The sequence below is a fragment of the Paenibacillus luteus genome, assembly GCF_006542765.1.
GTDB classification, from domain to species: domain Bacteria; phylum Bacillota; class Bacilli; order Paenibacillales; family Paenibacillaceae; genus Pristimantibacillus; species Pristimantibacillus luteus.
Map to the genome: position 1 here is coordinate 115343 of NZ_SKCD01000088.1, position 115343 is coordinate 230685.

A 115343-nucleotide genomic window follows, 5' to 3' on the forward strand; every position below is an offset into this window, starting at 1 on the left:
CTTCGTTTTCAGCATTGATCAAAGGATTACTTAAGTTTCCTCTCATTTGCTCTGAGTTTTTTAACTTTCCGACGTGCTAACGCTCATGTGTATGTCTTATATAGTAGAAAAAAAAGATTAATATCCTTCTTTTCAATGCCCATAACTTCATGGTTCAACCTGAAATTTTCAATAATCTCTTTAATTTTGGTCATAAAAAAATACTCCCTTCTATTTGCTAAACAACGCAGATAAAAGAGAGTATTTTTCACACTCATTTGTAGCAGGCGGCTTCGAAGTAATGTCATAGACGATACGGTTAACGTTGTCTACTTCGTTAACGATACGTATGGAGATTTTTTCGAGCACATCCCAAGGTTAACGCACTCAGTCAGCTGTAATACCCTCCATAGAAGTTACTGCGCAAATGCCGGCAGTGTCGCTTAAATAATGTCAAGAAGCTCGACATTGGACGGTTTCGACAGGGGCGCAGTCCACGTATCTTTTATCCGTCGATAAACTGTACCGTCAATAAGAACCGCTTAAGCATCGCAGCCGCTTCAGCCCGGGTTGCATTTGCTTGCGGCTCGAAACGTCCGTCCGCTGTGCCTTGCACGATGCCGGCTTCTGCGATTCGCTCGGTGGCTGCGCGCGCCCATGACGAGATGCGATTCGCATCGACGAAGTCGACAGACCCGGACACAGCAGCAGACTCGCTATTCCGCCCCTCTGCCAGCGCTAACGCATTGTCCAACATGACCGCCATCTGCTCCCGCGTCACCGTGCCGTTCGGGTCGAAGTGGTCTGCATCCATCCCCTTCGCCAATCCGGCCTTCACGCCAGCCGCTACCTCAGGCGCGTACCAAGCAGATGACGGCACATCCACGAAGCTCAAAGCCGCCGGATCTGCATCCGTTCTTATGCCCAGCGCCCGCACGAGCAGCGTAAGGAATTCCGCCCGCTTGACGGTGCCGCCAGGCGAGAACTTCGTATCCGATATACCCTGTACGATCAGCTTCGACGACAGCAGCTCCACATCTTCCTTCGCCCAGTGGCCATTCAGGTCGTCGAACGAACGCTTTGTCGTCTCCATGATGGCATAGATGCTATTATGCGGGGAACTCATAGACATTTGTTGCTTATCGTCGCTTCTCGTCCCCAATACGGCCGGAACGAAGGAAAACGACGGAACGCTTGGGTCATATACGACGGCAGTATAACTCTTGCCCGGCTCGATCGATTCCATGACGATAGCCCGAGCCATGTACGTTCCGCCGAAATCCGTCACTTCGATCGAGCGGCCGCCGCCCGTCACCCTAATCCGATAATCGACCGCTTGACCGACCAGCTTCATTCCCTTCGTGCCGGCCAGCCGCTCCAGTTCGGCCTTGGCCGAACCTTCAACTCGCGACGTTAGAATGCTCACCTTCAACTCCTTCAAATCAACGCTTAGCCGGGATGCCAGGTCGGCCAGATCCAGTACGCTAACCTGCAGCAGGAAGCTGGAGTCGTTCAGTCGCACCTCGTATTGCAAGTTCGGGTAAGCGGCTAGCTGCGCACCGAGTCGAACGGCCGGGAAGCGTACATTCACCGCCTGTTCCGTATCGTCGATCACCAACGTCACGGTCGGCTTGCCTGCTTTTTTCAAATGCTCTAGAATCTGGTCCATCAACAGGTCTGTCAGCTCGAAACTCTCCGTCACGGTTCCATCTTGCTGCATCTCCTTCTTGATGTCAGAATCAGCGACACGGACCACTACGCCGCCGTCCGGCGACAATTCGACCGTCGTGCCGGAACTTGACGGTGTGCTGACCGGATTCGTGATGGAGATAATGGAGGCGATCGTAATGACCGCTGCGGACTCGTTGCCAGCGGCATCTTGGGCATATACGGTATAGTCTCCGTTCGTCTGCACCGTGAACGCTTTCGGCACGACAATCGACGTGCCGGCTGCTCCTCCCTCGAAGTCGGCGACGTCATGCGCTCCCTTCAGCCACTTCAACTGTACGAGCGAATTCCCCGCTGTCGCTTCGCCGTATACCGCCGCCGTCACCGTCACATCGGCCGACGTACGCGCAGTGCCAGTTGCGCTCAGCTCAAGCGTCGGCACCTCCCCGATCAGCCGAATGCCACTCGTCTCGGGAACGCTGAAGCTCGCTAGGGCATCTGCGCCTCCCGCGACGAGCGTGACGGCCGCCCCATTCGGCAGATCAAGCCGGCCTTCGAGTGCGATGCCGTCTTCATCCACCATGCCTTCGGGCACCAAGTATTCGAACGTCAAGCTCGTCGTCGTCACATCCGTTGCCCCCGTATACTCAGCGTACACGGTATCCGCGACGGAATTGGCTCCGAGCGCAAGCGCCAGCCGAGGCACCCCGACGACGTTCACCTCGTCGCGATACGTCAATGTGAATGAGAGCGTGTCTCCCACGCCGTACAAGCTTGCTCGTGGCACATTCAGGACGACGCCAACAACGGTCAGCCCGAATGTCGAGATCGCGTCGTTCAGCGTCGCCGTTGCCAAATCCAGCTGTGCCTGCGTATGATTCGTCGCGTCGTCCAATATCGCCTGCGCCTCATTGATCGCAGTTTGGAGCACGCCTCGAACGCTCTCGGATGCCTGTCCAAGTTCCGCTCCCTCCGGATGATCAGCCAGCGCCTGCTCCGCAGTCGCGATCACAGCATCCAGCGCCGCTGCATCGCCCGCTACGATCACTGCTTCGTTAAACGTCGCGATCGCTTCGTTCAGCGTCATCGTTGCCGCATCCAGTTGCGCCTGCGATCGGTGCGATGCGTCTTCCGATACGTCCTCCGCTGCGTCGATCGCCGATTGCAGTGCATTCCGCGCATGCTCGGGCGCTTGCCCCACGTTCGTTCCTGTAGGATGGTCCGCCAACGTCTGTTCTGCCATCGCGAGCGCAGCATCCAGCACCGCTGCATCGCCCGCTACGATCAATAACCCGTTAAACGTCGCGAGCGCATCATTCAACGTTGTCGTCGCTGTATCCAGTTGCGCTTGCGTATGATTTGTTGCATCATCCAAGACGTCTTGCGCCTCGCCGATCGCCAATTGCAGCGCATCCCGCGTGCTCTTGGACGCTTGTCCGAATCCCGTTCCCTCCGGATGATCCGCCAACGTCTGTTCCGCCGTCGTGATTGCAGCATCCAGTACCGCTGCATCGCCCGCTACGATCACTGCTTCGTTAAACGTCGCGATCGCTCCGTTCAGTGTCGACGTTGCCGCGTCCAATTGCGCCTGCGTTTGATTCGTTACGTCATCCGAGGCGTCCTTCGCCGCGTCAATCGCCGTTTGCAGTAGGTCCCGCGCGCTCTCGGGCGCTTGCCCGACGTCCGTCCCCTCGAGATGGTCCTCCAGCGCATGCTCCGCCGTCAAGATCGCAGCATTCAGCGACGCCGGATCGCCAGCTACGATCACCGCTTCGATAAACGTCGCGATCGCACCGTTCAGCGTCGTCGTTGCCGCGTCCAATTGCGCCTGCGTTCGATGCTCAGCATCATCCTCAACCAATTGCGATACGTCGATCGCCGATTGCAGCGTGTTCCTCGCGCTCGCGGAAGCTTGTCCGACGCTCGTCCCTGCCGGATGGTCCGTCAGCGCCTGCTCCGCTGTCAAGATCGCAGCATTAAGCGACGCTGGGTCACCGGCTTGCAAAATGTTGGTTACCTCAATTGTCTTAACAACCTCGTTGCCTGCCGCATCCTTCGCGTAGACCGTATAAATCCCGTTACTCGCCGCATCAAACTTCAAGGGTGTTGTGATAACAGTCCCCGCGCTCGCGAAGTTGGACACGGTCTTGCTCCCGGCCTGCCACTTCAAGAGACTGAGCGAATTGCCGCTGCCGTTGATTGAAGCCGCCACGGTAATAGTCACCGGATCGAACGTATCGCTCATCGTCAAAGGGGTTAACGTCAGGCCCGGGGCTGCCGGCAAGTTGACTTGGTGGGAGACATTCGCGGAGCTTGCAGCCATATAGTGACTATCTCCTTGATAACTAACCGACAATGTATGCAATCTTACAGCCAATGAAGTTACCGTATAGGTTGCTATTCCGCCGGTAAGCGAAGCGCTCCCCAGAAGGGTGGCGCCATCCATGAATTGGACCGTGCCGGTCGGCGTCTCCAAACCGCCGGCTACCGTCGCCGTCAACGTGACCGACTGCAGCTTCGTCGAAGATGACGCCGGCGATACGCTAAGCGTTGCCCCAGGCACAAACTTTAGTCGAGTCGGCACACTAGCCGCGTCGAAGCCCCACGCCCAGATTCGGCCGTTAGTATCGATCGCGAACGACTTGTTGACACCGGCGTAGACCGACACGAAGTCGACCGGGTTGTCGTTGTTGTCCTTTACGGTCAGCTTCTTCGGCGATCCGTTATTGGTCGTGCCGTCGCCCAATTGCCCATTGGCATTAGATCCCCAACTCCAGATATCGCCGGCCGTATCCACAGTCAGCACATATTGGTCGCCGGCGGACAAAGACTTAAATTTTGCAGACACAGCACCGTCCTTTAGATCACGAAGCGTCGGCGTGACTGTGCCCGCCGCTCCCGAAGCTCCCCCATCCCCCAATTGACCGGAGTTGTTATTGCCCCATGTCCAGATATGGCCATTCGAATCCAGTGCGGTATGTAGAATGTAATTGGTGAGGGCGTTGCCGCCATCTCCACCGTTGCCGGTGGAGATCGCCTTGAACTGATACGGCACCGAGCTGCCGTCCACCAGATCGAACTTCACCGTATTCGGGACGATAGTTAAGATATTCCAAATCCGGTCGGATGTGTCGAGCGCGATTGCGGCATGGTTACCGGCCGTTAGCCCCTTGAAGGAGACGGGGCTAACTCCGTCCGTAATAATCTGCTTCACCGGCGTATCGCTGATATTGATCCCCCAGCCCCAGATCGAGCCGTGACTGTCGATGGCAAACCCGTTCCAGTACCCCGCAGCAATCACTGTAAATGTGACGTCCTCCGCCCCGTCCAATACGGGAAGCTTGGTCCAGGCTGTCGCATCGGATCGGCCGGCTCCGTTACCCTGGGCGCCATTACTGTCTTCCCCGGTCATCCACAAGTGACCGGTGGTATCGAGCGCCATCGAGATCAGCCGTTGTGTTTTCACTTCTTGGAACGTTACGGGAGCTCCTCCGTCCATCACATCAATGCGCTTGGGCGTGGCGGAACTATCGGTCGTTCCGTCGCCAAACGTGCCATTGTTTCTTCCCCAAGCCCAAATATGCCCAGCATTGTCAAGCGCAAGCGTCGCATTCCCCCCCGAAGTCACGCTCTCGAACTTCAATCCCGTTGCAGCACTCGCCTTCGGAGGCACGAGTAGTGGACCAACTAATAAAAGAAATATTAACAGTGCGAGCAATGATTTTCTCAAAGCTATCTCCCTCTCTGCTATGTTTTATAAATAAATAAAATTTTATATAATTAAATATACAACATCCCTCTGAAAGAATAATGAAAGAAAGAAAGAGAGAGAGAGAGAGAGAGAGAGAGAGTGTGTGTGTGTGTGTGTGTGTGTGTGTGTGTGTGTGTGTGTGTGTGTGTGTGTGTGTGATAACTTGACCACCGAGTATAAACGGCTGTCGCCGTCCTCTGTGGCAAAAGCAGTCGTTTCGCGAAATTATAAGCACATTTATATGTGAGCAAAGGCGCGCAGCCAGAAATGTTAGTTCGCTTTCATCTGCTTTACGGTAAATTCCACGCGGACGGGCGGCGCTCGTCAACATAGCTTTTTCACACGGACCAAGATTTCTTGGTTGAACTTAAAGTCCATAATAGGTGCCATGATTTTGGTCATAAAAAATACTCCCTTCTATTTGCTAAAAAACGCAGATAAAAGAGAGTATTTTTTGCACTCTATTTTTTCACTTTATTGTGGCAGGCTGATTCCAATAAAACCTATTCCCACTCGATCGTTGCAGGTGGTTTCGATGTAACATCATAGACGATACGGTTGACGTTGTCGACTTCATTTACGATACGCACCGAAATCTTCTCAAGCACGTCCCAAGGGATACGTGCCCAGTCGGCTGTCATACCGTCGATTGAAGTAACCGCACGGATACCTACTGTATAGGAATACGTACGGGCATCGCCCATAACACCAACGCTCTTCATGTTCGGAAGCGCGGTGAAGTATTGCCAAATTTCGCGGTCAAGACCTGCTTTGGCAATTTCATCACGAAGAATCGCATCGGATTCTCGTACGATAAGAAGCTTGTCCTCTGTCACTTCGCCAAGCACGCGGATAGCAAGGCCCGGACCTGGGAATGGCTGACGCCAAACGATGGCTTCTGGAAGTCCGCACTCCTCGCCGACTTTACGAACCTCATCCTTGAACAGCGCTTTAAGAGGCTCGATCAATTTGAACTTGATGTCCTCAGGCAAGCCGCCTACATTGTGATGGGATTTAATCGTTTGTGCCGTAGCCGTACCACTCTCTACGATATCCGTGTATAGCGTGCCTTGTGCCAAAAATTCAAAATCATCGAGTTTATCCGATTCCTCTTGGAATACGTAAATAAATTCGTTACCGATGATTTTACGTTTTTGCTCAGGATCTTCTACGCCCTTCAGCTTGCCTAGGAAACGCTCCTGCGCATCAATTTTGAGAACCTTCATATCGAATTTGCCAACGAACGTTTCCATGACGCCTTCTGCTTCGCCTTTGCGCAGCATGCCATGGTCGATGAACATACAAGTCAGTTGATCGCCAATCGCCTTGTGAAGAAGAATAGCTACAACAGAAGAATCTACGCCGCCTGAAAGTGCGCATAGCACTTTTTTGTCGCCAACCTCATTGCGGATATCACGGATAGCGTCATCGATAAACGATTCCATCGTCCAGTTGCCATCGCAGTCACAAATATTGTAAAGGAAATTGCGGATCATCTCATTGCCGAACTCGGAATGACGAACCTCTGGGTGGAATTGCACCCCGAAGAAATGACGGTCAGGATTGCTCATTGCAGCTACAGGCGCATGGTCTGTAAAAGCATCTACCTGGAAGCCTTCCGGCAGTTCAACAACGTGGTCTCCGTGGCTCATCCATACGTTTTGTACTTTATCCAGACCGAAACCGATGCGTGTGCCTTCTGCAAATTCAACCTCAGCTTTGCCGTACTCACGCTTGCCAGCACGCTCAACCTTGCCGCCGAGCTGATGTGACATCAGCTGCATGCCGTAGCAAATGCCGAAAATTGGAATGTTCAAATCATATACAGCCGGGTCCACCATTGGTGAATTTTCTTCGTAAACACTAGCCGGTCCTCCCGAGAATACAATACCTTTCGGCTGTAGTTCGCGGATCCGTTCTGCCGGCGTATTGTAAGGCAACAGCTCGCTATATACGCCCAAATCACGAATACGGCGTGCGATTAGTTGATTGTATTGGCCTCCAAAATCGAGAACAACGATGATTTCATTTTGCTTAGTCATGACCGAGCCTCCCTCAAATTATGTAGTAATTATATATAAGGCGCTTTGAACGAGTCAAGGCGAATCGGCATGTCCTTTCGGTGAACGGCTATGTTGCAGCTGTCCGAGCTGCTTTCTTTCGACGATTACCTGGTTGTCGGAAAGCAGTTATACGTTGATTTTGAGCGGTATGTCCCAAGATTCGATACAATGCGCAACGCCAAAATAGAATTGCGGGAAAAACTCCCGCTAATTTCAGCGCAGGTGACGTTTAAGAACATTAACGGGAAAAACTCCTGCTAATATTATCCATATCTCTCCAACCTGCAGAATACCAGCTGTTTAGCAGGAGGATTTCCCACTAATTCATTAAATATAGCAAAATGGCCGTAATTAACAGGTTTTTATCATGTTCATTCGTTTACGGGATGAAATTGAACAGACAAGAATAGCTGCCTTACCTTAGCAATTGTATTATACGAAATAGTTACTCTAAATAATCGGTATAGTTTTGTGGTAATCCATCTGCCACGCTGTACCGAATGCGACACACTTAGGCGCATTAACAATTAGTTACTCCAATACATTCGGTACAGTTAGGTGGCAATCCATCTGCCGCGTTGTACCGAATGTGATTAACTGAGTTTCACCAAGCCATGTGTTATTACGAATCACATGATTGTAAGCGTCGAGGAAGTAAGTTAATTGATAAGTTACTAACGACTAACTATCAATTAACCTACTTCTCGGCTTCGTGCCATGCATAGGACTGACAAGTTATTTCGGTGTTTTAACCGCTAATGGCCGCTTTTTGGACTCTTCCTTCTGCTTGGCAGAGGAAGATGCTGACTTATGTGCTGGCCGTTTGTCCAGCACGCGCAGAACCGTGCGAAGCGCAGCCGGCGTCGGTGCGCCAAGCCATGGGCCCGGCGCGGCGAACTTTGCTTCCTCGATCCAGCTGGTGAGCTGGCGGAGCGCGTCCTGCTGATCTGCCGCGAGCGCGGGTTCGGTAGCGCTCGCGTACTCACGCGCGGTTTGTCCGCGCGCGTGCCCGCCGAACCGGCGGTACAGCAGCGGCGCATGCGCATTTGCGACGCCGATAAAGCTGTCGCGCAGGCGGCTTTCCGCGCCGCGCGGAGCTTTCCGCAAGCGGGTCCCCCCCGCTTGCGCAGCCCTTTCTTCCGTCACAGGTTCGCGTGACGGATAGGGCGCGGCTGTGCCGGAAAGCTTCGCGATGCCGGCGTGGACCGCGCCATAACGGCGCAGCGCCAGCGAAAGGCGAAGCCGCTGGTGCTGCGCTGCAGCAATGGCCGCGGCCGCAAGCGCTAGCGCGGCCGCGCCTGCGGCAGCTACAGCGGCGGGCGAAGCCGCCGCTGCGCTTTTGGCTGCGCGCGCGAGGGCATCTGCCCCTCGCGCGGCAGCCGCCTCAAACCATGCGGCGAGATTCGCTAAGCTCGCCTCGCCAAACCCAAGCGCGCCGCTGCTGACGCCGCTTGCCAGTGCTGCTCCCATTGCGGGAGCAGCGAGCATGCCGCCCGCAGAACCGGCGGCTGCAACACTCACGACGCCGCTGAATCCCGGCGTCGGATCAAAGGGCACCCAGCCTGCGCCTGGAAAATACACCTCAACCCAGGCATGCGCATCGGAGCCTCTCACCTCATAATCCACCGATTGCAAGCTATCCCCCTCAGCGGCTAGCGAACTGCTGCTCTTTCTCCCCGATCCATCGCTTAGCGCTCCACTACCATTCTCTACTTCAGCGCTACCTGTATAAATCACTCTATCGCTTCCATTGTCTACTTTGGCACTTCCCGAGCTCAGCGCTCCACTAGAGCTCTCTGCTCCAGCACTACCAGCACTACCAGCACTACCAGCACTACCAGCACTACCAGCACTACCAGCACTACCAGCACTACCAGCACTACCAGCACTAATCGCTCTATCGCTTCCACTCTCTACCCCTGCATTTCCAGAGCTCAGCGCTTCACTACCGCTCTCTACTCCAGCTCTTCCTAAGCTCTGAGCTTCCGCTCCAGCATTTCCCGCTCCCAAAGAATTTCCTGTAGCGCTCTCTCCCGCGGGAATTCCTGTGGTGAAGCCTTTTACCCAACGGGCGGGAATGCCTTGCGCGCGCAGTAGCACCACCATCGCGGTAGAGAAATGTACGCAATAGCCCTGGCGCTGCTCGAAGAGGAAGTTGTCCACGAAATCACTGCCTTCCGGGGGCACGGAGCTGCCATCCAGCGTATAGGTGTAACTCTCTTTCAAAAAGTCCTCAATCGCCTTCACCTGGTCGTAACGGCTCGTAACGCCACCGCCTGCGACCTCAGCAGCCAAAGCGACTACACGGCTTGGCAGCGAGGACGGCAACTGCAAATAAGGCGCCAAAGCCAGTTCCTCCGTTGCATCGGCTGAAGTACCTGAAGCCGCTGAACCTTCATCCGCTGCCAATGCTCCGCCAGAACCGTTGTCCAACGCACGCAATTGCGCTTCATCCGTTACGGCAAGAACGCTATTGACCGTGTAGCTCTCCACTTTTGCTTTATTCGATTGGGCATATAAAGCACTGCTATCCCCATTAAATATATAGCTCTCCAGCTTGCGCCTTGGATCTGCCGCCGTAAGCTCGGTAACCCTGCCGTATAAGCCGGAGACAAACAGCGGCATTCCAGCTGTAGGCTGCGCCCAAATGACAGTTTGCTGAATGATCGGCCCTTGTTGATTCGTTCCCGCTTCATCTGCCGCTTTGGCGGATGCTTCCATATCCGTACTGCGAACAGGGAGTAGCACGGAGCTGCCTGACGTATCGCTCCAGCCATGCCCATCATATAAGCGCTTTGTTTCCCCGCGCCAATAACCTTTTACCGGTGAGCTTCCCGTAAATAGAATGCTGTCGTCTTTCCTTACCGGCGCACCCAGCTTGCTGTCATCGAACCCATACCCCGTAAAGGAGCTGCCCGATAGACTGTATCCGGTTGTTCCATTTACGCTTGCTTGGCTCTGCTGCCCAAGCGAGCTGACCGCCTGCTCTAGCCGATCATTAAACGTCGTTGTCCAGCTCGCAGGCGGCAGCGAGGCTTCGCGGCCGGCCGCAAACAGCAAACCGCAGCCAATAATCGTCAGAACGACAAAGGCGGAACCTGAAAGCCAGCGCATATCCACTCCCTTGAGCTTGCCTAAACCCGTCTCTATCATTCGCTGTACTCGTGGCACCGTTACTACAGCACCAAGCAGCAGCCCTTCTGCCACCGTGCGCATCAAGCCGCCCATCACGTCAAATCCCAGCCATAGATGTAGCGTAATTAAATATACTAACGTTATGCATGCGAGTCCAAGAGCCGTCTGGCGCATCCAGAGCAGCGCCTGCAGCGCGGGAGCCAGCATAGCCCAGCCAATAAAGAGCAGCAGCGTTCTAAGCTCTCCCGACATGGCCCATAAGCCGTTATCCACTAGCAGCAGGAAGTGTTCCTTCAGCATAACCGGAAATCCGATCACCCATTGAAGGCTGCCTTGGTCAGTCCCCTTATAGAGCCACATCAGGCTTAAAATACAGAGGATGACATTCATCGGAAGAGTAGCACCGAGCGGCAGGCGAAACAATCCCGCCAGCAACACAAAGCCGATAACTATAAGCAGCGGCTCCGGATTATAAATGACCGACCACGCACCCGCATTCACCCATGGAAGCAGCCATTCGGCGAGCAAGCCAAATAGCAGCAGTGTGGTAAGCAGCCGATAGCCGAACGAATCTTCGGCAGCGCCGCTATGCAGCCGTTGGTTACCCGGTTGCAGCCTCTTTCCGTCTCTACCTGCTATATCGCTTTTATGCAAGCTCATGGAAGTCGCCTCCTTCCTCGGCATAAGGAAGATCATCCATGCTCGCAGGGACATGCAGCCACGTCAATTTGACGCCGCCGCTCTCCAGCCATTTCTGCTGCTCGCGCATGGCGAAAGTAGGCATGCTGCTTCGCGTTATAATGAAGAGCTCTAGCCTGCAGCCTTGCTCGGCGGCATAACCAGCCAGCTCGCCCCAGCTCCTGCCGCCCCGCCAATCAGCGGTAAACACGAGGATCGTGCAGCCGCGGCTAAAGGTTCCCGAACTTTTGTAGAGGCTGCCTGCAAGCGAGCCCCTTCCGCCTGGCTTGAGCAGAGCCATCGCGTGAAGCATCCCAGACAAACGGGATAATGAATCTGCCTCCGTCGACTCCAGCGCTGCTTGCTCCTGACCAAGCAGAAGCGTTACTCCATGACCAAGTGAAGCTGCCTGCGTAAGCGCCAATGATGCCCAGCCTACGCAAGCATCAAAGAGCCGGTTGTCCTGATCGTATGCAGATGCCAGCGTATCGACAGCTATATACGTTCGAACAGGCTGCTCCAGCGCATGCCATTTGGTTTGAAGACCGCGTCCCTTAGCCGCGCTGCGCCAATCCAGATGACGGAGCGAGTCACCCTCACGGTACGGCCGAACTTCCGGGCCCCAACCGGCAGCTCTCACCGCGGCCTCGATTTCTTCTCTTCCCGCTTCGCCGCGCGGATCACGAGCTTCGCCCATGGCACGCGTACGAACTGCATGCGGTGCTGATCCGCCTAACTGCTCCGGCTTTAACTGATCTGCCTGAGGCAGGCCAGGCAAAACAACAAACTCCGCCTTGCATGACAATTGCTTGCGAATTGCGGTTAGACCCAGCCAATCGCCAACAGTAACCGACACATGCTCGAATGGATGCAGCCCCCGCTGCAGTTGATAGAATGCATACTGAACGGTCATCTCTTTGCGAAAGATTGGCATGAACACATATTGCATACTCAAGCCTAGGCGAGCAGGTGAGCTCTGATTTATTGTTTCATCGCTTATTGCAACCCACACAAAAGGAATTAGCAGCGATCGCCTGAGCGTTAAACGCACAGAGATGGTTCCTCCCTCACGTGTCGTCTCTTGCGAAAGCTCGCGGACAGCCGTAATGCCTGCCGCTGCCAGCATAGGCGCAGCACAGCTTAAGATCACGATCATACTGAGTACGGCTGCCATAAACCATTCCACTGCACCGCCCCGAAGCAGCACGGCTGCCACGCTTCCGGCCCATCCTGCACCTAGCAAACCCCAAGCCAGCCACCTTGTTCGATAAATGCCATGATCACCATCTTGCCCGGCATAGGCTGTCTTTCTCTCATCTACCGGCTCTGTCATCCCCTGCCTGCCGCGTGTCCAGCTCTCATTCTCATGATTGTTCGGGAGTTGCCCCTCAACAGCATATAAGCGTTCTTCGCTTCCCGCCTCGGACCCTTCTTTCGGAAGTCCATTTTCATAAAATGCATTCATCGGCGCTTCCCGCTTCCTGCAGCTGCCGGCATTGGGCATTCGCGAATCGTGCGCTTCAACACAGATGTGGCATCCGCTCCACTTGCTGCTGCGCTGAAGCGCAGCGACAAACGATGCGGCAGCACGGCTTCGGCGGTTGCCAGCAAATCATCGGGAACCGCATAACCGCGGCCTTCCATGTAAGCATTGGCCTGGGATGCGCGCAGCCAATCTCTAAGCGCCCTTGGGCTCAGACCAAGCATGACCTCGGGCGCACGGCGGGTCGCATCCGCCACCTGCACCATATATTCCAGCAGCGCCGGATGCATATGCGTCTGGCGTGCCTCCGCCTGCATCTGCAGCCATTCTTCCGTGGCAATGACTGGACGCAAGCGCTCCGGCTCGATTCGGTTGCCATCCGCATATTGCTCCAGCATTCTCTTCTCTTCCATCGATCCGGGATATCCGATGGTTAGCCGCATCATGAAACGATCCAGCTGCGCTTCCGGCAGCGTGTTCGTCCCCTCGAAGCTAAGCGGATTTTGCGTAGCGATCAGCATGAACGGAACGGGCAGCTTGCGCGTTTTCCCTTCTACCGTGACCCGCCTCTCCTCCATTGCTTCAAGCAGCGCAGACTGCGTGCGCGGCGATGTGCGGTTGATCTCATCGGCCAGCACCACATTGCCCATAATCGGGCCAGGGCGGTACACCAGCTCGCTCGTCCTTGGATCAAGCACAACTCCGCCAACAATATCCGCAGGCAGCATATCGGACGTAAACTGGATTCTTTTGAAATCACCGCCCACCGCCCTTGCAAAAGCCTGTGCCAGCAGTGTCTTCCCAACGCCCGGCACATCCTCAAGCAAAACATGGCCGCCCGCAAGCAGCGCGGTTAACGTATTCCTTATGACCTGCTGCTTCCCTAGCAATACGCTCTCTACCTTTACTAGCAGCCTGTGAAGCAGCACCTGCGGGGCTTCCGGCCAGTGACTATAGCGCTCCTCTTTGGCATCCTCTGAAAATTGGGGAGTAATCATCGAATAAATCGCCTCCTGAAAAATAAATCTATCTATTTTTCAGTGTCCCCAGCTTTCTCTCAATTTAGACCTGCTAGAGCTGCCAGCTTTACGCTGACAACCAAATTTCCCGCTGCTGATCGTTATAGACAACACTTGTAATGACGATTCCGAACTTTTCTAGCGTCGCGCGCACAGGCACAGCCATTCGCTCCGACTGCTCGACAGTCATTTTACCCGTCTGGCTGGATAGCTTCAGTACCTGATTGCCATCGTAATAAGCCTCTATGATGCCATGCTCCAAATCGAGCTTCGTAATGCCGCCTACCCACTCCGATAACTTAAGCAAGGGAACCTCAATCGAGCCGTTTCTTAGACGGTATTCCTCCTTGCTAAGCTCCAAGAGTTGTTCCCCGCGATGCAAAATCAAGCTCGGCGCATTTGGCTCCGCTTGCACTAACAAGCTGTTCCTGCCAAGCTTTTCCGAGAACGCGATAAGGCTTTGTTTCTCCGGCTTGGATACTTTTGCCCTGTCCCACTTCAATTGCTTGGCAACGTTGAATTGGATAGGCTTCACTTGATCCGTAAGCGGGACGAAGGTGTAGCCTTTGCTCTTATAATATTTCAGGATCGCAGGCAAAGCCTTAACGGACTCCGCATGTCCCTTGCCGTCATGGAGCAGCACATTTAATGTGGCAGCAAGCTTTGATTTTTTTATCGTGGATATAATCTCAGCCGCTGGCACGCCTACCCGCTTGGAGTCGCCGCTGTCCACATTCCAATCATGCACCTGATAGCCTGCCTCTGCCATCGCATCAAAGTAGCCTTGGTCAAAATTGCTATAGGTACCGCCCGGCGCTCGAAACAACGTCGTCCTTAGGCCCAGCGTTTTATAAATAGCCTCGTCCGTTTTCATAACTTGACTAGCAAACTCTGCAAAACTGCCGTACAAGCGGTCATATTTATGATTAAAGGTATGATTGCCAATGGCGTGCCCCTCCGCTACAATTCGCTTGGCTATTTCCGGCTGCTTCAGCACCTGTTCACCCAAAACAAAAAACGTCGCAGTAATCCCTTCCCGCTTCAAAAGATCCAGCACCTGCTTCGTGTTTTCGCTTGGCCCGTCATCGAAGGTCAAGTACAGCAGCTTCTCATTCTGTTTCAGATTTTGCTTCTGCTCCTGCTCTTGCGGTGCTGCAGCAGCTTTATTATTTTCAGAGAGGCTCGCAGCTTCAGGGAACGCGTTCCCCTCTGCTTGTTTACCTGGTTCATAGGATATCTGCTCGATAAGAACCGGCTTGGCTACGGATTCGGCAATTGGACCCAAGCCCGCGCTTGCTTGAACAACCTCACGTTCACTAGCGGTATCCCCGCTATATAAGGCAGGACCTCCAAGCCCAAACAAACCAAACCATACTACCAACGTGCATACTCCCGCCTTCATCATACGCCGCATCATCTCTGCCACCCTTCTCTACCTTTGAATAAACCACAACATTCATTCTGATAGATTATATGAACAGCTAATCTAGTAAATGACAGGACAATGCTTTTTCCACTCGAAAGATTCCATCCGCCCTAAAAAAAAAGCCAATCATGGCTTTGCTCAACCATCATTAGCTCTAAACTCCGTCAACCCTTATATATTCAGCCGGAATATGATCCGCCAGCCAAACTACTTCATCCCCCTGGTAAAAGGCAATGCCCGCCTGCCATGCGCGCTCCGCATCGATCCGCAGCAGAAGCGGCTGCCGATCCTTTCGTCTGCCGACATTCATCGCTGTTGCGGTTTCGATCGACAGATGGACATTTTTCCGCGCCATCGGCCGCAGCCCCTTGGTCATAATTTGTCCCTGAAGCTCGCGTGATGTCCCGTGATAAAGAACCTCCGGGGGCTTTTTTCGTTCCTCCTCTTTACTGAACGATATTTATACTGTAGCTTGTTTGATCATTAGCAGTCGAATCCTCATTTTTGAAATAAAGGGTATTGCCTTCCCGCTGCACAAACTTCAGAAAATCACCGGGAAACGATGCCTGATTCTTTTCCACCAATTCCTGCTGCTTCTTGTCAAAAAAAGTTTTGTATAAAAAAGTGCTATTTCCGGATTCTCTGTCTACCAACATTAATATCCCTTTTTGGCTGGCGCGCAGCAATAGGACGTCCTTAGCAAAATATTCGACGTAATAATGATCTTTTCCCCCGCCAAGCTCCTCCAAATTAATCGTCTCCAGCACCTTGCCTGTCCCATCCTCCAGCACTCTCAGCGTCTTGCCTTCGTTTAACAGCAATTGGCCGTTCCCTTGTGTGGCATTGGTATCCATTCGATTCGAATAGAGCACACTGGCCTGCTGCAAAACCGCACCATCTTTTATAACGAGTGTGAATTGTTGACTAAAAAGCACCCCCGAACCAAAATGATCCGATAGGCTGAGCAATAGCAGCCCGCCCTCCGTTTTCTCAAAGCGGAATGATAGCTGCTCTTTAATGGGAGCTCCTAGCTTGGCAAGCTCATGCTGTGTTCCCTTGCTATCCGTCACATAAAGAATGCCGTTTTTGCCTACAACGGTGTATTTCCGATTGTCATAGACCTTTGCATATTGCTTAAACGATTGCAAATGATCGGCCTTGATTGTGTTTGTTTTGGAGTCCTTCGTAACGTTTTTTCCGTTAAGCGCTTGAACAACGAAACGAGCAGGCAAATAGAGCTCTTTTTGATTAACAAACGGAGCTCCAGCCAGCTTAACGCTTTTGCCATCCAGCATGGCGGTAAGACTGCCGATTCGAACCGCAAACGACTTTTGCCAGCCGCTGAACTGCGCACGCTTCCCGGTTGCATCCCAGCTTAAATCAAGTCCCGCTGTCTTCGTCACAAGCTCCATAGGAACAAAGGTAACGCCATTTTTGATCAGAGCAGGCCCCCCAATCAACCGTTCATCATTCTCGTTCCATACAAATTCATAGGCAGGCGGCGCTGCTGCACTTACAGAATGAGGCAGGATCAGTGCGAATGCCATAAGAAATACGGTAAACATCCTTTTAATATTCAATTCAAATCAATCCCTTCACCTTACAAATAAATGGAAGTATTCAGCTATACTAACGTCCATTTTTTGTAAAAGTTGCAGAGAAGTTGTATAAATTATTTTCCGTCTTTTTGTCTTAACGTATTTTGCAAAAACAAGAAAACCATGAGCAGTAAAAAACCTCCAAAAACATAAGCCAGTGCTTGTTTCCAACTGAATCCCTTGCCTGCATATTCTCCATCATACAACGCTTTTACCCATTTGCCTTCGCCGTTTCCGACGGCTATGGCCTCGCCAACCGGAAAATCATTGATTTTGTAATAGGATGTACCTTTGGGAAACCGGTTTGAGAAATTACCTGAGTAGGTGCCTTCACTATCGGAATATTTTGTAACCTTCCCAATAACAGGGCCTACTTGACTAGCTTCAAGCTCAATATCGGAAATGGCATAGCTTCCTCCGTCAAAAACAACAAATGATTTTGCCCAATCCGCATAGGCCGGTGCTAAGAAAAGCGTAAATCCGATGAGCAGAACGAACATGCAGCCGATGATTTTCTTCATATCTCCCACCCCTTTACAGAATGGACTTCTACAAGTGCCATAAGGTTGCACGCAAGATCGGATTTACGCCATAAATATTTCCAAATTATCAGTAAGTGCTAAGCAGCTGCCTCCATTTTGCTGCTGCCCATACGCTGCTTACGCGAACGTTTGAAATAGAGCAGCTCATACATGACAGGCACGACGACCAAGGTAAGCAGTGTCGAGCTGGCTAGACCGCCAATCACGACAATCGCAAGCCCGCTGGAGATGATGCTTCCGCCCCCTAAGCCGACCGCAAGCGGCATTAGTGCGCAAATGGTCGCTATCGCGGTCATTAGGATCGGGCGCAGACGCGTCCCCCCCGCTTCGATGAGTGCATCGCGGATGCTCATGCCATGCTCGGTTTGCTGCTGGACTCGTTCAATCAGAACGATAGCATTCGTAACGACAATCCCGATCAGCATCAGGAAGCCAATCATGCTGGATACCGAGATCGGCTCGCCGGCGATCATCGTTCCCACCAAGCCGCCGATAAGGGCAAACGGCAGGGAGAACAGTACGGCTAGCGGTGCTCTGCCTTCTCTAAATGCAATGACCATCACGATATAGACCATGCCAACAGCGACAAGCATCGCCATAAGCATATCCTGCATCATCGTCTGTACATCCTCATTGCTGCCTCCAAGGGAATAGTCGACGCCTGTCGGCAGCGTGAGCTGCTCTAGTGCCTTCTCCAGCGACTGATTCACTTTGTTCACATTCTTATCCGTAATCTGTGCCGACACCGTAGCATATTCCGCTCCGTTCTTGTATTGCAGCGTGTTCGGAAGCTGTACCTCTTGGACATCGGCAATATCCTTGACCGCAAGTGTGTCACCTAGCGGTGATTGCAGCTTAAGATTCCCGATATCGGTCGTTGAAGCAATGGATTCACCGCTTAAAGCGAGATAAAGGTCGCTTGCGCTTGATCCGTCACCAATTCGTCCAGCCATCGCTTCGGAAAGGAATGGACGCAGCATGAACGATGCCTGAGCTGCTGAAAGCCCATATTTATTAGCATCCTCCTGCCTAATCTCAATGGCGATCCCTTTCGTCCCATCCTGCAGGTTATTGCTAACCTTTTCGGTCCCGTTCTGTTGACGGACAGCCTTCGTGATTTGCTCCGTTGCCTCTCGAACACTTGCTGTCGTCGAGCCAGTTACCGTCACGGCAATCATTCCGCCGCCGCTCATATCATCCTTCGTCAGGCTGAATTCGCTGCCCTCAGACACGCTGGCCTTTGCACCCATATCTGCGATAAACGCATCCATATCGGCTTCAGGATCAAAGCCGATGAACCAATCGACCTTACTCGCAGCACCCTCGCCGCCGCCAAAGCTGCCGCCTATGGTTATATTCGTATTCTCTACATCCTTATGCTCCCGAATCATCTCATCCAGTCGGTCACCCTCTGCCTCTAGAGCCGCAAGACTTGTTCCCTTTGGCATTTCAAGCGTTGCGAACATGTATTTATATTCCGTCTCGGGCAGTAAAATTACACCAACCTTACCAGCAAAGATTGGTACAAGACTGCCGATGAACAACATAAACGAGACGACCAGCACAATGGTTTTGTGGCCTAGCGACCATTGCAGTACCCGCTTGTAGCCGCGGCTCATCGCCGATTCTTTCGGTTCCGCCAGCTTAGCGTTTCTCATGAGCGCCCATGCCATAAGCGGCACAACCGTCAGCGCCACTAGGAGTGACGACAGCAACGCGAATCCAACGGTCCATGCGAAAGGACGGAAGTAGCCCCCGATCATGCCTTGCAGCAGCCCAAGCGGCGCAAATACCGCCACGGTCGTTATTGTAGAGGAGGTGATTGCCCGGCCAACCTCCGCGGTTGCGGAAAGGATCAAATCCTTCGTAATCTTCTCGCCCCGCATGCGGCGCACAATGTTCTCAATGACGACGATACTGTCGTCCACCACCCGACCGGTTGCCACGGCTAAGCCGCCAAGCGTCATAATATTGAGAGTCACGTCCGTAAAATATTTCAAACAGATCATCGCGATCAGCATCGATAGCGGGATCGATACAATTGCAATCAGCGTAGCCCGGAAGTTACGCAGGAAGAACAAAATCAGAATCGACGCGAACAGCGCGCCAAGCGCCCCCTCACGAGCCAAGGTATTTACCGACTCCTTTACATCAGTAGCACGGTTATACATAATAAGCGATTTTACCTGGCCGTCCTTCTCGGCGTTTTCATAAACTTTAAGAACCTTATCAGCCACTTCCACCGTGTTGGCATCGCCGGATTTTACAATGTTAAGCGACACGCTTACGCTGCCATTGGTCCGGTTGATAACGCTAAGCTCCTTGCCCTGCGTAATGCCTGCAATATCGGTCAATTTGACGTCGCCAGCCGGTGTAAGACGCCATGTCTTCAACTGCTCGATCGAGCGGAGATCTCCTTGCACGAATACTGGCAGCTTCGTCTTGCCAATCGTAGCCTCTCCGAGCGGCACACTGAGATTGTTTGCTTGCAAGCCTGCCATAATCTGATCGTATGTAATGCCTTTATCAGCCATTTTCTTTGCATCCAAGCTTATATACACGCCGTCATCCTTCAGTCCGACAAGCTGGACGTCGCTTACGCCTTCGATGGCTTGCAAATCGGTAAGCAGCGAGTTTTTGACGAATGCAGTGAGCTGCTCTTCCGTCACGCCTTCCTTTGCTGCCACGCTTGTATACATAATAGGTTGATTGGTTGTCGAGAAATACTGCACCTGCGGCTTAGCGACTCCATCTGGTAAGGAAACCTCTCCCATCGCCTGAATAACCTCGGCCTGCTTCTCCTTCATATCATCGTTGTAGCCAAATTCCAGCTGCAGCATCGATACGCTGTTCGCTGATTGGGAAGTGACGCTCTTTACGCCTTCCATGTTGCGCAGCACCTTCTCTAGCGGAAGCGTAACCTGATTCATCACTTCATTAGGAGCAGCTCCTGGGTAGACCGCAGCCACCATGATGCCCGGAAAAGTAACCTCCGGCTGCTGCTCCTGCTTGAATCCTAGGGTCGCGTACACTCCGCCAGCAGCGATCAAAATAACTAACAGGATGATCGCGACCGGGTTCCTTAATGAAAAACTCGTAAAAAATTTCATGTTTCCCTCTCCATTTCCTCTTTCAAATGTCTTACTTGTTTATTTTTTCCAAGTTAAACCTACGACTTTTATTGTAAGGGCTGCGAAAGCGCCACATAATGGTCTGGAGAATGTATCATCGCCTAGACCTTTGTCGTGCATGCAGCGCGACTTTAGACAGGCGCATGACAAAAAAAAAAACCGCCAACAGCTGTCAGCGGAATTTTGGTTGGTATACGATTTATTTGATCTATATTTCTTAAGATTAAAGCTGCTGAACGGCCTCCAGCACCTGCTGCGTATGTCCCTTTACCCGTACTTTACGCCATTCCTGCACGAGTTTGCCAGCTGCGTCTATTAGGAAGGTCGAGCGGACAAGCCCCATATATTCTCTTCCATACAGCTTTTTCAACTGCCAAACCCCGTACAGCTCGCACACGGCATGTTCTGTATCGGCTAACAGCAGGAAGGGCAGCTCTTTTTTCGCTATAAAATTTTGATGCGATTTGACGGTATCGAGGCTTATGCCCAAAATAACCGTATTCAGACTCAGCATTTCCTGGTTCGCGTCGCGAAAGTCACAGGACTCTTGGATACAGGCTGTCGTCATATCTTTGGGATAAAAGTAAAGAACGACGTTTTTTCCGCGGTAATCGCTGAGCGTAACTTGTTCTCCATTTGAAGCCGGCAGCGTAAAATCCGGTACCGGCTCTCCGATAGGAAGCAGTGTCATCTCTAAATCCTCCAGAAACTAATCATATTTGCGTCTAAGCAGGGCTATCCCTACAGGTCGGTTACGAGCCAGCTCCACGATAACGTTTTACGCCATGGTTCCATAGCCATAGCCCTAACGAAAAGACGATAATGCCCATGACAGGCGTAAAGAGCGCAAGCTGCGAGAGATCATCCGCTTTCTTCTCAAGAAAATAAGATGCTGGTATAACCCCAACGAATGCGAATGGCAGCAACCAGGTCAGCACAAACCGAATCATTTTGTTATAAATGTTCACCGGATACCGGCCATAGTTCTGAATATTGTACATAAGCGGAACGATTCCGGTCGGTGCATCCGAATAAAACGATATTGCGCTAAGCGCCGTATAGAGGCCGGCGTAAATGAGCACGGCACCCAGGATGAGCAGCAGCAAAATAAGCAGGTCCCATACTTCGAAGGGCAGGCCAAGCTGCGTCCAGCAGAGGACCATGATGATGGCGCCGACGAAAGAGCCGATCAAGGATGGCGGATCTACGTTTTCGAGCAGCACCTGATACAAGCTGTGCGCCGGACGTGTCAGCACCCGGTCCATCTCCCCTTTGACAATATAACGCTCGCTAAAATTCCAGATGCTGAAGAAGGTGCTGAACACGCCATACGGGATCATGAAGAAGCCATACACGAACACAACCTCCGCTTCCGACCAGCCGCCAAGCGACGGCGTGTGCTGGAATACGATTAAAATAAAGATAAGGTTCATCCCTTGGAACAATAAATCCGAGAGGACTTCAATCCAGAAATCCGCCCGATAGGTCAACCTTGTTTTCGCATAGTTTTTAATATATTCCCAAAATAATGATGCGTATCTCATCTGGATCAGCCCCCTTGCACGAACAGCCGCTTGCGTGCGGAACGCCATGTCAGCCAGATCGGTATTAATAATCCTACGAACCATAGCACCTGTATGCCGAACACATGCAGCACTTCGCTGCTAGGCGTACGTCCTGTAAACACGGAGCTTGGCAAGTAAGTAATCGCTTGGAACGGCAGCCACTGCATAATGGCGGACAGCCAGCCCGGGAAAAAAGCGATCGGCACGACCACGCCCGAGAAAAAATCAACCATTACCCGCTTCATCCTCATCATGCCTTCGTTATTTTCCACGAAAAAGGCGAATAAGCCGGTTAAAATATTGATTTGCGAATTAATAAGAAAGCTAAAGAACAGCATGACCAGATAAATAAGCCATGTTGCCGGATCTGTCGGCAGCGTAACCGGGAAGATCAGACAGACGATAATCATGCCGGGCACCATGAACAGCAGCATCCGGAATAAGCCCTCGCCGAAGCCTTGCATCATTTTCACAAACAGATAGGAGTACGGTCTTATGAGCTGGACCGATACGCTGCCGTCGCGAATTTCATTGGCAATTTCCCGGTCAAGGTTGTTGAAATAAAACGCTCGGGCCATCCAGGATACGGCAACATACGTCGTCATCTGGGTGACGGTGAAGCCGGCCAACGTCTCCTTGTCGCCGTAAATCGCTTGCCATAGAAAGTAATATGCGCCGATATTAATGGCATAAATAATGATGCCGCTATAATAATTAACGCGATAAGCCAGCATCATAATGAACCGTATCCGAATAAAATCGATATAAGCGCTCATCATGATACGGTCGTCTCCTTCGGGGTGGAAGCGGAGCCTGAGGAATAAATGCTGCGGACAATATCGTCTGTGTTCGTTTCAATTATCTTAATATCGCGAATTTCGACACCGCCGACAACGGAAGCCAGCGCGTCCGATACGTTAACGGTATGCGGCAGCCACATTTTTGCGGTAACCTCATTTTCCATCGTCCAAGAGACATCCAGGCTAGCGGTAAGCTCACGCAGCTTCGCAAGCTGTGTATGGCCTGCAAATTGGAACTGAATTTCGCGCCCCTTGCTCCAGCGATTCTTGAGATCATCCAGCCCGCCGTCATAGATAATACGTCCGTCATCGAGCATGATGACCCGTGAGCAAAGCGCTTCGATATCCTGCAAATCATGCGTCGTCAACAAAATCGTCGTCCCCTGCTCCTTGTTCATTTGCAGCAGGAAGTCACGGATTTCCGTCTTGACGACAATATCGAGGCCAATGGTCGGCTCATCGAGAAACAAAATGGACGGGTTGTGCAGCAAGGATGCAACCAGTTCACAGCGCATCCGCTGGCCGAGACTAAGCTTGCGAACCGGCCGGTTAAGCAATTCGCCAAGTTGCAGACGCTCCACCAGTTCATTTAGACGTTTGCGGAAGTCCGCCTCTGATACGCGATATACTTTGCGCAGCAGCTGGAAGGATTCAATTACCCCGATATCCCACCAAAGCTGGGAGCGCTGGCCAAATACAACGCCAATGCCGTTCACGAATTTCTCGCGGTCCTTGAATGGCACGTAGCCATTCACCTTCAGTTCGCCTGAGGTTGGCACCAATATGCCAGTGAGCATTTTGATCGTTGTCGACTTGCCTGCGCCATTCTCTCCGATATACCCGCATATTTCTCCTTGCGGAATTTGAAAGGAAATATCTTTAACCGCCGTTACCTCATTGTACTCGCGTTTAAACAAGTCCTTGAGTGCGCCGGATAAGCCTTCGCGGTTCTTCTGTACGCTGAATTGCTTGCGTAGGTCCTTTACATCAATAGCTAGCATGTGGTTCTTATAGCCCCTCTCGCATCGACATTTCCTAGGAAATAGCGATCTTTATTTACCTAAAACGATAAAACTTGCTTCTGCATGTCGTTCAGCTTTATAATTTTATGATATGTAATCATACATTAGTTCACGCCTAGCGTAAACGGCTGAGCTTACCTATTTTGCCTCAGCTTTCGTTTGCTCATAAATATAAGTTACAAGCGTAAAAGGCAGGCACCGTCCTTTGGCGGTAAAAGCTCTCTTCGCTTGAAGTATAAGAAATCCAATAAGCTTCGAAAACTTATTCCTTCTTATATTTTGAAATAAGCATCGTCTTATACATTCTTATATTTTTAGCGTAACCGGCTCCGCCCTCTTTGTTTTATTTGAGAAGCGGACCTTTCGCTATGCCATCCTTGCTCATGCTTACATTGAAATCCACCAGCTTTGCAAGCGTAAACGGGTGTAGCCGTCCTTTGGCGGGAAAAAGCTCTTTGCGCGGTGAACGATAAGAATCCCATTCTTATCGTTGGAACAAAAAGATTCAGCAGCATCTGAAAGGAGCACGTCTAACGAAATGCCTAACGAGACGAACGAGACACCGAAAGCACCAAAAAACAAAAAAAAATGGAAATGGTTTTTTATCAGCCTATCGGTTATCCTGGGTGCGGCGGCAGCCTTTGCCATTTACTGGACGGTAGGCGTATATAACGCACTGGACAACTTTAGCGATCCCGAAGCGACCAAGCCTCCCACGGAGGAAGCGCAAGAAACACCCGTACCGATTCCGGAATGGGAAGGCACCGAACGCGTTAATATTTTGCTGCTTGGCGGTGATGCCCGCGGCATTGATGAAGGGCAGGTCGCCCGTTCAGATTCCATATTAGTCGCTTCGTTCGATCCCGTAACCAAGAAAGCCCATTTGTTCTCTGTACTGCGCGATACTTATGTCAGCATCGAAGGACATGGCAAGGGCCGCATTAATACGGCGCTTGCATTAGGAGAATATCCACTAGCCATGCAAACAGTCGGGGACCTTCTAGGACTCGACATTCAATATTATGTGTATACCGATTTTGAGGGCTTTAAGCAGCTCATCGATACGATCGGCGGCATCTACTTCGATGTCGAGAAGGATATGCATTACACCGATAACGCAGACGGAAACCGCTACGATATCGATCTCAAGCAGGGGTATCAGCTGCTTGATGGGGACAAAGCACTCCAATACGTTCGTTTCCGCCATGATGCGATGAGCGACTTTACGCGTACGGAGCGTCAGCGCAACTTCCTGCAGGCGGTCTCCAAGGAGCTGCAGTCCACTTGGAATATTATTCGGATGAAGAAGATATTAGACAGCGTGCAGCCTTACGTCAAAATGAACATCAGCGTGCCTGATATGCTCAAGCTTGGCCAGCTCGGCGTCAAAAGCCATGTAGCCAGCACAACGCAAATTCCGCCAATGGAACTGATCGCAGAGGATCGCGTCGGCGGTGCATCCGTTATCGGCATCAAGGATGAGGATGAGCTGCGCGCTTATGTTCAAATGACGCTGGAGCAGGATGATACCATCCCTGTGCCAACGGAAACTCCGATTCCTTCCGATGACTCAGCCGTTGGTGGCAATACAACAGGTAATTCAAGCACAAAACAATAAACGGCAAATACACGCAACGGTTATCTAGGGTTGCGTGTATTTTGTTTCCTTATCATCTACTTATTTTTAGGAGGCTTACAATCATGACGATAAAACGACCAAATTCCGAAAAGCTATACGAGGAAGCGCTGCAACATATTGTAGGCGGCGTCAATAGTCCTTCCCGCTCCTACAAAGCCGTAGGCGGCGGAGCTCCCGTGTTTATGAAAAAAGGAGAAGGAGCTTATTTCTGGGACGTCGACGATAACAAATATATCGATTACTTGGCTGCCTATGGCCCCATTATTACGGGACATGCCCATCCACATATAACGGCAGCGATTGTTCGCGCTGCTCAGGACGGTACGCTTTACGGTACGCCGACTGAGCTTGAAATCAAGCTAGCTCGCATGCTGAAAGAAGCGATCCCTTCACTCGACAAGGTTCGATTCGTCAATTCGGGGACTGAAGCCGTCATGACGACGATTCGCGTCGCTCGCGCTTTTACGAAAAAATCCAAAATCATTAAGTTTGCCGGCTGTTACCACGGACACTCTGATCTTGTGCTCGTTGCCGCCGGCTCAGGTCCGTCTACACTCGGCATTCCTGACAGCGCCGGCGTGCCTTCGAGCATTGCCAGCGAGGTCATCACCGTTCCGTTTAACGATCTGCCTGCTCTCAAAGCCGCACTGGAGCGCTGGGGACACGAGACTGCTGCTGTGATGGTTGAGCCTATTGTTGGCAACTTCGGCATGGTTATGCCACACGAGGGCTTCCTAGAGGGTCTCTGCAAGCTCGCCCGTGAGGCGGGAGCGCTTGTCATCTATGATGAGGTAATTAGCGCCTTCCGTTTCCATTATGGAGCTGCGCAAACTTACGTCGCTTTCCCTGACCACAAAGCGATTGAGCCGGACCTAACCGCACTTGGCAAAATCATCGGCGGCGGACTGCCTATCGGCGCTTATGGCGGCCGGCGCGAAATTATGGAGCAGGTCGCTCCGCTTGGCCCTGCCTATCAAGCTGGCACGATGGCGGGCAATCCAGCTTCGATTTCCGCAGGCATCGCCTGCCTGGAGCTGCTTCAGGAGCCTGGCATCTATGATCGGATGAACGCGCTCGCTACCAAGTTGGCGACGGGCTTGCATGCCGCTGCAAGGCAATATGGCATCCCGCTTACCATCAATCAAATCCGCGGCTCATTCTCGGCGCATTTCTGCAATCATCCGATTACGAATTACGATGAGGCTCAGGATACGGACGGCGAGTTATTCGGCCGTTTCTTCAAGCTCATGCTGGATCAAGGCATTAACCTGGCTCCTTCTAAATACGAAGCTTGGTTTTTCACCACCGCACACACAGAGGCCGATATCGATGAGACCATTGAAGCGATCAACTTCGCATTCTCTCAATTGAAATAAGCGAGGAAGCGCACGTTCAACAAATCCGACTCTCCTAACCACTTTGCCAGCATGCAAGTATAACAGGCACGTTTAAATGCACCCAAGGTTGGGAGTCCGACAACGATTAATTAGACCTATTCCTTCCACTTCATCAGAAGTGGAAGAAATAGGTCTATTTTTAAATCTATTTTTTTCATGCGACAATGCATGACTTACTTATCGATTTGACGGAAAAGTTACTCTTTCTTCAAAGCAACAGTCGAGGCGATCTTTTAACAGGTATTTGGATTTCTCTTGTTACTCGACAGCCTTTAGCAGCAGCAATCGGTCATCATTTTGGGATGGCGTGCCCCGTCCGTCGGTATTGTTCGTGATGACGTAGATGCGACCATCTTTCATTTTCACATCACGCAGCCTGCCTTCTCCCCTGAAAATAACAGACATGTCCTTCGTCGCCGGATCATAGCGGTAAAGTGCCGCTCCCACCAAAGTAGCAATCAGCATCCGGTTATTTTCATCCATGGTTACTCCTGAAGGGGCGATTGCCTTCTCCCCGGTATGAAAGATTGGCGTGATCATCCCATCCTTCTCAGTATCTCCATAAATGTCGGGCCAACCGTAATTCCCGCCTGCTTCAATAATATTGATCTCATCATGCCCGCCAGGATTGCCCGATGGGCCATGCTCGGTATTAAACATAATGTCCTCATGATTCCATACCAGCCCCTGCGGATTCCGATGGCCATAGGAATAAACGAAAGAGCCAGAAAACGGATTATCTTCAGGAACCTTGCCATCCAGCGTCATTCTTAAAATTTTGCCAGCCAAACTGCCCTTATCCTGCGCCAGCTCACGCTGCTGCGCATCGCCAGTCGTCACGTAGAGCCGCCCATCTGGACCAATCGCCATTCGACCGCCATCATGATTCGCCGCGCCTGGAATGCCTTCAAGCAGCGGGCGCACCTCATCCCATTGCTCCCCGTTTTGCTTCAGGATCACCACTCGGTTTAACGTCTGGCCTTTCTCCTCATACGTATGATAAGCGTAGGCCAAGCGGGTTTTAGCAAAATCCGGCGCAAGCAGGAAGCCAAGAAAGCCCCCTTCCCCTGCATGTTTAACTTTTTTGTTCAAATGGACCGTTTGGCGCGTCATGCTGCTTCCATCGACTTTAACGATATTGCCTTCGCGCTCGCTAATGTAGACGATATCTTGTTCAAAGGCGATTACCCAAGGGACACGAAGCTCCTGTGCAAGCACCGTAAAAGCAACCCCATCTTCTTCTGGTTCTGGCGTTTCTTTGGCAGGCATTGTTTCCGCGGGCTGTTCTGTTACCAGACCCGTTGGCGCGTTCATTGACGTCTGCGGCCCAGCGGACTCATTTGCTTCGCAAGCTGAAAGTATGCCAAGACATACCGTTGTCATAAGGATAGCGGCAAGCTTCTTTCCTGCTGTCTTCATCTTCTTTTCTCCCCTCTTAGTCGATCCGGTATCGCTTAAAACAGAGAAGGACAACAATTCTGCCAATCTCCCAGAATGCTGTCCCCCTCCTATTAATCGTTCGCCTTCGCTTCGGCTAAAGCTGCAATAAGCTCTTCTTGAATAAGTCCGTTAGAAGCGGTTACGTTTCGAACACCCAAATCATAGGGCTGGCCCGACGTGCTTGTGACGATGCCGCCGGATTCCTGTACCAGCAGTGAGCCTGCAGCCAGATCCCAGCTGCTGAGCCCAATTTCCCAGAAACCGCTTAAGCGTCCTGCTGCAACATAAGCCATATGCAGGGCCGCTGAACCGGCAATCCGAAGATTGCGCACCTGCGGGGCAACGGCCTGAATTCCCTTTAGGTTAAGCGGAAGCGCGTAATGATGATCCGCTGGCAGTCCAGTCGCCACCAAGCTGGCACGCAGCGTCTCGTCTTTGGATACCTGCATTCTTTTGCCATGGACATAGGCGCCCTTGCCCTTCTCCGCAACAAACAGCTCATCCTTCATCGGATCGTAGACAACGCCAACGATAACCTCGCCGTTATGCGCGAGCGCGATCGATACGCAGAAGAACGGAAAGCCGTGAACGAAGTTCGTCGTCCCATCGATAGGGTCCACGATCCATAAATATTCTGCATCCCTTATATCTTCAAGCGCGCGTGCTGAAGCCTCAGGCCCCGGCTCCACTCCTTCTTCACCCAAAAAAGAGTGGTGGGGAAAATGCGTCATGATCAGCTTTTTGATTAACCTCTCCGAACCTTTGTCCACCTCTGTAACCAGATCATGCGAGGAATACTTTATATCAAGGCTGGCATAGTTGCCTAGTTTTGTCTGAATCCATTCTCCTGCTTTCGACGCACAATTAATAGCGACAGCAGTAAAGCTTTTCCCGCCTACAACGGAAGCATTGTTCTGGTCATTCACAATCCATCACTCTTCCCTCTATGTAAATTCACGAACGATTAATTTCTCTTTTATCGACTATTACGGATAAAGCACCTATCAAGTTTCGCATATGAATATTTTCACCATATCAAAATGATCGCAAGCCTTCAATAATTAATTGGCCAGCGAGCAGAAGCAGCGTCACCCTAAGCAGCCACAGCAGTCCCTTGCCACTCATCTTTACGGAGATCGCCGCACCCAGCTTGCCGCCAATCCAAGCGCTAGGCACGAGCGCGAGCACAAGCAGCCAATTGGTCTCCCCCAAGTACACATGCATGCCGCTCCCTAGTATGGAGGACAGAAAAATAACGAACATCGACGTTGCCGTGGCCATATGTGGCGGAAAACGAAAGAGCAGCACCATTAAAGGCACGAACAGTGAACCCCCGCCGATACCAAACAAACCAGACATTAATCCTACGCCAAATCCAATGGCAAGCGCAGGAACGATACCATAGCTATAAGTATGAACTTGACCTGTTGCATCCGTCATTGTACGCACAATCGGCCATTGCTTCGAAAACGGTTTCATATAGTCACGAGCGATAAGAATGGACGCCATCACCAGCATAAAAATGCCAAATACGAGCTGAAACGTGCCTGCAGGGAGTCGGCCCGTAAGCGCTGAGCCTACCATTGCAGCGGGACCACTCGTGATAAAAAATAACCAGCCGCTGCGAAAATCGACGATTTTGCGTTTAGCATAGCTTAGCGTAGAGGCCAGTGCCGTCACGACAAGAACGGTCAGCGATATGCCAACGGCTGTAGCATGTCCGATCTCGCCTCCGGTAAGCACCGGGCCAATCAGCATCAGAACCGGAACGATAATGATGCCACCGCCTAAACCGACAATGCTGCCGAACATCGCTGCTACAACGCCTAGCAGTACAAGCAGTATCCATTCCATGTTGAGATCACCTTTTTGATTTAATGGGTATTTGATTGCTCCGCAGAGGCTCCAGCATACAATAACACCGCCAAGGATAAGCCTTGACGGTGCTTGCATGTATCCATTTAATGCTCAGCGGTTATTTCTATGCGCCCGTCGTCCAATACTTTAACGCCGTTACCGCTCACTTCCAAAAGCTTGAAATCCTCGATCAGCTTGATTAAAGCCTCATCCTTGCTTTTGGCTTCCAGCATACAGTCCAAGTATTCCGTACTGCGGGCTGCTTTGCGCAAAAACTGCAGCAGCGGCTCCGCTTCCACAAAATCCGCATGCCCTCGCGGGTCGGAAGGACTCTTCGGGCTGGATGCATGAATTTTGGGAGGCAGCTGACTGGCCTCGGACAAGCCCAACCGCTCGCGTTCCTTCTGCCATGTGCGCTCGATACGAGGCCATAAGCCGTTGTACAGCTCATCATCATCCACATCTCCGGGATTGACCGCATGATGGTGGATATCCAGCACCATGGGAATTCCAACCTGCTCTGCCGCATCCAGCGTTTCGCGTGCATGAAAGGTTTTATCGTCATTCTCAAGCGTAATCCGGTGCTTCAGTCGAGGCGCTAAATCACTGAACTGACGGATAAACCGCTCACCCGCTACTTCCTTATCACCATAGGCTCCGCCCATATGTATGTTGCACTTCGTCGCTTCATCCAGCCCCATCGCTTCGAGCATTAGAACATGAGTAAGCAGATCCAGCTCTGACTTTCTTAGCACCTCTGCCCTTGGCGTACTGAACACACAGAAATGGTCGGGATGAAAAGAAACGCGGATGCCGTTTTTTTGCGCGAACTCGCCAACCTCCCGAAAAGCAGGCGCGAGAGCGATGAACGGATTCCAATCCGCCAAATCCTCGTGGGTGGCCAGCGGAATTAGTTTGGATGAGAAACGGTACATTTGGATGCCGCTGCCTTTGCAATGCTTCAGAATACGCAGCGTGCTGTGCAAATTTTCCTCCGCAATTCTCTCCAGCTTCCGAATCCCCGCTTCGCGGTCGTCCAGCTTCGAGAAATTAGCAAAGGTCATCGTTCGCGATGGAGAAGCATTTTCAAGTAGCAAACTCATGGCGACAAAACCTAATCTCACAATCATGGATTAAGCCCTCTCTCCAAAAAACATCTCAAAGGCAAGAGCCGTCTGCACTCTCGCTTCTTCTTCAGTCAGCTTTCTCACGAGCTCCATCTCCACTTGTGTCACTTCTTCGCCTTGGAAGTTAATCTCAGCGATTGAAGCTAAAATGCGGACGATTGCGATTGCTTCGTTGCCAGGCGTGTAAGCAATGACCTTCTGGCCCGTTGGAAATACGCGAAAGCCGCTCTTCACCATTTTGCCCTTACCATACTCCAACAATTCATAAAGCTCTTGTTCGGACTTAAATTTGCATACAGAATTAAACTCGGTTGCAAAACCCATATATTTCCCCTCCTTTCAGTGGAATTTCTACCCGGGCCTTCAAAGCGCAGGGTTCTACCCTTCCTTCAAAGGCTTTACTGCGTAAGGCTTTAATGCAAACCATTAAATACTTCAAACTGTAAAAGATTCACTACCCAACCTTCAAAGCGTTTCGAACCCACCCAAACCCTCCCTTCCAAGGGAGGGCCCCAAGGGTTGCACCCTCTGGACACCCGCAACTCGACTAACGTTTAAGCAACAAGGTAGCATCAGTTCTACGTTTGCTTATGGAACGCTTTCGTCCCTGCGGGACACGCTTAACTTTGGGCGAAAATACGGATTAGTTGCAAGTTAGCTTGAGCTCTACGTTTGCACGTTGCGCGCTTTCATGCCTGCGGGACGCGCTTTACTTTGGGTAGAGAAAAAGGATTAGTTGGTACTTTAGTTGTTTCCTCGATGAGCTGCACCAATTCAACTAGCGCTAGAGTAACATTCGAACCGTAAAGTTGCTTTTCTATGCAGCCAGCGTTGAGCAGGAAGAGGAACAAACTTTAATCACGTTAATTTCCTCTTGTAACCAAATAACAGAAATTTCACCTGCTAATTAACTCCATTTTGCTTAGTTTACTCATTTAGCAGGAAAATCTCCAGTTATAAAAGAGCTTTTTCCATATTTCACTCTAATTCCGAGACTTTAACGGGAGAATCATGTTAAATGCTCATTCTGTGTGCCAATCAAATGATTCGCGAGAGGTTTTCTCGTTAATCATTTGATTATAATTTTTTTTGTTTTTCCCTTTGTTCTTCTTGTTCTTCTTACTCTTTTTGCTCCTCTTCTTGAACGTCCACCACCCCAGTTAAAGAAAATATCCAGAGGGCTGAACCCTCTGGATATCTGCTGCAATCATAATATTAATGAACGTACGATATGCAGTAGTGCGGGCTTCGAGAAGATAGGAGAAAAAGAAATTATTCCTGGCTTCATCAGCAATTCTATTTCTTCTAAGTATTTTGCTAAGCTTCGCGCTTATTGGGCTGCCTCGCCAGTAAAGTCGATGCGTTGTTTTTCGGCGTGGCGGGCTAAAGCTAGATTGATTAATGTATCTAACAATTCTTTATATGGAATGCCGGTTTCTTTCCACATGAGCGGATACATGCTGAAAGGGGTGAAGCCCGGCAAAGTGTTTACTTCGTTAATAAACAGCTGATTATCGTTTTTGCGAAGGAAAAAATCGACACGGGACAAACCTGAGCCGTCAATGGACTGGAAAGCGCGAACCGCCATTTCCCGAACAGATTCCGTTAGTTCTGGAGAAAGAATTGCCGGAATTTGCATCGTTGACTTACCATCGATGTACTTCGCCTTGTAATCATAAAATTCATTAGACGGCGCAATTTCGCCTGGCAAAGAGGCTTTAGCTTCGTCGTTGCCGAGTACGCTCACTTCGATTTCCCGAGCGTCTACAAATTCTTCGACGATGACCTTACGGTCAAAGCGGAACGCATAGTTAACTGCCGCAACTAGCTCTTCACGATTTTTCGCTTTGGATACTCCAACGCTGGAACCTAGATTAGCCGGCTTAATAAAGCATGGATACCCGAGGGAAACCTCGCATTCCATAATAAAGAAGGAAGAGTCCTTTTCCCATTGCGTGCGGTTGAAATACCGGAACACACATTGCGGTAAACCTTCTTGAGCAAATACCTTTTTCATCAAAATCTTGTCCATCCCAACGGCGGATGCGAGAACGCCTGCACCTACGTAAGGAATGTTGGCCATTTCAAAAAGTCCTTGAATCGTGCCATCCTCTCCAAAGGTACCATGCAAAAGCGGGAACACGACATCAAGGCGCGCCTCGGCCTGATCTGAAGAATCGCCTGCTTGCAAGCCAGCAAATAAAGGAGCAAGCGCGGAGCCTGTCTGCTGCGCCTCGCCTGCTTCAAAACGGAGCTCCTCCGCTGTGCCCGGACGGGCATTCAGAACGGCTCCCGTTTTCCATCCGCCTTGTTTCGTAATATAAAAAGGTTTAATTTCGTATTTAACATAGTCAAATTCGCCCATAACTGCATAAGCCGTTTGCAGAGAGACCTCATGCTCTCCCGATTTCCCCCCGTAAATTAAACCTACTCGAACCTTGCTCCCCATGGCATATCCTCCGGTACAATAATTTATAATAGATCAGCAATATGAAAAAAACGATATTTCGTTTGTTCCGTCCATGCATAGGAATCGCGATAATCCCAATATCGATGTCTGCTGGAAACAGTGTTGGCATTTACCAGCGGCATGCCGAATGAATCGAAGGCTGTAACGATGGTACTGTGTTGAAAACGATGATCCCCGTTCCAATCATACGTAATTACATCGCCAAGCTGAAGCTCATCCGCAGACTGAACAACCTCCGCGCGAAGTCCCGACGACCTAGCGGCCGTTAAGTAATTGGTAATCGCATTGGATACCGCCCAGCTGTAGCTCCACCATTCGCTGCCTTTATTTCGACCTTTGTACCACCAGCCTGTTTCTCTCTTACCAGTATAGTTCATCGGAGCATTGCCTGCAAAGATGCACTGCGACACATAATTGGTGCAATTCACCTCAAAAAGCTCGTAAGAAGGGTTCCCTTCATTCCACCAGCGATCCGCATACGCCGCAACCAAATCTCTCCTGTAACGAATGCCGGAAGGCCTGTGTTTGAATTGCTGTAATAGGTCATAATTTAAGTATGGTGTTGACGGTGACGATAGATCGCCAAATAGCTCCGAGTAATCATCGACGGTCATCCAGTTGTCTGTTGCCGTGCCAAAGCGAGGCCTGCGTTCCGCAATAATAGGCTCGACCCGCAGGACATCCCACTCCCCGCCGGACAGACCTAACCAGAGGCGTTCGAACTCGGATCTTTCCTCCATATAAAATCGACCAGTTTGCTCCATTCTTCTTTTGATATGAAGCCGGATAAGCACCGAGACTTCGCTAGGCGATTCATTCACTCGAATGAGCTCGGCTTTGGTCTCGCTTCCGGCAGGCAGCGCGCCTCTGTGCCAATCACGCTCGCGAAGGCGTTCCAGCCTGCCGCGGAGCCTTTCACAATGGTCAGCATCGGTAACGAAATCCGTCAGCACGGCAGCCTGCTGATTGGCTTCGGCATGATTGTACAAGCTCACATAACGATGAACGGCCGCTTTCCAGTCTGGCTGCTTCCCTTCTTCCCTATGCTGATCGTAATCCGAAGACCTCAGCAAAGAGTTCAGCTTAGAGGACTGTTGTCTCACAGCTGGAGCTGGCTGCTTCGTTTGATCAAAGCTGTGCAGAGTAGGAAAATCGGTCTTTGAAGACTGCTCTACTGGCAGCTCCGAGGACGTTTTGTGAAGCACATGAGTAGATGCTTTCAACCGAGGCTTGCTCTGTGATGCAGCAGGCTTCGAAGCTGCATGAGGACGTTTTGGGTTTTGAACATTCTGACCCCGGTTTCCTGTTCGCGTCATAACTGTCCCCTCCTTCAACTTATCGTACATGCGAGTGTACATGGCTGTTTTATTAACGCTGCGAATGAAATTTTCACGCCCAAGACAGATTAACTGCTTCATTATATGAAGGCATCTTCCGTTTCATGTAATATTCGTCAGGTTCGATTTCCATGCCATTTACAGTCGCCCAAAGTCATAATTGGACTTTACGGAAGGACCATTTTAGCGATATACTATAGATATAGAGATTTTGAAATTGTGTTTCACAGGATGAAACATGAAATCCATTCACAGAGGAGAATGACGATGGCTACACAGAATCATTATTCAGTTCGCACAACGCTGGACGCCGGTGGCAAATCATACGCTTACTACCGTCTGGGCGGACTTGAAGAACAAGGACTAGGCGACATTTCGAAACTGCCTTTTTCCATCAAAGTATTGCTTGAGGCTGCTGTCCGTCAATTTGACGGCCGCGCGATTACACCTGAACACGTTAAGCAGCTTGCTACTTGGGCTGACGGACGCGAAGATAAAGAAATCCCGTTCATCCCTGCCCGTATCGTATTGCAGGATTTCACAGGCGTACCGGTTGTCGTTGACCTTGCGGCAATGCGCGATACCGTGAAAAAAGCTGGCGGAGATCCTAAAAAAATCAACCCGCTCGTACCCGTAGACCTTGTTATTGACCACTCGATCATGGTTGATGCTTTCGGTTCACCAGAAGCTCTTGAATACAACACAAAAGTTGAATTCGAGCGTAACGAAGAGCGTTACCGCTTCCTTCGCTGGGCACAAACGGCATTCGATAACTTCCGCGCGGTTCCACCGGGCACAGGTATCGTTCACCAAGTTAACCTTGAGTACTTGGCATCCGTTGCAGCAACAAAAACCATCGATGGCGAAACTGTCGTATTCCCTGATTCCCTCGTAGGTACGGATTCGCATACTACGATGATCAACGGTCTAGGCGTTGTGGGCTGGGGCGTTGGCGGTATCGAGGCAGAAGCTGGTATGCTTGGCCAACCGCTATACTTCGTTATGCCTGAAGTTATCGGCTTCAAATTGACAGGCAAGCTGGCAGAAGGCTCTACAGCAACTGACCTTGCGCTTACTGTTACTCAAATTTTGCGTAAAAAAGGCGTTGTTGGTAAATTTGTTGAGTTCTTCGGCCCTGGCCTCTCGAACATCAGCCTTGCTGACCGTGCAACAGTTGCCAACATGGCACCAGAATACGGCGCTACAATCGGCTTCTTCCCTGTAGATAACGAAACACTTAGCTACCTGCAGCAAACTGGCCGTTCTGAAGATCTTATCGAGCTTGTTGGCTCTTACTATAAAGCGCAAGACATGTTCCGTACGGACGAGACTCCAGACCCGGTATTTACAGATGTCGTTGAGCTGGATCTTTCCACAATCGTACCTTCCCTTGCAGGTCCAAAGCGTCCACAAGACCGCGTTGAGCTTACTGCAATGAAGGAATCGTTCAACAGCATCATCCGTACGCCGATCGACAAAGGCGGATACGGTCTAAGCGATGATAAAATCGATCAAGTCGTAACGGTTAAGCATAATGATGGCCAAGTGAGCAAAATGGGCACTGGCGCAGTCGTTATCGCTGCGATTACAAGCTGTACCAATACATCTAACCCAAGCGTAATGGTCGGTGCCGGCCTTGTTGCCAAGAAAGCGGTAGCGCTTGGACTTAAGAAGCCTGCTTATGTAAAAAGCTCCCTTACACCGGGCTCACTCGTCGTAACGGAATACTTGACCAAAGCAAACCTGCTTGAGCCGCTTGAAGCGCTTGGCTTCCACGTTGCCGGCTATGGCTGCGCAACTTGTATCGGTAACTCCGGTCCGCTTCCGGATGAAGTAAGCAAAGCGATCATAGATAACGATATGACGGTTTCTGCTGTCATTTCCGGTAACCGTAACTTCGAAGGCCGCGTTCACGCACAGGTTAAAGCGAACTACCTGGCTTCGCCGCCACTTGTTATCGCTTATGCGCTTGCAGGAACAACAAATATCGATTTGACAAACGATCCAATCGGTTACACAGAAGCTAACGAGCCGGTATACCTCAAAGATATTTGGCCGACTTCCCAAGAAATTAACGATGCGATGACAGCTGCGCTTAATCCGCAAATGTTCCGCGACAAATACGAGAATGTATTCACACAAAATGAGCGTTGGAATGCGATCTCCGTTCCTAAGGGCGAAAGTTACGAATGGGATAACAAATCAACGTACATCCAAAACCCGCCGTTCTTCGAAAATCTTGGATCGGATCTTACCGATATCGAGGACATTCATTCAGCAAACGTGCTTGCGCTAATGGGCGATTCCGTAACAACGGATCATATCTCCCCTGCAGGTAACATTACCGTTAACAGCCCAGGCGGCCAATACTTGATCGATAACGGCGTCAAACGCGAAGACTTCAACTCCTACGGCTCACGCCGTGGTAACCATGAAGTTATGATGCGCGGTACGTTCGCGAATATCCGTATTCGTAACCAAGTGGCTCCAGGCACGGAGGGCGGCGTAACAACTTACCTGCCTACAGAAGAAGTAATGTCCATCTACGATGCATCGATGAAATACCAAAAAGACGGCAAAAACCTTGTGATTCTTGCTGGTAAAGAGTACGGTACAGGAAGCTCGCGTGACTGGGCTGCCAAAGGCACATTCCTTCTTGGCGTAAAAGCGGTTATCGCTGAAAGCTTCGAGCGTATTCACCGCTCCAACTTGGTTGGCATGGGCGTATTGCCACTGCAATTCCCAGAAGGTCAAGGCTGGAAGACGCTTAACATTACTGGCCGTGAAGTGTTCGACATCGTTGGCTTGTCCAATGACGTAACGCCAGGCTCGCAAGTAACCGTTACAGCTACCCGCGAAGACGGCACAACTTTTGATTTCCCTGCAATCGTTCGTCTTGACTCTGTCGTAGACGTTGATTACTACCGCAATGGCGGTATCCTTCAAACGGTACTTCGCCAAATGATCGCTAACATGAACACCACTGCTTAATAAACAGAACCCCATTTAGTAAAAAGAACTTTGCCGCTTGTCGGCAAAGTTCTTTTTTTATATCACTAAGTCCACATATATCTCGAAAGATGAACTATTTCCTCTCCAGAGAAATATCCAGTTAAATTCATCAACTGATACAAGATGCTGAAAGCTTGTATGAATTTTTTAGTATTACTAATCGAATGATGTTCATAAGTTTTTTTAACAAAAAAAGACCAGCCCCAAGGCACGCCTCAGAACTGATCTTCTCTTATAAGCTCATCGTTCCCATCCGTTTCGCAGATTCCATCACAACTGGCGCGTAATGACTCATGATCTCCATGGTCATCCGGCTCGCAGGACCCGATACAGATAAGGCAGCCGCCAGCTTCCCTGTCCGGTTGAAAATAGGAGCTGAGATCGCTGCAGCGCCGGGCTCCCGCTCTTCAAAGCTTGTCGCGTAGCCATGCAAGCAAATCTCCTCTAGCTGCTGCTTATATTGGTCCAGATCGATAGAGTATAGCCAAGCCGGGTCTCCGAATATGCTCTCCTGTACGATTAGGTCCGAATAAGCGATCAGTACCTTGCTTGAAGCTCCAGCGTAAAGAGGAAGCCTAGCCCCTACTGGCGCAACCCGCCGCACGGGCTGATTGCTCTGTACGGCCTGCATGCGAATCCGCTCGGAGCCATCTCTTACATATATGCTTACGGTTTCTCCCAACTGATCACGCAGCCGTTCCATCTCTGGCAGCCAAATGGTGCCTTGGTCGTCAGTGCGCGATAAATTGGCGGAGAGTTCCCACATTTTCAATCCCAAATGATAACGGTCGGTTGAACGGTCCCGTTCAATAAAGCCCTTCTCCTCTAGCGTCGCGAGCATCCGGTGAACCGTGCTTTTGTGCAGGCCAACATGCTCGGCAATTTCCGTCATCGCCCAGTCCGTTTTCAAGGTAAAGCACAGTAATATATCAAGCGCTCGATCCACAGCCCGAACCGTCGATTTTCCTTCTTCCATGCCGCCGCACCTCCCTCTACAAAAGTTTCATCCAATGAAACCGATTCTCATTCAGTATAACTCATTGCCGCTACTATCGTAAAGAAGAGTTGTTTACATTACAGTAATATTACAAACGATTAACATTACCTCGACACCAATTGACAGGCTACTAGGACCGGACTACGATTAAAGTACTAGAAATAAAAAGCGCTTACAGTGATGAGGACAACTTCGAACCAATGACGGTTGCTAACAGAGGGAGGACGACGACATGAGCACGACCTTGATGACACCATTGCCCCTTGAAGGCGGATTTCCGCAGACTCTTCAGCCCTTTCCCTTGGGAGAAACCGAAAATTTGTTCCAGCTTCGCAAAACCAAGAGCCGCGGCAAGCATCTGCTCGTTGCCTCGATCGCTTCTCTGACGGCAATGTGCCTGCTGGCTGTCCTTATCTTTCATGGATATGTAGCTTGGATGCTTGCTTATCCCTATGTAGCACCGCTTTCCTCCAATCCGCAAGCGGCTATCGGCCTGGATTACGAGGATGTCATTTTTCCTAGTAGAAGCGGCGACACCACCGTTAGCGGCTGGTTCATTCCTGCGAATGAGGATACAAGTGAAATTGCTCCATCTGCGCGTACGGTCGTTTTCAGCCATGGCTATGGCGCAAACCGCGAAGAATCCTGGGTGCCGATGTATGAGCTCTCGAAGCTGCTGCACGGCCTAAACTATAATGTATTGCTATTTGATTACGGTTATGCCTCTAAAGAGTACAAAGCTCCTGCTACGGGCGGCCTTGAGGAGTCGCAGCAGCTGCTGGCTGCCGTAGACTATGTCAAGTCCCGCGGAGCCAAGGATATCGTTGTATGGGGTTTCTCCATGGGTGCCGGAACCGCCTTGCAGGCCGCTCTTCAGACCGAGGACATTGATGCTATGATACTCGATAGCCTTTTTATTCCTAGCCCTGAGGCCTTGTTTGATAACTTGAATCAATTCGTATCCCTACCGCGCTTCTCGTTGCCGCTCATCGAATCCATGATTCCGCTCTGGACCGGCACAAGCTTCGGATCGATTCCGGCAAGCGAGGTCATCTCCAACGTGTATGATATTCCGCTATTTATTATACATGGGACGAATGATGTGAAAGCTCCGTTCCAGACCGCAGAAGCCGTTGCAGAGGGGCAAGGCAACGTTCTCTCCCGCTCATGGATCGTACCGGACGGGAAGCACGAGCTGCTCTTCCAGGTGCATCCAAGCGAATATATTCAAAGAGCCGCGCTGTTCCTTAGTCAGGTTGATCAGCAGCTGCAAGCAGAACGCGCATAATCAGCAAGCACGACATAAGCCCATATCTCAGCGAATACATCTAATATAGATGCACTTGTTGCGACAGAGGAGGCGATGGTCGTGCTTTTTGTTTATGGAACGCTCATGCCCGTTCGGGTGATAGAATTTGTACGGCATTGGAAGCTGCAAGAGAAAGAGCATGCCGCCGTCATTTTGCAAGCGGCACCTGAGCTTGAACCTCAATACGTACAGCTCTTGCAATCATGGGAGCCTGTCTTCTCACATACGGCGCAATACACCAACCAATGGCTGGATGATTGGCTGCCCTTTCCGTCACGCCTGCCTCAGCACGTAGAAGAATCCGTCGATGCCCTTATCGATGCGGCGCTTGAACAATCTCGAACCTACGTGGATCAATTAACGCAACTAACCGAACGAACGGCAGCGGTAGCTTCACCCATTACCACAACGGTCATTTCACATTCCATTCGCGAATCGAACTACTATATTGGTCTCATGGCCAATTACAGGCAAGCAGTCGTTAGTCACGGGTCTAACGAGCATCGTGCTATGCTGCAGCAGGTACCTATAGGAGGACATATTCTTCCTCCTTTGCCCTATCCCTATCAAGCCCTAGAGCCCTATATCGATGAGCCAACCATGCGTATCCATCATGACATTCATCATCAATCCTACGTTGACGGTTTAAACAAAGCGGAGCTCCAATTGCAAATCGCACGCGAAACGGGAAACTTCGAGCTTGTGAAGCATTGGGAACGCGAGCTTGCCTTTAACGGGGCAGGCCACTATTTGCATACGCTGTTTTGGAATGCCATGTCGCCTTATGGCGGCGGGGAGCCGACCAGCACGCTAAGCCAGCAGATTAGAAATGATTTTGGCAGCTCTGCTGCGTTTAAGAAACAATTCAGCGAAGCGGCAGCGAAGGTAGAAGGCAGCGGCTGGGCTATCCTCGTATGGAGCCCGCGCAGTAGGCGACTGGAGATCCTTACGGCAGAGAAGCATCAGAACTTATCGCAATGGGATGCCATTCCCTTACTGCCATTAGATGTGTGGGAGCATGCTTATTACCTGAAGCATCAGAACAAGCGGCCGGATTACGTGAAAGATTGGTGGAACGTGGTGAATTGGCCCTATATCCAAGATCGCTTTGAAGAAACGCGCAAGCTGGTATGGGCGCCATTCTGACAAGCGTCATGTTGTCTATCAATTGCTAGGGGAGTAGGTAGTTGACATGGGAACTGCTGCTGCCATCGTGCGAACAGCTCTGAAAACAGGAAGAGAGGCTGAGCCAAAAGGAAATTTCCTTTTGGAGTCAGCCCCTCTTATTTGTACGGTCTATTGCTTCAATAAAGTAAGAAACTCAGAACGGAGTGCAGGATTGCTGCGGAATTCTCCTCTTACGGCTGAAGTGACCGTCATGCTGCCTGGCTTCTTCACACCGCGGGCGCACATACACAAGTGCTCGCCTTCGACAACGACCATTACCCCATTCGGCTGCAGCTCCTCGGCAAGAATGTCGGCCAATTGCGATGTGATTCTCTCTTGCACCTGCAGCCGGCGTGTAACCGCCTCTACAAGACGAGCAAGCTTGCTCAGTCCCGCAATTTTGCCGCTTGGCAAATATCCGATATGCGCTTTGCCGAAGAAAGGCGCCATATGATGCTCGCATTGGCTGTAGTACACGATGTCCTTGACGATAACAAGCTCCTCATGCTGCTCATTGAACGTTACGCCAAGCACCTCGCGGGGATCAACCTCATATCCGGCAAAAATCTCCTCGTACATCCGGGTTACCCTTGCAGGCGTTTCCAGCAACCCTTCGCGCTCAACATCCTCACCAATCAACTTCAAAATTTCTTTGATATGATGCTCAATCTGCTCCCGGTTGCCCGATACATTCGAATTGAGGTAATCTTTCCTTCCCGCCATTTCAGAACCTCCTTCCGGTCCTCCTCGTCAACCTGTTTATCTGCGAGGCATTTTTTGATTTTTCATCATGTGCTGCGCTTTTTGCATTTGCTGTTTGTTCAGGTTATAGCCCATTTGCTTAGCCATTTTTTGAATCATGTCCGGATCGTTTTGCATTTTCTCAAGCTGCTTGCGCAGATAGAATACGCCAACAAAGAAGCCCCCTACAGCTCCTGCAAGCAAAGTAACGATTGGTACAACGATATTAACCCATGTCATGCCTTTCACCTAATCCTTTCTAACTCTCCTGGTGTGTATAATGTCCCAATAATAGCATGTTCGCCCCTCGTTCGCAATGAACAGCTTTTCATGGATAACCGCTCTAATTCCTAGCTGGCACAAGTGAAAATCAACTTCTTGTCTCCAAGCTTAGCAGCGCTGTTTTATCGGCAGCCCTCCGCCGTAGCCAACCATTTGACCGTTAGCTCCTCAAGCATGAGACCCATCCTCTTCCTGCTGGTGCCCAGAATCTTTAATCAGTCCGCCAAGCTGATCAATCGCCTGCAGAATGGCTTGCTTGGCTTCTTCATCGCTTTCTTTATCAGCGGCAATCAGCAAAGCTTCTTCCGCCTGCTCGCCTCCAATTCGTGCAAGTGACCATGCGGCCGTACCACGCAGCACAGGCCTCGGGTCCTTCCCCAATACCTGAATCAAATCCGGTACTGCACTTGCTTCCTTGAAGTTGCCTAGAGCGATAACCGCATTTCGCTGAATCGGTTTTTTGCCGCGCCATGCGGAGGAGGTGCTTCCGTATCTGCTCTGGAATTCCTTGTTCCCGATCGTTAGCAAAGGCACGAGCAGCGGCTTCGCGAGCTCATGATCAGGCTGAAGCTCCGGCTGATGTGTCCAGTTTTTCCCACGGTTTACCGGACAGACGGTCTGACAGGTATCGCAGCCGTACAGTCGATTGCCAATCTTGCGCATGAATTCATCCGTGAGCATCCCTTTCGTTTGCGTAACAAAGGAAATGCAGCGGCTCGAATTCAACTGCCCCGGTCCAACCAGCGCGTCCGTTGGGCAGGCATCAATGCATTTGGTGCAGGTGCCGCAGCTTTCCGTTACCGGCTCATCAGGTGCTAGCGGCAGATTCGTAATCATCTCGCCAAGATAGATCCATGATCCGAGCTCCGGCGAGATGATGGAACAGTTTTTAGCGCTCCAGCCAAGGCCAGCACGCTCTGCAACCGCACGATCTGATAGAGCGCCAGTGTCGACCATGCTCTCCACACGCAAGTCCGGCACACGCTCTCTCAGCCACGCTTCAAGCTTGGCAAGCCGGTCCCTCAGCACCTTATGATAATCATCGCCCCATGCTGAACGTGCCATGATGCCCCGCCTTGCCCCAGGCTCCGATTTGGGAGGGTCTTTCAGCTTGGAGGGATAGGCGATGGCGATGGCGATAATCGATTGCGGATTATCGAAGAGCAGTGCAGGATTTGTTCGCTTCTCAATGTCCGACTCCTCAAAACCGGATTCCCGTCCCAGCTCCCTGTGCCTAAGCAAAATTTGCTTCAAGGACACAAAAGGATCAGCAGATGCGACTCCGATCTTGTCAATGCCTAGACTAAGCGCTGCCTCCTTCATCTCTTCCTTGAGCTTGGCCCATTTATCCATCGCTATAACCTTCGGATGGCTTCACGAGCCAGCTCATCGCAGCGATTGTTCCATTGGTTATCGCTATGCCCTTTGACTTTTATATATTCAACCTCATGCCGCTGCATAAGCTCCCAAAGCGCCTTCCACAGTTCTTGATTCTCTACTGGCTCCTTCTTGCTGTTCTTCCAGCCGTTGCGCAGCCAGCCCTTAATCCAGCCCTTCTGGAAGCAGTTCACAACATACGCAGAATCACTGTACACCTTTACCCGACAAGGCTCCTTCAGCAGCTTCAAGCCTTCAATGACCGCTTGAATCTCCATTCGGTTGTTTGTCGAATGCTTCTCCCCACCGGAAATTTCCTTCTGATGAACGCCAAAAAACAGCACCGCTCCCCAGCCGCCCGGACCCGGGTTGCCGGAGCAGGCACCGTCTGTATAAATCATAACGTCTTTTATAATCGAACCCTCCTTAAAAGGTTATCGCTAATCTGCCACCATTTTGTCCGCTCAGACGAGAGCATCAGCCAACTCTACCTCTATAACAATCGATGAGGTTAAAGCGCTCTGATCATTTTGTATGGCCAGACAATAAACTCGGCTCTGCCTCTAAGCAGCTCTTCCGGCACAGCGTGGAACGATCTGCTGTCCAAGCTTGCCCTCGAATGGCGATTATCTCCCATTACAAAATAATGTCCGGCAAGAATCACTTCGGGGCCATAGCTCATGTCCTCAATCAATGAATCTGTATACGGCTCGTCCATCAGCTCGCCGTTCCGGTACAAACGCTGGTCGTGAACCTCAATGCGGTCGCCTGGAATCCCTACAATTCTTTTCACCAGATATTTTTTCTCTTTGTCGCTTGTGTTCGGTTCCTTCAATATAACTACATCACCGATTCCCGGCTTGCCGAACAAATACACGAATTTATTAACAAACAGCCATTCATGCTGTGTTAGCGTTGGCTCCATTGAATGTCCCTCGACCTTGGAGAGGTTGAACACAAAAAAATGCAGAAGCATGACCACCGCAAAAGCAATGACCAGCGTCTTGGTCCAATCGAGCAATTCCGCAAGCAATGAAAACTTTGTCTCTGCCTGCAGCGGCGAATGGCTGCTTCCTTCAACAGAAGAATGTGTTTGCGCACTCTTCGATTTGCTGTGTTTTCTGTTTAACAAGCTCATGACTCCACCTCATCGTTGCTTCTCAGCCAGTCCTCATAATAAAGCATCACAAAATGATCCTGGAAAGGGGATTGCCTCTGATCAATACGCTGCAAAAGCGCTTCTAACCCGGCTTGTACCTTGTCTTCTACCATTTTGGGATAGTGGTAAGCAGCTTTGTGCAATTCATATTCATCCTGATCGACAACATGCCTGCTGCCGTCCGCCAAACGAATGACGTCCAGATCGTAATCAATATACGTGAGCACCTCTCCTTGCAGATAAGGCGGCGAAGCGATATTGCAGTAGTAACGAATACCACTCTCCTCGAGCAAGGCAACAACATTAAACCACTGCCCAGGTATAAAAAAAGAGACTGCCGGCACTCGACTAACCCATATCTTACCATCCGATTCTTGTATAGGGGTTTGTCGATTGATGAGCACCTTCATCGACTCTTCCTTGTGCTCATCAGCAAGCAGCTCATTCGAGACAAGCCAATTTTGCTGCCATGTCCGGTGAATATGGCCATTATGTTTGAAGCTTTTGATGACACAATGCCGATAGGGTTCCATCCCGTTCTCCTCATAAAAGTATATAGTAATAAGAAAAGCATATCTGACCGCCAAAAGCAATGGCGATGCAGATATGCCCTGCGTACAACATACATGCAGTAAAGTTCGCGTTAACCGGCTACAATGCTAAGCTTCTGAAACGACCGGATAAAATCGTTGGCCACATAGCCCATCGACTCATACAGCGGTAGAACAGGCTCATTGTGCTCGTCCGCGGTAATTAGTATCTTTGTAACATTGCGCTGTTCGAAGCGCTGGCGCAGTGACTGGATAAGCGTCTTGCCGATTCCTTTCCGCCTGTGGAGAGGAGAGACAGCAATTCGATAATAATAACCTTTGTTATTATCTATCGTACCGATAATCATGCCCACAATTTCGGAATTTTCGACAGCGACTAGAACTAAATCACTATCCCATGACAATTGGCGGGCAAAAGCCTCCATCGTTTGTTCGTAGCACTCTTCGGTAAGAACATCCTCAAGCAGTGCTGTAATTGGTCGGTAATCGGACAACTGGAAGGAACGAACATTCATTAAAATTACACCTTCTATACCATGTCATAGTACTGCATTTAGAATATATTACGACAAATTTTAACGAAATCCTGCTTGTATCTTTAATATTCCTTAAAAAAATTAAACAAATCATCGATTATCTCCTGAAAACGCTTTATATTAAGCGCTTACACTCATTTAATCGTTTTTTGTGTTAACGATACAGTCCTCTATGCCTAATTTGTATAATTTATCTAGGCCTGTGATACCCTAGGCAGGTTGTGTTCAAATTTTCATTCCCTTTAGCCTTTGCCGACTTTTGAAACAATAATGTTGATTTATTCGATCGGATAAGGGATAATGGACTTGGATAACTACATAAAACTTAGGAGGCTGTAAAAATAATGGCACATCAACTACCTGCTTTGCCTTACGCGCACAACGCACTTGAGCCGCATATCGATGCGACTACAATGGAAATTCACCACGGCCGTCACCATAACGCATACGTGACTAACCTTAACGCAGCTTTGGAGTCCGCTCCAGAATTGCAAAGCAAATCAATTGACGAGCTAATCGCTGACCTTGCAAGCGTTCCTGAAGCTATTCGCACTGCTGTTCGCAACAACGGCGGCGGACATGCTAACCACAGCTTGTTCTGGGAAACAATCGCTCCTAACGCTGGCGGAGCTCCAACTGGCGCTCTTGCAGCAGCAATCGAAAGCGAGCTTGGCGGCTTCGAAGCTTTCAAAGCTGATTTCGCTAAAGCAGCAACAACTCGTTTCGGCAGCGGCTGGGCATTCCTAGCAGTAGCTAACGGCAAATTGAAAGTATACAGCTTGCCGAACCAAGACAGTCCGATCATGGAAGGCGAAACGCCAATCCTTGGCCTTGATGTTTGGGAGCACGCTTACTACCTGAACTACCAAAACAAACGCCCTGATTACATCGCGGCGTTCTGGAACGTAGTGAACTGGGATGAAGTTGGCAAACGTTACGAAGCAGCTGTAAAATAATATCATCTTCACCTAAAGGCGGCCCCCAGCAGATTTATCTGCTTATGGGGCCGCCTTTTTTTCTGGATACAAGCCGCAATTCTCCTAATCCAGTCTCACCTCCATACCTCTCTCCAAAACCGCAGTTTGACCGGTCACCGGCACCTTCCAGAATCTCATCGACCTTTGCCAGGACAAATTTTGATCCTATTTAGACCAACTTCCTTGCACCTCAAGAACAGCATTCGATCTCCTTCAGACCAACTTCCCACCATCTACAGCACAGCTTTCGATCTTCTTCAGACCAACTTCCCAATATCTACAGCACAGCATTCGTTCCTCTCCTGACCAACTTCCCAATATCTACAGCACAGCTTTAGATCTCCTTCAGACCATATCCCCACCATCTACAGCACAGCTTTAGATCTCCTTCAGACCATATCCCCACCATCTACAGCACTGCTTTCGTTCCTCTCCTGACCACCTACACCTACTCACCTTTTATTGGCTATGTTGTACACACGCAGGATAAATGCCCCTTTTTCGCCCGATGCAGCTGCTATCCTGCATTCCATACAACATAGATCACCCTTTACCTGCCTTCGAACACCATTTCTGCTCATTCTGCTGCATACGTACAGGATAGACTCGTCTTTTACGCTCATCAGAGTAGGACTGCTGCAAATGTACAATATAGCCCCACTAAAGCAGAATGAATTTATGGAAATGCCATATAACTCCCTCAAACTAAAATTGTTCTAATTTTGCTGCAACTACGTCGGTGAACACCACCTAGGCTTATGCCGCATACGATACAGAAGGATAAATGCCTATATTGTTTTATAAAGGAGTTTGAGTGCTTGTATGGAGTATACTTACGCTAACGAGCAACAATATCTTGGAAGGCCTGCTCCAGCCAGAACCGGCAGAGATTGCGGCTGCGGCGGACCGCGCCGTATGATCATGCCTCAGCCTGGCTTCGGACCAGGGCCGTTCCCTCCTGGACCAGGACCGTTCCCTCCTGGACCAGGGCCATTCCCTCCTGGACCAGGGCCGTTCCCTCCTGGACCAGGGCCGTTCCCTCCCGGACCAGGGCCGTTCCCTCCTGGACCAGGGCCGTTCCCTCCTGGACCAGGGCCGTTCCCTCCTGGACCAGGGCCGTTCCCTCCCGGACCAGGGCCGTTCCCTCCTGGACCAGGGCCGTTCCCTCCTGGACCAGGGCCGTTCCCGTTTCCGATTCCGTTTCCGGTGCCTTTCCCTCCTGGTCCCCGTCCATCGGTAACGGTCGTCATCAATGGAGGAGCAGCCTACCCAGGCATCACGCAAGCCTATCGCGTGCCGTTCCGGCCAGGCCTGAGCATCTATCAGGCGCTTGCTGAAACGGGAGTCGTCCGCTTTAATTTCAACGGGCAAATCGTATCGGTCAGCAATGTGCCGATCCGCGGCAATACGAGCTACAGGCTGCTCTTAAATGGACGCATTATACCGTCCACATTGCTTAGCTTCCCTGTTCAGCGCAACGATTCTGTTGCTATCGAACTGATTTTTAATCCTCTTTTTCGAGAGGAAGACCCTAGCACTGCCCAAACTAGTGCTGACAGCGATTAATGAAGAGCATTAGAGAGGTTTAATGAAATGCCCGGTAAAGACAAAAAACTCGAAAATGCCGTCACCCCCAGATGGCCTTTTCGAGCTTTTTTCGTCATTTTATAGCTTTCCCTTTGCCGCTAAGCAGCTTCAATTGATCGTTCTCGTAGCCTACCTCATAGGTCACCTGATACTTGCTTAGCACGTACTTGCCATCCACCCGCTCATCTACGGAAATGACCGCAATGACGACCGCTTTATCCTTTTTACTGTTCTTAACGTGCATATTGTCGATCACTACATTAAGAGTGCCCAAGTAGCCTTCCCTAAACTTCTCATAGCTCGTGCCTTCCTTCCAATTGCCGCCGAGCAGCGAGTACGCATACACATAATCGGCATTGTTCAGGCTGTCATAGAAGTGGGTGACGAGATAGCCCGCAAACTCTTCTACTGAAGCGTTCTCTTCCAATCCGTCTTTATCATCTGAGGTTTCGATCTCGGGCAGCTCCTGCATCGGCTCATTGGACCACTGCTCCGCAAGTTCAATCACGTTTGCAATCGGAATACTAAACCCAATCGAACCTTGCTCATAACCAGCGGAATTAATGCCCAGCACCGCCCCCGTTTTCTGGTCTACGAGCGGACCGCCGCTGTTGCCGGGAGCAATTGGCGCTGAAATTTGATATAAATCGGAATACAAATACGGCTCAATCTCAAAGCTTCTGCCTAGGCCGCTTATGATGCCTGTCGTGACTGTATTTTTAAAACCTAATGGACTGCCGACAGCCAATACCTCGTCGCCTACCTCCGCCTTCTCGTCGCGTACAACCTGCAATGGCTCCGTCCCAGACAATTCAGGTACACGAACGACCGCGATATCCGTCTCGGTACTGATGCCAATGACCTCGCCTTCCATTTCACGCGCGTCTGCTGTTTTAATTTTCACCATTCGAGCCCCGGCTACGACATGAGCATTCGTAATCAAGTCTCCCTCCAAATTATAAAGAAAACCTGAGCCCTGCTCGCCCTTATCCGTCTCTATCATAACAACCAGCTTCTGTGTCTCAAAAATAATATCCTTCAGCGATTTCGATTTCTTCTCTTCCGCAACCGCAAGGAGCGGTTTGCCTGCAAGCTGGCTCGGCACCTCGGCATGGACCGCCAGAGCGGCTGCCATTCCGCCGCATACGACAAGAGTTGAAACGATGGCGCTGATCCAAACTCTTTTACTCATCTCACTGTCTCCCTAGTCTAAATACCAAGTCGCGTGGTCAACGACAATGGTCGTATTTTCATCATTAACCCCATAAACGGTGCTGGTCATGCGTAGGGTCTCGCCAGGCTGCACATACGCCTCCTTGTCCTCCGCCGTACCGGTTCCGATCTCATGGCCCGCCGCATCAAAAACAGTGAATTTCACCGTGATGGAATAAATTGGACGAGTAGCTGCATTTTTCAGCTCAGCCTCCATATTCAAATCACCAAACTCATCCAGTGTCGAGTCGATTTTCACAACCTCTACGGCTGCCGTCTGGTTTTTCAAATCCTCTGCTGCGGCTTGCTGCATCGCATGCTCCAACCGCTGCTGCTCAGCCCGTTCAAAATCAGTCTGGGCTTGGTTTATTTGCTTCTCAAGCTTCATTAATTTCTCATTATCCTTGGCAAGTGAAATTGCTTTGCCCGTTACCTCGAGTGCCGCGGTATAGCTCTTGTTCTTCATCAGCGTTTCTGCTTCCTTATAGCTGATATCCACTATTTTAGCAACAATCTGCTCCTTCACCGCTGCAGCTTCTTCACCCTCTAAATGATTAGCGGTGTTAAGCTTGGCAATAAGCCCTTCGACCGTGTTCAGGTCCGCCAACTCATCTGTCAGCTTTATTACGCCCAGCTTCATCATAAAATCACCAAGCTGAACCTTCACCTTATCGTAAATCGGCTCTGTATGCCCCTTCAACTGCTCTTTGGCCTGCTCCAGCAGTTGTTCCGCTTCTGCCAGATTCCGCTCCTCCAACCGTTTGCCGGCGACTGCAACGTTAAGCGAGATTTCATCCACGTGATCAACAATTTCTACATCCTTCTGAATCGCTGCAAAGCTTGGGCGCGCATCATTCGCTTCCTTGAGCAACGCCTTGGCTCCTGTATAATTTCCCGCTAGCGCCTCTTCCCTAGCCTTGCCTTGGAGCCTGATTACTCTATCATTTATTCCCGTTTGATATATATAGTAGCAAAACACGGAAGCGGCAGTCAGGAGAGTCAGCATAATCGGAATCAGCCATGCCCATACAGAGCCTCTCGCAGCCTTCCTTCGTGTATTAGTTGGTATAATGGAAGGCAAACTTACTAACCCTATCTCCATAGCGGCACCAGCTTCCTTTAAAGCCGCTGTGTGCTCTGCCTTTGCTGCCATTACTGCGTCTTGTTCAGCCGAAAGCCGCCTACCGCACTGGCTGCAATAAATGGCATCGTTTGTGCGTTTCTTCCCGCATTGATGGCAATACACTTTCGTTCATCCCCCAGCTCCTAAATCTCTCTATGTACTTTTATCTATTCTATATTAAAAAGTAAATGATCTCCATTTTTAATTAGTGGAAAATTTCAAATCATTAACCTTGGGTATATAGCAATTATAAAGGGCCGCCACCTTCCTCGATGACAAGATCTATATTCTCAAGAGATTAGACTGACAACTCAAAAAGAAATGGCTACTCCTTACGCTGCAAGAGGACCATATCCGTTATTTGGTGATTTACTGAGACATCTAAAGGTAAGAATCCGGCTACGGAGGCGAACACTTCGTTTCTCCAGAACAATCTTCTCGCTTGGCTTTAATTTCATTTCTGTTGTTCAACATATATAAATTCTTATGTTGCACAAAATACAGCCTGTCCCGGTCAACGACCAAGACAGGCTGTACGTTTTTAGCAGTATTATTTCACACTATCACTGATCGTTTCCAGCCATTTTTCGCTTCCGTCGGCATTCCGCTCCGCTTTATGGGAAAGCGTCGCTTCCTGTACATCCCCGAAGCCCCAATGACTCTCTGGCATATCCGGGAATAATGGAGCTAATCCCTGCAATGGTCCGCGGTACAACATCCGGTTAATCATCGTAACAGCCTCAACGCGGATAATCGCATTTTTCGGCTTGAAGCTGCCATCCGGATAACCGTTCAAAAACTTGCCGTTATACAAGGCTTCAATGGTATTTGCCGCCCAGTGCCCTGTCGTATCCTTGAAGTGCGCCGTTGCCGGTTCACTGACCTCAAGCTTCAGGAAACGAGCCATAACCGAAGCAAGCTCGCCTCTTGTCACTGCTGCATCCGGACGGAAAGAACCATCTTCATAACCGCTAAAATAGTTGTGTTTTACGGCAATTTTAATGTAATTCGTTGCCCAGTGCCCTTCACGAATATCGTTAAATGGCAAGGTGGAATCGATATTTACATTTTCAGTTAGCCGTGCAACGATGGCCGCCAGCTCTGCCCGGGTTAATGACCCCTCAGGCTTGAACTCCTTGTCTGGGTAGCCAAGAATATAACGGTAATGCGTAAGCTCGCCAAAGCGTTCCGAGAACACGTTGATTTTTACCGATGACTTAATGGATACCCCGTTAGCGAGAAGCTCGCCTGGAATATCAAAATCCGTATCGGCTACCTTCATCAGCGGCCATTCAAGCGTGATTTTGTAGCTTCCGCCTTGACCGCCAGCCACATTTACAACTTTCCATACGATCGTCTGTCCAGTAACCGTACCGCCTGCAGCATCAATAATGACTGCATCCGTAGGGATTATTACTTTAATCTCGCCTGCAGCAAGAGTGCTGCTCGACGTGTTTTTGTATTCGACCGTAACTGTCGTCTTCGTTCCTTCTTTTACTTTGTTTTTATCTACAGAAAGAGTTAATGCCGGATTCGCAGCCGGAGCAGCCGGAGTAGGCACTGTGAACGGAGTCAGCTCCAAATCATGCTTCACGATCTCCCACTCTACTGAAAGAACTGGACTTCTGTAGCTTTGGTAACCATTTTTCGTTACGAGCAAGTAGTAGTCCGTTTCCGGATACACCATATAAGCATAGAAGCCATGCGCATCGCTTAGCTGCAGCGGACTTGCATTATCGTTAGGCGCGAAGCCTACCAATGCCGGCAGAACGACCTTCTCATCTGGCGTGATACCCTTGCCTTTGTTCCGCGCCGTATCCGCATAACGGAGTTCAACCTCTGCACCCTCAATTACGGCTTTCGTGACCGAATCGGTAATCGTACCGTATGGATCAACAAGCGCTTCGGAGATATTTAATTCTCCTGATGCCGTTACACTCACCGCAGCGCGGCTGAAAGCGATTGTCTTCCCTGGCTCGATTTCATATCCGATCTCCAGTTCATACTCGCCAATAGCGAGTCCGTCAGCGTGGAATACGCCTTGTCCATTAAGCTCAAACGCTTTTGGAGCGCCGCCTTCAAGCACATAGGTGCCATCGGCTTTTTTGACATAAATATGAGTCTTGGCAAGCAAGTCGCCGCTGAACAGCGAGCTGGCTCCCGTTGGCTGTTTAAGCAGCACAATTCCGGTTACCGTCTTCTCGGAGTCGAAGTTTTCTTCTCCTGCGCCCGTAACCTCGCCAACCTGCGCCTTCTGTTTATAGGTAACCGGCGTTGGTACTCCACCTACATCAACCATTTGTGATACTTCCAAATCGTAGGAAACATCACCTTTAGGCACAACGACATAATAAGCGCCGCTTGCATCCGTAATGACCGTTTCATCAAAATCCACACCCGGTGTAATGATGCCGTCGCCATTTAGATCAAGCGTTACTCTAACGTTTGCTCCCGCAACTGGCGTGTTAGTATCTCCTTTGGTAATAAAGCCTTTCACTGCCGCTGGCAGGAATGTAATGATTACATCATCCTGCGCCTTCAGCCCATGCTCTTTATTGTACACATTAGCTTGAATTGGGATTTGCTGCTCGCTTACGCCAGTGATTTGCTGTGATTTATACGTCACCACAGCTATTCCTTGCTCGTTCGTGACAGCTGTATTCCCGCCTACAAAATCTCCTTTGCCTACTGGCGCGGTAAATACGACCGTAACGCCTACAATCGGAGTACCATCTGAACTTGTTAACAATGCTGAAAGATCTGTTGTTGATTTGCCATCTCCTAAGATTTTATCAGGATTTGCTGATAACGACAGATTCGCTTTCACCACTTCAAAGTGGTTATCCGTTAGCCTGCTGGATAGCTCTCCCGTTAAAGGTCTTTCATTTCCATCAACTGCAGCAAAAGTAACCATGTATGGATTGCCTGCAGTATCAGCTGGGAGCAAATACGTCGTATTAATCCACTTCTTATAGCCGTCCGTGACAAAGGTGTCAGGGTTGGCAAGCGTCAGCGGAACGATAACGCCATTAACATTTGCGGTTACACCCTCTGCGAGCCATGAGCTCACAGCTGCAAGCCCGAGCTGCTCGCCTGGGATGATTTTCACAATTTTCGGATCGCCTTGAACCTTGTCTCCCACCCAGCCGTCCAGCGATCTGTGAATATTAATGGTTACGGTAGCCGGTATGTCGCCAGTCTGACCGTCTTCATCCGTGACATTATAAGTAAAGCTATCCTGTCCCGAAATAAAGTTCGGGTTCGGTTTATAGATCCAAGTATCTCCTGAAACATCATCGTCAGCTGGCTCGATCGTACCTTTGGATGGATTGCTCGCCAGTCCGTAGACGATTTCCGTAACGCTCTCTTGGTCCTTGCCTTTGAAAATAATAATAATTTCGGATGTGCCTTCCGTAACGTTAACCGTAATAGGCTCTGCAACCGGCTTGCCGTTGTAAGCAATGCTTACTTTAGCAGGCGCTTCGGACAATTGTTTGCCGTCGCTTCCCTTCCAATCAAACGTTACGGTATCGCCTTGCGGCAATGAAGCCGAAGGCTGGAATTTCAGAGTGTCCAGGTTTTGCGTCGCTATAGTAGCTGTGATTCCTGGCGCAACATAAACCGATTCCCCTACAGAGGATGTATACCAAAGCGTACCTTTTGCATCAAATTCAGCGGGGAGCGTAATCGTTACTGCTTTGAGCAAATCACCGTCCGCATCGGTATAGCGTGGCGAATTTGTAAAATCTGTTGCTGTAAAAGCAATGATTTTTCCGGAAAGCCCCGCTTTATTAATATCGCCAACTACAGGCGGCGTATTAATTGTAATCGTAACCTGCTTGCTATCCTTGGCGTATTGTTTGCCATCCGAACCATTCCAGTCAAAGGTTACAATGCCTGTAACGCCTGACGCTGGTACGAAGGCCAGTTTGCCGAGATCGCTGGCGGCTAACTCAAAGCCCGCATTCGAAATCTCGATAACCGATCCGTCGCCATTGCGAAGAACAAGCTTACCCTTCTCCGCTGCTGGGAGTGATACAAGCTTCACTTTAGCTAAGCTCTCGTGAGCTGAATCGCTGTAAGCACCCGTGAAATCTGCTGTGACGAACGGTACCGTCTCGCCTTTCAAGCTAGATTTATTAATCGGGTCAACGATTGGCGCAGCATTCGCTGTAATGGTAACCGCTGCATCAAGTGCTGCGTATTTCACACCATCATAGCCATTCCAATTGAAGTTCGCTATGCCTGTGAATCCGTCTGATGCGGGTACAAAAGCAAGCTTAGCCAAGCTGTCGACCTCGATTTCATCTCCAGCAGCAACCGCTGTTCCATCTAGCTGCAAGGAGCCTTGCGCAGCATTCGGCAAGGTAACGATTCTCACAGTTGCCAGTCCCTCTGCATGGGAAGCACCGTTTTCTTTCGAATAGTGGGTTTTGAAATCGTCAGCCGTGAAGCTGATTGGCTCGTATTGCAGTCCTGCTTTCGCGATATTGCTGACCACAGGAGCATTTGTATACGTAATGGTTACTTTGGCCGGGCTGAATGAAAATTGACGCCCGTCATGCCCGTACCAATCAAATACGACTGTGCTGTCATCAGCCAATTCCTCATCAGGCACAAAGCGCAAGCTGTTTAGCTCGGTCAAGCTGAGTAGAGCAGGCGTTCCAGCCGCGATCTGCTTGCCTACGCCACCAGAGGTGTACAGCAGTTTGCCCTTATCGGCAAAATCCGCTGGCAATTGAATCCGCACCTGTGACAATGCATCCTCATCCTCATCGGTATATGCATCGGAGTTAGCAAAGTCGCTTGCCTTAAGCTCTACTGTCGTACCAGCAATCGCTGCAAACGAAATATCGCTCACGATCGGCGCGGCATTGATGTTGATGTTTACCTTATTATTGTTTTTGGCATACTGTTTGCCATCTGAGCCGTTCCAATCGAACGAGACTTGTCCAAGCGCATCTTCTTCGGGGACAAAGCTCAGCTTGCCAAGATCCGCCGAATTGAACTCATTGCCTGCTGCTACCTCGACCGCAGGGTTGCTGCCGTTTTTGAACCACAGCGTTCCCAGTTCCGGATCAGGCAGTGAAACGATTTTCACTTTGCTTAAATTCTCTGCCGGTATCGTTGCGTCTGCAAAGTGGCCCGTAAAATCCACTGCTGTAAAAGCAAGCGTAACGCCTTGGTTAATGGTTTTCTCAATTGCCGTTACAATTGGAGCGGCATTGGCTGTGATCGTCACTGCAGCATCTAGAGCTGCATATTTTGTGCCGTCATAGCCGTTCCAATCGAACGAAGCCGTTCCAGTAAAGCCCGAAGCGGCAGGAACAAATGCCAGCTTGCCAAGGTCTGCCTTCGCAATTTCGTCTCCTACTTGAACGTCAACGCCCGACAGTTGAAGTGTTCCTCCGGTTGGAAGCGTGACGATCTTCACTTTTTGAAGGTTCTCCGGCTGTGCTTGACCGGTTAACCGGTAATACTGACTTGTGAAATCCGATATTGCGAAGTTCGTTGGCTCATATTGCAGCCCTGACTTCGTAATAGCTTTCACCGCAGGATCAAACGTGGAGAAGGAATAAATATGCTGCGCTTCTCCTGCATTCGTATTTTTCTCTTCGGTACGGCCACCTCCACGGTCATCAAACAGGATGATGTTCACCGAGTATTCCTTGGTTGGGTTAATTGTGGGATCAGATATCGTTATGGCATTCCAGTCCGTCTTGACGCCATTCCCCGGTGTGGTGAACAATTTCTGTTCAAGTCCAAGGTTTTTTTCGACCTCTTCTCCATCCACCGTTCGCTTCTCAATCACGTTAACTTCGATTGAGTAGTTTTTGTTTGGCAGCTTGGGAAGAAAACTCGTGTCGATTGTTACCTTTCCATTTTCCACCTTCACGCTGGCATCCGTAATCTCGCCCGTTCTTTTTGAACCGCCGTCAATGATTAATTGTCCCCAATCGACGGTCATTTGCCAGTTTGTGTTTGGCGTTGTGCCGAGGCTCCGTAAATCTTTGTAAAAATGATGGATTGTGACGCCCACATAGTTATCGCCTAGCGAGATGCGGTCAAAATCCTCTGGCTTAAAGGACAAAACGGATGTATTCCATACGCCATCCTTGCCAGATAAGGTACCTAGATAAGCACTTTCGTTAAGCTCTTTCTTGTAGCCTTGTCCGCTAGTCGGGATGCCTGATGCGGCAATGGCGTTCGTCCAAGTGCTCGTTGTAGGCCAGGTCGTATAAGACGGACCGAAGGCAATATCCGTTGCATTTGATGAGAAATAGACCCGATCCCATTCCCCATTTCCAACTGTGCTAGTCGGTGTATCATACTCATCCACGTCCAGCGCGCGAATCAGCAAATGAGCACTCTTAGTCGGAAGGGCAGCTACATTCGCAATTTTAAATTCAACCGGATATTTGCTGTAGTTGTCGGCCGTTTGTTTGTTTTGGTTTTTGATACCGATATCCATATCGCCATCCGCCACCGTGCCTGCGACTCCTCCACCCCAATTATCCGTATCCGTAAAATACGTCCCGCCAGAAGCATCAGACGCCGCTTCAGCCTGCGGAAGGCTTGTTAAGAAGCTTCCAGTTAGCAAATTAACCGCTAACAGCGCCGCAACCGCACGCCTCCCCAATCGTCTTCCTTTATAGCCTTGTAATTTCCCCAGACCACTTAGTTTCAACCTTGTTTCCTCCTTGATTATGTAATGCTAATAATTGCAACTGCTGCCCGTTCAGCTGCATTCCCCTCCTTCTTTCGTAATAGGACATTCGTCCCTATTTTATCAAACGAATCTGTACATTTTCTGTACAAATCTGTCAATTTTCAAAGAATAATGACAGATCAACACAAAAATAGACTTTGCAAACCAAATTTGGTTTGCCAAGCCTATTTTTCTGTGACGGCCTATTTTTTTCTTTCCGAGGATGCTGCTGCTTATGGCTGGGATTGTTTTTAGTCAAAGTGGGCGGGCCGAGCAGATTAGAACTACTTAAAGATCTACTTTTAGATCTACTTTTAGACCTACTTTTAGATCTACTTTTAGATCTATTTCTGGAAAGTGTATCTATATAAGTTGAACTACAGTTTTTCGTGTTGGTCGCTGCGCGAGTAGATCATTCTTTACGAGCGCGGTTGTAACCAGATTCTTTGATTGCCTAAGACATTTAAAACCTAAGACATTTAAAGGTAAGAATCCGGAATCCGGCTACAAAGGGTATCACTTTGTTTCTCCAGAACGATCTTCTCACTCCGCTTAGACTTCATTTTTTTAGTTCAACTTATATAGTTACTAATCGTTTGGAGCCCATATGCTGGATTAGATCTACTTTTTAGTTCTATTTCTCGCAAAGCTAGCTAATTACTTGCCATTTGGATCCTATATGTTGGATTAGATCTATTTTTTAGATCTATTTCCTTGCATTCGGTCAGTTTCCATAAATTAGATCTACTTTTTAGATCTATTCCCCGAAATTCTAGCTATTTACTGGTCGTTCGGAGCCAATTTGATGAATTAGATCTACTTTTTAGATCTATTCCCTCGCATTCGGCCAGTTTGCATAAATTAGATCTACTTTTTAGATCTATTTCTCACAACGCTCTCCCTTCTATGGCCATTTGGAGCCCGTATACTGGATTAGATCTATTTTTTAGATCTATTTCCTCGCTCTCGGCTATTTCGCGGGCTGAGTCCATATAATTGTGTAAAATGCTGTCTTCACAAAACAAGCCATGAAGGAAATACTCATCTGGAAGATATAACCAATCTCTTCCGTTGATAAGTATTCATTCATGGCTCAGTATCAGTCTGGTTACACCAGATCACCTATGATTAAAAAATTACTTATTGAACACTTACGAGCGAATTCATCCACCCTATGATGTGGAAAGAGCTTACGCCTGCTCTTCCTTAATCGCCTTAAGGCGCTTCATTACATCGTTAGAGCCGCGGCCGTAGTAATCATGAAGCAGATTATACTCGGCATACAGTTTCTCGTAAACCGCAACGTTTGCCGGAATGGGCTTAAACGTTTCTTCGCGTACGCGAGCCATCTTCTGAGCCGCATCCACGATGCTGTCGAAGCCGCCATTCGCTGCGCCAGCCGCTACAGCTCCGAACATCGCTGCACCAAGCGCAGGCGTCTGCTTGGATGCCGCAACCTTGATTTCGCGATTCGTAACGTCTGCGTAGATTTGCATAAGCAGTGCGTTCTTCTGCGGCAATCCGCCGCAAGCGTACAGCTCATTCACTTCTACGCCGTTGCTGTGGAACGCATCGACGATTTTGCGCGTGCCAAATGCCGTCGCTTCAAGCAGGGCACGGTATACCTCCCAAGGTTTCGTGAGCAGAGTTAAGCCTAAGATCGTGCCAGTCAGGTCCGTATCCACCAATACGGAGCGGTTGCCATTCCACCAGTCCAGAGCAAGCAGGCCGGATTCGCCCACGTTCAGCTCATTGGCCTTGCGTGTCAAATACACATGCACGTTCTCGCCAGCCTTCTCCGCATCCTCCAGCACGTATGCTGGAACCGACTCCTCCACAAACCATTCGAAAATATCGCCAACCGCAGACTGGCCTGCTTCGTAGCCGAAGTAACCCGGGATAATGCCGTCCTCAACAACGCCGCACATGCCTTCGACTTCCTTCTCCTCTGTGCCGAGGAGCATATGGCAAATCGATGTTCCCATCGCCATAACCAGCTTGCCTGGCGTTACAACGCCAACGCCCGGTACAGCCGCATGCGCGTCAACGTTGCCAACAGCAATCGCCGTGCCTGGCGCTAGGCCAATGCGGGCAGCGATGTCCGGTAGCAAATCTCCCGCCTTCGAGCCAAGTGGAACAACTTCTCCGCGCAGCTTTGTTTCGGTCAGATTCTCTAGGCGCGGATCAAGCGCTTTGAAGAACTCCTTGCTCGGGTAGCCCTCTTTCTTGTGCCACATGCCTTTGTAACCAGCCGTACAGCTGTTACGAACGATATTGCCTGTCAGCTGGCCGATGACCCAATCGGTTGCTTCTACGAATTTATCTGCCGTCTCATAGATTTCTGGCGCTTCGTTCAAAATCTGCCAAGCTTTGGCCATCATCCACTCGGAGGAGATTTTGCCGCCATAGCGTGGTACCCATTTCTCTCCGCGCTGCGCAGCCATTTCGTTGATCAGGTTAGCCTCATCCTGTGCAGCATGATGCTTCCACAACTTCACCCAGCTATGCGGATTGTCCTTGTAAGCATCCTGCACGCAAAGAGGCTGACCCTCCGCATCGATTGGCAGCATCGTACATGCCGTAAAGTCGATGCCTAGACCAATGACATCAACAGGATCAATGCCGGATTCCTTCATAACGGCAGGAACGGATAATTCCAACACTTCAATATAATCAAGCGGATGCTGAAGCGCCCAGTCATACTCCAGCTTAATGCCAGATACCGGCAGCTTCTCATCGATAACATGGTGTGTATAAGGGGTAACGTGCTCGGCAACCTCAGCGCCGTTCGTCAAGTCAACAAGAACAGCACGTCCCGATTGCGTACCGTAGTCTACGCCAATTGCATATTTTTTGCTCATTTATCCGAGTCCTCCTTATTTTTGACCGTAATAGGCGTTCACACCATGCTTGCGCAAGTAGTGGCGATCAAGCAGCGCTTGGTCCATCGGCTGTACGTTCGGGTTAAGCTGGAACGTGTGCAGCGCCATTTTGGCTACCTCTTCAAGCACAACCGCATTATGAACTGCATTATGCGGGTCCTTGCCCCAACAGAACGGAGCATGGCTGTTCACAAGCACCGAAGGCACTTGATTAGGATCGATATCGTTCGACGTAAAGGTTTCCACGATGACATTGCCGGTTTCAAGCTCATAAGCACCGGTAATCTCCGCTTCTGTCATCGCCCTTGTGCAAGGAACTTCACCGTAAAAATAGTCGCCATGCGTAGTACCCAGCGCGGGTATCGCGCGTCCGGCCTGTGCCCAGCTTGTCGCCCATGGCGAATGCGTATGCACGATTCCGCCGATATTCGGAAATGCTTTATACAATAACACATGCGTTGCGGTATCCGAGGAAGGACGCAGGTTACCCTCAACAACGTTGCCGTCCAGATCCACAACAACCATCTGCTCCGCTTTCAACTCCTCGTAAGGAACGCCGCTTGGTTTAATAACCGCATAGCCGGATTCCCTATCGATGCCGCTTACATTACCCCAAGTAAAAGTGACCAAACCGTATTTCGGAAGATCCATATTCGCTTCCCAAACCGCATGCTTCAACGCTTCCAACATGAGAATCGTTCGCTCCCTTCAAGCTTGCATCCCAATGTGTGCCCGTCTTGACTTATACGGACATTAATATTGAATACTTCTAATTTTATTATAAGTTGTACGTACAAGTGTGTCACGTATTTTTTTGGTTGTGCCAGGCACACATTTCGGGAACCCGCGCATCAAGACAGGCCTAGTTTTGTGTCGCTGGCGCTGGCGTTGATTCACGAATAACAATCCTTTTGATCGTAGATTTTATCCATGGTCTGGCGGCGCTGCTTCAAAACAGGCCTAGCTTGGAATCGCCGGCGCTTGCGTCGATTCACGGATGACAAGCTTAGGATCGTAGATTTTGTTCACGGTCTGGCGGCGCTGCTTCTCGACCATGCCGAGCAGCAGCTCGACAGCGTCTGCCCCCATCTCGGTTTTCGGGTGGGCTACCGTCGTTAGCTTCACTTCGGTTGCCGTTGCCAGGTTCGCGTCATCAAAGCCGATAATTGATAGATCCTCCGGCACAGCCAGTCCGATCTGGCGCACAATATCGAGCATGCGGACCGCTAATTCGTCATTGTAGCAAATGATGGCCGTTGGCCGCTGCTCCGGTTCCCGCTGAAGCATGGCGAACAGCGCCTGCACCGGCTTCTCCTGCTTCTCCTCCGTTGTGTAGCGTAGAAGAAAGTCCGGCGGAACCGTTAATCCCTGCTCCCGATGAGCCCGGAGAAAACCGCGCATCCGATGCACGCCTTGAAAATCATCCGTCTTAAAAAATCCAGCAATTCGCTTATGCCCCTGCGCAATTAAATGCTCGGCAGCGCGATAGCCGCCCAACTCGTCGTCCACGCGCAGGCACGGCGCATCAACGTCGCTATACCGCTCGTTGAGCATGACATAAGGAATTTTGAGCGCATCGAGCGCCAAAAAGTAATTAAAATTCGGATTTCCCTCCGCGCTTTTCGTTGGCTCAATAATAAGCCCCGTCAGCGGTTCGCGCAGCATGGACTCCAAGCTGTCCTTTTCCTTATCCTTCTCATTGTCGGTGCTTGCCAGCAGCAGCCGTGCTCCAACCGCACGCAGACTGGATTCCACGCCTCTAACAATCGTAGGAAAAATATAGTCGGAGATATGGGTCGTTATCATGCCGATAGTCATGCCTTGCGGTGAATTCCTGCGCTCTGGCGCCGACTGGTCGGATACGAAGGTCCCTTTGCCTTGGGCTCGGTAAAGCCAGCCTTCCTGCTCCAAATCACCCAGCGCCTGGCGAACGGTTTGACGGCTCATTTCGAACTGCTTGCCAATCTCATTCTCGGAAGGCAGCTTCTCATGCGGCTTAAACTGCGCCGTGACGATCCATGATAAAATTTGCTGCTTTAATTGCATATATTTAGGCGTTTGCTGTTCCTTCACTTCACACCTCAGCTCCGTTAGTTGTATGCCTAGTAGTATAGCATATGCGAAACTTGTACGTACATGATCTTGTCCTCTTCACAGGATAAGAAAACAACCACGCTCATAACAGGTCAGCCGAGCCAAAAGAGATGGATTCGCGACAACAGATAAGCTTATTTATAAATGCGAAGCTGGAAAACATATAGACGATTATAGCTATATAGGTTGAACCAACTTTTCTCGTTTATGTCGCTGCGCGAATAGATGATTCTAAAGAATCGCGGTTGTAACCAGATTCTTTGATCGACTTAGACATGTAAAGGTCAGAATCCGGCTACAAGGGCGAACACTTCGTTTCTCCAGAACCAACATCTCGCTTCGCTTACCCTTCATCTCTTCCATTCATCTTATAAAATAAAAAAAGAACCGCTCCAAAGCGATTCTTCCATCTTTATGGCCTACCTATGGGATTCCTTAACTCTCTCCACCAGTATCGTCTACCTATGCGATTGCTTAAGTCTCTCCACCATGATCCTCTACCTATGCGTTTCCTTAAGTCGCTCCAGCATATATCTTCGAACCTCTTCACCCAAATCTGTCCGCTCCAGCGCAAAATCAATCGTAGCCTGAACGAAGCCAAGCTTGTCCCCCACATCATGCCTGCGGCCGTCAAAACGATAGGCCGACAGCGGGGCGATCCGGTTCAATTGCTGCAAGCTGTCCGTGAGCTGAATTTCCCCGCCCTTGCCTGGCGTCGCTTTCTCCAGTAAATCGAAAATCGCAGGGTCCAATACGTAGCGTCCGACTACCGCGTAGTTGGAAGGCGCTTGCCCCGGAGCTGGCTTCTCAATAATATCGCGAACGCGCGCTACCTGCTTGTCGCTCTCGATATCAACGATGCCATATTTGTGCGTCTGATCCCAAGGCACCTCCATAACCGCGACGACGGAGGAATGCTGCTGCTCGTACACATCCATCATTTGGCGCAGGCAAGGCGGGTCCGATTTCAAAATATCATCGCCAAGCAGCACGGCGAACGGCTCGTTAGCAACGAAGCGGCGTGCGCACAGCACCGCATGCCCAAGCCCTAGCGGCTCCCGCTGACGAACATAATAGATATCTGCAAGCTGTGATATTTTACGGACCATCTCGAGCATTTCCTCGTTATGGCGCGCCTCCAACTCCATTTCCAGCTCAGCCGACTTATCAAAATGATCCTCAATTGCCCGCTTGTTCCGTCCGCTGACGATAATGATGCTTTCGATGCCCGATTGAACGGCCTCTTCTACAATGTATTGAATGGCAGGCTTATCGATGATCGGAAGCATTTCCTTTGGCTGCGCCTTCGTAGCCGGCAAAAACCTTGTGCCGAGTCCCCCCGCAGGAATAATAGCCTTCCGTATGCGTTTCCCCATTTATGCTTCTCCCCTCATTCACAGCATGAAATGCTTATCTCCTTCCATCATAACGATTCTGCTCTTGATTATCCAATCTTTCCTTGTTTCCATTGCATACTTTGCTCCAGAAATAGCACATCCTGATTCTATCTGGCAGGAGGTGCTAGGGGAAGACGAATGACAAAGCTTGCTCCGGCCAGCTGGTCCGCATCCGGGTCCAACACAATGCTTCCGCCGTGAATGGATACAATCGTTTGTGCAATCGATAATCCGAGTCCGCTTCCCCCTTGGCTGCGGTCCCTGGATACGTCTCCCTTATAAAAGCGTTCAAACACACGCTCGCGGTCTTCTTCGCTAATGCCGATTCCCGTATCTGTCAGGCGAACGACCGCAAAGCCGTCCTGCTCGGTCAAGGAGCAGAAAATTTTGCCCCCCTCTGGCGTAAACTTCATGCTGTTGGAAAATAGATTCATCCACACCTGATTGAGCTGGTCCTGATCAGCCACGATGACCGTTTCTTCCATATAAAGCTCCAGTGTCTGACGCTTGGCCAGCCAGTGCGGCTCGCAGGCTAAAACAACATCGCGCAGCTGGCGATCCAACCGGTAGGTTTGCGGATGAAACGGATGCTGCTGGGAGTCCAGCGACGCTAGATTAAGCAAATTCTCGCTTAAACGGGACAGCCTCATGCTCTCTTGCTTGATAATGTTGATGTACCGTTCCCGTTCTGCTTCGGTGACTTCCTCGCTCCGCAGCGCTTCCGCAAAGCCGCCAATCGAGGTGAGCGGCGATTGAATCTCATGGGATACATTAGACACAAAATCCTGCCGCATCATTTCAAGCTGGGAGAGGCTAAGCGCCATTTTGTTCATGCCCTCGGCAAGCTCGCCTAGCTCATCCCCGCGCCTGGCGGGCAGGCGGACAGAGAAATCCCCTTCCGACATCCGGGTCGCCGCATTCGTCATCATCTTCAGCGGCCGCACCAAATAGCGGGCTGCCACGAGAATTAGAACGCTTCCGACCAAGAGCAGCGTAACGAGCAGCGTGACAGCGGTCCATATGAAGTTGCTGTTTTGCGGAAAGCGATCCATCTGGACGAACAGCGCCCATTTCTCATTGCCAAACTGAACCAGCCTGCCGTAAGCAGGCGGCAGTGGCGGTCCGCCTTCTTCTCTATTGAATACTTCCAGTCTCACCGTACTGCCGCCAAATACCCTCGCCAGTTGATCATAAGTGAGTCTCTCCACCATCAGCTCGCTGCGATCCCCAACTGCGACCAGTCGGTTGACACTGTTGATCGCTATAATAGACTGCCCTTGCAACGCGGACATTTCATTCAGAAACTCCTGCATAGATGACGGCTTGGACACCGCATACAGCTGTTCGATCCGGTCAATCGACTTATCCATCTGATTCGGCAGCTGTCCCCTTGCATCCCTTTTAAACATTTGATTCGTAAATAAAAAAGCTACGCCGATACTAATCAGAACAATAATAAGAAAAGTAGCAGTTATTCGGAAATATAAGCTGCGAATCATGCCCATTCCTCCAACCGGTAACCAAGACCGCGGATGGTGACGATACGGAATCGGTACAACTCCTCAGGAAAACGGTCACGCAGCCTTTTGATATGCACATCAACCGTTCGCTCGTCCCCCTCGTAAGCCATGCCCCAAATCTGCTCGATCAATTGGTCGCGTGCAAAGGTTTTGCCAGGGTAACTCGCCAGCTTGAAGAGCAGTTCGAATTCCTTGGGCGGCAGGGTGGTCGCCTCGCCTCCAGCTGTCATTTGAAAATCGGTTTGGTTCATGAGGACTGCGCCGAACTCTACGGTTTGTGACGCCGTAATCCGGTATCTTTTGAGCAGCGCCTTCACCCTCGCTACCAGCTCCGGCGGATCGAACGGCTTAACCATATAATCATCCGCGCCAAGCTCAAAGCCCTTCAACTTCTGCGTAGTCTCTCCTTTGGCTGTCAGCATGAGCAGTGGAATATCATAGCTTGCCCGCATAGCAGAGCACAGCGCCCAGCCATCCATCCGCGGCATCATCACATCAATAATCGCCAGATCGGCGCGCACCGCCTCCAGCTTGCTTAACGCATCTACTCCATCTATGGCTTCAACGACCTGGTAGCCCTCTCTTTTCAAGAAAAGACTGACCAGCTCACGAATGTTTGGATCATCATCGGCAACGACGATTTTTGGCATAATCTGCTTCCTCCAGTTTGGCTTATGTAGTCGATTTAATCAGCATACATCACCAACATGAACGTTACATGAACGATATTGACTTTACAGCTAGATTGTAATAATTTTAAAGTAGTATTTATTATCTCAGTGAATTTGCGAATGGAGGAGAACATAGATGATATACAAAACGATTATTATCGGTACCGGCCCTGCCGGACTTACCTCAGCGATCTATCTTGCACGTGCGAACATGGAGCCACTTGTGATTGAGGGCTGGCAGCCAGGCGGCCAGTTGACGACAACGACAGAGGTTGAAAACTTCCCAGGCTTCCCGGACGGCATTCTCGGCAGCGAGCTGATGTCCAATATGCGGAAGCAAGCCCAGCGTTTTGGCGCAAAATTCAAAACCGGCTCCGTGAAAAGCGTCGACTTCAGCAAACGTCCTTACACGCTTGACGTCGAAGGCATCGGCGAGCTGCAAGCCGAGTCGATTATCATTTCCACAGGCGCTTCGGCCAAGTACCTCGGCATACCGGGCGAGCAAGAAAACATTGGCCGCGGCGTGAGCACTTGCGCAACCTGTGACGGCTTCTTCTTCCGCGGCAAAAAAATCATCGTCGTCGGTGGCGGCGACTCCGCAATGGAGGAAGCGGTATTTCTTACACGCTTTGCTTCCGAGGTTAGACTCGTGCATCGCCGGGAAGACCTGCGCGCATCAAAAATCATGCAGGACCGCGCACGCGCCAACGAAAAAATCGTTTGGAGCTTAAATCGCACACCGCTTGAGGTTGCTGCTACAGGCATGGGCTTGCAGGGCCTTAAAGTCCGCAACAATGAAACGGGCGAGGAAGAGCTGCTTGAATCAGACGGCCTGTTTATTACCATCGGGCACACGCCAAATACCGCCTTCCTTGGCGGGCAAATCGATACGGACGATCAAGGCTACATTATCGTGAAGCCTGGTACTTCGGAGACAAACATCCCTGGCGTTTACGCCTGTGGCGATGTGCAGGACCGCAATTACCGCCAAGCAATTACGGCTGCGGGAAGCGGCTGCATGGCCGCTCTGGATTGCGAGCGCTACTTGGAATCCCAAGCTCATGAATCGGTGCTTGCGTAAACTTTTTTTTCAATAACGGTCTAGTACAATACGTGCAATTTATGTATAATAAATGTGTTGAGAGTTACAATAGAAAGGCAATGCTACCGCAACCATATGTTCGCATGATGCTTCGCGTGAGCGGCGCCTGAACGTGTTATGGAAAAAGGTACAACCTCGGCTTTTATAAGCAGAGGTTGTACCTTTTTTCGCGTTTTCATCCTCTATTTTATTATCCCCTACTTTGAAGGAGAGATCATGATGTTATTAGAAGCAGTCTATCACCGGCCAAAACAAAACTGGGCTTACGCCTATGACGGCAACACGCTGCACCTCCGCGTACGTACCAAAAAAAACGATGCCACGCTTGTGGAAGCGGTTGTCGGTGATAAATATGCCTGGGAGCAAACCCTAACGACCGTTCCGATGCGGATCATGTCATCTGACGCACGCTTTGATTATTGGGAAACTGCTGTGGTCCCTCCTTTTCGCAGGCTGCGTTATGCGTTTCGCTTAATTAGCGGCTCGGAAACGGTTATTTTGACGGACAAAGGCTTTGAGGCGGAGCTGCCGGATAATTCGAATACATTTTTTGATTTCCCATATATAAATCCTGTTGATGTGTTTGAACCGCCGGCATGGGTAAAGGATGCTGTCTTCTATCAAATTTTTCCGGAGCGATTCGCTAATGGCGATCCTTCGCTTGATCCTGCGAATGTGCTGCCATGGGGCGGCGAGCCGACTCCACAAAACTTTTTTGGCGGAGACCTGCAAGGTGTTCTGGACCATTTGGATCATATCGCCGAGCTCGGCATTAATGCGGTTTATTTTACGCCGCTATTTGAAGCGACAACGAATCACAAATACGATACGCAGGATTATATGAAGGTCGATCCGCATTTTGGCACCAACGAGAAGCTCAAGGAACTCGTCGATGCTTGCCACGCACGCGGTATCCGCGTCCTGCTCGATGCGGTATTCAATCACTCTGGCAAAACCTTCCCGCCATTTGTCGATGCGCAGCTGCATGGCCAGCAATCGAAATATGCGGATTGGTTCCACGTGCGCGAATGGCCGCTGCAGGTCGTGAATGGCATTCCTTCATACGAAACGTTCGCCTTCGAGCCGCTAATGCCCAAGCTGAATACCGAGCATCCCGAGGTGAAGAAGTATCTATTCGACGTTGCTCGTTACTGGATCGAGGAAATTGGCATCGACGGCTGGCGACTTGATGTTGCCAATGAGGTGGATCACCAGTTTTGGCGCGAATTCCGTCAGACCGTTAAAGCCGTTAATTCTGAGGCTTATATTTTGGGCGAGATTTGGCATGATTCGATGATGTGGCTGCAAGGCGATCAATTCGATGCGGTCATGAATTATCCGCTTACGAACGCTGTTCTCGATTTTTTTGCCTATCAAACCATTGATGCTGCTGCATTCACAGATGCGATCGGCGCCCAGCTTGCCGCTTACCCGCAGCAGGTGACGGAGACGGCATTCAACCTGCTCGATAGCCATGATACACCGCGATTGCTTACGATTTGTGACGATAACATTGGAGCGATGAAGCTATCTTCCTTATTCCAACTAACCTATCCGGGCACGCCATGTATTTATTACGGGGATGAGGTAGGCATGAACGGCTCCGGTGATCCCGGCTGTCGCAAATGCATGGTCTGGGACCCTGCTGAGCAAAATGCCGAGCTGCTGAGATTTTATCAGGCGGCCATTCATCTCCGCCACCGTTACTCCGCGCTCCGCAGCACGGATATTCGCTTTGTTCATATTGGACAAGCAGGAGGAACGCTGGCCTATGAAAGACGCGAGGGCAAGCAGCGTATCCTTGTTGCCATGAACGCGCGCGCCGAAGCAGCAGACCTTCGCTTTGCCATTGAAGCGGCATCGTCCGAGAACGGCTTAACGCCATATGTCGTCGAGTTCACCGGCTTCGCGAGCAAGCAAGAAGCAACCCTAGCGACGGATGAGGCGTTAAAAGCACCCGTCAGCACGCTTAGCGAAGAATCGACCGAAGATTTGAACGCTGAAGCCGCGTTAGACGGTTCTCAGGCTGCATCGGCTGTACAGACAGAAATCAGCCATAAAGCTTCATGGCGCGTATTGCTTTCGAGCGCTGGTGAACACTCGGAAGGAACCCTGATCTCCAGCCATTCGGACGGTTTGCTTCAGCTCACCCTCCCTGCCTACGGCTTTATTATTTTGGAGCAAACGACCGCATAACTGGTATTTGCCGCAAGGCAGTCCAACTTGGACTGCCTTTTCTTAATGCCAGCATGTACGCATGCACACAGCAGCTCCTCACAATAGAATCGTTATAGAATCCAGGCGAGAAACCACTAGACAATATGTAAATATCCATGCCATAATAACTTAAACGATTAAGCGATGATTAAACGAATCCATGCATACGGCAAAGGAGCTGAGTTCCCATCAAAAAAGCAACGCTTAAGGACATCGCGAAAGCCGCTGAGGTTTCGGTCGCTACAGTGAGCTACGTGCTCAATAACGTGACCAATCAAACGATCCCGGAAGAGACCAAATGCCGAGTGTTTGAGGCCGCCAAACAATTGAATTACGTGCCCAACCTGGCAGCCCGCTCACTAGTCAAACAAAAATCCGGCTTGATTGGCATCCTTATCAACAAAAACGAGGATGACAGCATCTGGCAGCAGCTCCGTTATTCCCAATTTGTAAGCCGGCTGGAGAAGCTGTTGTCAACGAAGGGCTACCATGTTGTGCTGTTTAGCCTCGATGCTTCCGATCCAAAGCTGGACATCATATCCGAGCGCAAATTGGATGGCGTCTTTGTCGTAGATGTCAAAACGGAATATTTCCATCTAATCTCCAGCTACTTTTCTTCAGGCGTTCCGCTAATCGTGATCGACAGCATTATCGATGATCCTTTATTTTATAAGGTTAATTATGATTATTCCGCCGCATTTTCGCACGCCTTAACCACGACAGAACGGCAGCACGGCTACCTCATTGTCGACAGCTTTAATAACTCCGAGCTTGTAGACCATATTTGCAACAGCTCAGGGATCGATCAACGTTCCATTCACATCTTAACCAATGAATCGCAGCTCCAAGCTTTCCTTAGTCAAAATGATCATCGACCTGGCATTATCCTGAATGAGTTTGCTGCGCTTGCCGCTGCTAAATTTACAGATCCCGCTAAGTTCACTGTGATTTGTACAGCTGACTGCCCTGAGATCCTCCCTCCCTCCTCAGCACGAGTAGCCTTTCAAACAGGCAAAGCGGAAGTAGCTTTGAAGCTCATGCTGCAGCTGCTTGCGAATCCGATGCAAGGACCCGAAAACAAATACCTTCATGTCAAACCTGCTCAATCGTAATGCCGTAACAGCAATTCAACCTACCGCCTTCTTCAAATACTCAAGTCATTTTAAGCATGAGCAGAGTTATCTCTGCCATTCTCTACGGTTACTTAAACGTTTAAGTTATGCTTCTTCGAAAACATTGTAGATCCCTTATGTCCACCCTTATTCCTTATTCCTTATTCCTTATTCCTTATTCCTTATTCCTTATACCTTATCGCAAACCAAAATCAGGAGGAATCCAACATGCTTGAATTAGCCAACAAAACAAATGAAGAGCAAGCAGCTCTCGCGCAGCAACCGTCAAAGAGCACATCCATTTGGCGCAACCGCGCTTTTCTCGCCGTCTTTTCCAGCTACAGCCTCTCCTTGCTTGGCAACACCTTTCACAGCATCGCCATCAATCTATGGGTGCTGCAAACGACCGGCAGCGCCAAGCTCATGTCGACCGTGCTCATAACGCAGTTGATTATTAATATGGTATTTGGCTCATTCGCGGGTACGATTGCTGATCGAGTCGACCGCCGCAAGCTGATGTGGGTAACCGATATCGTCCGTTTTGTCCTCGTTGGTGCTATGGCTGTCCTTATTTATTTGCCTGATATTCCATTTCTGTATATCGTTCTCCTATCCGGGCTTGTCGCTTTTGTCGGCGTATTTCGCGGACCCGCCTTTCAAGCCTCGCTGATCGAAATCGTCGGCAAGGAGCAGCTCACCCAAGCGGTAGGCGCCATCAGCATCTCAGACAATATGACCCGTATTATGGGCTTTGCGCTCGGCGGTATCGCCGTAGCTTTCCTCGGCGGAGCATTTGCAATCGCCATCGATGCTGCCGCCTTTCTGGTATCCGCTCTATTGCTCCTATTCGCAGGTATATTCCCTTATGCAGCAGCAAAGGATACGAGCAAGCCGCAAGCAAGCTTTAAACATGATCTAACCGACGGTTTCCGCTATGTCTGGAACAATCCCTTCGCCAAAGCTGCCGTCCTTTTGCTGCCGCTCGTCATGTTCTTCTTCCTGTCCACCTTCATGCTCATTCAGGTCATGGTCGTTCAGGTATGGCAAGCGAAGCCCTTTATCTTCGGTCTCATGGAGGCCTGTATTCCGATGGGCTACGTCGTAGGTTCTATTCTCATCATGCGGCTCGATCAACGCTTAAAGCACCGTGGCAAATGGATTCTGGGCAGCGTACTGCTCATGGGTCCCGCCTTCGTCGCCATTGCCCAGATGCCTTCGGCCACAATTGCATTGCCGCTCATCCTGCTGGTCGGATTCCTTTTCTCCTTCAGCACAACGATTATTTTCATTGCCCTTCGTGTGGCTATTGAGCCAGCTTTGCAAGGAAGAGTATTCGGGCTGTTAGGTGCGTTGACCAGCGTCACGCCACCGATTGGCCTTGCGATCTTCTCTACTCTATCTGATTTATACGGCCCCGCACTCATCATTACTTTAAGCGGCATCGCTATGTTCACGATTGGGATAATTGCCTACCAAAAAATGAAGACGATACGTGAATTCAATTAACTTAACGTTATATTTTCTTACTTTAAACGTAATTTCCATGATATAACCAACTTATTGTTGTGTATTTTAGACGTTATTTATGAATTATAGGATTTTCATCATTTTTAAACCTGATAATATTAACGTATATTCCACTTAGGGGGCGAAACTATTGAAGAAAACGTTAGGTTTAATAACATCTCTAGTGTTGATTGTAGGATTGTTAGCAGCATGCGGAAGCGCAAGCAAAGATGAAGGCGGTAACAAGGCGAGCACGAAGCTGGTCGTCTATACGCCAAACAGCGAAGACATCATCAATACATTGATTCCTATGTTTGAGAAGCAAACCGGAATTACCGTCGAGCTCGTATCGGCAGGCACTGGCGAATTGTTGAAACGGCTGCAATCCGAAAAAGAGAAACCCTACGCCGATGTTATGTTCGGCGGCTCACATGCCCTATTCATGAGCAACGAAGAGCTGTTCGAGCCCTATGTTTCCCCCAATGACAAGAACCTGCTCGATGGCCATCACAATGAAGCAGGCTTCATGACCTCTTATATCTCAGACGCAAGCGTGCTGCTAGTCAATACGAATCTGGCAGGCGACATCAAAATTGAAAGCTATCAGGATTTGCTTAATCCGCAGCTGAAAGGCAAAATTGCTACGGCAGACCCGGCAAGCTCAAGCTCCGCTTTTGCCCAGTTAACGAATATGCTGAAAGCCAAAGGCGGCGATTATACCTCGGAGCAGGGCTGGTCCTATGTCGGAGAGCTAATCAAAAATTTGGACGGAAAAATCGCAAGCGGATCAAGCGCGGCACACAAAAGCGTAGCCGACGGCGAATATGTTGTCGCCCTCACTTATGAAGATCCGGCTGCTAGCTATATCAAAAGCGGCGCTCCTGTCAAAATCGTCTACCCTAGCGAAGGCGCCGTGTTCTTGGATGCTGTGGCGGGTATCGTAAAAGGCTCTAAAAACGAAGACAACGCGAAGAAATTTATCGATTTTATTATTTCTCAAGATGCACAAGATGCCTTCGGCTTGGAGCTAACGAACCGTCCGCTCCTCAAGGATGCGAAGCTAGGCAGCCATATGAAGCCTATGAACGAGATCCAAGTCGTAGAGGAAGACGATGATTATGTACGTGAGCATAAATCGGAAATTATCGAGCGTTACACCGATTTGTTTACCAGCCTGCAAAATTAATTCAACCAAGATGAGGTGACGAGAATGAGTGTAACGATATCTTTCCGGGATGTTGTCAAAAAATACGGGTCGACCAAGGTCATTCCCGAGCTGTCCTTAGACATCAAGCAGGGTGAGTTTTTCACCCTGCTTGGCCCATCGGGCTGCGGCAAAACAACGCTGCTCCGAATGATTGCCGGCTTTAACAGCATCGAGGACGGAACAATTCAATTTAATGAACGCGTTATCAATCAAGTGGCGCCGGGCAAAAGAAACATTGGCATGGTCTTTCAAAACTATGCGATCTTCCCCCATTTGACGGTCAAAGGCAATGTCGCCTTCGGCTTGCAAAATCGCAAGAACAACAAGGATGACATTCATCGCAAAGTAGAAGATATACTAAAAGTCGTTCAAATTGAGGAATATAAAGACAGAATGCCCAAAAACCTCTCCGGCGGCCAGCAGCAGCGCGTAGCACTCGCAAGAGCCATCGTCATTCGGCCGGATGTGCTTCTGATGGATGAGCCGTTATCCAATTTGGACGCCAAGCTCCGGGTTGAAATGCGCAATGCGATTAAAGACATCCAGAGAGAGGTTGGAATTACAACCGTCTATGTTACTCATGATCAAGAGGAAGCGATGGCCGTCTCCGACAGAATCGCCGTCATGAAATCAGGGGTTATCCAGCATGTCGGAACGCCGCAGGAAATTTACCAGCGCCCCGCCAACATATTTGTAGCCACCTTCATCGGTCGCACGAATATAATCGATGGAATCTTGACGTATGCTAGCGGCAAATACAGCGTATCATTTGGCGCCGGCTATCAAGAGAGCATCCAAGGCATGAATGAGCATGCGATGGGCATCCATGGCAAAGCGCCGGTGAAAATTTCTGTCCGCCCCGAAGAATTTTATATCGCTGAAGAGCAGCAAGGGTTGCGGGCAAAGATCGTGAGCAGTGTGTTCCTCGGCCTGAATACGCATTATTATGTCGATCTGGAGACCGGCCCGCGGTTAGAAATTACCCAAGAGTCCACGGCCGACCAGATTTTGCAGCCGGGCACGACGGTCTGGCTTAAAGCCAATATGGCAAAGGTGAATGTTTATGACGAGCAAGGGGAGGTCAATTATACGGGGAGCGTGCGTTCATGACTTCTCGCAAAAAGTTCGATGTCTGGATGGTCATCACGCTGCTGATTTTCGCTTCTTATCTTCTGTTTCTCGCTTATCCCTTGTTCACGCTGCTCATCAAGAGCTTCGTGGACGGCACTACCGGCGACTTTTCACTTGCTTACTTCGAGAAGTTTTTTAGCAAAAAATATTATTTGAACGCATTGGTTAACAGCATTAAAGTAACGGTCGGCGTTACCGTGTTGTCTGTTCTGATTGCCGGTCCGCTCGCTTATATCATGTCTACCGTAAAAATCAAAGGCGGCAAGTGGATCCAGATTCTGATCCTGATTTCTTCCATGTCCGCGCCATTCATCGGCGCTTACTCCTGGATCTTGCTGCTTGGCAGAAACGGCGTCATTACTAACTTCGTAAGCAAAGTGTTCGGCATTGCCATGCCCGATATTTATGGATTCACCGGGATTCTGCTCGTCCTGACCTTGCAGCTCTCTCCTCTTGTGTTCATGTATGTATCCGGAGCATTAAAAAATGTAGACCATTCTTTAATAGAAGCTGCCGAGAGCATGAATTATACTGGGCTTCGCAAAATGTGGAAGGTGCTGGTCCCGCTTGTAACCCCAACCATCTTGGCTGGCGCCCTGCTCGTATTCATGCGCGCGCTCGCTGACTTCGGTACGCCGATGCTGATCGGCGAAGGCTACAAGACGATTCCCGTACTTATCTTTACGGAATTTATAAGCGAGGTTGGCGGTGATGACGGCTTTGCTGCCGCGATCAGCGTGCTCGTCGTCCTCTTCGCGACTTCCGTCTTCCTGCTGCAAAAGTATATTTCCAACCGCAAATCCTTTACGATGAGCGCGCTTAATCCCATCGAGCCTAAGAAAGCAAAAGGACTGTGGAACTTCGTAGCACATGCTTGCGTTTATGTGTATACGGCAATCGCCTTGATGCCGCAGCTGTACGTGATGTATACGTCCTTCCTAAAAACATCGGGACGCATCTTCGTGCCAGGCTACTCCTTTGACAGCTACCGCTCGGCCTTCTCCAAAATCGGCGATTCAATTTACAACACTTTTGTGCTTGCAGCTATATCGATTGTGATCATCGTATTTGTGGCCGTTCTAATTGCGTATATTACGGTTAAACGAAAAGGCGCCATAGCGAATGTGCTCGATGTTTTCACCATGTTCCCTTATATCGTGCCAGGCTCCATTCTGGGTATCGCCCTGCTGGTCACCTTTAACCAGAAGCCGTTGGTGCTTAGCGGAACAATCTTTATCATCATTGCAGCGTTCGTTATCCGGCGGCTGCCTTACACGATTCGCTCCAGCGCCGCAGTGCTCCACCAGGTTAACGACAGCATAGAGGAGGCCTCCATCAGTCTGGGAGCCTCAAGCATGCGCACCTTCTTCAAAATCACGCTTCCGATGATGATTACCGGCGTCGTGGCCGGTGCCATTCTCAGCTGGATCAGCATTATAACCGAGCTCAGCACGTCGATTATTTTGTACACCGGCAATACCAAGACGATGACCGTCGCGATTTATACGGAGGTTATCCGCGGCAATTATGGCGTAGCCGCCGCACTCTCCACCATTCTCACCATCATTACCGTCCTATCGCTCCTGCTGTTCTTCAAGCTGTCAGGCAAAAAAGAAATTACGATGTAACCCATCATTCAAAGCTAGAGCTTGCTTCGCGCAAGCTCTGGCTTGTTCTTATTGTATTGGCGCCGAAAATAAGGCAGGATAGTAGTCTAGACAAAACCATGATGCGGGGTGCGAAATGGCCGAAAACTCAAGCAACTTCAAAGAATCCATCCGTCTGCTATTCCTTCGGTACACCTTCATGCCGATCATCGTTTTATTTGTCTTCTTCCTCCTGTTTACCGGGTTCAATGCCAAGATCATTGTAGCCAACAAATCACAGGAAGCGAACAAGGTAATCAGCGCATCCCTCTCCGGCGTCTATTTTAACTACTATGATGAAATTAATCGTATGGCCGCTTTGCCGCTCGTATCCGATTTCGCCGCGACGAGACTGGAGAGCCAAAATGTATATGAGGAATTTTACGAGTTCAACACCCATCAAACGGTGAAAAGCGTGTTCTATATCATCGATACGAAAGGCATTTATTTGGCGTCGACCGCCCCTTCTGATTCGGATATTCAGGAGACGATCTACAGAACGATTGTCCCGCGTATCGCCAAAGCGCCGGAGTCCACACTTGTCGAGGCGAACAAAATCCGTTATTCTCACGATCGATACACCGTCTATACCTTTGGGAAAGCTATCATTAAGGACAACCAGGTCATCGGATATATTTTGTATCAGCTGTATGAGGAGGATTTTCAGAAGCTCATCTTTGTGCAAAACAACGAGATCTCAGTCATTACCGACCGCCATCACACCATTATTGCGACGACCAACAATATAACGAAGGGCCTCATGAATAAATTCGCTCCCATTTTTAATTCCAAAGGCAATGTCCAGCTTAATGGCGGCTCGTACTATATGAGCCAAGCCAGCATTCCATTAACCGAAATAAATGTATTCACGCTTAATTCCAGTCAGCTTCAGCGGTATGTTTATGTATCCTTGATCGTATTCATCGTCGTGACCAGCCTGCTGCTCTGGTTTCTCATTCAATTTCTGGCTAATAAAATGTCGACCAGAAATACGCAATCCATCGATAAGCTGCTGTTTGCCGTCAATCAGCTGCAGCAAGGAAACACGCTCTCTTATGTCGACATCCATACCGGAGATGAATTCGAAACCTTGGCAGATCAATACAACATTATGCTTACTCGCTTAAATGAGCTGCTCCATAAGAATGAGGAGCTTTCAAACCTCAGACGGCTAATCGAGGTCAAGCATCTGCAATCGCAGTTCCATCCACATTTTATATTCAATGTATTGGAAACGCTTCGATATGCAATTGTGGTGGACAGCAAGCAAGCGCAGGACATCGTCATGATATTGTCCCGGCTGCTCCGCTACAGTATCAGCAACGATGGCCAAACCGTTCTGCTAAGCGACGATCTGAATCATACGACGGATTACCTGCGCCTGCAGCAAATCCGCTTTAACGAGCGGCTGAGCTATGACATGCAGCTCTCCGAACAGAGCAGGCATGCGTTAGTTCCCAAGCTTCTCCTACAGGCGATTATCGAAAATTCCATTCGGTATGGTTATCTTCATCAAGAGTCTTTATTGATATCCATTCGCGGTTATTTGGACGAAACGGACTTGATTCTTGAAGTAGAAGACGACGGAAGCGGCATGAGCGAAGAGCGGCTGGAGCAAATCCGGCAGCTGCTGAATGATCCCGATATTCCGACAAAGCATATTGGCCTGAGCAATGTGCACCGGAGGCTTCTGCTGCTCTATGGCCCAGGTTATGGCATTCAGCTTCTGAGCCGTTTAGGAGAAGGAACATGTGTAACAATCAGACTGCCTTACGAGAAGGGTGATGTGCATGTTTAAAGTTCTGCTGGTGGAAGATGAGGAAATGATTCGCAAGGGGCTCCGCTATACCTTCGATTGGTTAGCGGCCGATTGCGTCATTATCGATGAGGCTTGCAACGGAGAAGAAGGGCTCGCCAAGATCAAGCAATTACAGCCCGATATTGTCATTGCCGATGTGAATATGCCTTTGATGGACGGCATTACGATGATTGAGAAAAGCCTCGATGAGGCGATATGCAGCTACATTATCATTTCAGGCTATGACGAGTTTCATTTGGCCAAAAAAGCAATTCATCTGGGGGTAAGCGAATATTTGCTGAAGCCGCTTGAGCAGGACCAGCTCCTTGCTGCGCTTGATCGTGCCAAAAACCAGATCGAGCTTAAGCGGAAATATGAGCTGCTTAAGAAGCAGCCTCATCAGATTGATGAGACGATCAGCGCCAGCATCCTGGAGAACACAAATCAAACCTCCAAATACGTCTCGCAAATGATCGCCTATATCCAGCAGCATTATGCCGAGAAGATTAGCATCCAGGATCTCGTTACCCAAATAGGCATCAGCTCCACCTACTTGAATCAAAAATTCAAAGCGGAGACTTCCTATACGTTCAACGATTTTTTGAATCGCTACCGCGTTCAGAAGGCCATGGAGCAGCTTCAAGCGGGCACGGGCAAAGTATACAACATCGCAACCGAGGTCGGCTTTAAGGATTATAAATACTTTATCAGCATCTTCAAAAAATACGCCAACTGCACCCCCAGCCAGTTTCAGGACCATTTCAGAAAATAATCCTGCCCGCCCAAAACTAGCCTTTCAACGATCCTGCCAGTGCGCCGGATATAAAGTAACGCTGTAGGAAAATAAACAGGGCGATCATCGGCAGGGCAGTTACCACAACGCCTGCAAGGAGCACCGGGTAATCCGTAATGTACTCGCCGCGGAATTGCAGCATAGCAAGCGGAAGCGTCAGCTTGTCTTTGCCATTCAGAAGCAGCATCGGGAATAAGAGATCATTCCAGACAATGACGAACAGGAAAGCAGCTGTAGCCGCAAGGTAAGGAGCGCTGAGCGGAAAGGCAATGCGAGCCAGCAAGGTCCACTCGCCTGCGCCGTCGATTTCGCCAGCCTCCAAAATCTCCTTCGGCAGCGTCTTCATAAATCCGGAGAGCATGAACACCGAAAGCGGCAGCAGCACGGACGCCGACACAATAATCAATCCCGTTAGCGAATTGCTCCAGCCCAGCTTATGCACAAAAGTATAAATGGGAATCATGTTCACCTGAGACGGCACCATCAAACCGACCGCAAACAACCCAAATACAGCCGCCCCTACCCGTTTGCCTGAGCGCATAATGCCGTAAGAAATGAAGCCGGCCAGCAGCAGCTCAAGACCAACGGTAGCCAAGGTGACCACGATGCTGTTGCGAAAATACCCCCACATCGGCTGTCCGTCGAACAAGGACTGATAGTTGTGAAAGGACAACGATTCCGGTAACCCAAGCGGATTGGCATAAAATTGCGGCGTTGTCTTTAATGAGGTAAACAATACGATAAGCAGCGGGGCAAGAATGACAGCCGCGAATGACAGCAGCAGCAATCTGCCTAACCATTTTAAAACCATGCGATTTCACCTGCCTGCATACTAGTAGGATACGCGATCCGTCCGCAGCGCGCGGAACTGCAAAAACGTTATAAACGAGATCAGCAAGAGGAAGTACACGGAGGCCGTTGAGGCTTTGCCAAACGTATAGTTCATGAATGCTGAATTATAAATATAGGTGGATAAAATTTCGGTCGAATACGCCGGTCCCCCTCCCGTCATCGTGAACACGAGGTCAAACGCTTTAAACGATTGAATGGTCGTATAGGACACAACGATCGCCGCAGCAGGCGCCAGCAGCGGCCAAATGACGCGGAAGAACAGCTGCAGCCTCGTAGCTCCGTCGAGCTTGGCGGATTCCACCAGTTCCTCCGGTATCGCTTGCAGGCCGGCAACAAACAGAATGATCATCTGGCCGATGTGGGCCCAAGCTTGAACCGCTGCTATGGAGAAGATAGCGATCCCCGTATCGCCGAGCCAGTTCTGTGTCCAGGAAGAGAGGCCGACCGCCTCAAGGAGGCCGTTCAGCAATCCGAGTGACGGGTCATAAACGAACGTCCAAATAAACCCGACCGACACCGATGACAAGATCGTAGGGACAAAATAAAGCGAGCGAAGCGCCACGTTCACCTTCTTCTGCTTCGACAGCTGCAGCGCAAGCAGCAGGGAGACGACCGTCTGCACAATGACGACAGCGACCATGAATTTAACATTGTTTACAATCGATTTCCGAAAGATAATATCCTTCGCCACATTCGTATAATTATCTATTCCGACAAACTGATAGGACGGCGATAAGCCGTCCCAATCCGTTAAGGAGTAGTAAAAACCCGTTACCGTCGGATAGATGAACAACGCAAGGTACAGCGCGATTCCCGGCACAAAAAACGGTAAAAGCTTCGCATACTTTTTCATCTGGTTATTTTCCTATCTGCTGGTCCACGATCGCCTGCGCGTCTGCCGCAGCCTTAGCCGGCTCCGTTCCGCCTAACACAGCTTGAATCGAGCTTGTTACCGCTTTTTGAACCTCAGCATTTTTGATGGTGAAGCGTGGTTGGAAACGCGTTTTCTTCGATGTCCATTCCGCAACCGCCTTAAGCTCTTCACTGGTATACTCCACGTCTTTTACCGTTACGTTCTGCCCCGTTCCATTAGCATATTCCGCGGCGATATCTGGACGGCTTAGAAACACGATAAATTTCTTCGCTTCCTCCGGATGCTTCGATTTACTGTTCACGGCAAGCATGAAGGTCGTCGTATGAATGCCTTCGAATACCGCCTGATCTGCGGGTACCGTAATCGGTGCAAGCAGCCCTTGCTGCAGCTCCGGATTGTTTTTCTTATTGCCTACCAGCTGATATGAGCCCGTAGCCAGGATTGCCGCTTTCTCCTGCACGAACAAAGCGCCTGCCGCATCGCCCTTCGTACCAAGCGCATCCTTCTGGAAATAGCCCTTGTCATTCAGCTCCTTGAACTGCGAAAGCGTCTTAACCCACCATTCATCGGTAAGCTTGGCTTCGCCCGCTTCGAGCTTCACAAAGATGTCTTCATCCGGGGCATTGTTCATGACCATCGGGTTCATAAATTGGCCTGGCCCGATATCCGCGCCCGGGAATGCGATCGGCACAATGCCTTCCTGCTTGAGCTTCTCTGCCGCTGCAAGGAAGCCGTCCCAGTCCTTCGGCACTTCGATCCCATATTTTTCAAACAGCTTTACATTATAAATGGGAATGTTGTATACGAGCTGATAAGGAACCGCCAGCTGCTTTCCATCCTTTTGTCCGGATTCAATTAAGGATGGGGTGAAATTCGTAAGGAAAGGAGCATCGCTCAAATCCGTGAACAACCCGGCTTTCGCAATCGCTTCGAACTGAGCGCCCGGGAACGATGCGAATACATCCCCTACGGAACCGTCAAGCAGCTTGGCCTGCGCCGTAGACTGATATTGGTCGGAAGGGAACACTTGCGTATCTACCTTGATGCCGCTGTTCTCCGCTTCAAACTTCTTAATGATTCCATCCAGCACCGCTGCATCCTCGCCGCGCCAATGAATGAAGCTGATCGTCACCGGCTTGCCGCCGGGGCTGCCTTCTGACGCTTCATTAGCAGGCTTGCTCCCATTCGTGTTTGTGCTTGAATTACTTGACCCGCAGGCCGAGAGAACAACGCTCAAGATCATCGTCAGCGCGAGGAGCGCTAATTGCGGTTTGCGTATCCGTTTCATTCCCATTCCCCCAAGTGATTATATAGTGATTCCTTTGGCGGCCAGCTTCTGCTTTACGAGAGGCATCAGCAGCTCACCCGATATTTTGGCTTCTTCCAGATGCGGATAACCCGACAATATAAAGGAGCTTATTCCCGCATCGATAAATTCAATGAACCGGTCGGATACTTGCTCAGGCGTCCCTACAAAGGTTACAGCCCCACCGCCTCGAATGGCGGATAAGCCCGACCAAAGATTGGGACCGATCACATAATCCTGATCCTTCGACTGGCTGAATAGATCCATCTGGCGTTTCTGGTTCGTCGCATCCGTCTTCGTATGCAGCTTTTCCTTTGCCTTTAGCTGCTCAGGGTCCGCCTTGCTAAGGATGTTCCATGCGGCCGCCCAAGCCTCTTCCTCCGTTTCCCGAACGACAACCTGCGCTCGAATGCCGAAGCGCAGCTCTCTTTCCACACCTTTTTCCTGTTTCAGTTCAGCCAAATACGTCTTCATCTCGGCTATTTGCCCTTCAATCCAGTCCAGCGGCTCCGTCCACATGAGATAAACATCTGCCGTCTCTGCAGCCACGCGCTTACCTGCGACAGAGCTGCCTCCGAAGTAAAGCGGAGGGTGCGGCTGCTGAACCGGCGCCGGCTTGCTCACACCGCCCTCGACCTCATAATGCTTGCCCGCGAAGTTAAAGCCCGCTCCCCCGTCCTCCGGTTGCTCCCATACTCCCTTCACAACATCCAGAAACTCTTTCGTCCGCTCGTACCGTTCATCATGGCTGCCGTGCAGCGGGTCCCCGGTTGCTTTGAGATCCGCTGGATAATGTCCAGTCACCACGTTGATAAGCGCGCGTCCGCCTGACATCTGGTCCAGCGTGGACGCCATGCGTGCAGCCAGTACCGGTGAAATAAGACCTGGCCTCATCGCAATCAGCGGCTTCAGCTTCTTCGTTGCCGAAGCGACCCAAGAGCCCACGATCCAGCCATCCCAGCAATCTCCGCCTGCCGGAATGAGCGCGAATTCATAACCCGCTTCCTCCGCTGCCTGCGCAACCTCGACAAAATACTGCTGCGACGGTTCCCTCTCCGGCTTTACGCCTATATAGCGGCCATCTCCGTTTGTCGGAATAAACCACCCAAATTCCACTTTTGCCTGTTTGCCCATCTCAGCTGTCCCCTTTACGCTTCGTTGTCGTGAAGTAAAGATTGCTATGTTAGAAAAAATACAACAACAAACGCATACGATGCGATCATCGCCATATCTCCAGTTGTCCGGTAGATAACCAACAAACTTTATCGGATTAATTTGTTATTTGAATAATAGCAAGCATCCGCCTTTATCGTCAATGTCAATTCGTAGCTTGAATAATTTATCATTTTGTGGTGTTATGATAAAGGAATCAATTGAATGGTTAGAATCTTTCCTATCTTTCAATGGAAAAAAGAGGTGATCCATCTGTTTGAAAATATGAAAGAGGACTATCACGAGCTGCTGGAAATCCACTATTTTACACCGTCAGCTTTCGAGAAATCCGGGGCTGCTTGGCCGATCAGGCTAGGCGCAAATATCGCCAAAGCGAATTACCACATCGGGCCGCGAATTACGCCTTACTATTATTTGATTATGGTGTTGGAGGGCGAGGGGACCTTTATTCAAGGCGGCCATACGTATACACTTCGCAAAAAGGATCTATTTTGCCTATTTCCACAAGTCACGCATGAGTATTACACAACCGGGGACAAGCTGCTGCGCAAAGCGTTTTTTGCCTTTGACGGGAAGCTTGCGCTTCAACTGCTGGAGCGTATTGGACTAGGACCCTACCATCCCCATCTTGAGGGAGGACTGACAGATGAAGCCTTTGCGCACATGGAAAGCTTCTTTTATCTGGTCATGGACAAGGATCGGCAGCATACCGATTTGGCGAGGCTTGCGCTATTCCATCAAATATTCGATGCTTTATCCGTTAACCAAACTAGAGATAAACATCTCTCCGAAACAGGCAGTTGGCTTAGGAAAGCAAAAGATTACCTTGAAATTCATTATGCCGATGGCATCACCATCGAAAGCGTAGCGGATTACGTAGGGATTGACCGCACACATTTCTCCAAACAGTTCAGCAAAACCTACGGCTTATCGCCTATGAAATACGTGCAGAAGCTGCGCATGAATGAAGCCATTCTGCTTTTGAAGCAAACGGATTATAAGCTTGCGGAGATTGCCCAATCGGTCGGTTACCCTGATCTCTTCTCCTTCTCGAAAGCATTCAAGAAACAAATCGGAATCTCGCCTGCACTGTATCGAAAGGAATAACTCTGTTGAAACCCGCTTTATTACGAATTAAGCAGTTTCCCACTCATCAAGCCTTTGAGAAAATGAATGACATAAACAAATCCAAGCAGAAAAATGACGTTGCTCATCTCCCACAACGCCCAGGCCGGACCCAGACTATTGAAAAAAACAACATTGGTCGAGATCACATAGGAATAGCCAAATATGAGTAGAAACAAAGGCAGTATTAGCACCTTGTAGTCCCGGAGGCCAAACAATTGCGCCACACCGCTGCAGAACGCATACATCGTAATGACACATTTGAAATAGGTCGACAGCAAATAATTGATAACCAGAATCGCCTCAAGCCGCTGGAGAAAATTGCCGATGCTAATTTTTTTGGCCATCGTATAGGTAGAATAAAGCTGATGCTGAGTCATATAAGGGCCCAAGACCAAAATTGATAAAGTAACAACGATAATAATGACCGCACCCCCCATCAGCACAGGAACCATATACTGCTTTAGGGACAAGCGCTCTTCCTCCAATAACGGAAAAAGCATGAGAAACACAGTCATCTGGCAGTAAGGAAACGCCACCACAAAAAGTCCACCTCTAATAATGTCCGCAGCACTATGGCTGGCAATAGGCAATATTTTGCTTGGCTCCGACTCCGGGATTAGCAGCAGGATCAGAATCGTGAATAGAAGCATGAACATCATAAAAAACACCTGTCCCGTCCGGGCAATAACCGTCAATCCCGTTCGTACAGAAATGAGAATTACCGCCGCGAATAGAAATAGCACGACGCGCAGCGGCGTTTCCGTCATCATCTGCGTTGTCATAAAATCACCGATAACCCTGATCTGAGCGCTTCCGTTGCTCAACAAATGAATAAGGAACAGCAAGGAAAAAATCCCGCCAGCAAATTTGCCTAATACATGGCGGTGAATGCCTATAATCGTCATCCCCGGAAATCGGGAACCAAACCAGTAAATAAAAGAAGACACACCGATGCCAAGCCCTACCCCAAGCAAGGCAGCCATCCACGCATCTTGATCCGCTGCGCTTGCCGTATACGAGGGCAGATACCACATTAAATCACCGACAATAAAAAAGATCAGAAGCACCTTCATCTGTCTTACGCTAACCCGTTGTTCGGCCTGCATCGTGCAAAACCTCTCCTTTCTCTTACGGGGCAAATCCTTTCAGCAGCGGCTTGAAAATGATGTTTAACAATGCCATTGGACTTGGCAAGTCAAACAACAGAATTGTACATGAGCTGAGGTAAACACCCACCATTAATATGACTAGGTACAGCATAGCGTCCTTTATAAAGCCTTTCTTAAACAGCGGGATTAACTCCCATACGAAAGCCGTCACTGTTAGGAAAGCAATTAACAAAATTGCGGACATCACCACTACTCCTTTATATAATTAAGAAAGGAATCTCTTGTCGTTCCGATCTTATGAATTTGCACATCCACCTCATACTTAACCTCAAGCTGCTCAAATTGCTCGTCCCATTTGTCCTTCCTCTGCTCCCAAGCCCGAGGATGCGCTTGAAAGAGCTGATGGCCGAAGCCGAATATATCAAAGCCGTACGTCTCTTTTACGTGCTTAATAGCAGAGCTCATCAATTCAACAAATCTTTCCTCTGCCTCTTTCTCCAGTCTCTTAATCGTTTCGGGTTTAGTCAGATCAATTCTGCACTCTACATCCGAGACCGAGCTGACATTTTTGAGCTTAACCGTAATAACCGGCTTGCCTCCTTGGATGTCAGCCTTTATATGCGTATTGCTGCGAATTGTCTCCAGCGTAATTAAACCACCTTTTGGGCATTTCAAATGACCGGCGGAGCTTTTCACATTATTCATAATGTAGTTATAACCTCTACTTTGATCTTCATTTAACCAGCCCACCAGCTTATCCTTGTGAAACACGGCTAAACCAACAAATCGGGTTCGAGCCGCCGGATCAATCTCCTGAATATTGGTCAGTTCCTCCCCCCGCTCTGCATTGCCAACGACTTTCACGCCAGTAAGCACCGGGCTTAGTCCTTCCATGACAAGCTGTTCAATCAGCTTTTCAATCGACACCGTTGTAGTCGGAGCCCATGTTTTGGCTGATGTATCCAATGCGTAAAACAAATTTTCTGCTGGGATTTTCTCCAGTGACGTAATTGTCTTCAGCACCTGCATAGCCGTAGTATTGCGGGCTACCATTAAATAAAAATCGGTACGCGCTTCCGGGTTCCGCGAGAACATATCGAGTACCTCGCCAATGCCTTCCTTGGCAAGCGACTCCCCCAGCACAAGCACCCGAATATGTGCAGAGTAGATTTTCCTAGAGCTCGTTTCAGTCAGCTTACGGAATGCTTCAAATACGGTAGGTGCGGTTGCATGGTATAACGTGACCGGCGAAATGCCGCTGCTGCTCGTTCGAACGGAAACCTCCCCCGGAATAACTACCTGCACGGCGACCCGGTACTGATTGCCGATCTTGTCTATCGAGGTTCCTAGCTGAATCGCCAGATCATCGAGCTCCCGGCGGTTCCAACAGCCGGTTAACAGCAGCGAGGCGAGCCCAAGAGCAAGGCATACGTACAAGCTTTTTCTCAGAAAGGCCATTGTTCATCACCTCGCGGCATTTCAAATTATTTAGTCGGATCAGGCGCCTTTTTCTGACGAACTAGATTGCGCAAGCCCGTCCCAAGCGGCCTCGTCCTCATATTTTTCCATGAGAAACGAAATAGCGTATCCTTCTGGTCTTCCCATACGAATGGGGCGAGCGACTGCATGTAGGGCACGCCAAACGATTTCAGCGTATTCAGGTGGAGAACAAGCAGGATAACGCCCATCAAAATGCCGAACAGGCCAAAGGAAGCGGCAAGCCCCATCAATCCGAAACGTATCATCCGGACAGAAATAGAAATGTTCACGGCCGGGATGACGAAGCTGGAGATCGCCGTGATCGACACGATAATGACCATAACGGCCGATACGATCCCTGCATCGACGGCCGCTTGGCCAATAACAAGCGTACCGACAATCGAGACGGCTTGTCCTACTGTTTTTGGCATCCGCACGCCTGCCTCGCGCAAAATTTCGAAGGTGACCTCCATTAACAAAGCCTCTACGAAAGCAGGAAAAGGCACGCCTTCCCGTTGCGCTGCTAGATTGATCAGCAAGCCCGTTGGCAGCATCTCCTGATGAAAGGTAGTAATCGCAATATAGACCGACGGTGCCAGCATCGTAATCAGAAAACTGACATAACGAAGCAATCGGAGCAGCGTGCTTACGTCTGCTCTCTGATAGTAGTCTTCTGCCGATTGGAAAAATTGAACGAACAGAGCCGGGACAAGAAGGGCAAACGGAGTTCCATCTACCAGAATTGCGACCTTTCCTTCCAGCAGTCCTGCAGCAATCGTATCCGGCCGTTCCGTGTTATATACCGTTGGAAAGGGCGAGTACGAGCTTTCCTGAATAAACTCCTCAATGTAGCCGCTCTCCAAAATGCCGTCGATATTAATTTTGTCCAACCTGCGGAACACCTCGTCAACCAGGCTTTTCTCCGCAATTTCATTCAAGTACATGACCGCTACGTTCGTTTGTGTCACGCTTCCGATGCATCTTCCTACTAGCCAAAGCTGCGGATCCTTGATTTTCCGGCGAATCAGTGCGGTATTGGTCCGAATATTTTCAGTGAATGCCTCCATCGGCCCCCTCACGACTCCCTGTGAGGTTGGTTCGCTGACATTTCGATCCTTCCAGCCCTCCGCGGCGATCGCTAAACATTCCTCGCAATCCTCCAGCAAGAGAATAGCCACACCCGATAGCAGATTCAGAAACAACTTATCATAGTGATTGATGACGGTAACTTCACCCGCAGCGAGCACCGTTTCCTTAATATAATGAAGGGTATCGCTGCCAGACATGGCCGAATCCTGCACTGCTGCCTGATTCTCCGACATTAGAAAATCTAGAATCGAATGATGAATAATCGTAGAATCCGTTAAGCCGTCTATATAAACAAGCATTCCGTGCCAGCCTTGCAGGCCTGTCATGCTTTTGACGATTAAATCCTCGCTGTTGCCCAGTCTTTGCTTAATTTCATCCACATTTTCTTCCAAGTGTTTCGATAACAGCTTGCCTGATAAACTCATGTCTACCCTCCGCGTGATGACATAATTATGTATTTTGTCCAAAAGCTTCGGATGTATGCCTTTAAGCTTTCCTACCCGCCTCATACAGCGCAAAAAGAGGTAGAGGAAATCCACGCAGGCTGCGCGTTTTCCTCTACCTCTTAGATCTGATCCTTATTTCATGATTATCGTGCTATAGGGAGGAAGCGTGATTTGGCTTCCATCCCACTTGGCGTCATCGCTTGTCATATAAGCAAGTTGCTGAAATTCACCAAATAACGTGGACAGCTGCAAGTCTGCCGTTTGCTCCTTGCCTGATAAGTTATGCATCACCAGCACACGCTCGCTAGCAGTCGCTCTAATATAGACGCTCAGCTTGGAGTTCGCAGGCTGCAGCTTGAATTCGGCTATTCCCCCATCACGTAAAGCAGGTTCTTCGTTGCGCCAACCTATCAGCTTCCGGTAATGGTTCAGCAGCGATGCTTCATCTGGCAATTGAGCCTCCACGGAAACTTGATCAGCCCCCGTATTGTAGCGTGCCTTCTCCCATACCGTTTGGCCCTTGCCGCCTGCTGAGCTGTACCAAAGCATCGGTTCCCGAATATACTCATCCGGCTTTGCCCCTTTCATGCCCAGCTCCTCACCGTAATAAAGGTACGGTGTGCCCGGAAGGGTGAGCAGCATAGCAGCCGCCATCTTGGCATGATCGATATTGCCATTCAACGCAGTCATAACCCGGTTCTGGTCATGATTGCTTAGAAATGGAGCATCCACGAAATTTCCGCCCGATGATTTCTCGTAGACGCCGTAGGCGCGCCCAAGGGAAAAGGCCAGGTCTGCATCCTGCTCTGATCCTGCCGCGCTGATTAAGCGCCCGGCAAGGTCAAAGTGGAACGCGGAGTCCAGCGCTCGGTCAAAATAAGGCGCAATAACGGTCAGCGAATCCCATACCTCGCCAATGAGATATGCATCAGGCTTAATATGGGTCATTCCCTCACGAAATTCCTGCCACCATGCTTTGTTTTTCGCTTGGATTTCTGGCGTAGTCGCCGTGGAAGCAAAATCGCCATAAATATGCTTGGCCGCATCCAAACGAAATCCGTCCAACCCTTGTTCCAGCCAGTACTGTCCGATCTTGATCATTTCCTCGCGTACCTTCGGCTCATTAAAGTTCAGATCCGGCATACCTTCCCAGAAAACACCTAAGTATTTGAGGCTGCCATAACGATGCCAAGGATCGCCGCCTACCGCTCCGTCCGCTCTAATCTGCTCTTCTGCCTTCGCGAACGTGTACCAGCTGCGGTAAGGACTGTCCTCCTCCGCAAGCGCCTCCTTAAACCAAGGGTGCTCCTTGCTCGTATGGTTTACCACAAGATCCATAATGACTTTAATCCCACGATTATGGGCTTCCTCCAGCAAGCGCTTTAGATCGCCTAAAGTGCCGTACTCCGGATTAATGGCATAATAATCAGTTGTATCATAACCATGATAGCTTGGCGAAGCATTAATCGGCATAAGCCAAATTCCGCTGATTCCGAGCTCCTTAAGATAATCCAGTTTTGCCGTCACGCCGTTCAAATCGCCGATGCCATCGCCATCTGAATCATAGAAGGAACGAACAAAAATTTCATAGTATACAGCGCCTGGCTGCTCATCTACTTTGTATGAGGCTGCTTCCTTCTCCCCGCCAGCACTATTCTCAGGGGCATTGGGCGGAGAGCCAGCCAAATTATTCGCCGTATGCACACGATTTTCATTCTTTTCCGCTGAACATGCGACGAGTGACACAAGCAGAAGCAAGCCTAGCCATATAACTCCTGCATGAAACCATCGTTTGCTCTTCATCTGCTTACCCTTTCGATGCGCCAGACATCAGGCCTTGCACAAGGAAGCGCTGTAAGAAGACGAACAACAGTGTAATTGGAATCGCAATCAGTACCGCACCTGCGGCAAACAGCGTAAAGTTACTGTTCTGGTACGAATTGACGAGATCCCACATCCCGACGGCTAGCGTCCAGTTATCCTTGCTGCGCAGCACCAATCTCGCAAATATAAAGTCAACCCATGAGCCCGCGAACGTTGTGAGTGCCACATAAGTCAGCATCGGACGCGACAGCGGAAGCATGATCTTCACAAAAACCTGCAGATGAGATGCGCCATCTATCCGCGCCGCTTCATCCAGGCTGCGCGGAATCGTATCGTAGAAGCCTTTCACAACAAACCCGCCCAGCACTGCGCCAGCCGAATATACGATAATTAGTGCCGCATGCGTATCAAGCAAATTAAGCTGAAGCAAGAAAATAAAGATCGCAATCATGCTCATGAAGCCGGGAAACATGCCAAGTACAAGCATGATAGTCAACGTCATCTTACGACCGCGAAACCTGAAACGCGATAACGCATACATGCTGAGCGTAACCATTATTGTAGAGAAGATCATCGTTAGCGTTGCAATCTTGAGCGTATTCAAGTACCAAACTCCGTAACGGAAGCTGGGATTCGTGAACAGTTCCTTGTAATGCACAAGCGTAAAGGATTCTGGAATCAAGCTCGAGCTGAACAGCGACGTGCCCGGACGAAGCGACGACAGCAGCACCCAAAGCGCAGGATAGATCGCACAGATAGCAATCGCAATCAACAGGAGATAGCTTAACGTCAAACGGACAAGATTTGCGGTTTTGCGTCCCATTTTCATTGGATCATATCCTCCTCTTTGAATGACCGCGTACGGCGATAGTTGTAAATCGAGAATGTAGCGACAATGATAAAGATAATAATCCCGATGGCCGAGGCCATGTTGAATTGACTGTTGTTCAGTGTCAGTTTATACAGCCACGTAACGAGCAGGTCGGTGCTGCCGGCGAACTGATAATCGCCCTTGACCGGATCCCCGTTCGTAAGCAGGAAAATAACGTTGAAGTTGTTGATGTTGCCCGCAAATTGCGTAATCAGAATCGGCGCGGTGGAGAACAGCACGAACGGAATCGTGATGATGCGGAATTTCTGAATGCCTGTCGCTCCATCCACGTCAGCTGCTTCATACAAGTCTTTCGGGATAGCCGTCAATACGCCGAGAATAAGGACCATCGACACGGGAATGCCCACCCACATGTTAACGATAATGACCGTCACTTTTGCCCAAAAGGGATCTGTCAGCCATGGCAGCTTGCCCATGCCGAAATAACCTAAGTATTGATTGATTGGACCAAATTGCCCGTTGAACAGATTACGCATAACGAGCAAGGAGATTAATTGCGGAATGGCATACGGAATGATGAACAATGTGCGCCAAAGCTTCTTGAAGCGAATCCCCTTCTGCTCAATCAGCAGCGCAACGAGCAAGCCGCCGAAATAGGTCGTTACAGTAGCGATAATCGCCCAGATAATCGTCCATGTAAACACGCCTACAAAGGTATGGCTCCATGTTTTCAAAGTAAGAAGCTTGGCAAAGGTTTGAAATCCTACCCAATCCACCAGCTTTGCAGGCGGAATATGATCAGGCGACGCATAGTTGGTGAAAGCAAGCATGACCATAAAGATAATCGGCATGATGGTTAGAAACAATACGCCAAGTGCCGGAAGCGTCAGCATCAAATGCGGGAAATTACGATCCATCACATAAGAGAGCGTCATTCGGAAGCTTCCAGGCAGGGCCCCTTCATCTCTTTGCTTGCCGTTCCGATAAGCATCGCGAATATTCATAATGTAGATGATGACAAAAAGAATAAATAAGAACAACGTAATCAAACCGCTAATCAATAGGAAAATCGAATGATCTCCCTCTACGCGCACACTAATTTTCCCAATCTTCTCAAGACCTTGCGTCTTCTCGCCAAGCGTAACGATTCCCCAAATTGCTCTTCCCAGATTCGGAACAAAATACATAAGCGCTGCCGCTTCCACGGCGAGCATGATCAAGCCCTTGATAAACTGGCGGTTATACAATTGGCCAAGACCCATTACGAGTAACGACAATATAGCCGCGGTGCTGCGATGACGCTTCATCCCGCCAAGCTCCCTTCCTATCATCTAAAATTGCGATTATACCGCCGTTCTATTTCTTTGCGGCGTTTATAAGACATTGGTTCACCCGCCGAATAGCGTTCGGCGGGCGATACCAGATGTCGTCTATTATTTTGCCGCAGTGCCGTTATTGGCATCTTTAATTTGTTGAACCGCGTTATCAAGCGCTGCTTTTGCATCTTTGCCGGAGTTCCATACATCGGAGAACGCTGCTGCGATCGGGCTCCATACGTTACCCATTTCCGGAATTGACGGCATAGGCGTGGATTGGTTGAACTGCGCAACGAAACCTTTTACGATGTCATTTCCTTGAACGGCCGGGTCGTTCGTTGCTTCTGTGTTCGCCGGAATAGCGCCAGTCAATTCGAAATCCTTCAATTGAGCGGCCTTCGTGGAGGCAAAGTTCGCGAACAAGCGAGCCGCATTCGGGTATTTCGAGAATTGGTTGACATACCATGCTTTTACTCCCGAGAAGGAAGAAGCCGATTGGCCGTTAATGCTTGGAATCGGAGCTACGCCAAAATCAATGCCAGCGCTTTTGTAGTCTGCAATGGTCCAAGGGCCGTTGATGTCCATGGCCAATGTTCCTGCTGTGAACATGCCTTTTTTGATGTCGTACGTAATGTCGCCGGAGTTAAGCGGCAGGATGCTGTCTTTCAAGGAACCATAATATTTCAAACCGCTAACCGCGCCGTCAGTGTTCAGGCCGATATCGTCTTTGTTTTGTCCATTTTCACCATACACATAACCACCCGTGGAGATGAATGGATAGTTGAAGTAGAAGTTGCCTACTTCCCACATCAAAGCGAACTTGTTGTTTGGCACATCGTTGTACGTTTTTGCGAATGCAACGATTTCATCAAATGTTTTTGGTGCTTCTGGAATAAGAGCCTTGTTATAGAACAAAGCGTAGGTTTCGATCGAACGCGGGTAGCCGTAAAGCGTACCGCCATAGGAAACAGCGTTTACAGCGATTTCAGAGTTAACCGATTTGGCCTGCTCTTCATAGAAATCATTTGGCAGCACAAGGCCAGCCGTTACTGCTCTGCCGAGGTTGTCATGCGGGAAAACTACGACGTCGGCACCAAGGCCTGCAGGGCCGTCTGTGGTCAGCTTCGTTACTTGATCTGCCGCGCCAACCTCTTCAAATTTCACTTCAATGCCGTATTTCTCGGTGAATTCTTTTGAAATCGCTTCAACGAATGGACGTTCCTCTTTACTTTCCCATACCAGCAAGGATGCGCCTTCCTCAGGCAGAATCTCTTCATCGTCTCCTGCGCCTTCATTCGTGCCCCCTGCCGTATTGTTTGCCGGAGCGTTCGTGGCATTAGCCGCGTTTTCTGTTTTTCCTTCATTCTTTGTTCCGCCGCAAGCGGATACGATAAACAAGGCAACGATTAATGACATTACAAACCACTTCTTCATGCTAGGTGATCCCCCTCCATAATGTGTTCCTGCCTTTTTGTGAATCAAAACCTTTCAAGACGGTGGATGAAGCACATTTTCATAAAAAACGTCAGTTTGCAAACGATAGAAGCAGCGTGCCGGTTTGCGTATACTCATAAGCCTTCCGCAAAACCGAAGTTGTGCAAACGTTTGTACAAATGGCGTTAGAAAATGCTATGCAATCGGATATTCTGCCGTATTGCATGGCTACATAATGCCCATCCCGTCTTGAAAGCGTTCTATTCGTGGATTCATCATACAACAGAGAATGGATTTTGTTAAAACGTTTGCACAGTTCAATATTTAGAACAAATAGCATGTATTCTTTAATTATCGTGAAATACCTCCTTCTTTTTCAGTTTTTCAACATTTGTGGAACGCTTTCTTAAGATATATATTTACTTTTAGACGGCAGTTGCATTAGGATGAAGCATATAATGCACACATGATTGCACGATGGGGGCTCAATTAAAAATGGTGACCATTAAAGACATTGCAAAAGCTGCAGGAGTATCGCCTTCGACGGTTTCGAGGGTCGTATCCAATCACCCCCGCATCAGTAAGGTAACGACGCAAAAGGTTAAACGGATCATGGAAGAAATGGGCTACCATCCGAATGCGATGGCGAAGAGCCTTGTCTCCAAGACGACTCAAACGCTTGCGATTATGCTGCCTCGTCCCGCTGAAGAGCTATTTCAGGATTTCTTCTTCGGCGAGCTGCTGCGCGGCATCCTTACGCAATCGACGCGGGCAGGCTACGACATGCTGCTAACCGCTGCCACTTCGCCCAGCGATGAGACGGAAACGGTTTCGAGACTCGTGTTCGGACGTCGGGTAGATGGCGTCATTTTGTTATCCTCCCGGGTTAACGACCCTTTAATCGAACTGTTGAACAAACACAAGTTTCCAACTGTATTAATTGGCCGCACGGAAGATCACCCTCATATCTTGTCCGTTGATAATGACAATGAGCTCGCCGCCTATGATGCAACGCAGCATCTGATTCTCCAAGGCCACGAGAGGATCGGCTTCGTAAGCGGGCCGCCTTCCTTAACCGTTGCCCATGATCGCATGAAAGGATACCGCCGTGCGATGAAGGAAGCTGGCTTAACCGTCAGATCCGAATGGATTGTTGAAGGAGAGTTTCTTCAGCAAAGCGGCTACCGTGCCATGTCCTTTATGATGAGCTTGCCAGAGCGGCCAAGCGGCCTTGTTGTTATTGATGACGTCGTCGGATTCGGTGTTCTGCGGGGCTTAACGGAGCTTGGCTTTAAGGTGCCTAACGACCTCAGCATCGTAAGCTTCAACAACATTGCTCTGTCTGAACTGGCCACCCCCCCCATTAGCTCTATAGATATAGGAACGTACCAGCTTGGGTATACTGCATCTCAAATGCTCATCCGCTACATTCAGGAAGAGAGCGTGCACCAAAACCGAATGATTATTCCGCATAGGCTGATCGTTCGTGAATCTTCCATACAGACCGTATCCAAAAGGAGTTGACCGCGTGTCCACAAAGAAACCATTTTTAGTAGACGCTATTATTGGCAATTCAAAGTTCCTCGCCTCACTCGGCCGCACAGGCAAGCTGTATCGCCTGTGGTGGCCAAATATCGATTTGCCGCAGCATGTAGATGCGATACGTACCGGTATCCAGCAGAAGGATGGTCCGGTTTCTTGGTTTGATGAAGCCTTAGACGGCTGGGAACATGAAGCGAATTACGTGGAAAAAACGAATATTTTCCGCGTTGGCGCCCGTTCCGAGCAGCAGCCCGTTCAAATTGAAAGCTTCCACTTTGCCGTTCCCGGACAGAATCTCATCGTTCGGGAATATACGTTCACCAATATCACTAATCAACCTGCTTCATTCTCATTTATTGTGCACTCTTCCTTTCTTGTAAGTGAAAATCACTTGTACAACACGACATTGTTCCATCCAGATGCCGATTCTTTGGTTCATTTCCGCCATAAGTATTATTTTGCGCTTTCCAGTGCAAACGTATGCACAAACTTTCAAGCAGGTCTTTCCTGGGATTTGGTCCAGGGTGGGGAATTGAACGGCACGGTCATCGATATGAAGCCGGATGGTGCGTTGAAATGGGAAATCGAGTCGCTCGACCCCGGCCAATCCATCACGATTCCCATATACATTGCCGCGGGGCATGATGAACAAAGCGCATTGCTGCAAATGGAAGCAGCCAAAGGAAAAGCCAGCAGTAAGTGGATGGCGGAAACAATCGCTTACTGGCATACGTTTTTGTCGGAGGCAGCCCCTTGCCCGATTGAGGATGCAGATGCTGAGATTGTGGAACTTTATGACCGTTCGCTGCTCATGTTCAAGCTCATGTCCGATGAGCAAACAGGAAGCATCATAGCCGCACCGGAATTTGACGAAAACTTCGCCCGCTGCGGCGGTTATTCGTATTGCTGGGGCCGGGATGCCGCATTCATTACAACCGCACTTGATAGAGCAGGCCTCGGAGCCCTCTCCGACAGCTTCTATGCTTGGACGCTTACCGCGCAATCGCCAGATGGTTCTTGGCAGCAGCGCCACTATCATGACGGCAGTCTTGCTCCGTCTTGGGGACTTCAAATTGACGAAGGCTCCTCGATTATATGGGGAATGTGGCAGCATTACTTGGAGAACCAAAATACTGGCTTCGCCGAGCAGGTATGGCCCGCAGTAGAGAAAGGCGCAAATTTCCTATTAGGTTTTTTGCAAAGCGACAATGGATTGCCTAGACCAAGCATCGATTTGTGGGAAGAGCGCGAAGCTTCGCATACCTATTCCTCTGCTGCTGTGTATGGCGGGTTGACGGCTGCCGCAAGCTTTGCCGAATTGGCAGGCAAACCTGATCTGGCAGCAGAATGGACGGCATCAGCGGAACGGATCGCTTCTGCTATTACAGAGCTATGCTGGAATGAAGAAGGCAGCAGCTTTTACCGCGGTTTGAATTTGACGGTGCCGCAAGGCAAATACGAGCAAGCGATCGCCACAGGAGCTGCCGGTCAGGTGGCCGAAGGCATTAAAGGCTACAAAAAGTATGTGCTCGAGCATGACAGTGTCATTGATATCAGCCTGTTAGGTATTGCAGTGCCATTCGGCGCGGTACCAGCCGATCATAACTACATGAAGCGTACGGCTGATACCATCGAAGCAGCGCTAACTGTACCTGGCGTAGGCGGCATCAAGCGTTACGAGGATGATAGCTATATTGGAGGAAATCCCTGGATTCTCACTACCCTATGGCTTGCCCATTATCGAATTCAAACGGGAAGCTTAGACGAAGCAAGAGAACTGCTGAAATGGGCAGTCGATCACCGTACCGAAACGGGCTTATTGCCTGAACAAGTAGACAAGAACACAGGCGAAACTGCCTGGGTTGTCCCGCTGACCTGGTCTCACGCCATGTTTGTTCTTACCCTGTTCATGCTGGCGGATGCGGAAACCAAACTTTCAAGTGTCACCGCAATCAGCAAAGTAAGCCTCGCCTAAAACAAACTGCATTACCACAATAAAACAGCTGAACAGATTCGCTTGATCTGTTCAGCTGTTTGTATTTTTTTGGATTACTGCCTGACGTAAGTTCAACCGTCCCCTCCGATTAGCATCCGAATCCTAACCTGCTGATTCTCATTTCTGTGCTGTTACCTCGCCGTACCGAACCGAACCATTCCAGTTCCAGTTCCAGTTCCAGTTCCAGTTCCAGTTCCAGTTCCAGTTCCAGATCCAATTTTAGATCCAGTTTTAGATCCTGTTAATTAGCTATCCTGCACGATCGCAGTAACTTGTTCTATTTAAGACTTCTCCCCGCTCCTATCCTGCACGTTTGCACTAACTTTGGCCTACGGTACGTAATATAGCCGAAATTGAAGCTCTATATTGTACTGCATGCAGGATAGGTCCCCCAAAGGAAGAAAAAACAGCTTCCTGCCTGCATAAATACAACATAGCAGCGCAACGCTTCCACTCCGCACCATAAACAACAACAACAACATCTTTTAACCAATTAAATATCTATCCTGCACGATCGCAGTAACTTCTTCGATTTAAGCCCTCTTCCGACACCTATCCTGCACGTTTGCATTAACTTCGGCCTTCAGTGCTCGATATATCCGAAATTGGAGCTCTATATTGTACTGCATACAGGATAGGTCCCCGCAAGGAAGAAAAAGTAGCCTCCACCCTGCTAAAATACAACATAGCAGCGCAGCGCATCCACTCCGCACCCTTACCACTAACCTCTTTTAACCAATTAAATAACTAAACTGCACGAGCGCAGTAACTTATTCTATTTATGCCTTCTTCCCACTCCTATCCTGCACGTTTGCATTAACTTCGGCCTTCAGTGCTCGATATATCCGAAATTAGAGCTCTATATTGTATAGCGTACAGGATAGGTCCCCGCAAAAAAGAAAAAGCAGCCTCCAGCCTGCATGAATACAACATAGCAGCATAACCCTTCCACTCCGCACCCTAACCGCGAACATCTTTCAACTAATTAAATAGCTATCCTGTACTATCGCAGTAACTTCTTCTATTTAAGTCTCCCTCCCACTCCTATCCTGCACGTACACACTAACTTTGGCCTCCGATACGTAATATAGCCGAAATTGGAGCTCTATATTGTACTGCATGCAGGATAGGTCCCCGCAAGGAAGAAAAAGCAGCCTCCAGCCTGCAAAAATACAACATAGCAGCGCTATGCTTCTATAAGCACTTCACACTAATGGTATCCGCTTCTTAAATGGGAGACCTCATAATCAACCACTTTCAAACTTATATCTCCACTGCCAAGCCTACAAATTAGCCGAAGCACAGCGAGCATACACCGCTACTATCTCCATTGGCCGCCAGCACGCTAACCCTTCATTTTCGCCAAACATGCGACATAGCCTGTTTCATTTATCCGATATACGGGTAATGATATTGACAAGCAACAGTTAATTTGTAATAATTATAAACAAGGAGTTAGTCTAAATCATTATTATTCGTTGCTTTCCCATTCACTTTGTATTCACTACCCTTTTATAGCGCAAACTACCATCAGAAAGGATGATCATTATGACAACAGCAACTACAGCTAAATCTACAACCGTACAGGAGCACCTAAACCACCAAATTGCCAATTGGAGCGTACTTTACATCAAGCTTCACAATTACCACTGGTACGTGAAGGGTTCGCAGTTCTTTACCCTGCACGTTAAATTTCAGGAGCTATACGAGGAAGCAGCTCTTCACGTAGATGAGCTGGCAGAGCGCCTGCTCGCCTTGAAAGGCAAGCCTATCGCGACGATGAAAGAGCATATGAAAGCATCGAGCATCGAGGAAGCTTCGAATAAAGAAGATGCCACGCAAATGGTCGATCAACTCATCGCGGATTTCGCTAAGATTATTGGCGAGTTGAAGGAAGGCATGGAAGCGGCACAGGAAGCCAAAGATGAGACGACAGCTGATATGCTGCTCGCGATTCATACAGCGCTTGAGAAGCATGTATGGATGCTAAGTGCCTTCAACGGCAAATAAACGATGAAGGAGCCAAGCAAAAACGCCTTCGGCGTCCTCCAGACACTGAAGTAGCTTTGACGGTGAAATATAGGCCCTTTATAAGCGAACAAGCTTATAAATTCTTATATTTTGATAAAGAGGGTGCGCCAGCTGCATGATTGCTGCTGGCGCACCCTCTTTGCTTATGAAAAGCTTATATCAATCCTTCATTCGTTCCCTAAGCGCAGAGCATCCACAGCTTTAAGCCGAAGCGCTGCCTTCGCAGGAAGCAGATTAATGAAAAAGGAAGCGATCACCAAGCTCCCGATAATCGGAAGCAAAATGCCGAAAGGATAATGAAAGATAGCGGGCTCCTCATATACACGGATATCATGTTTTAGGTTTTCAGAAAAAATGCGGACTCCGCTGGATCCAATAGCCCAGCCTGCCAATAAACCGACAACACTGATCACAAAACCTTCAATGAAAAACATTCCGTAGATTTGTTTGCTTGGTACGCCAATGCAGCGCATCATCCCTACTTGCTTGCTTCGTTCGCGTACGGAACGGAACTGAATGATCGCCAGACCCATTAGTCCAATGAAGGCCGAAATGACCGTAAACCCGATAAAGCCGATCCCAAGCTGCTTGTTCAATAACTGCTCCGCTGAATTTTTCAAATAAGGCACGTTAAAGGTTAACACGCCTTGAACAGCAAACCTCTCCTCTAACGCTTGAGCCGTCTTGATATCCTTATAATCAAATTGAAACAATACAAAGCCGAGATCATTCTGATTCATCCATTTGTGTCCAAAAGGACGAAGCTCCTCCACGACCTTCTCATTCATAAAGGTGGCTCCGTAAAAATCCATCAACACATTCGATGCATCATTCGGAACAAATCCGGCCACGATGAACGTTCGCTCGGTCAATGGCTCCCACGCCTCCGTGCCTGATCTGAGCTTGCTTTCATAGACAGGGAGCCTGATGGAATCGCCCGCCTTCACTAGCGTAATATCATCAGAATACAGCGGGTCCTTCATGCTGAAAAAATGCGGTAAAATAATATAATCCGGATTATTCCGCACAGCTTCCCAAGCGGCGGCATCATCGGAGAAGTTAGGTGCACGTGCCAATAATGCTTTCGGATGATTCCCCACCAACTCTTCGGTAACAGGAACCACCGCTTGAGCTAGGCCATTCTCCACCATACTTAGCATAAAGGGCTCTATCGTTACCGTTCCCTTCATTTGCCCATGAATGAATGGGTCTTTTGCAGCAGCTTCTACTATTTTCTGCTGCTCCTCCGTTGTGCGATAAGAAGCGTAACCGCCAAAACCAAAAACATTTTGGTTCGTACGATCAACGTCTCCGTTTGTAAGAATAAGCTGCAAAATGCAGACAACAAAGGTAATGGTCATCATAACAAGCGAGAACAAGAGCGCTGTCGTATACGTTCTGCCTTTATGCCATCTGGGATATTTAAGCGCGAGCATCACCGATAAACGAGGGATCCCGACTATTCGGAGAATCCTGTGCAGGGGAACGTCCATTTTATCCATCAAAGTTAACAAGATAGATAATACGTAACAACAGGCAATTAGCCAAGTTGCTGCAATGAGCAGAATATTCTCTCCCTTTAATTCAGGCGGCTGAACAAAAGCAAAAACAAAATGCACGGCTGTTCCTGATATTCCAATGATACCAAGAGCGAGTGCAGCCACACCTTTTTTTCCACGCACTCTCCCTTTCCCTCTTCCCGCTTGCTTCATCTGCGATGGCCCTCGCAAAGCTTCAACAATACCAAATTGGCTCACGCGCCGAGCCGCCAGCAAAGAAATCATGGCGAGAAATAAAAGGATAATTGCAAACACGATAACCGTTGTGCTCAAGGAAATATAAGGATGAACCGTGATATTGCTGCCAGCCATTCGAGACAGCTCCGCGGCATAGCTTCCATAAAACAAACGAATGAGCTGGTAACCGCCCAGCATGCCGGCTATAGTACCGAGCAGGGCGCTGAAGAAGGAAAGCAACAACGCTTCTGCTGTAAACATTGCCGATATATTCGGTTTGGAGAAACCGATAGCACGCAAAATGCCATACATCTCCTGTCTGGATTCGCCGATCATCGTCAGCACCTGGCGCATGAAGAGCATACTGGAAGCGATCGCAACGGCACTGATCATTCCAATGATCAGCGTAAAATTCATCTTTTCGAATTTTTGTTGGGCATTCAGCTTTAAATAATCCACCCGGAAGGGCAGATCCTGCATTAAAAACATCCCTTGCAAGTCGATAGCCGGGTTGGTGTGTCCCAATAGAACAGCATCATAGCTCCCCGTCATCCGTCCTGAAAGTTTACGTACAGCAGACTCGGAGCCAATAATCGTACCGGAAAATGCACCCGTTTCCAGATATCCAGTTAATCCGCGCTGCTCCGTTACAGCTCTAATACGAAATAGCTGCTCGCCATTTTGTACCGCGACAGCGAGCACATCACCGGTTTGAACATCCAGCAGGTTCGCTGTTTCACGATTAATAATGAGCTCGTCGTCAGCCAGCTCCTCCCGCCATAGCGCATTGCCAACAGGATCAAAGCTAACAGCCTCCTCCATAGGAAAACCAATAAACAATATGTTTTTCAGCGCTGCTCCCGCGCCTGCTTCGGCATCCGCGGCAATGACAGCTGCTTCTGTTTTCACATAGGGCAGGAGCGTATAACCATCATTTTCAGTACGCTCAAAAAGCGTAGCGATCTCCGCCGCCGTAAAGCCTCCGCTCTCTGACTTCTCTGGGGACAGCTTCCAATTAATCGGTCCCAGATGAGTCTCTATCCACGCCTTTCCGCTGCTTTGAACCGATTCATAGTTTACCGCACTAATGGCAATCAGCATCGCTCCGATCGCTCCGGCAAACACCGTAAGCAGCGTCTGCTTCCATTGCTTGCGCAGATTGCCTGCCGCCATTCGCCATATCAGTCCAGACCTGATCATGGCGTCATGCTCCCATCATAAATGACACGGCCATTTTGCATCCGAATGATACGCGATGCCCGGCCCGCCATCCGCGCGTCATGAGTAACCATTATAATGGTAGTCCCATAATGGCTGTTCAACATTTCCAGCATCCCGATAATCTGCTCTGCCGTTTCCGTATCCAACGCACCTGTTGGCTCATCCGCCCAAATGATGTCAGGCTTCCCTACGATGGCCCGGGCAATGGCCACACGTTGATTTTGCCCGCCCGATAATGCACCGGGATACTGATTCACCTTATCCGCAAGCCCAACTTCTTTAAGCGCTTCAAGCGAACGTTCCTTCGCCTTAGCTGAAGAAACGCCGGATGCAATGAGCGGCAAAGCAGCATTCTCCCATGCATTCAATACAGGGACGAGGTGGTAGGATTGAAACACAAACCCCATTTTTGCAAGCCGCAGCTTCGCGATTTTTTTGTCATCCCATGCATGAATCGGCGCATCGCCAATCCATATTTCACCGCTGTCAACGGATTCGATACCCGCCAAAAGATGAAGCAGCGTCGACTTTCCGCAGCCGGACGGGCCGGTAATCGATACCATTTCACCCTTGCTGATCGTAAAGGATACGTCGCGAAGCGCCTTAGCCGCCGCTTCACCCTTGCCATACGTCTTAGATATGCCTTTAACAGTAATCATCCTAATGCTTCACCTCTTGTTCCATAGAATGCTCTCACTTTAGCAAATCGATATGCATTCTTAATGGAGCAAATATGCAGAACTTGTGCAGATTGCTAGTCTTTCATAATGGGCAGCCGCAGAGCAAAGGTAGCTCCATTGCCATACTCGCTGCTTACGCTAATTGTCCCGCCGTGCACGTTCGCGAACTGCTGCGCGATCGCAAGTCCAAGTCCCAAGCCAGCGGCACGGTTGCTTGTCCTAACCTTAGAACTTCCTCGGTAAAATCGGTCAAACACAAAGGCTAACTCCTCCTCCTCGATTCCGATGCCGTCATCGGCGATGACGAGCAAGGCTTGTCCATCTTCCAATAAAATGGCCACACGAAGCTCCTGGCGAGCATGCTGAAGCGCATTGCCAACCAAATTGATCATAATTTGTCTAACCCGGGCCTCATCCGCATAGATACGGATATCCAGGTCCTTTTTCATGGTGAACTTCATCTCTTGTTCCTCCGTACCGACCACGAGTGCCTCTACGACCGAATCCGCAAGCTTCGTTAGCGAAAACCAGTGTTTATTGAGCGGCAGATGTCCTGATTCTGCAAGCGATAGCTCCTGCAAGTCACGAACCAGCTTCGTGAGACGAAGCGTCTCGTCATGGAGAGATACGGTTTTGGATAAAGGGAGCGGTTGCCCTTCCTGTATGGCGTTATCCAGCTGCGTACGCATAACTGCAATCGGCGTCCGAAGCTCATGCGCAATATCTGCTACCATCGTCCGCCGCACCGTTTCCAAACGTTTCGCACGCTGCGCAAGCTCTTCAATTAAGCTTAATGCCTCGCTAAGCTTGACTTTACTTTCTACGTTTTCACTCTTAACCGGGGCAGATCGTTTCCAGATGGCTAGGGCAATCCGATCCTCTGTCCGCTCCGCGATAACCTTCCTTTGGCGGAGCAACCCAGCTCCGAGCAAATAGACAAGCAGCATCACTACCAGCGGAGGCAATAGCTCTTTGCTTCCGACCTTTTGCTTCGCGGCATGAATTTGCGTGAATCCGACAATGACGTTATCGGACAAAACCGCTATTTTGCGAGCGGCAGCTTTGCGGGTCCCTTGGTTTTTCAGCTCTGCTGCTACCGTCCTTCCATCTCTATCATATACCGTTACCGAAGCCACATTATTTTCCGAAAGCATAAAGCGGTCGGTGCCCAAACGTTCCCCCAGTCCGGACCAGCTGCCTGTTGATTCGTAAAACAACTTGGCATATCCGTTCCAAAAAAGCTGGCTCGCCCGTTGTTCCACCTGATTAGCATCTGCCGCCAACCATTGCATTCCAAGAAACGTCACCATGCCTGCCAGAACGGTGAACGCAGCAAGCCAGCGCTTCTCCTTCGCTGCGCCGATTAAACCGTTCCTCTTCACCGGAACTCCTCCGCAAATCGATAGCCTACGCCATAAACCGTTTGAATCAGCTCCTGCTTCTCTTCACCGGCCTCCAGCTTGCGCCGCAAATTGCGGATATGGGAATCAAGCGTTCTCTCATAGCCTAGGAAGCTGTCCCCGAGCGCCTCATCCATTAAATGCGTACGGGTAAATACCCTGCCAGGATAAGCCGCCAGCTTCGACAGCAACAAAAACTCGGTTCGCGTCAAATCAAGCTTTTGTCCGTTCAAAAGCGCTGTGAAGCGTTGTTGGTCAAGCATAAGCCCACCCCGCTGAATCAGCGTTTCTTCGTCCAGCGATGAGACCTCCTCACCGCTCCTGCTTGCTCTGCGCATCACCGCTTTAATTCTGGCACTTAATTCCCGCAATCCGAAGGGTTTCGTCAAATAATCATCCGCCCCAAGCTCAAGCGCCAGCACTTTATCGAATTCATCCCCCTTGGCCGTTACCATAATGAAGGGCAGCTTCCATTCCCGTTCGTTCCGCTTGCATATCTCAATTCCGCTCGCCCCGCCGGGCAGCATCCAGTCCACCAATAACAAGTCCGGGCCTATCGCAACGATAAGACTCTCCGCTTCTTGAAGGCTCGCAGCCCCATGCACCTCTATAGATTCCTTATGTAAAAAATCAGTACATTCCTGCAGCAACTGCAGCTCATCCTCAATCCATACGATTTTCAAGCCAATCACGCTCCCTTCTACAAATTGTTACATAAAAAAACAGTTCTTCCAAGTAGGAAGAACTGTCGTAAAACCGTCTAAACTAATTTTATGCTGCAATTCCCTACTTGCTCGCCAGCCCAAAGCGCTTGCAGTTGATCGCCATCTTGCAGAGCCGCTACGCCAGCCGGGGTCCCTGTATAAATTATGTCGCCCGCGCTAAGGCCATAATGCTCGCCTACATATTCGATAAGCTCAGATACGCTAAACAGCATATCGCTCGCTTGCCCGCGCTGAGCCGTTTCCCCATTGCGCAGCAGGACAAATTCCGTCTCTGCCAGCGCTGCTGCACCGGGATATGCAAACCATTCACCTAACGGTGCCGAGTTCTTGAACCCTTTGGCAGCCAGCCAAGGCTGTCCCTTCGCCTTCAGCTTGGACTGCACGTCGCGCAGCGTCAAATCCAGTCCAAGCGCTATCGCATCAATAAGCTGCTCGGCATCGATGCCCGGTTCATAGGCTTTGCCAATCCGCAAGACGATCTCCAACTCAAAATGAACCTCGCCTACATCGCCCGGAAGCTCCACGGCATTGCCGTTCATCGGGACTACCGCATGAGACGGCTTCGTAAATACGAGCGGCTCATCCGGAATTTCGTTGCCAAGCTCCAATGCGTGAAGCCTGTAATTGCGTCCAATGCAATAAACATTGCGAATGTCGTTAGCGCTCATCAGCTTAGCCGCCTCTCGTCCTATAAAATACAATTCTGCTATTTCTGTGCCGCAATCTGTTCTGCTAGCTCATTCAGTTCAGCCCAGCGGTCCATCAGCTTCTCCAGCTTCTCTTCCAGCTGCTGCTGCTCCGCTGCAAGCTCCTGCAGCTTCACAGAATCGCTGCTTGCCGCTTCCATACGTTCCGCAATTGCGCTGACTTCAGCCTCCGCCGCCTCAATCCAGCCATCGATTTGCTCGAAATCCTTTTGATCTTTGTAGGACATTTTCGTCACGCGCGGTTTGCTCGCCCCCGCGTTTGCAGGAGCATCTGTGCGACTTGCCGCAGCTGCGGGCTGCACTTTCGGCGCTATAGCCGCTGCCGGGGCACCTGATCCATGTTTTGCGACAAATTCCTGATATTCGGTGTAGTTGCCGGTATGATGAGTTATGACGCCATCACCTTCAAACGCTACGATCTTATCCACCGTACGGTCCAGGAAGTAGCGGTCATGAGAGACGACAAACACAACACCAGGGAAATCGTCCAAATAATCCTCCAACACGGTAAGCGTCGAAATATCCAAATCATTCGTCGGCTCATCGAGCAGCAGCACGTTAGGCGCGTTCATCAGCACGCGCAATAGCTGCAAGCGCCGCTTCTCTCCGCCAGAGAGCTTGGAGATCGGCGTCCACTGCATCGTTGGCGAGAACAGGAACCGCTCCAGCATCTGTCCTGCGGAGATCGTCGTGCCGTCCGCCGTCTTCACCTGCTCCGCAGCCTCGCGGATATATTCAATGACGCGAAGCGATTGGTCCATCTCCTCATGCTCCTGCGAAAACCAGCCGAGCTTAACCGTCAATCCTAGCTCAACGGTTCCTTCATCCGGTGTTAATTGACCGGTAATCAGCTTGAGAAGCGTAGACTTCCCGCTTCCGTTGCGGCCGACGATCCCGACCCGATCCTCTGGAACGGCAATGTAGCTAAAATCGCGAATAAGCGTCCGCTCGCCGAAGCGTTTCGTCACGTCTTCCATTTCAACGATTTTCCGGCCCAGCCTAGTTGAGGCTACCGATACATCCATCTTGCCTCCCGCTTGCTTCGGCGCATCCGCCTTAAGCGCCTCGAATCGGTCGATCCGCGCCTTTTGCTTCGTCGTTCTCGCTTTGGCCCCGCGCCTGATCCATGCAAGCTCGTTGCGCAGCAAATTCTGCCGCTTCGATTCGGTTGCAGCCTCACGCTCCTCGCGGTCCAGCTTCAGTTCAAGAAAGCGGCTGTAGTTAGCCTGATAGAAATGGGCTTGCCCTTTATCCAGCTCAATGACGCGATTGCTGACTCGATCGAGAAAATAACGATCATGCGTAATCATAAGAAGGGCGCCTCTGCGTTTCTGCAGCATCCCCTCTAGCCATGCTACGGAATCATTATCAATATGGTTGGTCGGCTCATCCAGAATAAGCACATCCGACGGCAGCAGCAGCGCCGCCGCCATCGCGACCCGCTTGCGCTGACCGCCCGATAGCGTCTCCACTTTGGCCTCAAAATCATAAATGCCTAGTTTGGACAACGCCATCTTCGCATCGCTCTCGAGCTGCCAAGCGTCATACTCATCCATAAGCTGATTTGCTTTAATTAGCTGTTCTTGCAGCGCCGTGTCGCTTGGCTTAAGCTCAATTGCTTCCATGGCAGCAGCGTAAGCCTGTACGGCTCTTAGCTGCGGGGAGTTTCCGCCAAGCACATGCTCCAGCGTCGTTTCATTCGGGGCAAAGACCGGGTCCTGCGCCAGCATTCTGACCGTTACGCGGTTGCCAATCGACACGTTTCCTGAATCTGCTGGCTCGAGGCCCGCAATAACCTTAAGAAAGGTAGACTTTCCCGTGCCGTTCACGCCGATAATGCCGACTTTATCGCCATCCTCCACGCCGAAGGTGACATCCTCGAACAACAGCTTCTCGCCGTAGCTCTTCGTTATATGTTCTACAGACAATAAATGCATGAGTCAAACCTACTTTTTTAGAATAGTAGCTGCCTAGGCAGTCACACGTATCATACCATAAAAAAGCAGCCGCATCACTTTGTCCCCCGCCACTTCTCCTTGATCTTTCTAGGATAGAGCAGTCATGAACCTTGGCTGAAAAACCGATATAAAGAGTAAGAGGAAGGAGTGATTGGCATGGTCAAGCCTTACATCTTCATCTTTACCGGCACAAGCGGTTCCGGACGCAAGACAGCGGCGCACCAAGCTCTGAAGGGAACCGGCATTGCGCATATTCCCTCCTGCACGGACCGGCTGCCGCGCGATCAAGAGCGTCCAGACATGGATTACCGTTATGTAACAAAAGATCAATTCGATCAACTGGCAGCAGACAGCTTCTTTATGGAATGGGTCAAAATCGATCAATACCGTTACGGTATTGGTAAGCGCTATCTCGATCTTGCTCTGCAATCCGGCAACAGCGTTTATCTTATTTTGAACCGCGAAGGCTCGGATATCATTCACAAGCAATACGGCGACCGCGTCATTCGCATCTTCTTGTACGTCGACAAGAAGACCGTTGCGGAACGACTCGAGAGCAAGGGCACGAGCTATGAGATTATCGACAGCTATTTGGACCACTATACCGAGGAAGTCACCTACCGCAAATCCTGCGAGCATGTCATTGAGAATGTATCGCTTGAACGGACCGTCCAACAAATCAAGACCATCGTTGATAGCCACATGCATTCAACCCTAGCGTAATATTCATCTCTATAAGGTGAAACGGCTATCGATGTCCTTGGGCGGCGCGGCGCGTTTCATTCCGAGAAATATAGAGAATGTATAGCCTAAGGACATAATTTCCTGCATTTTCAAAAAAAAGGCCAGCTCCCGTCATCGACTGACGTGCTGGCCTTTCCTATTTCAGTAAGATATTAACGTTTACCGATCATATTCTCCGGACGGACAAACTCGTCGAATTGCTCCGAAGTAAGCAAGCCGCTCGCGATCGCCGATTCTTTCAGCGTAAGTCCTTTTTTGTGAGCGTTCTTCGCAATGGCCGCTGCATTTTCGTAGCCGATATGAGGGTTAAGCGCCGTTACAAGCATAAGCGATTGATCCAGATTGCGCTTGATCACCGCTTCATTCGGCTCAATGCCCACCGCGCAATTGTCGTTGAACGATACCATGCCATCAGCAAGCAGCGCAACGGATTGCAGGAAGTTATAAATAATAACCGGTTTGAACACGTTGAGTTCAAAGTTGCCTTGGCTTGCCGCTATCGAAATCGCTGTATCGTTTCCGATAACCTGGCATACGGCCATCGTTAATGCCTCGCTTTGCGTTGGGTTTACTTTGCCTGGCATAATCGAGCTTCCCGGCTCGTTTTCCGGAATGGAGATTTCACCGATGCCGCAGCGCGGGCCGCTTGCCAGCCATCTTACGTCATTGGCGATCTTCATCAGATCAGCCGCCAGTGCTTTAACCGCCCCATGCGTATACACGATTTGGTCGTGGCTGGTCAGGGAATGGAATTTGTTCTCTGCGGTAACGAAGGATTTTCCAGTAAGGGCTGTTACTTCCTCGGCTACAGTAATGGCGAAGTCAGGGTGAGCATTAAGCCCCGTACCAACAGCTGTACCGCCAAGCGCCAGGTCGCGCATCGTTTCTACGCTTTGAACAAGCATCTTGCGCGTTCTGTCCAGCATCGAGTACCAACCGCTAATTTCTTGGCCAAGCGTAATTGGCGTTGCATCTTGAAGATGCGTGCGGCCGATTTTCACAATATCGTTAAACTTCTCCGCTTTCGCGCGAAGCGTATCGTTCAGCAAGTCAAGCGATGGAAGCAAACGGTCTTCCAGCGCAATGACGCCGGCAATATGCATCGCCGCAGGGAAGGTGTCGTTCGAGCTTTGCGAGCGGTTGACGTCATCATTCGGATGAATGCGCACGTCGCTGCCGCGTTCAGCGAGCAGCGTGTTCGCACGGTTCGCGATAACCTCGTTCACGTTCATGTTCGTTTGCGTGCCGCTGCCTGTCTGCCATACCACGAGGGGAAAATGCTCATCCCACTTGCCGGATACGATCTCGTCTACAGCCTCGCCGATAATTGCCGATTTGGCCGCATCCAAAACGCCAAGCTTCTCGTTCGCTTGCGCGGAGGCTTTTTTGATATAAGCCATCGCATATACGACTTCGATTGGCATGCGTTCGCCGCTAATTTTGAAGTTTTGCAGGCTTCGCTGCGTTTGCGCGCCCCACAGCTTGTCCGCAGGAACCTGAATTTCACCCATCGTGTCCTTCTCAATTCGATAATCCATTAATTGAACGACTCCTTTAATCTATTGATTTTACTCCTCATGACCCTGCTTCTGTTATAACGCTATTCCAATCCAGAATCAAGCAAAGCGGGCGAAATCGGACAGAAGAATTGTATCGGCGTTCACGATTTCTAAACAATTAAGCTGAAGGGATTCATGCCGAAGCCTCATAAACCGCGAATGGCAGTTCCAGTGCAAAGCAGGTCCCTTGCTCATTCGTTTCTTTGAGCCAAATGCTTCCTCCAAGCTGCTCCGCAAGCTTTTTGCAAATGGATAACCCCAGCCCCGTACCGCCGTATTCATCTCTCGTCGCAGATGTATGCAGCTGGGAGAAGGGCTTGAACAAGCGATCGAGCTGCTGCTGGTCAATTCCTGTACCCGTATCTTTGACCGTCACCAGCATCCGGGGCAAACCCACTTCTGATTCCAGCAACTCCACGGTAGTCGTTATTCCTCCGTCATGAGTGAACTTGATCGCATTGCTAATTAGATTAATGATAATTTGCTGCAGCTTGTTCACATCGCCCACAATAACATCAGGCATTCCTGAGCAAACGTTTACTTCAAGCCGAATGCCTTTCTTCACCGCATCATGCAGCAGCAGATCATGCGCTTGCTTTAGGCTCGGACGCAATTCAAAGGGCTCATCGTTCAACTGCGAATGCTCGGATTCGATTTTGGAGAAGGACAGAATATCATTCAGCAGCCTCAGAAGCGAGTCTCCGCTTGTTTGCGCGATGCTGATGTAGTTCCGCTGTTCCTCCGTTAATTCCGTTGATTGGAGCAAAGCAATCATGCCGATTATGCCATTCAGAGGTGTCCGAATCTCATGGCTCATCACTGCCAGCAAATGGGCCTTCTCCTCTGCCAAATCGCATATGGTCAAATTCGCATTTTGCAATGCTGCCACCGTATCCTCCAGCTCCAGCACATTGGCAAAAAACGCCGCCAAGGATATCATAAACGCAATTTCTTTCTCATCATAAAGATAGAAGTTTTGATCAAAAGCACACAATGAGCCGTATACTTCCCCGCCTCGTTTCACGATAGGCACACCCATGAATGAGCAGCCGCCCACCAGCTTTGTTGCGTCCATGTCTTTTGTAAGCGGATGAGTCAGGTTATCTTCTATTATTAGAGGGCCCTGTGATTTCTCTATGACCAAATGGCAATAGGACTCTTCATTGTCGACGACCAGCCCTTCCGCCAAGATCATATCCTCGCGGTTATAGGATCTAAGAACCGTAGTCGTCATTCGATCATTTATGGCAATGCAAAACGTATTGGCCTGAATAATACTGCTGGCTGTGCTCATAACCTGTGTTGCCGAATCATAAATATTGCGCGAGACGATCGTTAGCATGTCTTCAATAATTGCAGATCTCATACAATCCATCCCATCTTCAAAATAACCGTCATGCGCTGCATGTTCCTCCCGCAGCGTACACTGCTATTCTTTCCTCTTCAGCGTGCCGTTCTTCTCTTCCACTTCAATAAATACAGCACGTTCCTCCGGTTGATGATTTGGGGTGTGCATCGCAAGCATAAGCTTGCCCTCGAACGACCGGAACAGCATCCCGTGTCCTCCGTCCTCTGGGAACAACGTTTCTTCATCCTGCGTCCATGGTCCTTCGATTTGTCCGTTCTTCGAGCGGGCGATCCCGATCGCATAGCCATTCTTCGAACCGCTTGACCACATCATAAGCAGCTCGCCTTCTTTATTTTTGAACAAGAAAGGGCCATCCGTTACATAAACGTCCTTCTCATCCCCGCCAGCTACCGCCCAAGGTGCTTCCGAAGCTGTGAAAAGCGTAATCGGCTCTCCTGCCGCTTCGCTGAAATCTGCTGTAAGCGGAACCGCGCACATTTTACCATCCCTTACCTGAACCCACTCTTGGCAAAATACCATCCACGGCGTACCGTCCTCAGTTATATAGAGCGTGCCGTCCAAGCACTCCCACTCAGCAGGCGTAATCGGCTTGCTGCTAACCGGCTCAAACGGCCCCTTTGGACTATCCGACACCAGAATTTGCGTAGCACGCCGCTTGTCCTCTGACTTAAATGAAGCGAACATATAATAGCGATTATGATAAAAATACACTTCAGGTGCCCAAAAATGATGGTCCGCCCAAAAACCCGGCGTTGGCCTGAAAGCCGGATAAGGACCATCCCATTGCTCAAGGTCCGTGCTTTTGTAAGTATCGAAGCCGGTGCCGGGACCTGACCAGACGTTGCCATCTGTTGTCCCGTAGAGATAATAGCATTTTTCCTGTTCATTTACGAATATGTAAGGGTCGCGAATGCGAATTTGATCACGGTTAATCATGACTGTAATTTCCTCCTCGGGTTCTGTTCATGCATAAAAAAGCCTGACAGAGCGGTTACCTCTCTATCAGGCTGTCATACTACAATCCTTTTGCTTCGCGATACGCTGCAATATACGCAGCTGCTTTCTTCTCGATAAGCGAGAAATCGCCGGTTTTCACAGCATCCTTCGTCAAGTCGGAGCCAATGCCCACCGCAACCGCGCCTGCCTTGATCCAGTCCTTCAAATTATCAAGCGATACGCCGCCAGTTGGCATAACGTTTGCCTGCGGCAAAGGTCCTTTAATCGAAGGAATCACATTTGGTGAATAGAGATTGCCCGGGAACAGCTTAACGATATCTACACCCAGCTCAAGTGCTGTTTGTATTTCATGAATGGTCATCGTGCCTGGCAAAATCGGAATCGAATATCGGTTGCAGAGCTTGATTGTATCCGGGTTAAGCGCCGGTGACACTACATATTCCGCGCCCGCTAAGATCGCTGCCCGCGCAGTTTCCGGGTCAAGCACCGTACCTACACCAATAATTGCAAAATTATCTGCATCCGGCGATACGTCGCTGGAATATTCTTTGGCAAGCTGCTCGATTGCACGAAGCGCAAATGGTACCGTCATCGTAATTTCGATTGCTTTGATTCCGCCCTTGATCGCACGACGCGACATTTCTACGACTTCTTCTGGCGAATCCGCGCGCAATACCGCTACAACGCCAGCTTCCGTAAGCTGCTGCAGCACTCTAAGCTTTTTCATCCGTTAGTCCCTCTTCCCATTATGTTCGTATTTGTTTGAATTTGTTCTGTATATAACGCTAATTATAAGCCGTTTTACGGTTTTCTTCAATGATTACGCTATTTCGCGTAATCGATTTCAAGAAACTTTTCAACTTCTGTCACCCAGCGTTCACTCACGAACTGTACATGCAGCGGATGCTCGTTGTAAGCGTCATAATCAGCCTGATTGGCAAACTCCATCGCGAAGCCGTGATCGTAGTCGTTTTTCACGCTAACCTGCTTGTACACCTGAAAATTCGCCACGGTTGGAATAGATGTAAGAATGCGCTTACCATCCTCCAAAAACTGACGTTCCGCCTCGGAACCTTTCTCATGCTTCAGGCTGAAAATAACCGAGTGTAAAATCCATTCTTTTGACTGTGCTGACATGTATATCGCTCCTTTTTCTAAATAAATTGGCTATGATTCCTTTAAAAATAACACAAGTGCGCCTCAAAATGGAACGTTTTCAATAGATTCATCCCGATAAATCCTATCTTCATTTCAATTCAGCATCCTTTTTGACGGATTAATGGTTAACATCGAGAGGTTAAGTTTCACTAGTTTGGGAGAGACTAACGGAAAACTAGGAGGTTGAGAAAATAATGTTCAAACGCATGGATGAAATTTTAATCGAAATTCCCGATGTCGAAAAGCCGGATCCAAACGGCGCAGCTGCCATTCAGGAGCTGCTAGGCGGCAAATTCGGAGAAATGTCAACGTTAAACAATTACTTGTATCAATCTTTTAATTTCCGTTCCAAAGAGAAGCTTAAGCCTTTTTATGATTTAGTGATGAGCATAACCGCCGAAGAGCTTGGCCATGTCGAGCTGGTGTCGCATGCAATCAACAAATGTCTGAGGGGCTCGACTCACTATAAAGAACCCGAAGCAGCACCTCTCGGAGCAGCAAAGGATAACCGGCTGTCCTATCATTTTCTGGCTGGTGCCCAGGGCGCGATGCCATTCGATTCCATGGGCAATCCTTGGACGGGCGCCCACGTGTTTAATAGTGGAAATTTGGTGGAAGACTTGCTTCACAACTTCTTCTTGGAATGCGGCGCACGTACACATAAGATGAAAGTATACGAAATGACGGACCATCCCGCTGCACGCGCTGTTGTTGGTTACCTGCTGGTGCGAGGCGGCGTTCATGTCGTCGCTTACGCCAAAGCGCTAGAAATCGCAACAGGCGTCAATGTGACGAAGCTGGTTCCGATCCCTTCCTTAAGCAATAAAGCATTTAACGAGGCTAGGAAATATGAGGAGAAAGGCGTGCACACCAAGCTATATACCTATAGCGACAGCGACTTCACCTCGATCGATCAGATTTGGAAAGGAACTCACCCTGAGGATGATTTGCCGCTGGAAGTCATCCAAGGAGTGCCGCAAGGTTATCCGATTCCTGAAGCGCCTGCCGTCGAAGAAGAGTTTGCACCCGGTATCTCGGCCGAAGAATTCAAGGCTATTGCTGAGCGCCTTAAGCAGGCGGGTAATATTCGGGAATAGTTAAGTCGAAAAACGTCCTAATGCCGATATAATGGCTTTAGGACGTTTTTTCTTTAGGAGTATGCCTTGCAGCGTTGCTGCAACTAGTAGTAAGAGATAGCACTCGGGGAATTTATGTGTTACATAAGTATAATAAAGAAATTTTCGCGGGATGGCGTATACTGGCTGCACGATGCCCGTCAAAAGAGGAACGGCAAGCTGCCAGCTGGCGAATTCGTTACCGTGCTTAATCATTTGTATGAAGGAGGGCAAAGCATGCTGCATATTGTTAACGGTGATGTGGTAGGCGAGAAGTTGAAGCTAGGCGTTGTGCAGGGTGATGTGCTTGTATGGAGAGAGATTTATCCGGCAGGGCCGATTTTTGAAAATCCAGAAGGAGCTTATGAACGGCCGCTACGGGCCCGTGTGCTCGAAGAAACGATGGGCATTCCCTCAGGTGAATTCATAGCAGGCTGCGAGGAACAAGAACAGAAACTTCGTGAATTTTCCAAGTACAATGAAGTCGTGCTGTGGTTTGAGCATGACCTGTTTGACCAGAGCATGCTCGCCTATTTGCTCCACTGGTTCAAACAGCAGGAACTAGGCCATACGAAGCTGAGTCTGCTCTGTATTGGGGAGTTTCCCGGAATTGAACAATTTCACGGCCTGGGGCAGCTCAC

The 115343-nt window shown here is 49.8% G+C and carries 86 protein-coding genes and 1 pseudogene (1 of these 87 cut by a window edge); 24 read left to right on the forward strand and 63 right to left on the reverse strand.

The features are described from left to right. Window positions 1–210 precede the first annotated feature (210 nt). The 3 genes and pseudogenes from E0496_RS33850 to guaA all read right to left on the reverse strand — a co-directional run. A pseudogene (locus E0496_RS33850) lies at window positions 211–423 on the reverse strand (GMP synthase (glutamine-hydrolyzing)); the annotation flags it as partial. Window positions 424–484: 61 nt separating this feature from the next. Continuing rightward, the gene (locus E0496_RS33855) at window positions 485–5377 is read right to left on the reverse strand and encodes an S-layer homology domain-containing protein (RefSeq protein ID WP_141506316.1); all 4893 of its coding nucleotides are present in this window, start codon (window positions 5375–5377) and stop codon (window positions 485–487) included. Window positions 5378–5901: 524 nt separating this feature from the next. Then, a complete protein-coding gene (gene guaA / locus E0496_RS33865; RefSeq protein WP_141506318.1) occupies window positions 5902–7440 on the reverse strand; it encodes a glutamine-hydrolyzing GMP synthase in 1539 nt (512 codons plus the stop codon). 90 nt (window positions 7441–7530) lie between these two features. Here guaA and E0496_RS36325 point away from each other — a divergent pair, with 90 nt between their 5' ends. After that, window positions 7531–7722, forward strand: coding sequence for a hypothetical protein (locus E0496_RS36325; RefSeq protein ID WP_206669934.1), 192 nt, complete (start codon window positions 7531–7533; stop codon window positions 7720–7722). Window positions 7723–8196: 474 nt separating this feature from the next. Here the strand turns inward: E0496_RS36325 and E0496_RS36785 are convergent, their stop codons facing one another. The 12 genes from E0496_RS36785 to E0496_RS33925 form a co-directional block, all read right to left on the reverse strand. Next, window positions 8197–11256 carry a transglutaminase domain-containing protein gene (locus E0496_RS36785; RefSeq protein ID WP_161601669.1) on the reverse strand — a complete coding sequence of 1020 codons (3060 nt, stop codon included), beginning with the start codon at window positions 11254–11256 and terminating at the stop codon, window positions 8197–8199. Then, window positions 11243–12739 (reverse strand): DUF58 domain-containing protein, encoded by a 1497-nt coding sequence (locus E0496_RS33875; RefSeq protein ID WP_161601670.1) that lies wholly within the window; start codon window positions 12737–12739, stop codon window positions 11243–11245. Before E0496_RS33875 ends, E0496_RS36785 begins: the two co-directional genes overlap by 14 nt. Then, window positions 12736–13755, reverse strand: coding sequence for an AAA family ATPase (locus tag E0496_RS33880; protein WP_141506321.1), 1020 nt, complete (start codon window positions 13753–13755; stop codon window positions 12736–12738). Before E0496_RS33880 ends, E0496_RS33875 begins: the two co-directional genes overlap by 4 nt. Window positions 13756–13843: 88 nt before the next feature. Next, window positions 13844–15157 carry a polysaccharide deacetylase family protein gene (locus E0496_RS33885; RefSeq protein ID WP_161601671.1) on the reverse strand — a complete coding sequence of 438 codons (1314 nt, stop codon included), beginning with the start codon at window positions 15155–15157 and terminating at the stop codon, window positions 13844–13846. A 199-nt stretch (window positions 15158–15356) separates the two neighbouring features. Further along, a complete protein-coding gene (locus E0496_RS33890; RefSeq protein ID WP_141506323.1) occupies window positions 15357–15662 on the reverse strand; it encodes an RNA 2'-phosphotransferase in 306 nt (101 codons plus the stop codon). Further along, window positions 15649–16767, reverse strand: a complete 1119-nt coding sequence (locus E0496_RS33895) for a stalk domain-containing protein (RefSeq protein WP_206669935.1) — start codon at window positions 16765–16767, stop codon at window positions 15649–15651. The genes E0496_RS33890 and E0496_RS33895 overlap by 14 nt, the downstream gene beginning before the upstream one ends. Window positions 16768–16874: 107 nt before the next feature. Continuing rightward, window positions 16875–17321: a hypothetical protein gene (locus E0496_RS33900; protein ID WP_241675083.1), complete on the reverse strand. Its 447-nt coding sequence runs from the start codon at window positions 17319–17321 to the stop codon at window positions 16875–16877. Between the two features lie 98 nt (window positions 17322–17419). Further along, a complete protein-coding gene (locus E0496_RS33905) occupies window positions 17420–20452 on the reverse strand; it encodes an efflux RND transporter permease subunit (RefSeq protein WP_141506325.1) in 3033 nt (1010 codons plus the stop codon). Window positions 20453–20696: 244 nt separating this feature from the next. Further along, window positions 20697–21164, reverse strand: coding sequence for a thioredoxin-dependent thiol peroxidase (bcp, locus tag E0496_RS33910; protein WP_141506326.1), 468 nt, complete (start codon window positions 21162–21164; stop codon window positions 20697–20699). 61 nt (window positions 21165–21225) lie between these two features. Then, window positions 21226–22017, reverse strand: a complete 792-nt coding sequence (locus tag E0496_RS33915; protein WP_141506327.1) for an ABC transporter permease — start codon at window positions 22015–22017, stop codon at window positions 21226–21228. 5 nt (window positions 22018–22022) lie between these two features. Further along, window positions 22023–22817: an ABC transporter permease gene (locus E0496_RS33920; protein ID WP_141506328.1), complete on the reverse strand. Its 795-nt coding sequence runs from the start codon at window positions 22815–22817 to the stop codon at window positions 22023–22025. Continuing rightward, window positions 22814–23839 carry an ABC transporter ATP-binding protein gene (locus tag E0496_RS33925; protein ID WP_141506329.1) on the reverse strand — a complete coding sequence of 342 codons (1026 nt, stop codon included), beginning with the start codon at window positions 23837–23839 and terminating at the stop codon, window positions 22814–22816. Before E0496_RS33925 ends, E0496_RS33920 begins: the two co-directional genes overlap by 4 nt. Window positions 23840–24398: 559 nt before the next feature. On the opposite strand from E0496_RS33925, the gene E0496_RS33930 reads away from it, so the two are divergent. Together E0496_RS33930 and E0496_RS33935 are read left to right on the forward strand one after the other, a co-directional pair. Beyond that, entirely contained in the window at window positions 24399–25478 is a 1080-nt protein-coding gene (locus E0496_RS33930; RefSeq protein WP_141506330.1) for an LCP family protein, read from the forward strand. An 83-nt stretch (window positions 25479–25561) separates the two neighbouring features. Continuing rightward, complete coding sequence (locus E0496_RS33935) at window positions 25562–26875, forward strand: glutamate-1-semialdehyde 2,1-aminomutase (RefSeq protein ID WP_141506331.1); 1314 nt, start codon at window positions 25562–25564, stop codon at window positions 26873–26875. Between the two features lie 279 nt (window positions 26876–27154). Here the strand turns inward: E0496_RS33935 and E0496_RS33940 are convergent, their stop codons facing one another. The 7 genes from E0496_RS33940 to E0496_RS33970 form a co-directional block, all read right to left on the reverse strand. Further along, the gene (locus tag E0496_RS33940) at window positions 27155–28315 is read right to left on the reverse strand and encodes a PQQ-dependent sugar dehydrogenase (protein ID WP_241675084.1); all 1161 of its coding nucleotides are present in this window, start codon (window positions 28313–28315) and stop codon (window positions 27155–27157) included. Between the two features lie 92 nt (window positions 28316–28407). Beyond that, a complete protein-coding gene (locus tag E0496_RS33945; RefSeq protein ID WP_141506332.1) occupies window positions 28408–29262 on the reverse strand; it encodes an inositol monophosphatase family protein in 855 nt (284 codons plus the stop codon). A 109-nt stretch (window positions 29263–29371) separates the two neighbouring features. After that, entirely contained in the window at window positions 29372–30190 is an 819-nt protein-coding gene (locus E0496_RS33950) for a sulfite exporter TauE/SafE family protein (protein ID WP_141506333.1), read from the reverse strand. Window positions 30191–30297: 107 nt separating this feature from the next. Then, complete coding sequence (gene uvsE / locus E0496_RS33955; RefSeq protein ID WP_141506334.1) at window positions 30298–31323, reverse strand: UV DNA damage repair endonuclease UvsE; 1026 nt, start codon at window positions 31321–31323, stop codon at window positions 30298–30300. 3 nt (window positions 31324–31326) lie between these two features. Continuing rightward, the gene (locus tag E0496_RS33960; protein WP_139991621.1) at window positions 31327–31644 is read right to left on the reverse strand and encodes a hypothetical protein; all 318 of its coding nucleotides are present in this window, start codon (window positions 31642–31644) and stop codon (window positions 31327–31329) included. 1006 nt (window positions 31645–32650) lie between these two features. Further along, complete coding sequence (locus E0496_RS33965) at window positions 32651–33769, reverse strand: D-alanine--D-alanine ligase (protein WP_141506335.1); 1119 nt, start codon at window positions 33767–33769, stop codon at window positions 32651–32653. A 23-nt stretch (window positions 33770–33792) separates the two neighbouring features. Continuing rightward, window positions 33793–35106: an amidase domain-containing protein gene (locus E0496_RS33970; protein WP_141506336.1), complete on the reverse strand. Its 1314-nt coding sequence runs from the start codon at window positions 35104–35106 to the stop codon at window positions 33793–33795. Window positions 35107–35394: 288 nt separating this feature from the next. Here E0496_RS33970 and acnA point away from each other — a divergent pair, with 288 nt between their 5' ends. Continuing rightward, window positions 35395–38118 carry an aconitate hydratase AcnA gene (gene acnA, locus E0496_RS33975; RefSeq protein ID WP_141506337.1) on the forward strand — a complete coding sequence of 908 codons (2724 nt, stop codon included), beginning with the start codon at window positions 35395–35397 and terminating at the stop codon, window positions 38116–38118. A gap of 253 nt (window positions 38119–38371) precedes the next feature. On the opposite strand, the gene E0496_RS33980 is transcribed toward acnA, so the two are convergent. Next, window positions 38372–39115, reverse strand: a complete 744-nt coding sequence (locus tag E0496_RS33980; protein WP_141506338.1) for an IclR family transcriptional regulator — start codon at window positions 39113–39115, stop codon at window positions 38372–38374. A gap of 253 nt (window positions 39116–39368) precedes the next feature. On the opposite strand from E0496_RS33980, the gene E0496_RS33985 reads away from it, so the two are divergent. Both E0496_RS33985 and E0496_RS33990 read left to right on the forward strand, forming a co-directional pair. After that, a complete protein-coding gene (locus E0496_RS33985) occupies window positions 39369–40424 on the forward strand; it encodes an alpha/beta hydrolase (RefSeq protein ID WP_141506339.1) in 1056 nt (351 codons plus the stop codon). An 81-nt stretch (window positions 40425–40505) separates the two neighbouring features. After that, entirely contained in the window at window positions 40506–41591 is a 1086-nt protein-coding gene (locus tag E0496_RS33990) for a Fe-Mn family superoxide dismutase (RefSeq protein WP_141506340.1), read from the forward strand. 150 nt (window positions 41592–41741) lie between these two features. On the opposite strand, the gene folE is transcribed toward E0496_RS33990, so the two are convergent. The 7 genes from folE to E0496_RS34025 form a co-directional block, all read right to left on the reverse strand. Next, window positions 41742–42335, reverse strand: a complete 594-nt coding sequence (folE, locus tag E0496_RS33995; RefSeq protein ID WP_141506341.1) for a GTP cyclohydrolase I FolE — start codon at window positions 42333–42335, stop codon at window positions 41742–41744. A gap of 36 nt (window positions 42336–42371) precedes the next feature. Then, window positions 42372–42593 (reverse strand): YneF family protein, encoded by a 222-nt coding sequence (locus tag E0496_RS34000; protein WP_141506342.1) that lies wholly within the window; start codon window positions 42591–42593, stop codon window positions 42372–42374. Window positions 42594–42803: 210 nt separating this feature from the next. Next, complete coding sequence (queG, locus tag E0496_RS34005; RefSeq protein ID WP_141506343.1) at window positions 42804–43988, reverse strand: tRNA epoxyqueuosine(34) reductase QueG; 1185 nt, start codon at window positions 43986–43988, stop codon at window positions 42804–42806. A gap of 2 nt (window positions 43989–43990) precedes the next feature. Further along, window positions 43991–44425, reverse strand: coding sequence for a ribonuclease HI (rnhA, locus tag E0496_RS34010; RefSeq protein ID WP_141506344.1), 435 nt, complete (start codon window positions 44423–44425; stop codon window positions 43991–43993). A 98-nt stretch (window positions 44426–44523) separates the two neighbouring features. After that, entirely contained in the window at window positions 44524–45144 is a 621-nt protein-coding gene (gene lepB, locus E0496_RS34015; protein WP_241675085.1) for a signal peptidase I, read from the reverse strand. Window positions 45145–45146: 2 nt separating this feature from the next. After that, entirely contained in the window at window positions 45147–45704 is a 558-nt protein-coding gene (locus E0496_RS34020) for a DUF402 domain-containing protein (RefSeq protein ID WP_141506346.1), read from the reverse strand. Between the two features lie 110 nt (window positions 45705–45814). Beyond that, entirely contained in the window at window positions 45815–46237 is a 423-nt protein-coding gene (locus E0496_RS34025; RefSeq protein WP_139991632.1) for a GNAT family N-acetyltransferase, read from the reverse strand. Window positions 46238–46602: 365 nt separating this feature from the next. Between E0496_RS34025 and E0496_RS34030 the strand changes: the two genes are divergently transcribed. Then, entirely contained in the window at window positions 46603–47214 is a 612-nt protein-coding gene (locus E0496_RS34030) for a superoxide dismutase (RefSeq protein WP_139991633.1), read from the forward strand. Between the two features lie 843 nt (window positions 47215–48057). Next, the gene (locus E0496_RS36035; protein ID WP_175598162.1) at window positions 48058–48801 is read left to right on the forward strand and encodes a hypothetical protein; all 744 of its coding nucleotides are present in this window, start codon (window positions 48058–48060) and stop codon (window positions 48799–48801) included. A 94-nt stretch (window positions 48802–48895) separates the two neighbouring features. Here the strand turns inward: E0496_RS36035 and E0496_RS34040 are convergent, their stop codons facing one another. The 9 genes from E0496_RS34040 to E0496_RS34080 all read right to left on the reverse strand — a co-directional run bounded on the left by E0496_RS34040 (window position 48896) and on the right by E0496_RS34080 (window position 66409). After that, a complete protein-coding gene (locus E0496_RS34040) occupies window positions 48896–50014 on the reverse strand; it encodes a S1C family serine protease (protein WP_141506347.1) in 1119 nt (372 codons plus the stop codon). A 12-nt stretch (window positions 50015–50026) separates the two neighbouring features. Beyond that, window positions 50027–51187 (reverse strand): FxLYD domain-containing protein, encoded by a 1161-nt coding sequence (locus tag E0496_RS34045; protein ID WP_206669937.1) that lies wholly within the window; start codon window positions 51185–51187, stop codon window positions 50027–50029. A gap of 520 nt (window positions 51188–51707) precedes the next feature. Continuing rightward, a complete protein-coding gene (locus tag E0496_RS34050) occupies window positions 51708–57845 on the reverse strand; it encodes an S-layer homology domain-containing protein (RefSeq protein WP_141506349.1) in 6138 nt (2045 codons plus the stop codon). Between the two features lie 1211 nt (window positions 57846–59056). Further along, window positions 59057–60727: a ribulokinase gene (locus E0496_RS34055; protein WP_141506350.1), complete on the reverse strand. Its 1671-nt coding sequence runs from the start codon at window positions 60725–60727 to the stop codon at window positions 59057–59059. A gap of 15 nt (window positions 60728–60742) precedes the next feature. After that, window positions 60743–61438 (reverse strand): L-ribulose-5-phosphate 4-epimerase, encoded by a 696-nt coding sequence (gene araD / locus E0496_RS34060; RefSeq protein WP_139991638.1) that lies wholly within the window; start codon window positions 61436–61438, stop codon window positions 60743–60745. Between the two features lie 270 nt (window positions 61439–61708). Further along, a complete protein-coding gene (locus E0496_RS34065) occupies window positions 61709–62821 on the reverse strand; it encodes a GntR family transcriptional regulator (protein ID WP_141506351.1) in 1113 nt (370 codons plus the stop codon). Window positions 62822–63339: 518 nt separating this feature from the next. Beyond that, window positions 63340–64218, reverse strand: coding sequence for a UTP--glucose-1-phosphate uridylyltransferase GalU (gene galU / locus E0496_RS34070; RefSeq protein ID WP_141506352.1), 879 nt, complete (start codon window positions 64216–64218; stop codon window positions 63340–63342). Between the two features lie 128 nt (window positions 64219–64346). Next, complete coding sequence (locus E0496_RS34075) at window positions 64347–65738, reverse strand: HAMP domain-containing sensor histidine kinase (RefSeq protein ID WP_141506353.1); 1392 nt, start codon at window positions 65736–65738, stop codon at window positions 64347–64349. Continuing rightward, a complete protein-coding gene (locus E0496_RS34080) occupies window positions 65735–66409 on the reverse strand; it encodes a response regulator transcription factor (protein WP_141506354.1) in 675 nt (224 codons plus the stop codon). Before E0496_RS34080 ends, E0496_RS34075 begins: the two co-directional genes overlap by 4 nt. Before the next feature lie 160 nt (window positions 66410–66569). On the opposite strand from E0496_RS34080, the gene trxB reads away from it, so the two are divergent. The 9 genes from trxB to E0496_RS34125 all read left to right on the forward strand — a co-directional run bounded on the left by trxB (window position 66570) and on the right by E0496_RS34125 (window position 78921). Further along, window positions 66570–67511 (forward strand): thioredoxin-disulfide reductase, encoded by a 942-nt coding sequence (gene trxB, locus E0496_RS34085; protein WP_141506417.1) that lies wholly within the window; start codon window positions 66570–66572, stop codon window positions 67509–67511. 240 nt (window positions 67512–67751) lie between these two features. Beyond that, window positions 67752–69728, forward strand: a complete 1977-nt coding sequence (locus E0496_RS34090; protein WP_141506418.1) for a glycoside hydrolase family 13 protein — start codon at window positions 67752–67754, stop codon at window positions 69726–69728. 233 nt (window positions 69729–69961) lie between these two features. After that, window positions 69962–70861, forward strand: a complete 900-nt coding sequence (locus E0496_RS34095; RefSeq protein ID WP_277755905.1) for a LacI family DNA-binding transcriptional regulator — start codon at window positions 69962–69964, stop codon at window positions 70859–70861. 228 nt (window positions 70862–71089) lie between these two features. Further along, the gene (locus tag E0496_RS34100) at window positions 71090–72367 is read left to right on the forward strand and encodes an MFS transporter (protein ID WP_141506356.1); all 1278 of its coding nucleotides are present in this window, start codon (window positions 71090–71092) and stop codon (window positions 72365–72367) included. Between the two features lie 151 nt (window positions 72368–72518). Then, window positions 72519–73553 (forward strand): ABC transporter substrate-binding protein, encoded by a 1035-nt coding sequence (locus E0496_RS34105; RefSeq protein ID WP_141506357.1) that lies wholly within the window; start codon window positions 72519–72521, stop codon window positions 73551–73553. A gap of 24 nt (window positions 73554–73577) precedes the next feature. Further along, window positions 73578–74684 (forward strand): ABC transporter ATP-binding protein, encoded by a 1107-nt coding sequence (locus tag E0496_RS34110; RefSeq protein ID WP_141506358.1) that lies wholly within the window; start codon window positions 73578–73580, stop codon window positions 74682–74684. After that, window positions 74681–76333 carry an ABC transporter permease gene (locus E0496_RS34115; RefSeq protein ID WP_141506359.1) on the forward strand — a complete coding sequence of 551 codons (1653 nt, stop codon included), beginning with the start codon at window positions 74681–74683 and terminating at the stop codon, window positions 76331–76333. Before E0496_RS34110 ends, E0496_RS34115 begins: the two co-directional genes overlap by 4 nt. A gap of 115 nt (window positions 76334–76448) precedes the next feature. After that, a complete protein-coding gene (locus E0496_RS34120) occupies window positions 76449–78149 on the forward strand; it encodes a sensor histidine kinase (RefSeq protein WP_141506360.1) in 1701 nt (566 codons plus the stop codon). Beyond that, complete coding sequence (locus E0496_RS34125) at window positions 78142–78921, forward strand: response regulator transcription factor (protein WP_141506361.1); 780 nt, start codon at window positions 78142–78144, stop codon at window positions 78919–78921. Before E0496_RS34120 ends, E0496_RS34125 begins: the two co-directional genes overlap by 8 nt. Before the next feature lie 16 nt (window positions 78922–78937). Here the strand turns inward: E0496_RS34125 and E0496_RS34130 are convergent, their stop codons facing one another. Genes E0496_RS34130 through E0496_RS34145 form a run of 4 tightly spaced genes read right to left on the reverse strand, consistent with a single transcriptional unit; the run spans window position 78938 to window position 83108 of the window. Beyond that, window positions 78938–79753: a carbohydrate ABC transporter permease gene (locus E0496_RS34130; protein ID WP_141506362.1), complete on the reverse strand. Its 816-nt coding sequence runs from the start codon at window positions 79751–79753 to the stop codon at window positions 78938–78940. 21 nt (window positions 79754–79774) lie between these two features. Continuing rightward, entirely contained in the window at window positions 79775–80647 is an 873-nt protein-coding gene (locus tag E0496_RS34135; RefSeq protein ID WP_141506363.1) for a carbohydrate ABC transporter permease, read from the reverse strand. A gap of 4 nt (window positions 80648–80651) precedes the next feature. Beyond that, a complete protein-coding gene (locus tag E0496_RS34140; RefSeq protein WP_141506364.1) occupies window positions 80652–81956 on the reverse strand; it encodes an ABC transporter substrate-binding protein in 1305 nt (434 codons plus the stop codon). Window positions 81957–81974: 18 nt separating this feature from the next. Further along, complete coding sequence (locus E0496_RS34145; RefSeq protein ID WP_141506365.1) at window positions 81975–83108, reverse strand: LLM class flavin-dependent oxidoreductase; 1134 nt, start codon at window positions 83106–83108, stop codon at window positions 81975–81977. 243 nt (window positions 83109–83351) lie between these two features. On the opposite strand from E0496_RS34145, the gene E0496_RS34150 reads away from it, so the two are divergent. Continuing rightward, complete coding sequence (locus tag E0496_RS34150) at window positions 83352–84254, forward strand: helix-turn-helix transcriptional regulator (protein WP_241675086.1); 903 nt, start codon at window positions 83352–83354, stop codon at window positions 84252–84254. A 20-nt stretch (window positions 84255–84274) separates the two neighbouring features. Here the strand turns inward: E0496_RS34150 and E0496_RS34155 are convergent, their stop codons facing one another. The 8 genes from E0496_RS34155 to E0496_RS34190 form a co-directional block, all read right to left on the reverse strand. Beyond that, entirely contained in the window at window positions 84275–85381 is a 1107-nt protein-coding gene (locus E0496_RS34155; RefSeq protein WP_141506366.1) for a GerAB/ArcD/ProY family transporter, read from the reverse strand. Between the two features lie 22 nt (window positions 85382–85403). After that, window positions 85404–85628 (reverse strand): hypothetical protein, encoded by a 225-nt coding sequence (locus tag E0496_RS34160; RefSeq protein ID WP_141506367.1) that lies wholly within the window; start codon window positions 85626–85628, stop codon window positions 85404–85406. A 5-nt stretch (window positions 85629–85633) separates the two neighbouring features. Next, window positions 85634–86842 (reverse strand): Ger(x)C family spore germination protein, encoded by a 1209-nt coding sequence (locus E0496_RS34165; RefSeq protein ID WP_241675087.1) that lies wholly within the window; start codon window positions 86840–86842, stop codon window positions 85634–85636. A gap of 26 nt (window positions 86843–86868) precedes the next feature. Next, window positions 86869–88377 carry a spore germination protein gene (locus E0496_RS34170; protein WP_141506368.1) on the reverse strand — a complete coding sequence of 503 codons (1509 nt, stop codon included), beginning with the start codon at window positions 88375–88377 and terminating at the stop codon, window positions 86869–86871. 153 nt (window positions 88378–88530) lie between these two features. Then, complete coding sequence (locus E0496_RS34175; protein WP_141506369.1) at window positions 88531–90201, reverse strand: alpha-amylase family glycosyl hydrolase; 1671 nt, start codon at window positions 90199–90201, stop codon at window positions 88531–88533. Between the two features lie 4 nt (window positions 90202–90205). Beyond that, window positions 90206–91045, reverse strand: coding sequence for a sugar ABC transporter permease (locus E0496_RS34180; RefSeq protein ID WP_141506421.1), 840 nt, complete (start codon window positions 91043–91045; stop codon window positions 90206–90208). Window positions 91046–91047: 2 nt separating this feature from the next. Then, on the reverse strand, window positions 91048–92361 hold the full coding sequence (locus E0496_RS34185) for a carbohydrate ABC transporter permease (RefSeq protein WP_141506370.1): 1314 nt from the start codon (window positions 92359–92361) through the stop codon (window positions 91048–91050). A gap of 126 nt (window positions 92362–92487) precedes the next feature. Beyond that, window positions 92488–93804, reverse strand: coding sequence for a sugar ABC transporter substrate-binding protein (locus tag E0496_RS34190; RefSeq protein ID WP_141506371.1), 1317 nt, complete (start codon window positions 93802–93804; stop codon window positions 92488–92490). Between the two features lie 495 nt (window positions 93805–94299). Between E0496_RS34190 and E0496_RS34195 the strand changes: the two genes are divergently transcribed. The 3 genes from E0496_RS34195 (at window position 94300) to E0496_RS34205 (ending at window position 99352) form a co-directional block, all read left to right on the forward strand. Then, window positions 94300–95328, forward strand: coding sequence for a LacI family DNA-binding transcriptional regulator (locus tag E0496_RS34195; RefSeq protein WP_141506372.1), 1029 nt, complete (start codon window positions 94300–94302; stop codon window positions 95326–95328). Between the two features lie 4 nt (window positions 95329–95332). Further along, the gene (locus E0496_RS34200) at window positions 95333–97321 is read left to right on the forward strand and encodes a glycoside hydrolase family 15 protein (protein WP_141506373.1); all 1989 of its coding nucleotides are present in this window, start codon (window positions 95333–95335) and stop codon (window positions 97319–97321) included. 1569 nt (window positions 97322–98890) lie between these two features. After that, window positions 98891–99352, forward strand: coding sequence for a Dps family protein (locus E0496_RS34205; protein WP_141506374.1), 462 nt, complete (start codon window positions 98891–98893; stop codon window positions 99350–99352). A 188-nt stretch (window positions 99353–99540) separates the two neighbouring features. Here the strand turns inward: E0496_RS34205 and E0496_RS34210 are convergent, their stop codons facing one another. The 6 genes from E0496_RS34210 to E0496_RS34235 form a co-directional block, all read right to left on the reverse strand. Next, window positions 99541–102309 (reverse strand): ABC transporter permease, encoded by a 2769-nt coding sequence (locus E0496_RS34210; protein WP_141506375.1) that lies wholly within the window; start codon window positions 102307–102309, stop codon window positions 99541–99543. Next, the gene (locus E0496_RS34215; RefSeq protein WP_141506376.1) at window positions 102306–102989 is read right to left on the reverse strand and encodes an ABC transporter ATP-binding protein; all 684 of its coding nucleotides are present in this window, start codon (window positions 102987–102989) and stop codon (window positions 102306–102308) included. The genes E0496_RS34210 and E0496_RS34215 overlap by 4 nt, the downstream gene beginning before the upstream one ends. Window positions 102990–103084: 95 nt before the next feature. Beyond that, window positions 103085–104392, reverse strand: coding sequence for a sensor histidine kinase (locus tag E0496_RS34220; RefSeq protein ID WP_141506377.1), 1308 nt, complete (start codon window positions 104390–104392; stop codon window positions 103085–103087). Next, the gene (locus tag E0496_RS34225) at window positions 104389–105093 is read right to left on the reverse strand and encodes a winged helix-turn-helix domain-containing protein (RefSeq protein WP_161601672.1); all 705 of its coding nucleotides are present in this window, start codon (window positions 105091–105093) and stop codon (window positions 104389–104391) included. Before E0496_RS34225 ends, E0496_RS34220 begins: the two co-directional genes overlap by 4 nt. 77 nt (window positions 105094–105170) lie before the next feature. Continuing rightward, window positions 105171–105803 carry a fumarylacetoacetate hydrolase family protein gene (locus E0496_RS34230; protein WP_141506379.1) on the reverse strand — a complete coding sequence of 211 codons (633 nt, stop codon included), beginning with the start codon at window positions 105801–105803 and terminating at the stop codon, window positions 105171–105173. Between the two features lie 38 nt (window positions 105804–105841). Further along, window positions 105842–107779 carry an ABC-F family ATP-binding cassette domain-containing protein gene (locus E0496_RS34235; RefSeq protein WP_141506380.1) on the reverse strand — a complete coding sequence of 646 codons (1938 nt, stop codon included), beginning with the start codon at window positions 107777–107779 and terminating at the stop codon, window positions 105842–105844. A 177-nt stretch (window positions 107780–107956) separates the two neighbouring features. On the opposite strand from E0496_RS34235, the gene E0496_RS34240 reads away from it, so the two are divergent. Beyond that, on the forward strand, window positions 107957–108523 hold the full coding sequence (locus tag E0496_RS34240) for a guanylate kinase (RefSeq protein WP_141506381.1): 567 nt from the start codon (window positions 107957–107959) through the stop codon (window positions 108521–108523). Window positions 108524–108696: 173 nt separating this feature from the next. On the opposite strand, the gene fumC is transcribed toward E0496_RS34240, so the two are convergent. From fumC to E0496_RS34265, 5 genes are all read right to left on the reverse strand, one after another. After that, the gene (gene fumC, locus E0496_RS34245) at window positions 108697–110082 is read right to left on the reverse strand and encodes a class II fumarate hydratase (protein WP_141506382.1); all 1386 of its coding nucleotides are present in this window, start codon (window positions 110080–110082) and stop codon (window positions 108697–108699) included. A gap of 154 nt (window positions 110083–110236) precedes the next feature. Next, window positions 110237–111478, reverse strand: coding sequence for a GAF domain-containing sensor histidine kinase (locus E0496_RS34250; RefSeq protein ID WP_241675088.1), 1242 nt, complete (start codon window positions 111476–111478; stop codon window positions 110237–110239). Window positions 111479–111532: 54 nt separating this feature from the next. After that, on the reverse strand, window positions 111533–112408 hold the full coding sequence (locus tag E0496_RS34255) for a glycoside hydrolase family 43 protein (RefSeq protein WP_141506384.1): 876 nt from the start codon (window positions 112406–112408) through the stop codon (window positions 111533–111535). Between the two features lie 79 nt (window positions 112409–112487). Continuing rightward, window positions 112488–113156 carry a bifunctional 2-keto-4-hydroxyglutarate aldolase/2-keto-3-deoxy-6-phosphogluconate aldolase gene (locus E0496_RS34260; RefSeq protein ID WP_139991671.1) on the reverse strand — a complete coding sequence of 223 codons (669 nt, stop codon included), beginning with the start codon at window positions 113154–113156 and terminating at the stop codon, window positions 112488–112490. Between the two features lie 98 nt (window positions 113157–113254). Beyond that, a complete protein-coding gene (locus E0496_RS34265) occupies window positions 113255–113566 on the reverse strand; it encodes a Dabb family protein (protein ID WP_141506385.1) in 312 nt (103 codons plus the stop codon). A gap of 215 nt (window positions 113567–113781) precedes the next feature. Between E0496_RS34265 and E0496_RS34270 the strand changes: the two genes are divergently transcribed. Beyond that, window positions 113782–114684 (forward strand): manganese catalase family protein, encoded by a 903-nt coding sequence (locus E0496_RS34270; protein WP_141506386.1) that lies wholly within the window; start codon window positions 113782–113784, stop codon window positions 114682–114684. Here the strand turns inward: E0496_RS34270 and E0496_RS36335 are convergent, their stop codons facing one another. Then, window positions 114685–114918, reverse strand: coding sequence for a hypothetical protein (locus tag E0496_RS36335; RefSeq protein ID WP_206669938.1), 234 nt, complete (start codon window positions 114916–114918; stop codon window positions 114685–114687). Between the two features lie 21 nt (window positions 114919–114939). Between E0496_RS36335 and E0496_RS34275 the strand changes: the two genes are divergently transcribed. Continuing rightward, window positions 114940–115343, forward strand: partial view of a DUF1835 domain-containing protein gene (locus tag E0496_RS34275; protein ID WP_141506387.1) — the 5' portion only. 625 nt of this gene lie beyond the right edge of the window; the window shows 404 of its 1029 coding nt (coding positions 1–404); the start codon lies at window positions 114940–114942; the stop codon falls past the right edge of the window.

Coding starts and splice junctions, on each gene's coding strand:
- E0496_RS34045 (WP_206669937.1), bottom strand. CDS start 51,187: ATGGCAGCAAAGGCAGAGCACACAGCGGCTTTAAAGGAAGCTGGTGCC.
- folE (WP_141506341.1), bottom strand. CDS start 42,335: ATGGCGGGAAGGAAAGATTACCTCAATTCGAATGTATCGGGCAACCGG.
- bcp (WP_141506326.1), bottom strand. CDS start 21,164: ATGACACTGCTTCCTATCGGAGAGCCGGTACCGGATTTTACGCTGCCG.
- E0496_RS33900 (WP_241675083.1), bottom strand. CDS start 17,321: ATGAAGAAAATCATCGGCTGCATGTTCGTTCTGCTCATCGGATTTACG.
- E0496_RS34160 (WP_141506367.1), bottom strand. CDS start 85,628: ATGTCCGCAATTTTGTTAATTGCTTTCCTAACAGTGACGGCTTTCGTA.
- E0496_RS34175 (WP_141506369.1), bottom strand. CDS start 90,201: ATGAAGAGCAAACGATGGTTTCATGCAGGAGTTATATGGCTAGGCTTG.
- E0496_RS36325 (WP_206669934.1), top strand. CDS start 7,531: ATGTTGCAGCTGTCCGAGCTGCTTTCTTTCGACGATTACCTGGTTGTC.
- E0496_RS33905 (WP_141506325.1), bottom strand. CDS start 20,452: ATGAAATTTTTTACGAGTTTTTCATTAAGGAACCCGGTCGCGATCATC.
- E0496_RS34020 (WP_141506346.1), bottom strand. CDS start 45,704: ATGGAACCCTATCGGCATTGTGTCATCAAAAGCTTCAAACATAATGGC.
- E0496_RS34100 (WP_141506356.1), top strand. CDS start 71,090: ATGCTTGAATTAGCCAACAAAACAAATGAAGAGCAAGCAGCTCTCGCG.
- E0496_RS34210 (WP_141506375.1), bottom strand. CDS start 102,309: ATGATCAGGTCTGGACTGATATGGCGAATGGCGGCAGGCAATCTGCGC.
- E0496_RS33935 (WP_141506331.1), top strand. CDS start 25,562: ATGACGATAAAACGACCAAATTCCGAAAAGCTATACGAGGAAGCGCTG.
- queG (WP_141506343.1), bottom strand. CDS start 43,988: ATGGATAAATGGGCCAAGCTCAAGGAAGAGATGAAGGAGGCAGCGCTT.
- E0496_RS33930 (WP_141506330.1), top strand. CDS start 24,399: ATGCCTAACGAGACGAACGAGACACCGAAAGCACCAAAAAACAAAAAA.
- E0496_RS34190 (WP_141506371.1), bottom strand. CDS start 93,804: ATGAAGAAGTGGTTTGTAATGTCATTAATCGTTGCCTTGTTTATCGTA.
- E0496_RS34025 (WP_139991632.1), bottom strand. CDS start 46,237: ATGAATGTTCGTTCCTTCCAGTTGTCCGATTACCGACCAATTACAGCA.
- E0496_RS34090 (WP_141506418.1), top strand. CDS start 67,752: ATGTTATTAGAAGCAGTCTATCACCGGCCAAAACAAAACTGGGCTTAC.
- E0496_RS34265 (WP_141506385.1), bottom strand. CDS start 113,566: ATGTCAGCACAGTCAAAAGAATGGATTTTACACTCGGTTATTTTCAGC.
- E0496_RS34110 (WP_141506358.1), top strand. CDS start 73,578: ATGAGTGTAACGATATCTTTCCGGGATGTTGTCAAAAAATACGGGTCG.
- E0496_RS34115 (WP_141506359.1), top strand. CDS start 74,681: ATGACTTCTCGCAAAAAGTTCGATGTCTGGATGGTCATCACGCTGCTG.
- E0496_RS33985 (WP_141506339.1), top strand. CDS start 39,369: ATGAGCACGACCTTGATGACACCATTGCCCCTTGAAGGCGGATTTCCG.
- E0496_RS33875 (WP_161601670.1), bottom strand. CDS start 12,739: ATGAATGCATTTTATGAAAATGGACTTCCGAAAGAAGGGTCCGAGGCG.
- E0496_RS34130 (WP_141506362.1), bottom strand. CDS start 79,753: ATGGTTTTAAAATGGTTAGGCAGATTGCTGCTGCTGTCATTCGCGGCT.
- guaA (WP_141506318.1), bottom strand. CDS start 7,440: ATGACTAAGCAAAATGAAATCATCGTTGTTCTCGATTTTGGAGGCCAA.
- E0496_RS34055 (WP_141506350.1), bottom strand. CDS start 60,727: ATGAGCAAAAAATATGCAATTGGCGTAGACTACGGTACGCAATCGGGA.
- E0496_RS33925 (WP_141506329.1), bottom strand. CDS start 23,839: ATGCTAGCTATTGATGTAAAGGACCTACGCAAGCAATTCAGCGTACAG.
- E0496_RS33960 (WP_139991621.1), bottom strand. CDS start 31,644: ATGGGTTTTGCAACCGAGTTTAATTCTGTATGCAAATTTAAGTCCGAA.
- E0496_RS34215 (WP_141506376.1), bottom strand. CDS start 102,989: ATGATTACTGTTAAAGGCATATCTAAGACGTATGGCAAGGGTGAAGCG.
- galU (WP_141506352.1), bottom strand. CDS start 64,218: ATGGGGAAACGCATACGGAAGGCTATTATTCCTGCGGGGGGACTCGGC.
- E0496_RS34030 (WP_139991633.1), top strand. CDS start 46,603: ATGGCACATCAACTACCTGCTTTGCCTTACGCGCACAACGCACTTGAG.
- E0496_RS36785 (WP_161601669.1), bottom strand. CDS start 11,256: ATGAGCTTGCATAAAAGCGATATAGCAGGTAGAGACGGAAAGAGGCTG.
- uvsE (WP_141506334.1), bottom strand. CDS start 31,323: ATGATTGTGAGATTAGGTTTTGTCGCCATGAGTTTGCTACTTGAAAAT.
- E0496_RS34180 (WP_141506421.1), bottom strand. CDS start 91,045: ATGGGACGCAAAACCGCAAATCTTGTCCGTTTGACGTTAAGCTATCTC.
- E0496_RS34075 (WP_141506353.1), bottom strand. CDS start 65,738: ATGATTCGCAGCTTATATTTCCGAATAACTGCTACTTTTCTTATTATT.
- E0496_RS34260 (WP_139991671.1), bottom strand. CDS start 113,156: ATGAAAAAGCTTAGAGTGCTGCAGCAGCTTACGGAAGCTGGCGTTGTA.
- E0496_RS34145 (WP_141506365.1), bottom strand. CDS start 83,108: ATGGGCAAACAGGCAAAAGTGGAATTTGGGTGGTTTATTCCGACAAAC.
- E0496_RS36035 (WP_175598162.1), top strand. CDS start 48,058: ATGGAGTATACTTACGCTAACGAGCAACAATATCTTGGAAGGCCTGCT.
- E0496_RS33880 (WP_141506321.1), bottom strand. CDS start 13,755: ATGATTACTCCCCAATTTTCAGAGGATGCCAAAGAGGAGCGCTATAGT.
- E0496_RS34185 (WP_141506370.1), bottom strand. CDS start 92,361: ATGAAGCGTCATCGCAGCACCGCGGCTATATTGTCGTTACTCGTAATG.
- E0496_RS34205 (WP_141506374.1), top strand. CDS start 98,891: ATGACAACAGCAACTACAGCTAAATCTACAACCGTACAGGAGCACCTA.
- E0496_RS34040 (WP_141506347.1), bottom strand. CDS start 50,014: ATGAGTAAAAGAGTTTGGATCAGCGCCATCGTTTCAACTCTTGTCGTA.
- E0496_RS33940 (WP_241675084.1), bottom strand. CDS start 28,315: ATGAAGACAGCAGGAAAGAAGCTTGCCGCTATCCTTATGACAACGGTA.
- E0496_RS36335 (WP_206669938.1), bottom strand. CDS start 114,918: ATGATTAAGCACGGTAACGAATTCGCCAGCTGGCAGCTTGCCGTTCCT.
- E0496_RS34250 (WP_241675088.1), bottom strand. CDS start 111,478: ATGGATTGTATGAGATCTGCAATTATTGAAGACATGCTAACGATCGTC.
- E0496_RS34135 (WP_141506363.1), bottom strand. CDS start 80,647: ATGAAAAAGTATGCGAAGCTTTTACCGTTTTTTGTGCCGGGAATCGCG.
- E0496_RS33920 (WP_141506328.1), bottom strand. CDS start 22,817: ATGATGAGCGCTTATATCGATTTTATTCGGATACGGTTCATTATGATG.
- E0496_RS33970 (WP_141506336.1), bottom strand. CDS start 35,106: ATGACGCGAACAGGAAACCGGGGTCAGAATGTTCAAAACCCAAAACGT.
- E0496_RS34240 (WP_141506381.1), top strand. CDS start 107,957: ATGGTCAAGCCTTACATCTTCATCTTTACCGGCACAAGCGGTTCCGGA.
- E0496_RS33965 (WP_141506335.1), bottom strand. CDS start 33,769: ATGGGGAGCAAGGTTCGAGTAGGTTTAATTTACGGGGGGAAATCGGGA.
- E0496_RS34000 (WP_141506342.1), bottom strand. CDS start 42,593: ATGACATGGGTTAATATCGTTGTACCAATCGTTACTTTGCTTGCAGGA.
- fumC (WP_141506382.1), bottom strand. CDS start 110,082: ATGGATTATCGAATTGAGAAGGACACGATGGGTGAAATTCAGGTTCCT.
- E0496_RS34255 (WP_141506384.1), bottom strand. CDS start 112,408: ATGATTAACCGTGATCAAATTCGCATTCGCGACCCTTACATATTCGTA.
- E0496_RS34080 (WP_141506354.1), bottom strand. CDS start 66,409: ATGCCAAAAATCGTCGTTGCCGATGATGATCCAAACATTCGTGAGCTG.
- E0496_RS34150 (WP_241675086.1), top strand. CDS start 83,352: ATGGTTAGAATCTTTCCTATCTTTCAATGGAAAAAAGAGGTGATCCAT.
- E0496_RS34120 (WP_141506360.1), top strand. CDS start 76,449: ATGGCCGAAAACTCAAGCAACTTCAAAGAATCCATCCGTCTGCTATTC.
- araD (WP_139991638.1), bottom strand. CDS start 61,438: ATGTTGGAAGCGTTGAAGCATGCGGTTTGGGAAGCGAATATGGATCTT.
- E0496_RS33980 (WP_141506338.1), bottom strand. CDS start 39,115: ATGGAAGAAGGAAAATCGACGGTTCGGGCTGTGGATCGAGCGCTTGAT.
- E0496_RS34170 (WP_141506368.1), bottom strand. CDS start 88,377: ATGAGTTTATCAGGCAAGCTGTTATCGAAACACTTGGAAGAAAATGTG.
- E0496_RS33950 (WP_141506333.1), bottom strand. CDS start 30,190: ATGGAATGGATACTGCTTGTACTGCTAGGCGTTGTAGCAGCGATGTTC.
- E0496_RS34230 (WP_141506379.1), bottom strand. CDS start 105,803: ATGAGCGCTAACGACATTCGCAATGTTTATTGCATTGGACGCAATTAC.
- E0496_RS33915 (WP_141506327.1), bottom strand. CDS start 22,017: ATGAGATACGCATCATTATTTTGGGAATATATTAAAAACTATGCGAAA.
- E0496_RS34140 (WP_141506364.1), bottom strand. CDS start 81,956: ATGAAACGGATACGCAAACCGCAATTAGCGCTCCTCGCGCTGACGATG.
- E0496_RS34155 (WP_141506366.1), bottom strand. CDS start 85,381: ATGCAGGCCGAACAACGGGTTAGCGTAAGACAGATGAAGGTGCTTCTG.
- E0496_RS34165 (WP_241675087.1), bottom strand. CDS start 86,842: ATGGCCTTTCTGAGAAAAAGCTTGTACGTATGCCTTGCTCTTGGGCTC.
- E0496_RS34125 (WP_141506361.1), top strand. CDS start 78,142: ATGTTTAAAGTTCTGCTGGTGGAAGATGAGGAAATGATTCGCAAGGGG.
- E0496_RS34235 (WP_141506380.1), bottom strand. CDS start 107,779: ATGCATTTATTGTCTGTAGAACATATAACGAAGAGCTACGGCGAGAAG.
- acnA (WP_141506337.1), top strand. CDS start 35,395: ATGGCTACACAGAATCATTATTCAGTTCGCACAACGCTGGACGCCGGT.
- E0496_RS34270 (WP_141506386.1), top strand. CDS start 113,782: ATGTTCAAACGCATGGATGAAATTTTAATCGAAATTCCCGATGTCGAA.
- E0496_RS34195 (WP_141506372.1), top strand. CDS start 94,300: ATGGTGACCATTAAAGACATTGCAAAAGCTGCAGGAGTATCGCCTTCG.
- E0496_RS33895 (WP_206669935.1), bottom strand. CDS start 16,767: ATGTTTACCGTATTTCTTATGGCATTCGCACTGATCCTGCCTCATTCT.